The sequence below is a fragment of the Stenotrophomonas sp. YJH_SMC_12-1 genome (assembly GCF_059370935.1).
On the sequence record NZ_JCAFUD010000008.1, the window covers coordinates 56559 to 162446 of the forward strand.

The 105888-nt window shown below is 65.7% G+C and carries 129 protein-coding genes, 11 tRNA genes and 1 riboswitch (1 of these 141 cut by a window edge); of the genes, 47 read left to right on the forward strand and 93 right to left on the reverse strand.

The genetic code is table 11. The features are described from left to right. Positions 1–51 precede the first annotated feature (51 nt). The 3 genes from parE (at position 52) to AC5P8Y_RS15365 (ending at position 4293) form a co-directional block, all read left to right on the forward strand. The gene (gene parE, locus AC5P8Y_RS15355; RefSeq protein ID WP_005408996.1) at positions 52–1941 is read left to right on the forward strand and encodes a DNA topoisomerase IV subunit B; all 1890 of its coding nucleotides are present in this window, start codon (positions 52–54) and stop codon (positions 1939–1941) included. Between the two features lie 166 nt (positions 1942–2107). Next, positions 2108–2686: a GNAT family N-acetyltransferase gene (locus tag AC5P8Y_RS15360; RefSeq protein WP_033834182.1), complete on the forward strand. Its 579-nt coding sequence runs from the start codon at positions 2108–2110 to the stop codon at positions 2684–2686. A gap of 110 nt (positions 2687–2796) precedes the next feature. Then, complete coding sequence (locus AC5P8Y_RS15365; RefSeq protein WP_049432409.1) at positions 2797–4293, forward strand: S10 family peptidase; 1497 nt, start codon at positions 2797–2799, stop codon at positions 4291–4293. Between the two features lie 365 nt (positions 4294–4658). Here the strand turns inward: AC5P8Y_RS15365 and AC5P8Y_RS15370 are convergent, their stop codons facing one another. Together AC5P8Y_RS15370 and AC5P8Y_RS15375 are read right to left on the reverse strand one after the other, a co-directional pair. Further along, on the reverse strand, positions 4659–5780 hold the full coding sequence (locus tag AC5P8Y_RS15370) for an inorganic phosphate transporter (protein WP_019658889.1): 1122 nt from the start codon (positions 5778–5780) through the stop codon (positions 4659–4661). Positions 5781–5793: 13 nt separating this feature from the next. Further along, complete coding sequence (locus tag AC5P8Y_RS15375) at positions 5794–6420, reverse strand: DUF47 domain-containing protein (protein WP_004152833.1); 627 nt, start codon at positions 6418–6420, stop codon at positions 5794–5796. A 292-nt stretch (positions 6421–6712) separates the two neighbouring features. On the opposite strand from AC5P8Y_RS15375, the gene AC5P8Y_RS15380 reads away from it, so the two are divergent. Together AC5P8Y_RS15380 and AC5P8Y_RS15385 are read left to right on the forward strand one after the other, a co-directional pair. Next, positions 6713–8017 carry a hemolysin family protein gene (locus AC5P8Y_RS15380; RefSeq protein ID WP_033834122.1) on the forward strand — a complete coding sequence of 435 codons (1305 nt, stop codon included), beginning with the start codon at positions 6713–6715 and terminating at the stop codon, positions 8015–8017. Next, positions 8001–8660 (forward strand): exopolysaccharide biosynthesis protein, encoded by a 660-nt coding sequence (locus AC5P8Y_RS15385; protein WP_353949629.1) that lies wholly within the window; start codon positions 8001–8003, stop codon positions 8658–8660. The genes AC5P8Y_RS15380 and AC5P8Y_RS15385 overlap by 17 nt, the downstream gene beginning before the upstream one ends. A gap of 92 nt (positions 8661–8752) precedes the next feature. Here the strand turns inward: AC5P8Y_RS15385 and AC5P8Y_RS15390 are convergent, their stop codons facing one another. The 4 genes from AC5P8Y_RS15390 to AC5P8Y_RS15405 form a co-directional block, all read right to left on the reverse strand. Then, positions 8753–9250: a pyridoxamine 5'-phosphate oxidase family protein gene (locus AC5P8Y_RS15390; protein WP_033834120.1), complete on the reverse strand. Its 498-nt coding sequence runs from the start codon at positions 9248–9250 to the stop codon at positions 8753–8755. Positions 9251–9318: 68 nt separating this feature from the next. Next, positions 9319–10314, reverse strand: a complete 996-nt coding sequence (locus tag AC5P8Y_RS15395; protein ID WP_495202051.1) for an LLM class flavin-dependent oxidoreductase — start codon at positions 10312–10314, stop codon at positions 9319–9321. A gap of 223 nt (positions 10315–10537) precedes the next feature. After that, positions 10538–11305, reverse strand: coding sequence for a sulfurtransferase (locus tag AC5P8Y_RS15400; protein WP_005408988.1), 768 nt, complete (start codon positions 11303–11305; stop codon positions 10538–10540). Positions 11306–11600: 295 nt separating this feature from the next. Then, on the reverse strand, positions 11601–11966 hold the full coding sequence (locus AC5P8Y_RS15405; protein WP_005408987.1) for a DUF6164 family protein: 366 nt from the start codon (positions 11964–11966) through the stop codon (positions 11601–11603). Positions 11967–12036: 70 nt separating this feature from the next. On the opposite strand from AC5P8Y_RS15405, the gene AC5P8Y_RS15410 reads away from it, so the two are divergent. Next, a complete protein-coding gene (locus tag AC5P8Y_RS15410; protein WP_005408986.1) occupies positions 12037–12471 on the forward strand; it encodes an FKBP-type peptidyl-prolyl cis-trans isomerase in 435 nt (144 codons plus the stop codon). Beyond that, entirely contained in the window at positions 12458–13705 is a 1248-nt protein-coding gene (locus tag AC5P8Y_RS15415; RefSeq protein ID WP_049432416.1) for a TIGR03862 family flavoprotein, read from the forward strand. The genes AC5P8Y_RS15410 and AC5P8Y_RS15415 overlap by 14 nt, the downstream gene beginning before the upstream one ends. 53 nt (positions 13706–13758) lie before the next feature. Here the strand turns inward: AC5P8Y_RS15415 and AC5P8Y_RS15420 are convergent, their stop codons facing one another. From AC5P8Y_RS15420 to AC5P8Y_RS15435, 4 genes are all read right to left on the reverse strand, one after another. Further along, positions 13759–14220 carry a GNAT family N-acetyltransferase gene (locus AC5P8Y_RS15420; protein ID WP_024956617.1) on the reverse strand — a complete coding sequence of 154 codons (462 nt, stop codon included), beginning with the start codon at positions 14218–14220 and terminating at the stop codon, positions 13759–13761. 99 nt (positions 14221–14319) lie between these two features. Then, positions 14320–15942, reverse strand: coding sequence for an FMN-binding glutamate synthase family protein (locus AC5P8Y_RS15425; protein WP_005412910.1), 1623 nt, complete (start codon positions 15940–15942; stop codon positions 14320–14322). Between the two features lie 55 nt (positions 15943–15997). Next, positions 15998–17284: a nucleotide sugar dehydrogenase gene (locus AC5P8Y_RS15430; RefSeq protein ID WP_005408982.1), complete on the reverse strand. Its 1287-nt coding sequence runs from the start codon at positions 17282–17284 to the stop codon at positions 15998–16000. 142 nt (positions 17285–17426) lie between these two features. Next, positions 17427–17861, reverse strand: a complete 435-nt coding sequence (locus tag AC5P8Y_RS15435; protein WP_005408981.1) for a BLUF domain-containing protein — start codon at positions 17859–17861, stop codon at positions 17427–17429. Between the two features lie 128 nt (positions 17862–17989). Here AC5P8Y_RS15435 and AC5P8Y_RS15440 point away from each other — a divergent pair. Continuing rightward, positions 17990–18076 (forward strand) — tRNA-Leu (locus AC5P8Y_RS15440). Positions 18077–18201: 125 nt separating this feature from the next. Here AC5P8Y_RS15440 and AC5P8Y_RS15445 read toward each other — a convergent pair. Continuing rightward, on the reverse strand, positions 18202–18705 hold the full coding sequence (locus AC5P8Y_RS15445) for a hypothetical protein (protein ID WP_495202052.1): 504 nt from the start codon (positions 18703–18705) through the stop codon (positions 18202–18204). A gap of 110 nt (positions 18706–18815) precedes the next feature. Between AC5P8Y_RS15445 and AC5P8Y_RS15450 the strand changes: the two genes are divergently transcribed. Together AC5P8Y_RS15450 and AC5P8Y_RS15455 are read left to right on the forward strand one after the other, a co-directional pair. Next, positions 18816–19481, forward strand: a complete 666-nt coding sequence (locus tag AC5P8Y_RS15450) for an SOS response-associated peptidase (RefSeq protein WP_495202053.1) — start codon at positions 18816–18818, stop codon at positions 19479–19481. 57 nt (positions 19482–19538) lie between these two features. Further along, positions 19539–19844: a hypothetical protein gene (locus AC5P8Y_RS15455; RefSeq protein WP_157803272.1), complete on the forward strand. Its 306-nt coding sequence runs from the start codon at positions 19539–19541 to the stop codon at positions 19842–19844. Between the two features lie 984 nt (positions 19845–20828). Here AC5P8Y_RS15455 and AC5P8Y_RS15460 read toward each other — a convergent pair. The 38 genes from AC5P8Y_RS15460 to AC5P8Y_RS15645 all read right to left on the reverse strand — a co-directional run bounded on the left by AC5P8Y_RS15460 (position 20829) and on the right by AC5P8Y_RS15645 (position 45901). After that, positions 20829–24296 carry a TipJ family phage tail tip protein gene (locus AC5P8Y_RS15460; protein ID WP_495202054.1) on the reverse strand — a complete coding sequence of 1156 codons (3468 nt, stop codon included), beginning with the start codon at positions 24294–24296 and terminating at the stop codon, positions 20829–20831. Further along, positions 24293–24883 (reverse strand): tail assembly protein, encoded by a 591-nt coding sequence (locus AC5P8Y_RS15465; protein WP_242898929.1) that lies wholly within the window; start codon positions 24881–24883, stop codon positions 24293–24295. Before AC5P8Y_RS15465 ends, AC5P8Y_RS15460 begins: the two co-directional genes overlap by 4 nt. Beyond that, on the reverse strand, positions 24876–25616 hold the full coding sequence (locus AC5P8Y_RS15470; RefSeq protein ID WP_242898930.1) for a C40 family peptidase: 741 nt from the start codon (positions 25614–25616) through the stop codon (positions 24876–24878). The genes AC5P8Y_RS15465 and AC5P8Y_RS15470 overlap by 8 nt, the downstream gene beginning before the upstream one ends. A gap of 74 nt (positions 25617–25690) precedes the next feature. Further along, positions 25691–25927 (reverse strand): hypothetical protein, encoded by a 237-nt coding sequence (locus tag AC5P8Y_RS15475; RefSeq protein ID WP_242898931.1) that lies wholly within the window; start codon positions 25925–25927, stop codon positions 25691–25693. Positions 25928–25930: 3 nt separating this feature from the next. Then, positions 25931–26626: a phage minor tail protein L gene (locus AC5P8Y_RS15480; protein ID WP_495202055.1), complete on the reverse strand. Its 696-nt coding sequence runs from the start codon at positions 26624–26626 to the stop codon at positions 25931–25933. Next, on the reverse strand, positions 26623–27588 hold the full coding sequence (locus AC5P8Y_RS15485; protein ID WP_495202056.1) for a hypothetical protein: 966 nt from the start codon (positions 27586–27588) through the stop codon (positions 26623–26625). The genes AC5P8Y_RS15480 and AC5P8Y_RS15485 overlap by 4 nt, the downstream gene beginning before the upstream one ends. 9 nt (positions 27589–27597) lie before the next feature. Continuing rightward, positions 27598–27933 (reverse strand): phage tail protein, encoded by a 336-nt coding sequence (locus AC5P8Y_RS15490; protein ID WP_088470491.1) that lies wholly within the window; start codon positions 27931–27933, stop codon positions 27598–27600. Beyond that, entirely contained in the window at positions 27926–30100 is a 2175-nt protein-coding gene (locus AC5P8Y_RS15495) for a hypothetical protein (protein WP_495202057.1), read from the reverse strand. Before AC5P8Y_RS15495 ends, AC5P8Y_RS15490 begins: the two co-directional genes overlap by 8 nt. Positions 30101–30104: 4 nt before the next feature. Continuing rightward, positions 30105–30404, reverse strand: a complete 300-nt coding sequence (locus tag AC5P8Y_RS15500) for a phage tail assembly protein T (RefSeq protein WP_427916198.1) — start codon at positions 30402–30404, stop codon at positions 30105–30107. Continuing rightward, on the reverse strand, positions 30365–30721 hold the full coding sequence (locus AC5P8Y_RS15505) for a phage tail assembly chaperone family protein, TAC (protein ID WP_049441595.1): 357 nt from the start codon (positions 30719–30721) through the stop codon (positions 30365–30367). Before AC5P8Y_RS15505 ends, AC5P8Y_RS15500 begins: the two co-directional genes overlap by 40 nt. Before the next feature lie 83 nt (positions 30722–30804). Continuing rightward, positions 30805–31308 (reverse strand): phage tail tube protein, encoded by a 504-nt coding sequence (locus AC5P8Y_RS15510; protein WP_495202058.1) that lies wholly within the window; start codon positions 31306–31308, stop codon positions 30805–30807. Between the two features lie 62 nt (positions 31309–31370). After that, positions 31371–31724, reverse strand: coding sequence for a tail completion protein gp17 (gp17, locus tag AC5P8Y_RS15515; RefSeq protein WP_495202059.1), 354 nt, complete (start codon positions 31722–31724; stop codon positions 31371–31373). Continuing rightward, a complete protein-coding gene (locus AC5P8Y_RS15520) occupies positions 31724–32212 on the reverse strand; it encodes a hypothetical protein (protein WP_495202060.1) in 489 nt (162 codons plus the stop codon). Before AC5P8Y_RS15520 ends, gp17 begins: the two co-directional genes overlap by 1 nt. Next, a complete protein-coding gene (locus AC5P8Y_RS15525) occupies positions 32209–32889 on the reverse strand; it encodes a glycosyltransferase family A protein (protein ID WP_495202061.1) in 681 nt (226 codons plus the stop codon). The genes AC5P8Y_RS15520 and AC5P8Y_RS15525 overlap by 4 nt, the downstream gene beginning before the upstream one ends. Beyond that, on the reverse strand, positions 32883–33440 hold the full coding sequence (locus AC5P8Y_RS15530; protein ID WP_495202062.1) for a methyltransferase domain-containing protein: 558 nt from the start codon (positions 33438–33440) through the stop codon (positions 32883–32885). The genes AC5P8Y_RS15525 and AC5P8Y_RS15530 overlap by 7 nt, the downstream gene beginning before the upstream one ends. Then, entirely contained in the window at positions 33421–33924 is a 504-nt protein-coding gene (locus AC5P8Y_RS15535; RefSeq protein ID WP_495202063.1) for a hypothetical protein, read from the reverse strand. Before AC5P8Y_RS15535 ends, AC5P8Y_RS15530 begins: the two co-directional genes overlap by 20 nt. Beyond that, the gene (locus tag AC5P8Y_RS15540; protein ID WP_495202064.1) at positions 33921–34262 is read right to left on the reverse strand and encodes a phage head closure protein; all 342 of its coding nucleotides are present in this window, start codon (positions 34260–34262) and stop codon (positions 33921–33923) included. Before AC5P8Y_RS15540 ends, AC5P8Y_RS15535 begins: the two co-directional genes overlap by 4 nt. After that, a complete protein-coding gene (locus AC5P8Y_RS15545; RefSeq protein WP_088497105.1) occupies positions 34262–34657 on the reverse strand; it encodes a head-tail connector protein in 396 nt (131 codons plus the stop codon). The genes AC5P8Y_RS15540 and AC5P8Y_RS15545 overlap by 1 nt, the downstream gene beginning before the upstream one ends. After that, positions 34650–35516, reverse strand: coding sequence for a hypothetical protein (locus AC5P8Y_RS15550; protein WP_495202065.1), 867 nt, complete (start codon positions 35514–35516; stop codon positions 34650–34652). The genes AC5P8Y_RS15545 and AC5P8Y_RS15550 overlap by 8 nt, the downstream gene beginning before the upstream one ends. Then, a complete protein-coding gene (locus AC5P8Y_RS15555) occupies positions 35509–36948 on the reverse strand; it encodes a phage portal protein (protein ID WP_495202066.1) in 1440 nt (479 codons plus the stop codon). Before AC5P8Y_RS15555 ends, AC5P8Y_RS15550 begins: the two co-directional genes overlap by 8 nt. After that, positions 36945–37172, reverse strand: coding sequence for a hypothetical protein (locus AC5P8Y_RS15560; protein WP_495202067.1), 228 nt, complete (start codon positions 37170–37172; stop codon positions 36945–36947). Before AC5P8Y_RS15560 ends, AC5P8Y_RS15555 begins: the two co-directional genes overlap by 4 nt. 57 nt (positions 37173–37229) lie before the next feature. After that, positions 37230–38645, reverse strand: a complete 1416-nt coding sequence (locus AC5P8Y_RS15565; protein ID WP_197644483.1) for a phage major capsid protein — start codon at positions 38643–38645, stop codon at positions 37230–37232. A 111-nt stretch (positions 38646–38756) separates the two neighbouring features. Beyond that, positions 38757–39329 (reverse strand): HK97 family phage prohead protease, encoded by a 573-nt coding sequence (locus tag AC5P8Y_RS15570; protein ID WP_495202068.1) that lies wholly within the window; start codon positions 39327–39329, stop codon positions 38757–38759. Further along, positions 39326–41014, reverse strand: coding sequence for a terminase TerL endonuclease subunit (locus AC5P8Y_RS15575; protein ID WP_495202069.1), 1689 nt, complete (start codon positions 41012–41014; stop codon positions 39326–39328). The genes AC5P8Y_RS15570 and AC5P8Y_RS15575 overlap by 4 nt, the downstream gene beginning before the upstream one ends. Continuing rightward, a complete protein-coding gene (locus tag AC5P8Y_RS15580) occupies positions 41011–41433 on the reverse strand; it encodes a hypothetical protein (RefSeq protein WP_065177534.1) in 423 nt (140 codons plus the stop codon). Before AC5P8Y_RS15580 ends, AC5P8Y_RS15575 begins: the two co-directional genes overlap by 4 nt. A 186-nt stretch (positions 41434–41619) precedes the next feature. After that, complete coding sequence (locus AC5P8Y_RS15585) at positions 41620–41811, reverse strand: HNH endonuclease (protein ID WP_216358876.1); 192 nt, start codon at positions 41809–41811, stop codon at positions 41620–41622. A 131-nt stretch (positions 41812–41942) separates the two neighbouring features. Then, positions 41943–42143, reverse strand: a complete 201-nt coding sequence (locus AC5P8Y_RS15590; RefSeq protein ID WP_242898946.1) for a hypothetical protein — start codon at positions 42141–42143, stop codon at positions 41943–41945. Continuing rightward, positions 42140–42442, reverse strand: a complete 303-nt coding sequence (gene lysC / locus AC5P8Y_RS15595; protein WP_242898947.1) for an Rz1-like lysis system protein LysC — start codon at positions 42440–42442, stop codon at positions 42140–42142. Before lysC ends, AC5P8Y_RS15590 begins: the two co-directional genes overlap by 4 nt. Next, complete coding sequence (locus AC5P8Y_RS15600) at positions 42418–42852, reverse strand: hypothetical protein (RefSeq protein ID WP_242898948.1); 435 nt, start codon at positions 42850–42852, stop codon at positions 42418–42420. Before AC5P8Y_RS15600 ends, lysC begins: the two co-directional genes overlap by 25 nt. Then, entirely contained in the window at positions 42839–43105 is a 267-nt protein-coding gene (locus AC5P8Y_RS15605; RefSeq protein WP_242898949.1) for a DUF7940 domain-containing protein, read from the reverse strand. The genes AC5P8Y_RS15600 and AC5P8Y_RS15605 overlap by 14 nt, the downstream gene beginning before the upstream one ends. A gap of 5 nt (positions 43106–43110) precedes the next feature. Continuing rightward, the gene (locus AC5P8Y_RS15610) at positions 43111–43422 is read right to left on the reverse strand and encodes a hypothetical protein (RefSeq protein WP_187576201.1); all 312 of its coding nucleotides are present in this window, start codon (positions 43420–43422) and stop codon (positions 43111–43113) included. A gap of 2 nt (positions 43423–43424) precedes the next feature. Further along, positions 43425–43925 (reverse strand): hypothetical protein, encoded by a 501-nt coding sequence (locus tag AC5P8Y_RS15615; protein WP_242898950.1) that lies wholly within the window; start codon positions 43923–43925, stop codon positions 43425–43427. Between the two features lie 84 nt (positions 43926–44009). After that, positions 44010–44087 (reverse strand) — tRNA-Met (locus AC5P8Y_RS15620). 78 nt (positions 44088–44165) lie between these two features. Next, positions 44166–44549: a GIY-YIG nuclease family protein gene (locus AC5P8Y_RS15625; protein WP_242898951.1), complete on the reverse strand. Its 384-nt coding sequence runs from the start codon at positions 44547–44549 to the stop codon at positions 44166–44168. After that, on the reverse strand, positions 44546–44941 hold the full coding sequence (locus tag AC5P8Y_RS15630) for a hypothetical protein (protein WP_065197438.1): 396 nt from the start codon (positions 44939–44941) through the stop codon (positions 44546–44548). The genes AC5P8Y_RS15625 and AC5P8Y_RS15630 overlap by 4 nt, the downstream gene beginning before the upstream one ends. A gap of 8 nt (positions 44942–44949) precedes the next feature. Then, complete coding sequence (locus AC5P8Y_RS15635) at positions 44950–45162, reverse strand: hypothetical protein (RefSeq protein WP_495202070.1); 213 nt, start codon at positions 45160–45162, stop codon at positions 44950–44952. Continuing rightward, positions 45159–45620, reverse strand: a complete 462-nt coding sequence (locus AC5P8Y_RS15640; protein ID WP_495202071.1) for a RusA family crossover junction endodeoxyribonuclease — start codon at positions 45618–45620, stop codon at positions 45159–45161. Before AC5P8Y_RS15640 ends, AC5P8Y_RS15635 begins: the two co-directional genes overlap by 4 nt. Continuing rightward, positions 45617–45901, reverse strand: coding sequence for a hypothetical protein (locus AC5P8Y_RS15645; protein WP_495202093.1), 285 nt, complete (start codon positions 45899–45901; stop codon positions 45617–45619). The genes AC5P8Y_RS15640 and AC5P8Y_RS15645 overlap by 4 nt, the downstream gene beginning before the upstream one ends. Before the next feature lie 74 nt (positions 45902–45975). Between AC5P8Y_RS15645 and AC5P8Y_RS15650 the strand changes: the two genes are divergently transcribed. Beyond that, the gene (locus AC5P8Y_RS15650; RefSeq protein WP_495202072.1) at positions 45976–46563 is read left to right on the forward strand and encodes a hypothetical protein; all 588 of its coding nucleotides are present in this window, start codon (positions 45976–45978) and stop codon (positions 46561–46563) included. A gap of 5 nt (positions 46564–46568) precedes the next feature. Here AC5P8Y_RS15650 and AC5P8Y_RS15655 read toward each other — a convergent pair whose 3' ends face one another. The 4 genes from AC5P8Y_RS15655 to AC5P8Y_RS15670 all read right to left on the reverse strand — a co-directional run bounded on the left by AC5P8Y_RS15655 (position 46569) and on the right by AC5P8Y_RS15670 (position 50062). After that, positions 46569–47108, reverse strand: a complete 540-nt coding sequence (locus tag AC5P8Y_RS15655) for a hypothetical protein (protein ID WP_414609350.1) — start codon at positions 47106–47108, stop codon at positions 46569–46571. Continuing rightward, positions 47105–48589, reverse strand: a complete 1485-nt coding sequence (gene dnaB, locus AC5P8Y_RS15660) for a replicative DNA helicase (RefSeq protein WP_495202073.1) — start codon at positions 48587–48589, stop codon at positions 47105–47107. The genes AC5P8Y_RS15655 and dnaB overlap by 4 nt, the downstream gene beginning before the upstream one ends. Further along, complete coding sequence (locus AC5P8Y_RS15665; RefSeq protein WP_495202074.1) at positions 48586–49521, reverse strand: hypothetical protein; 936 nt, start codon at positions 49519–49521, stop codon at positions 48586–48588. Before AC5P8Y_RS15665 ends, dnaB begins: the two co-directional genes overlap by 4 nt. Positions 49522–49612: 91 nt before the next feature. Beyond that, positions 49613–50062: a phage regulatory CII family protein gene (locus tag AC5P8Y_RS15670; protein WP_495202075.1), complete on the reverse strand. Its 450-nt coding sequence runs from the start codon at positions 50060–50062 to the stop codon at positions 49613–49615. Between the two features lie 318 nt (positions 50063–50380). Here AC5P8Y_RS15670 and AC5P8Y_RS15675 point away from each other — a divergent pair, with 318 nt between their 5' ends. After that, positions 50381–50602: a hypothetical protein gene (locus AC5P8Y_RS15675; RefSeq protein ID WP_088470459.1), complete on the forward strand. Its 222-nt coding sequence runs from the start codon at positions 50381–50383 to the stop codon at positions 50600–50602. 17 nt (positions 50603–50619) lie between these two features. Here AC5P8Y_RS15675 and AC5P8Y_RS15680 read toward each other — a convergent pair whose 3' ends face one another. Continuing rightward, on the reverse strand, positions 50620–50823 hold the full coding sequence (locus AC5P8Y_RS15680) for a helix-turn-helix domain-containing protein (protein WP_088470458.1): 204 nt from the start codon (positions 50821–50823) through the stop codon (positions 50620–50622). Between the two features lie 92 nt (positions 50824–50915). Here AC5P8Y_RS15680 and AC5P8Y_RS15685 point away from each other — a divergent pair, with 92 nt between their 5' ends. The 19 genes from AC5P8Y_RS15685 (at position 50916) to AC5P8Y_RS15775 (ending at position 61324) form a co-directional block, all read left to right on the forward strand. Beyond that, the gene (locus tag AC5P8Y_RS15685; RefSeq protein WP_242898959.1) at positions 50916–51590 is read left to right on the forward strand and encodes an XRE family transcriptional regulator; all 675 of its coding nucleotides are present in this window, start codon (positions 50916–50918) and stop codon (positions 51588–51590) included. Positions 51591–51787: 197 nt separating this feature from the next. Further along, the gene (locus tag AC5P8Y_RS15690) at positions 51788–52540 is read left to right on the forward strand and encodes an outer membrane protein assembly factor BamD (RefSeq protein WP_088470457.1); all 753 of its coding nucleotides are present in this window, start codon (positions 51788–51790) and stop codon (positions 52538–52540) included. 153 nt (positions 52541–52693) lie between these two features. Next, positions 52694–53017 carry a hypothetical protein gene (locus AC5P8Y_RS15695; RefSeq protein ID WP_495202076.1) on the forward strand — a complete coding sequence of 108 codons (324 nt, stop codon included), beginning with the start codon at positions 52694–52696 and terminating at the stop codon, positions 53015–53017. A 109-nt stretch (positions 53018–53126) separates the two neighbouring features. Then, the gene (locus tag AC5P8Y_RS15700; protein WP_088470455.1) at positions 53127–53453 is read left to right on the forward strand and encodes a hypothetical protein; all 327 of its coding nucleotides are present in this window, start codon (positions 53127–53129) and stop codon (positions 53451–53453) included. Further along, complete coding sequence (locus tag AC5P8Y_RS15705) at positions 53443–53733, forward strand: hypothetical protein (protein ID WP_495202077.1); 291 nt, start codon at positions 53443–53445, stop codon at positions 53731–53733. Before AC5P8Y_RS15700 ends, AC5P8Y_RS15705 begins: the two co-directional genes overlap by 11 nt. Positions 53734–53893: 160 nt before the next feature. Continuing rightward, on the forward strand, positions 53894–54412 hold the full coding sequence (locus AC5P8Y_RS15710) for a hypothetical protein (protein WP_495202078.1): 519 nt from the start codon (positions 53894–53896) through the stop codon (positions 54410–54412). Between the two features lie 83 nt (positions 54413–54495). Then, positions 54496–55434, forward strand: coding sequence for a hypothetical protein (locus tag AC5P8Y_RS15715; protein WP_495202079.1), 939 nt, complete (start codon positions 54496–54498; stop codon positions 55432–55434). An 8-nt stretch (positions 55435–55442) separates the two neighbouring features. Beyond that, on the forward strand, positions 55443–56345 hold the full coding sequence (bet, locus tag AC5P8Y_RS15720) for a phage recombination protein Bet (RefSeq protein ID WP_197602566.1): 903 nt from the start codon (positions 55443–55445) through the stop codon (positions 56343–56345). Beyond that, positions 56342–57124 (forward strand): lambda exonuclease family protein, encoded by a 783-nt coding sequence (locus tag AC5P8Y_RS15725; protein WP_495202080.1) that lies wholly within the window; start codon positions 56342–56344, stop codon positions 57122–57124. The genes bet and AC5P8Y_RS15725 overlap by 4 nt, the downstream gene beginning before the upstream one ends. Further along, the gene (locus tag AC5P8Y_RS15730) at positions 57124–57339 is read left to right on the forward strand and encodes a hypothetical protein (RefSeq protein ID WP_495202081.1); all 216 of its coding nucleotides are present in this window, start codon (positions 57124–57126) and stop codon (positions 57337–57339) included. The genes AC5P8Y_RS15725 and AC5P8Y_RS15730 overlap by 1 nt, the downstream gene beginning before the upstream one ends. After that, positions 57336–57566: a hypothetical protein gene (locus tag AC5P8Y_RS15735; protein ID WP_495202082.1), complete on the forward strand. Its 231-nt coding sequence runs from the start codon at positions 57336–57338 to the stop codon at positions 57564–57566. Before AC5P8Y_RS15730 ends, AC5P8Y_RS15735 begins: the two co-directional genes overlap by 4 nt. Beyond that, positions 57563–57781: a hypothetical protein gene (locus AC5P8Y_RS15740; RefSeq protein WP_171968311.1), complete on the forward strand. Its 219-nt coding sequence runs from the start codon at positions 57563–57565 to the stop codon at positions 57779–57781. The genes AC5P8Y_RS15735 and AC5P8Y_RS15740 overlap by 4 nt, the downstream gene beginning before the upstream one ends. Next, positions 57778–58245: a hypothetical protein gene (locus AC5P8Y_RS15745; protein WP_495202083.1), complete on the forward strand. Its 468-nt coding sequence runs from the start codon at positions 57778–57780 to the stop codon at positions 58243–58245. The genes AC5P8Y_RS15740 and AC5P8Y_RS15745 overlap by 4 nt, the downstream gene beginning before the upstream one ends. Beyond that, positions 58245–58973 (forward strand): hypothetical protein, encoded by a 729-nt coding sequence (locus tag AC5P8Y_RS15750; RefSeq protein ID WP_495202084.1) that lies wholly within the window; start codon positions 58245–58247, stop codon positions 58971–58973. The genes AC5P8Y_RS15745 and AC5P8Y_RS15750 overlap by 1 nt, the downstream gene beginning before the upstream one ends. Continuing rightward, complete coding sequence (locus AC5P8Y_RS15755; protein ID WP_495202085.1) at positions 58970–59170, forward strand: hypothetical protein; 201 nt, start codon at positions 58970–58972, stop codon at positions 59168–59170. The genes AC5P8Y_RS15750 and AC5P8Y_RS15755 overlap by 4 nt, the downstream gene beginning before the upstream one ends. Before the next feature lie 32 nt (positions 59171–59202). Continuing rightward, on the forward strand, positions 59203–59793 hold the full coding sequence (locus AC5P8Y_RS15760) for a hypothetical protein (protein ID WP_495202086.1): 591 nt from the start codon (positions 59203–59205) through the stop codon (positions 59791–59793). 74 nt (positions 59794–59867) lie between these two features. Beyond that, entirely contained in the window at positions 59868–60116 is a 249-nt protein-coding gene (locus AC5P8Y_RS15765; protein WP_495202087.1) for a DUF4224 domain-containing protein, read from the forward strand. A 2-nt stretch (positions 60117–60118) separates the two neighbouring features. Next, positions 60119–61147: a tyrosine-type recombinase/integrase gene (locus tag AC5P8Y_RS15770; protein ID WP_495202094.1), complete on the forward strand. Its 1029-nt coding sequence runs from the start codon at positions 60119–60121 to the stop codon at positions 61145–61147. Between the two features lie 61 nt (positions 61148–61208). After that, positions 61209–61324, forward strand: a tRNA-Leu gene (locus AC5P8Y_RS15775). Between the two features lie 23 nt (positions 61325–61347). On the opposite strand, the gene hemN is transcribed toward AC5P8Y_RS15775, so the two are convergent. Both hemN and AC5P8Y_RS15785 read right to left on the reverse strand, forming a co-directional pair. Then, positions 61348–62757, reverse strand: coding sequence for an oxygen-independent coproporphyrinogen III oxidase (gene hemN / locus AC5P8Y_RS15780; protein WP_043034401.1), 1410 nt, complete (start codon positions 62755–62757; stop codon positions 61348–61350). A gap of 44 nt (positions 62758–62801) precedes the next feature. Further along, positions 62802–63239 (reverse strand): group III truncated hemoglobin, encoded by a 438-nt coding sequence (locus AC5P8Y_RS15785; RefSeq protein WP_033834669.1) that lies wholly within the window; start codon positions 63237–63239, stop codon positions 62802–62804. A gap of 178 nt (positions 63240–63417) precedes the next feature. On the opposite strand from AC5P8Y_RS15785, the gene AC5P8Y_RS15790 reads away from it, so the two are divergent. Further along, complete coding sequence (locus tag AC5P8Y_RS15790; RefSeq protein WP_033834668.1) at positions 63418–63705, forward strand: hypothetical protein; 288 nt, start codon at positions 63418–63420, stop codon at positions 63703–63705. Then, a complete protein-coding gene (locus AC5P8Y_RS15795) occupies positions 63702–64745 on the forward strand; it encodes a 4Fe-4S dicluster domain-containing protein (protein ID WP_033834667.1) in 1044 nt (347 codons plus the stop codon). The genes AC5P8Y_RS15790 and AC5P8Y_RS15795 overlap by 4 nt, the downstream gene beginning before the upstream one ends. Position 64746: 1 nt before the next feature. On the opposite strand, the gene AC5P8Y_RS15800 is transcribed toward AC5P8Y_RS15795, so the two are convergent. Both AC5P8Y_RS15800 and AC5P8Y_RS15805 read right to left on the reverse strand, forming a co-directional pair. Further along, positions 64747–64983: a hypothetical protein gene (locus AC5P8Y_RS15800; protein WP_005408923.1), complete on the reverse strand. Its 237-nt coding sequence runs from the start codon at positions 64981–64983 to the stop codon at positions 64747–64749. Between the two features lie 352 nt (positions 64984–65335). Then, positions 65336–65545 carry a helix-turn-helix domain-containing protein gene (locus AC5P8Y_RS15805; RefSeq protein ID WP_005408922.1) on the reverse strand — a complete coding sequence of 70 codons (210 nt, stop codon included), beginning with the start codon at positions 65543–65545 and terminating at the stop codon, positions 65336–65338. Positions 65546–65656: 111 nt separating this feature from the next. Between AC5P8Y_RS15805 and AC5P8Y_RS15810 the strand changes: the two genes are divergently transcribed. Further along, on the forward strand, positions 65657–66058 hold the full coding sequence (locus AC5P8Y_RS15810) for a transcriptional regulator (RefSeq protein WP_005408921.1): 402 nt from the start codon (positions 65657–65659) through the stop codon (positions 66056–66058). Between the two features lie 22 nt (positions 66059–66080). Then, positions 66081–66144: riboswitch (Fluoride riboswitch) on the forward strand. Between the two features lie 82 nt (positions 66145–66226). Next, complete coding sequence (gene crcB / locus AC5P8Y_RS15815) at positions 66227–66619, forward strand: fluoride efflux transporter CrcB (protein WP_049452795.1); 393 nt, start codon at positions 66227–66229, stop codon at positions 66617–66619. 3 nt (positions 66620–66622) lie between these two features. On the opposite strand, the gene AC5P8Y_RS15820 is transcribed toward crcB, so the two are convergent. Then, positions 66623–67456 carry an AraC family transcriptional regulator gene (locus AC5P8Y_RS15820; RefSeq protein WP_024956612.1) on the reverse strand — a complete coding sequence of 278 codons (834 nt, stop codon included), beginning with the start codon at positions 67454–67456 and terminating at the stop codon, positions 66623–66625. 134 nt (positions 67457–67590) lie between these two features. Here AC5P8Y_RS15820 and AC5P8Y_RS15825 point away from each other — a divergent pair, with 134 nt between their 5' ends. Further along, positions 67591–68085: a DUF6265 family protein gene (locus AC5P8Y_RS15825; RefSeq protein ID WP_111108376.1), complete on the forward strand. Its 495-nt coding sequence runs from the start codon at positions 67591–67593 to the stop codon at positions 68083–68085. 58 nt (positions 68086–68143) lie between these two features. Here the strand turns inward: AC5P8Y_RS15825 and AC5P8Y_RS15830 are convergent, their stop codons facing one another. Beyond that, entirely contained in the window at positions 68144–68554 is a 411-nt protein-coding gene (locus AC5P8Y_RS15830) for an SRPBCC family protein (RefSeq protein WP_049452801.1), read from the reverse strand. Positions 68555–68574: 20 nt separating this feature from the next. Then, entirely contained in the window at positions 68575–69594 is a 1020-nt protein-coding gene (locus tag AC5P8Y_RS15835; RefSeq protein WP_049452802.1) for an aldo/keto reductase, read from the reverse strand. 103 nt (positions 69595–69697) lie between these two features. On the opposite strand from AC5P8Y_RS15835, the gene AC5P8Y_RS15840 reads away from it, so the two are divergent. Continuing rightward, complete coding sequence (locus tag AC5P8Y_RS15840; protein WP_049452804.1) at positions 69698–70615, forward strand: LysR family transcriptional regulator; 918 nt, start codon at positions 69698–69700, stop codon at positions 70613–70615. A 10-nt stretch (positions 70616–70625) separates the two neighbouring features. On the opposite strand, the gene AC5P8Y_RS15845 is transcribed toward AC5P8Y_RS15840, so the two are convergent. Beyond that, positions 70626–71144, reverse strand: coding sequence for a P-loop nucleotide/nucleoside kinase family protein (locus AC5P8Y_RS15845; RefSeq protein WP_111108375.1), 519 nt, complete (start codon positions 71142–71144; stop codon positions 70626–70628). 261 nt (positions 71145–71405) lie between these two features. Between AC5P8Y_RS15845 and AC5P8Y_RS15850 the strand changes: the two genes are divergently transcribed. After that, positions 71406–72482, forward strand: coding sequence for an alpha/beta hydrolase family protein (locus AC5P8Y_RS15850; RefSeq protein ID WP_111108374.1), 1077 nt, complete (start codon positions 71406–71408; stop codon positions 72480–72482). Between the two features lie 259 nt (positions 72483–72741). Here the strand turns inward: AC5P8Y_RS15850 and AC5P8Y_RS15855 are convergent, their stop codons facing one another. The 5 genes from AC5P8Y_RS15855 to AC5P8Y_RS15875 form a co-directional block, all read right to left on the reverse strand. Next, complete coding sequence (locus AC5P8Y_RS15855) at positions 72742–73011, reverse strand: hypothetical protein (protein WP_005408911.1); 270 nt, start codon at positions 73009–73011, stop codon at positions 72742–72744. A 217-nt stretch (positions 73012–73228) separates the two neighbouring features. Further along, on the reverse strand, positions 73229–74143 hold the full coding sequence (locus tag AC5P8Y_RS15860) for an ADP-ribosylglycohydrolase family protein (protein WP_111108373.1): 915 nt from the start codon (positions 74141–74143) through the stop codon (positions 73229–73231). Positions 74144–74260: 117 nt separating this feature from the next. Continuing rightward, positions 74261–74334: transfer RNA gene (locus tag AC5P8Y_RS15865), tRNA-Cys, on the reverse strand. Between the two features lie 66 nt (positions 74335–74400). Beyond that, positions 74401–74476 (reverse strand) — tRNA-Gly (locus AC5P8Y_RS15870). Positions 74477–74618: 142 nt separating this feature from the next. Continuing rightward, positions 74619–74694 (reverse strand) — tRNA-Gly (locus tag AC5P8Y_RS15875). A gap of 133 nt (positions 74695–74827) precedes the next feature. Here AC5P8Y_RS15875 and AC5P8Y_RS15880 point away from each other — a divergent pair. The 3 genes from AC5P8Y_RS15880 (at position 74828) to AC5P8Y_RS15890 (ending at position 77579) form a co-directional block, all read left to right on the forward strand. Further along, the gene (locus AC5P8Y_RS15880) at positions 74828–75301 is read left to right on the forward strand and encodes a hypothetical protein (RefSeq protein ID WP_005415993.1); all 474 of its coding nucleotides are present in this window, start codon (positions 74828–74830) and stop codon (positions 75299–75301) included. A gap of 115 nt (positions 75302–75416) precedes the next feature. After that, positions 75417–77135, forward strand: a complete 1719-nt coding sequence (locus AC5P8Y_RS15885; RefSeq protein ID WP_164133427.1) for a hypothetical protein — start codon at positions 75417–75419, stop codon at positions 77133–77135. Positions 77136–77327: 192 nt separating this feature from the next. After that, entirely contained in the window at positions 77328–77579 is a 252-nt protein-coding gene (locus tag AC5P8Y_RS15890; protein WP_229301604.1) for a hypothetical protein, read from the forward strand. 6 nt (positions 77580–77585) lie between these two features. On the opposite strand, the gene AC5P8Y_RS15895 is transcribed toward AC5P8Y_RS15890, so the two are convergent. The 19 genes from AC5P8Y_RS15895 to AC5P8Y_RS15985 all read right to left on the reverse strand — a co-directional run bounded on the left by AC5P8Y_RS15895 (position 77586) and on the right by AC5P8Y_RS15985 (position 97517). Beyond that, entirely contained in the window at positions 77586–78506 is a 921-nt protein-coding gene (locus AC5P8Y_RS15895; RefSeq protein WP_049431501.1) for an HlyD family secretion protein, read from the reverse strand. Continuing rightward, positions 78503–79231 (reverse strand): ABC transporter ATP-binding protein, encoded by a 729-nt coding sequence (locus tag AC5P8Y_RS15900; RefSeq protein WP_049431498.1) that lies wholly within the window; start codon positions 79229–79231, stop codon positions 78503–78505. Before AC5P8Y_RS15900 ends, AC5P8Y_RS15895 begins: the two co-directional genes overlap by 4 nt. 10 nt (positions 79232–79241) lie before the next feature. Beyond that, positions 79242–80381, reverse strand: a complete 1140-nt coding sequence (locus AC5P8Y_RS15905; protein ID WP_049431495.1) for an ABC transporter permease — start codon at positions 80379–80381, stop codon at positions 79242–79244. Next, complete coding sequence (locus AC5P8Y_RS15910) at positions 80378–81841, reverse strand: TolC family protein (protein ID WP_049402553.1); 1464 nt, start codon at positions 81839–81841, stop codon at positions 80378–80380. The genes AC5P8Y_RS15905 and AC5P8Y_RS15910 overlap by 4 nt, the downstream gene beginning before the upstream one ends. A 368-nt stretch (positions 81842–82209) precedes the next feature. Continuing rightward, positions 82210–82285: transfer RNA gene (locus tag AC5P8Y_RS15915), tRNA-Gly, on the reverse strand. 115 nt (positions 82286–82400) lie between these two features. Beyond that, positions 82401–83507, reverse strand: coding sequence for an NAD(P)/FAD-dependent oxidoreductase (locus AC5P8Y_RS15920; RefSeq protein WP_049432174.1), 1107 nt, complete (start codon positions 83505–83507; stop codon positions 82401–82403). Between the two features lie 138 nt (positions 83508–83645). Beyond that, positions 83646–83721, reverse strand: a tRNA-Gly gene (locus AC5P8Y_RS15925). A 236-nt stretch (positions 83722–83957) separates the two neighbouring features. After that, positions 83958–84584: a CDP-diacylglycerol--glycerol-3-phosphate 3-phosphatidyltransferase gene (gene pgsA, locus AC5P8Y_RS15930; RefSeq protein ID WP_005412825.1), complete on the reverse strand. Its 627-nt coding sequence runs from the start codon at positions 84582–84584 to the stop codon at positions 83958–83960. 18 nt (positions 84585–84602) lie between these two features. Beyond that, a complete protein-coding gene (uvrC, locus tag AC5P8Y_RS15935; RefSeq protein ID WP_033833872.1) occupies positions 84603–86447 on the reverse strand; it encodes an excinuclease ABC subunit UvrC in 1845 nt (614 codons plus the stop codon). After that, a complete protein-coding gene (locus tag AC5P8Y_RS15940) occupies positions 86444–87856 on the reverse strand; it encodes a hypothetical protein (protein ID WP_111108370.1) in 1413 nt (470 codons plus the stop codon). Before AC5P8Y_RS15940 ends, uvrC begins: the two co-directional genes overlap by 4 nt. Next, on the reverse strand, positions 87853–88341 hold the full coding sequence (locus AC5P8Y_RS15945; protein ID WP_005408877.1) for a low molecular weight protein-tyrosine-phosphatase: 489 nt from the start codon (positions 88339–88341) through the stop codon (positions 87853–87855). The genes AC5P8Y_RS15940 and AC5P8Y_RS15945 overlap by 4 nt, the downstream gene beginning before the upstream one ends. Next, complete coding sequence (gene kdsB / locus AC5P8Y_RS15950) at positions 88338–89111, reverse strand: 3-deoxy-manno-octulosonate cytidylyltransferase (RefSeq protein ID WP_033833870.1); 774 nt, start codon at positions 89109–89111, stop codon at positions 88338–88340. Before kdsB ends, AC5P8Y_RS15945 begins: the two co-directional genes overlap by 4 nt. A gap of 74 nt (positions 89112–89185) precedes the next feature. Beyond that, positions 89186–90205: a tetraacyldisaccharide 4'-kinase gene (lpxK, locus tag AC5P8Y_RS15955; RefSeq protein ID WP_005412821.1), complete on the reverse strand. Its 1020-nt coding sequence runs from the start codon at positions 90203–90205 to the stop codon at positions 89186–89188. Then, positions 90205–91953 carry a lipid A export permease/ATP-binding protein MsbA gene (gene msbA, locus AC5P8Y_RS15960; protein ID WP_033833869.1) on the reverse strand — a complete coding sequence of 583 codons (1749 nt, stop codon included), beginning with the start codon at positions 91951–91953 and terminating at the stop codon, positions 90205–90207. The genes lpxK and msbA overlap by 1 nt, the downstream gene beginning before the upstream one ends. Further along, entirely contained in the window at positions 91950–92372 is a 423-nt protein-coding gene (locus tag AC5P8Y_RS15965) for an ExbD/TolR family protein (RefSeq protein WP_111108369.1), read from the reverse strand. Before AC5P8Y_RS15965 ends, msbA begins: the two co-directional genes overlap by 4 nt. A 3-nt stretch (positions 92373–92375) precedes the next feature. Then, positions 92376–93038, reverse strand: coding sequence for a MotA/TolQ/ExbB proton channel family protein (locus tag AC5P8Y_RS15970; RefSeq protein ID WP_111108368.1), 663 nt, complete (start codon positions 93036–93038; stop codon positions 92376–92378). Between the two features lie 3 nt (positions 93039–93041). Beyond that, on the reverse strand, positions 93042–95441 hold the full coding sequence (locus AC5P8Y_RS15975; RefSeq protein ID WP_111108367.1) for a DNA internalization-related competence protein ComEC/Rec2: 2400 nt from the start codon (positions 95439–95441) through the stop codon (positions 93042–93044). Positions 95442–95500: 59 nt separating this feature from the next. Continuing rightward, on the reverse strand, positions 95501–96844 hold the full coding sequence (locus AC5P8Y_RS15980; protein ID WP_033833868.1) for a sensor histidine kinase: 1344 nt from the start codon (positions 96842–96844) through the stop codon (positions 95501–95503). A gap of 1 nt (position 96845) precedes the next feature. After that, positions 96846–97517 carry a response regulator transcription factor gene (locus AC5P8Y_RS15985; RefSeq protein ID WP_033833867.1) on the reverse strand — a complete coding sequence of 224 codons (672 nt, stop codon included), beginning with the start codon at positions 97515–97517 and terminating at the stop codon, positions 96846–96848. Positions 97518–97662: 145 nt separating this feature from the next. On the opposite strand from AC5P8Y_RS15985, the gene AC5P8Y_RS15990 reads away from it, so the two are divergent. Then, positions 97663–98430: a MipA/OmpV family protein gene (locus AC5P8Y_RS15990; protein WP_111108366.1), complete on the forward strand. Its 768-nt coding sequence runs from the start codon at positions 97663–97665 to the stop codon at positions 98428–98430. A 30-nt stretch (positions 98431–98460) separates the two neighbouring features. Beyond that, positions 98461–98745: a hypothetical protein gene (locus tag AC5P8Y_RS15995; protein ID WP_005408868.1), complete on the forward strand. Its 285-nt coding sequence runs from the start codon at positions 98461–98463 to the stop codon at positions 98743–98745. A gap of 42 nt (positions 98746–98787) precedes the next feature. Here the strand turns inward: AC5P8Y_RS15995 and AC5P8Y_RS16000 are convergent, their stop codons facing one another. Beyond that, the gene (locus tag AC5P8Y_RS16000; protein ID WP_164281623.1) at positions 98788–98928 is read right to left on the reverse strand and encodes a hypothetical protein; all 141 of its coding nucleotides are present in this window, start codon (positions 98926–98928) and stop codon (positions 98788–98790) included. A gap of 162 nt (positions 98929–99090) precedes the next feature. On the opposite strand from AC5P8Y_RS16000, the gene AC5P8Y_RS16005 reads away from it, so the two are divergent. The 3 genes from AC5P8Y_RS16005 to AC5P8Y_RS16015 all read left to right on the forward strand — a co-directional run bounded on the left by AC5P8Y_RS16005 (position 99091) and on the right by AC5P8Y_RS16015 (position 100551). Then, positions 99091–99660: a TlpA family protein disulfide reductase gene (locus AC5P8Y_RS16005; protein WP_005408866.1), complete on the forward strand. Its 570-nt coding sequence runs from the start codon at positions 99091–99093 to the stop codon at positions 99658–99660. Positions 99661–99772: 112 nt separating this feature from the next. After that, entirely contained in the window at positions 99773–99961 is a 189-nt protein-coding gene (locus AC5P8Y_RS16010; protein WP_005408865.1) for a hypothetical protein, read from the forward strand. A gap of 257 nt (positions 99962–100218) precedes the next feature. Continuing rightward, positions 100219–100551, forward strand: a complete 333-nt coding sequence (locus tag AC5P8Y_RS16015; RefSeq protein WP_049431340.1) for a hypothetical protein — start codon at positions 100219–100221, stop codon at positions 100549–100551. A 94-nt stretch (positions 100552–100645) separates the two neighbouring features. Here AC5P8Y_RS16015 and AC5P8Y_RS16020 read toward each other — a convergent pair. The 3 genes from AC5P8Y_RS16020 to uvrB form a co-directional block, all read right to left on the reverse strand. Beyond that, a tRNA-Val gene (locus AC5P8Y_RS16020) sits at positions 100646–100720 on the reverse strand. 98 nt (positions 100721–100818) lie between these two features. Further along, positions 100819–100893, reverse strand: a tRNA-Val gene (locus AC5P8Y_RS16025). A gap of 107 nt (positions 100894–101000) precedes the next feature. Continuing rightward, on the reverse strand, positions 101001–103025 hold the full coding sequence (uvrB, locus tag AC5P8Y_RS16030) for an excinuclease ABC subunit UvrB (RefSeq protein WP_033833863.1): 2025 nt from the start codon (positions 103023–103025) through the stop codon (positions 101001–101003). A gap of 129 nt (positions 103026–103154) precedes the next feature. On the opposite strand from uvrB, the gene AC5P8Y_RS16035 reads away from it, so the two are divergent. Further along, on the forward strand, positions 103155–103691 hold the full coding sequence (locus AC5P8Y_RS16035) for a GspH/FimT family pseudopilin (protein ID WP_005408862.1): 537 nt from the start codon (positions 103155–103157) through the stop codon (positions 103689–103691). Between the two features lie 48 nt (positions 103692–103739). Here AC5P8Y_RS16035 and AC5P8Y_RS16040 read toward each other — a convergent pair. From AC5P8Y_RS16040 to AC5P8Y_RS16050, 3 genes are all read right to left on the reverse strand, one after another. After that, positions 103740–103816 (reverse strand) — tRNA-Asn (locus AC5P8Y_RS16040). A 47-nt stretch (positions 103817–103863) separates the two neighbouring features. Then, a complete protein-coding gene (locus tag AC5P8Y_RS16045; RefSeq protein WP_111108365.1) occupies positions 103864–104289 on the reverse strand; it encodes a type IV pilin protein in 426 nt (141 codons plus the stop codon). Positions 104290–104302: 13 nt separating this feature from the next. Then, positions 104303–105888 carry the 3' portion of a pilus assembly protein gene (locus tag AC5P8Y_RS16050; protein ID WP_495202088.1) on the reverse strand. It continues 2218 nt past the right edge of the window, so only the last 1586 of its 3804 coding nucleotides appear in the window; the start codon falls outside the window, past its right edge — the gene reads right to left on this strand; its stop codon occupies positions 104303–104305.

The following is a 105888-nucleotide window of genomic DNA, read 5'->3' on the forward strand; positions in this document are numbered from 1 at the left end:
ATCCCGTGCCAGACCCCACACTTGCCCGTCGCTCCAAGCTTTCGAAGACAGATGAACGCCCGCTATAACGCCGCCGATATTGAAGTCCTGTCCGGCCTTGACCCGGTCAAGCGCCGTCCCGGCATGTATACCGACACCGCGCGCCCGAACCACCTGGCGCAGGAAGTGATCGACAACTCGGTGGACGAGGCCCTCGCCGGCCACGCCCGCTCGATCGAGATCACCCTGTACAAGGACGGCAGCGTGGAGGTCAGCGATGACGGCCGCGGCATGCCGGTGGACATCCACCCGGAAGAGAAGATCCCGGGTGTCGAGCTGATCCTCACCCGCCTGCATGCGGGCGGCAAGTTCAGCAACAACAACTACACCTTCTCTGGCGGTCTGCACGGCGTCGGCGTCAGCGTGGTCAATGCGCTGTCGACCCTGGTGGAAGTGCACATCAAGCGCGAAGGTGCCGAGCACCGCATCACCTTCCGCAACGGCGACCGCGCCACGCCGCTGGAAGTGGTCGGCAGCGTCGGCAAGAAGAACACCGGCACCCGCGTGCGCTTCTGGCCTGACCCGAAATACTTCGACACGCCCAAGTTCGCGGTGCGCGCGCTGAAGCACCTGCTGCGCGCCAAGGCCGTGCTGTGCCCGGGCCTGACGGTCAAGCTGACCGATGAGGCCACCGGTGAAGTCGACACCTGGTACTACGAAGACGGCCTGCGCGATTACCTGAAGCTGGAACTGGGCGAACGCGAATCGCTGCCGGCCGACCTGTTCGTCGGCAACCTGAAGAAGGACACCGAGGTGGTGGACTGGGCCGTGGCCTGGCTGCCGGAAGGCGAGCTGGTGCAGGAAAGCTACGTCAACCTGATTCCCACCGCCCAGCACGGCACCCACGTCAACGGCCTGCGTACCGGCCTGACCGAGGCGCTGCGCGAGTTCTGCGACTTCCGCAACCTGCTGCCGCGCGGCGTCAAGCTGGCCCCGGAAGACGTGTGGGACCGCGTGTCGTTCGTGCTGTCGCTGAAGATGACCGACCCGCAGTTCAGTGGCCAGACCAAGGAACGCCTGTCCTCGCGCCAGGCCGCCGGCTTCGTTGAAGGCGCCGCCCACGATGCCTTCAGCCTGCTGTTGAACCAGAACGTCGAGCTGGGCGAGAAAATCGCGCAGATCGCCATCGAGCGCGCCAGCGCACGCCTGAAGACCGAGAAGCTGGTCGTCCGCAAGAAGGTCACCCAGGGCCCGGCCCTGCCCGGCAAGCTGGCCGACTGCATCAGCCAGGACCTGTCGCGTACCGAGCTGTTCCTGGTGGAAGGCGACTCGGCAGGGGGCAGTGCCAAGCAGGCCCGCGACAAGGACTTCCAGGCCATCATGCCGTTGCGCGGCAAGATCCTGAACACCTGGGAAGTCTCGTCCAACAGCGTGCTGGCCTCGGAGGAAGTACACAACCTGGCCATCGCCATCGGCTGCGACCCCGGCAAGGACGACATCAGCGGCCTGCGTTACGGCAAGGTCATCATCCTGGCCGATGCGGACTCCGACGGCCTGCACATCGCAACCCTGCTGACCGCGCTGTTCCTGAAGCACTTCCCGGCGCTGGTCGATGCCGGCCACGTGTTCGTGGCGATGCCGCCGCTGTTCCGCATCGACGTGGGCAAGCAGGTGTTCTACGCCCTGGACGAGGAAGAAAAGCGCTCGATGCTGGACAAGATCGAACGCGAGAAGATCAAGGGCGCGATCAACGTCACCCGCTTCAAGGGCCTGGGCGAGATGAATCCGCCGCAGCTGCGCGAATCGACCATCCACCCGGATACGCGCCGCCTGGTGCAGCTGACCGTGGACGATCGCGAGCAGACGAGCTCGCTGATGGACATGCTGCTGGCCAAGAAGCGCGCCTCCGACCGCAAGGGCTGGCTGGAGTCCAAGGGCGATCTGGCCTCGCTGGAGGTCTGATCCCGGCACGGGGTCGGATCCCTTTGCCTGGCAAAGGGCTCTGACCCGGCTGCCCGGTAGTGCCGGCCAGCGGCCGGCACTACCGGCTCATGCGCCCTTGGCATTACGCCGCCATCGGCAAACCCGGCGGAGCCATAATGCGCGTCCACCCGTGTGGACCATCGTATTGGCCAGCCACTCGTTGCTGTTCCCCGCCCTGCCGCTGCACAGCGCGCGGTTGGTGCTGAGCCCGATCCGCCGTGACGACGCGCCCGCGCTGTTCGCGCTGCAATCCAATCCGGACGTGATGCGCTGGTGGAACCACCCGGCCTGGACGCGACCGGCCGAAGCCCGCGAACAGATCGACGACGACCTTGCCGCGCACGCGATCGGCACCCAGTTGAAGCTGGCCCTGCGCGAATCACCCAACGGCCCACTGCTGGGCGTCTGCGTCGCATTCGCCATTGATCGTGCGGCCATGCGGGCCGAGATCGGCTATCTGCTGGCGCCCGACCGCCAGGGCCAGGGCTACATGCATGAGGCTCTGCAGCAGATGCTGGGCTATCTGTTCCACACCCTGCACCTGCACCGCATCGAAGCCGAGATCGATCCACGCAACGTACCCTCGGCACATGTGCTTGACCGCCTCGGCTTCCACCGCGAGGGGGTGCTGCGCCAGCGCTGGCGCATCCAGGGCGAGCTTTCGGACTCGGCCGTCTATGGCCTGCTGGCCAACGACGAAGCGGCAGCCGCCCTGCCCGTTTGATCCAATCTGGCCGCAAGCCGCTGCAGAACGTGGCCATGCCTTTGGACACATACGGCATGGCACTCCACCGGCCTAGCATCGGAACCCCCTTCCGCTGCCGATCCGGTGCCATGAAGTCCCTGCTGCACACTGCCGCGCTCTGCGTCGGCCTGCTCATCGCCCCCACCAGCGTGCTGGCCGCGCCCGCCGCTGACACCAAGCCCGATTCGAAAGACGACAGGACCGACGCGCCTGCGCTGCCTGCCGATGCGTCGGCGCGCCAGAGCATGCGCCTGGCCGGCCGCACCCTGGACTACACCGCCACCGTCGGCACCCTGCCGGTGCGCGATGAGAAGGGCAAGGTCATCGCCGATGTGGTGTTCACTGCGTACACGATGCCGGGCAAGGACCGGCCGGTGACGTTCGCGCTCAATGGCGGGCCCGGTGCCTCGTCGGTGTACCTCAACATGGGCGCGATCGGGCCCAAGGTGGTCACCTTCGGTTCGGAAGGCGACAGCGCCTCGGCGCCCGCCACCCTGCATGACAACCCGGGCACCTGGCTGGATTTCACCGACCTGGTATTCATCGACCCGGTCGGCACCGGTTTCAGCCGCGCGCGCATCGGCGATGACGAGGCGAAGAAGCAGCTGTACAACCCCGGCGCCGACATCGAGTACCTGTCGCGCTCGATCTACGACTGGCTGCTGCGCAACCAGCGCATGGCGTCACGCAAGTACCTGACCGGCGAGAGCTACGGCGGCTATCGCGGCCCGCGCATCACCCATTTCCTGCAGACCCGGCTGGGCGTGGCGATGAACGGCCTGGTGCTGGTCTCGCCGTACCTGAGCCCGACGCTAGAAGACAACGCCGACGTCTCGCCGATGGCATGGATGCAGACGCTGCCGTCGATCGCCGCGGCGCACCTGGAGCGCCAGGGCAGGCTCACCGACGCAGCAATGCGCGAGGTGGTGGAGTACACCCGTGGCGATTACGCCACCGCGTTGATGAAGGGCCGCAGCGATCCGCAGGCGACCGAGGCGATGCTGCGCCGGGTGACCGAGCTGACCGGGCTTGACCCGCAGTTCGTGCGCCGTGCCGGTGGCCGCCTGGAAACCCAGGCCTACCTGCGCGAAGTGTTCCGCGACAAGGGCACGCTGGGCAGCCGCTACGACTCCAATGTGACCGCGTTCGATCCATTCCCGAATGACCCGGAGCAGCGCGCCAATGATCCGCTGCTGGACAGCATCATTGCGCCGACCACCACGGCGATGGTCGACTTCGTGACGCGCGTGGTCGGCTGGAAGGTGGATGCACGCTACCAGGCGCTGAACTACGACGTGAATCGGTTGTGGGACCGCAACGGCGAGCTGCGCCAGGGTGCGGTGACCCAGCTGCGCCAGGCGGTGGCGATCGATCCGCATCTGCAGGTGCTGATCGCGCATGGCTGGAACGACCTGTCGTGCCCGTTCATGGGCTCGATCCTGACGGTGGACCAGATGCCGGCGATGGGCAGCAACCCGGACCGGGTGCAGGTGCGGAGCTATCCGGGCGGGCACATGTTCTACAGCCGGGCGGACAGCCAGGCGGCGTTCCGGAAGGATGTGCAGGCGCTGTTCCAGCGTAATTGAGGGGTTCGGCCGGGCCTGCGGCCCGGCACCCGCCGGATCAACGGCAACGGCAACGTCGAAAGCCGGATTTCCGTGGGCTGGCGAGGTGGGGTGGATATGCAGGACACGCCGTAAACCCGTCCATGGGGGCTCGATGGCGCCATCCATGGCGCCAACGGTCCTGCATATCCACCCCACCCCGCCGCTGACAGGTTCCCGCTGCTGTTGGTGGGTGCCGACCGTTGGTCGGCACGGGACCGGATCCCTGTTTCTGCTCTGGTAGGTGTCGACCTTGGTCGACACGATGTGTGCGGAAGAATTCTCTGCCCATGAAAAAGCCCGCCGGATACCGGCGGGCTTTTTCGTTTGCAACCCTGGCGTGGCGATCAGGTCCAGCCGAACAGCTCGAACAGCTTCAGGATCAGGTACGCACAGCCGCCGGCCGCCGGGATGGTCAGGATCCAGGCCCAGACGATGCGCTCGATCACGCCGAACTTCAGCGAACGCGGGTTCTTGGCGAAGCCGACACCCATGATCGCGGTGGAGATGCTGTGCGTGGTCGAGACCGGCATGCCGAAGTGGGCCGCCAGGGTCAGGATGGTGGCCGAGCTGGTCTCCGCGGCGAAGCCGTGGATCGGGTGCAGCTTGACCATCTTGTGGCCCAGGGTCTTGATGATTTTCCAGCCACCCGAAGCGGTACCGGCCGCCATCACCACCGCGCAGGTCAGCACGATCCACATGGCGATGCCGTCACCGGCGTGCGCGTCCGGGTGCATGAAGGCCAGCCAGGACGGCAGATCGTTCAGTGCGCCGGTGGCTTCGGCACCAATCAGGGTCATCGCGATGATGCCCATGGTCTTCTGCGCGTCGTTGTGGCCGTGGGCGAAGCCCATGTAGGCCGCCGAGGCGATCTGCGCCTTGCCGAAGAAGGCATTGACGATGCGCGGGCGGGCCAGGCGGCCGATGGCGCCACCGACCTTGGCCAGGCCGGCGATCAGCGCCCACAGCAGCACCATCACCACGATGCCGAGCAGGAAGCCGGCGATCGGCGAGGTGATCATCGGCACGAACACCTTCCACAGCAGGCCCTTGTTCTGCGCCCAGCTGCCCAGGCGCTCGGACCAGATCAGCGCGTCCCAGTTGTTGTGGGCGGCCGCCAGGCCGGCGCCGCAGAGGCCACCGATCAGCGCATGCGAGGACGAGGACGGCAGGCCCTTCCACCAGGTGATCAGGTTCCAGATGATGCCGCCCAGCAGCGCGCACAGGATCACCTGCGGGGTGACCTCGACCACGTTGGTGTTGAGCAGGCCCGAAGCGATGGTCAGCGCCACCGCGGTGCCGGTCAGCGCACCGATGAGATTCATGAAGGCGGCCAGCATCACCGCCCAGCCAGGCGAGAGCACCTTGGTCGCGACCACGGTGGCAATGGAATTGGCGGTGTCGTGGAAGCCGTTGATGAACTCGAAGACGAGTGCGGCCAGGATCACCACCAGGACAAGGGTCAACATGCGGCGGCGTCCGTCAGCTGTTCTTCAACACGATCTGGTACGCAACCACGCCGGCCTCGCGGCAACGGTCGATGGCCTTTTCCAGGATCTCGAAGAATTCCTTCAGCAGGAACATCTGCAGGTTGTCCAGGCGGCCGGAATAGATGTCGCGGTACAGCTCGAGCATCAGGCGGTCGGCCTCGTTTTCCAGCGAGCGCAGCTTCTCGTTCAGCGCGGTCATCCGGTCCAGGTTCATGTGGCGCAGGTCGGCCACCATCTCCACCACCACGCCGGCGGCCTGTTCCAGCATCGCCGCGCGCGGCGCGAAGTCGATGTGCTCCAGGTGGGTCGTGGCCAGCGAATAGCGATCGGCGAACTTCTCGATCTGCTTGGGGATCTTGTACAGGGCCGAGCCCAACGCTTCGATGTCTTCGCGCTCGATCGGGGTCATGAAGCTGTCCACCAGCGCCTGGCTGATCTTGTCGGAGGCCGCGCGCTCGCGCAGGCGGGCCAGCTTGAAGGCGTCCAGCGCGGGCTGGCGGTCGGCCTCGCGCAGCATGGAATGCAGCGCCTTGGCGGCGTCGGAGGCCGCGACGGCGGCCTCATCGAGCAGGGTGTAGAACTGTTTGCCGGAACCGAAAATGGTCTGCAGAGAGAACATTGAGAAACCTGTCAGCCGTCGCGGGAAGGACGGCACCAGACGGAATTATGACGGCTAGATGACCATCACGGGTATCCCCGCCCCCTTTCCGGGGCTCGGAACCCTGAACCTGAACAGGCGGTTGCCACCCTGCCATGCCCCTTTGCTAAGATGCCAGCGCGCCTTCGGGCGCATCCTATGGACGACGACCCTTATCCCCCAGCGCCGCGCCGGACCCCGTTCCTGAGCGCCTGCCGCCATCGCAAGCACCCGCCCTCCCTGCCACCAACCGGGGACGACGCCCGTGTTTGAAATGATCCTGATTGTCTTCGCGCTTGTTCTGCTGAACGGCTTCTTCGCCATGTCCGAGATGTCGGTCATGACCTCGCGCAAGAGCCGCCTGAAGCAGATGGCCGCCACCTCCAAGCGCGCGGCCAAGGCGCTGGAGCTGTCCGAGAAGCCGGAGAGCTTCCTGTCCACCGTGCAGATCGGCATCACCGTGATCGGCGTGCTGACCGGCTACCTCGGCGGTGAAGCGCTGGGCGAAGCCTTCGCCGGCTGGATCCAGGGCCTGATGCCGGGCTTCGCCTATGCCGGCAACATCGGTACCGCGCTGGCGGTCAGTCTGATCACCTTCATTACGCTGATCTTCGGCGAACTGGTGCCCAAGCGCCTGGCGCTGACCCGTTCGGAGGCCATTGCCGGCCTGGTCGCGATGCCGATGAGCTGGCTGGCCAAGCTCGCCCTGCCCTTCGTCTGGCTGCTGTCCAGGACCACCCAGCTGGTGCTGCGCCTGTTCGGCCTGGGCAAGGATGAAGTCGCCTCGGTGACCGAAGAAGAGATCCGCATGCTGGTCGCCGAAAGCCACGAGGCCGGCGTGATCGATACCCACGAGCGCGACATGATGAACCGCGTCATGCGCCTGGGCGACCGCACCGCCGACAGCCTGATGACCCCACGCAACCGCATCGCGTGGCTGGATACCCAGGCCGGGCTGGAGCGCAACCTGGAAATCATGGCCGAACACGAGTTCTCCCGGTACCCGGTGTACCGCGACAACGACATGGACGTGGTCGGCGTGCTCGAACTGAAATCGCTGGCCACGCGCATGGCGCGCGGTGACAACGCGCTGTTCCAGACCCTGCGCGAACCCCTGTACGTCTCCGAATCGACCCACGCGATGAAGCTGCTGGAAATCTTCCGCGAGGAACAGCAGTCGATGGCACTGGTGGTGGACGAGTACGGCGAGATCCAGGGCCTGGTGACCATCAGCGACCTGATGGGCGCAGTGGTTGGCCGCCTGCAGGCGGTGGAGAACGCCGACGAGGACGCGCTGGTGGTGACCCGCGAAGACGGCTCGCTGCTGGTGGACGGATCGCTGCCGATCGAAGACGTGCGCGAACTGATCGGCAGCAACGACCTGCCCGACGCCGAGGACGGCGACTACTACACGCTGGCCGGCATGTGCATCCATTACTTCGGCCGCATTCCGCACGCGGGCGAGTACTTCGACTGGGCGGGCTGGCGCTTCGAAGTGGTCGACCTCGACGGTGCGCGCGTGGACAAGCTGCTGCTGCGCACGTTGTCCGACGAGCAGGCCGATGAGCTCACCGCCTGAGGCCGGCCAGGGTCCGGGCGCCGAGCGCCCGACCTACCGCAACGAGGGCATCCGCACCCTGCTGGAGATGTTTGCCTCCGGTGATCCGGCCGAGCACATGCCGCTTGGCCGGATCCTGTGCAACCTGCAGCAGAGCGCGTTCGGCGTGTTCCTGTTCGTGGCGATCCTGCCGTCGTTCATTCCGATTCCGGGCATGGGCGGTGCGGTCAGCGGGCCGCTGGTGATCCTGATCGGCCTGCAGATGCTGTGCTGCCTGCGCCGTCCCTGGCTGCCCGGCTTCATTGCCCGGCGCGGGCCGAAGCGCGGCACCATGCACCGTTTCCTGGACCGCATCGACCGCCCGCTGCGGCGGTTGGACAAGATGCTGAAACCGCGCCTGCCGCAGCTGCTGACACCGCTGCCCGCCCACGCCTTCAGTGGCCTGCTGCTGGTGCTGCTGGGCCTGCTGCTGTCGCTGCCGATTCCCTTCACCAACTTCCTGTTCGGCTTCCAGTTGCTGCTGTTCGCGCTGGCGCTGCTGGAGCGCGATGGCGCGCTGATGCTGTTCAACTGGATCGCGGCGCTGGCGGCAATCGCCTTCTTCGGTTTCAGCTCGGGGCAGCTGGTGGGCTATACGGTGGAACTGTTCCAGCGCTGGTTCTGAGCCGGAATCCGGTAGAGCCGGCCGCTGGCCGGCTGCCACGTTTCCAGGTTTGCCGGCCAGCGGCCGGCACTACCCATACCGGACATCGGTCATCACCGAAGGTCGATGAACCCGTTGTCGGCCAACGCCGCCGGTTCGTCCTGCACCGCCGACAGCACGAACGTCAACGCCTTGCCCAGCAGCGTGCCCGGACCGTCCCAGTACTCGGCACTGTCGGCGCGCACATGGATCAGGCGAAGGTTGGGGTCATCTTTGCCACCGGGGAAGAACAGCTTCATCGCCGGTGACCACAGCGCCTCGATCTTCGCGCGATCGTCGACCACGCGTGCCCGCCCCGCCACCGACACATAGGTGTTCTTCGAGGGCGAGGCATACGCCACGTTGACCCGCGGGTCGAGCGCGATCTCGGCCACCTTGGGGCTGTCGCCGGTGATCACGAACCACAGGTCACCGTCGAAGGCGACCTGCTGGGTGGCCAACGGCCGGCTGTAGAGGCGGCCGTCGACGCCGGTGGTGGTGAACATCGCCACCTCCACGTCCTTGATCAGTTCGGCCAGCTGGGCGATGTGTTCGGCACGGGTGTCGGCCATGTGGGGGCTCCTTCGATATGAGCCCCCATCAGACGCGGTTCGGCCGCAATGGGCCGTGACGCAATTGTTCAGCCCGCGTGGCGGGCGTGCCAGGCCTGCATGGTGAGTTCGAACGAGCGCAGGCGCGCGCGGTGGTCGTACAGGTTGGCGGTGAGCATCAGCTCGTCGGGCTTGTGCCGTTCGACGAACGCGGCAATGCCCTCCGCCACCTGCTGCGGATCGCCCAGCACGGTGCAGGCCAGCGCCCGCTCCACGCCCAGTTTTTCGTGCGGCTCCCAGAAGGACTCGATGTCGTCGATCGGTGCCGGAATCTTGCCCGGTCGGCCGCGACGCAGGTTCACGAAACTCTGCTGCTGGCTGGTGAACAGGCGCCGCGATTCGGTTTCGCTGTCGCTGGCAACGACGTTCAGGGCCAGCATCGCGTGCGGCTGCTTCAGCGTGGCCGAGGGGCGGAACTCGCGGCGGTACAAAGCAACGGCTTCATCCATCGCGTCGGGTGCGAAGTGCGAGGCGAACGCATACGGCAGGCCCATCGAGGCGGCCATGCGCGCACCGAACAGGCTCGAACCGAGGATCCAGGTCGGCACCCGCAGGCCGCCACCCGGAACCGCCTGCACCGCCTGCCCGGGTTGTACCGGCTCGAAGTAATGCAGCAGCTCGCGCACGTCCTGCGGGAACTGGTCGGCGCTGTCGAAGTAGCGGCGCAGCGCACGCGCGGTCGGCTGGTCGGTACCGGGTGCACGGCCCAGGCCGAGGTCGATGCGGTCCGGATACAGCGAAGCCAGCGTGCCGAACTGCTCGGCCACCTGCAGCGGGGCATGGTTGGGCAGCATGATGCCGCCGGCACCGACGCGGATGCGCTTTGTGCCACCGGCGACGTGGCCGATCAGCACGGCGGTGGCCGCACTGGCGATGCCCGGCATGTTGTGGTGTTCGGCCAACCAGTAGCGGCGGTAGCCCAGCGCATCGGCGTGCTGGGCCAGTTCCAGCATGTTGGCGAAAGCGGCGGTGGTGTCACTGCCCTCGCAGACCGGGGCCAGGTCAAGGATCGACAACGGGATCATCAGGCGTTTTTCCGTCACAGGATCCCCCATGCATGGGGTCGGCCAGGCGCCGCGGCCAGTGACGGTGGCGGGATGCTGATTCCCGTGTGGCGGGTTCAGGGCTGACCGGGCCGATCCGGGGTGCCCTGATGCGCGCCAAGCGCGATTGGTAGTGCCGGCCGCTGGCCGGCATACAGGTAGATGGCTTCGCAGCCGGCCAGCGGCCGGCTCTACCGCGGAAGCGTCAGAACGCGCTGGGGCGCGGCTCCGGCAGCGGCTGGTCGACCATCGGCTTCAGCTCGGCATCCAGCGCCACGCGCTCATCGAACACGAAGCAGCGGCCTTCGTAGCCTTCGCCGCCCACCTCCTCGAAGTAGCCGAGGATGCCACCGTCCAGCTGCAGCACGTTGTCCATGCCGTCGTTGACCATCCACAGCGCCGCCTTCTCGCAGCGGATGCCGCCGGTGCAGAAACTGACCACGGTGCTGTCTTTCAGCGCCTCGCGGTGCGGCGCCAGCGCCTCGGGCAGGTCGGTGAACTTGTGAATCGGCAGCACCAGCGCATCCTTGAAGGTGCCGTACTCCACTTCCTGCAGGTTGCGGGTATCGAGCATCACCACCGGCTTGCCGGCGTCGTCATGCCCCTGCCGCAACCAGCGTTGCACCGTGGCCGGATCGACCGCCGGCGCGCGCGGATAGTCCAGCGGCTGACCGTCGTCACGGCGGAAGCTGATGATCTCGTCCTTCACCTTGGCCTTCAGCCGCGCGAACGGCTGATGTTCACTGAAGCTGGTCTTGACCCGCATATCGGCAAACCGCACGTCAGAACGCAGCGCCGCGTAGAAACCCTCGACCGCCTCCGGCGCACCCGCCAGGAACAGGTTCAGCCCCTCGCCCGCCACCAGGATCGTGCCCCGCAACTGCGCCGCCTCGGCACGCGCCAGCAACTGGTCGCACAGGGCCTGGGGAGCGTCGATGACGGCGAAATGATAGGCAGCGGTATTGGCGATCATCCTGGCATTTTAGCGCCTCCCGCCCCTCCGGGCAGATTCAGGGGTCAGAGCCCTCTGCGCAGCAGAGGGACCCGACCCCAAGCCCGGCAAACAACCGGAATCTGTCATGGGTGGGGCGGTGTGGGCAGGCGGGGGCGCAGAGCGCCATGGATGGCGCTCTACGAGGCACGCAGGAGCAGCTTTTGCCGTCCCCCGCCTGTCCACACCGCCCCGCCCTCCCACTGAAGCCCGGCTTTTGACGTTGCTGTTGCCGTTGCGTCTGCGGGTGCCGGGTGCAACCCGGCCAGAAGCCCCATTACCCCCGCAACAGCACGAACGGCAGCAGCACCAGCGCCGCCGCACCGGCCATCCCCAGCAGCACCAGCACCACGTAGACCGGCCGCCGCCGGAACAGGCTGCCGAAGGTCTCCGCCGTGCCATCACGCAATGCCTGCTCACGCTCGGCACGGATGCGCGGCCCGCGTTCGGCCTGGTATTCCGCCATCAGCGCCTTCGCTCGTGGATGATCAGCGTCCTCGCGCAGCCACAGGCCACCATTGGAGATGCCCCAGGGGCTGGGTTCGGTGCGATACCAGGCGATGCCGTGCTGGTCGAGCAGCGTGCAGACATCGGCATATTCGTCGTCGCCGACATTGCGCAGATTGAGCAGGAGTTTTGCCATGCCCCCATGATACCCGGCGCCGATGCGCTACCCTTGCCGCCCTCGCCCTGCGCCCTTCCGGAGACGCCCGATGCGCCGCCTGCTGCTTCCCCTGCTGCTGTCCCTCGCCGCCGCTGGCTGCACAACCGAACCGTCCGGCCCACCGCCCGGCGGCACCCTGACCACCTTCGAGCGCATCGATACCGTGCCCGGCACCGGCACCGAAGCCGTTGCCGGCAGCAAGGTCACCGTGCACTACACCGGCTGGATCTACGACAACCGCACCGAAACCAAGCACGGCAAGACCTTCGACAGCTCCTTCAAGCACGGCGAACCGTTCACCTTCGCACTCGGCGCCGGCCAGGTCATCCGCGGCTGGGATGAGGGCGTGGCCGGCATGAAGGTCGGCGGCAAGCGCACCCTGATGATCCCGCCGGATTACGGCTACGGCGACCGCCGGGTTGGCCCGATTCCGGCCGGCTCGTCGCTGGTGTTCGATGTCGAGCTGCTCGATGTCAAACCGTAATGCCGCACCGCTTCCGCGGGTCGCCGTCATCGGCGGCGGCCCGGCCGGCCTGTTCGCCGCCGAGCGCCTGCGCGCCGCCGGTCTGGAGGTGGACCTGTACGAGGCCAAAGGTTCGCCCGGCCGCAAGTTCCTGATCGCCGGCAAGGGCGGGCTCAACCTTACCCATTCCGATCCGCGTCCGCTGTTCGACAGCCGCTACCGCGAGCAGTCCACGACCGTGGGCCGCTGGCTGGATGGCTTCGATGCGCAGGCATTGCGCGACTGGGCCGGCGGTTTTGGCGTGGAGACCTATGTGGGCAGCTCCGGCCGCGTGTTCCCGGTCGACCGCAAGGCCGCGCCGCTGCTGCGTGGCTGGGTGCGCCGGCTGAAGGAACAGGGCGTGCGCCTGCATGCCAACCACCGTTGGATCGGCTGGAGCAACGACGGCGCGCTGCGCTTCGCCACCGAAGCCGGCGAGATCGATGTCCACGCCGATGCCACCGTGTTGGCGATGGGCGGCGGCAGCTGGCCGCAGCTGGGCAGCGACGGCGCCTGGGTTGCCCCGCTGCAGGCCCGTGGCGTGGACATCACGCCACTGCAGTCAGCCAACTGCGGCTTCGACGTGGACTGGACCCCGTTCTTCGCCCAGCGCAATGCCGGTGCACCGCTGAAGCCGGTGGTCGCGCACTGGATCGACCTGGCCGGACAGCCACAGTCGCTGCAGGGCGAATGCGTGGCCAGCGAGTACGGCATCGAAGGCAGCCTGATCTATGCGTTGGCGGCGGACCTGCGCGAGACCATCAACCGCGATGGCCACGCGATGCTGTGGCTGGATCTGGTGCCGGGCCGCGACGAGGCGCGCCTGCTGGCCGATCTGTCACGCCCGCGCAAGGGCCGCAGCTTCGGCGAGCACCTGCGTCGCCAGGCGGGCCTTGATGCGGTGAAGGCCGCACTGGTGTTCGAGATTCTGGGTAAGGAAGCCGGCAACGACCTGCCTGCCGTGGCGGCTACGCTCAAGCGCCTGCCGCTGCGCCTGCTGCGTCCCCGGCCGATGGCCGAGGTGATCAGCACCGCCGGCGGCGTGCGCCTGGATGCGCTGGATGATGGCCTGATGCTGCGGGCCGTGCCCGGCGTGTTCTGCGCCGGCGAGATGCTGGACTGGGAGGCGCCGACAGGTGGCTACCTGTTGACCGCGTGCTACGCCAGTGGCCTGCGCGCCGCCGAGGGCGTGATCGGGTGGCTGGCCGGGCGGTGACGCCTGCATTGTAGAGTCGAGCCATCCTCGACTGCCTTACAGTCCCCGGGCGCTCACCATGGCCTGCGCATGCTCACCGAAGCCAGCGCCACGCCGCTGGGATGCGGATAGACCTCTTCGCGCACGCTGATGAATCCCTGCCGTTGGTAGAACGGCACCGCGTTGAGCGAGGCCGACAGCACCACCTCACGCTCACGATCGGCCATTGCCAGCAGGCGCTGCATCAGCGCCTGGCCGATTCCCTGGCCGCCACGATCAGGATCAACGAACAACGCGTCGACTTCATTGGCATCGGCATCGAACACACCGAAGCCAAGAAGGCCGCCCTGCCCATCCTCGGCCACCACGCAGCCGCCCTGCCCCAGCAACCGCGCGTACTGCGACGGCGGCGGCGAGGCCGACCAGGGCGCAATCACTTCGGGCGGATAATGGCTGCTGCAGGTCTCGCGCACGCAACGCGTGCGCAACGCCCACAGCGTGGCCACGTCATCCGTGGTGCCGATCCGGAACCGCATGGCATCTCCTTGCAGCGTCGAGCCATGCTCGACGGTTCTTCGTTCCAACATCGCGATGAGAGAAGCAGCCGAGCATGGGCTCGGTTCTACAGCAACACGTTATCGCGACTTGCTGGCCCGCAGCGCCTGGATCTTCGGCGGCGGCTGGAAGGAATCGCTGCGCGCATCGGCCCAGAACGCATGGAACACGGCGTGGTCCGGCACCTTGTGCAGCAGCTCGCCCGGTTCCAGGTAGCGGTACAGCGAGGCCAGCGAACGGATCTCAACAGGCGAAACCCGACGCAGGATATGCTCCGGACCCAGTTCCGCCGGGTCGTTCAGGCCCGCGGCACACAGCAGTTCCTTCAAGGCATGCAGCGTGTGCTCGTGGTAGCTGTACACACGGGTGGCCTTGTCCGGTGCATCCAGATGCTTCCAGCGCGCCGGGTCCTGGGTCGCGATGCCGGTGGGGCACTTGTCGGTATGGCAGCTCAACGACTGGATGCAGCCCAGCGCGAACATGAAGCCGCGGCCGGCATTGCACCAGTCGGCACCCAGCGCGATGGTGCGCGCGATGTCGAACGCACTGGTGATCTTGCCGGCTGCACCGATGCGGATGCGCTCGCGCAGATCGAGGCCGACCAGGGTGTTGTGCACCAGCAGCAGCGCTTCGTGCATCGGCACGCCGACATGATCGACGAACTCGGCCGGCGCCGCGCCGGTGCCCCCTTCGGCACCGTCCACCACGATGAAATCCGGCAGCAACCCGGTTTCCTGCATCGCCTTGGCAATGCCGAACCACTCCCACGGGTGGCCGATCGCCAGCTTGAAACCGACCGGCTTGCCACCGGACAGCTCGCGCAGGCGGGCGACGAACTGCAGCAGCTCGACCGGTGTCGAGAACGCCGAGTGACGCGACGGCGACACGCAGTCCACGCCCATCGGCACGCCACGGGTCACCGAGATCTCGGCAGTCACCTTCGGCGCTGGCAGCACGCCGCCATGACCCGGCTTGGCACCCTGCGACAGCTTGATCTCGATCATCCTGACCTGGTCATGGGTGGCATTGGCAACGAAGCGTTCCTCGCTGAAACCACCCTTCTCGTCGCGGCAACCGAAGTAGCCCGAGCCGATCTCCCAGACCAGATCGCCGCCCATCTCACGGTGATAGGGCGAGATCGAGCCTTCGCCGGTGTCGTGGTAGAAACCACCACGCCGCGCGCCTTCGTTCAGTGCGCGGATGGCATTGGCCGACAGTGAACCGAAGCTCATCGCCGAGATGTTGAACACGCTGGCCGAATAGGGCTTGGCACAGTTCGGACCGATCAGCACGCGGAAGTCATGCTTGGCGATGGCGGTTGGCGCCAGCGAATGGTTGATCCACTCGTAGTCCACCGCATAGGTGCTGCGCAGGGTACCGAACGGCACCGTGTCCATCTCGTTCTTGGCGCGCTGGTAGATCAGTGCACGTTGCTGGCGCGAGAACGGCACATCCTCCAGGTCACTCTGCACGAAGTACTGGCGGATCTCCGGGCCGATCGATTCCAGCCCGTAGCGGAAGTGCGCCATCACCGGATAGTTGCGGCGCAGCGTGCTGCGTTTCTGCAGCAGGTCCCAGGTCCCCAATGCCACCATCGCGGCAGTCAGGCCGACGCCCCAGTACCAGGCCGGCCAGATCGTGGCCAGCCACAGGCATATCGGGAACATCAGGATGGCGAGCAGGTAGACGATGTACCGGTGCATGGCTTTCCTCGGTTGCAACTGTTCCCGAGTCTACCGCGCCGCTCGCTGCCAAGGCTTACAAACGATCGTCAACCACGTTGCGCGGCCAGGCCGATTTGACGTCGTAGACCAGGCCGCCTGGCGCCAGCAGCGCCCGGATTGCGTCTTCATCCATTGCCTTGAAACGGGCGTGGGCCACCGCCAGCACCACCGCGTCATAGCGCCCTGCCCCGGGTTCGGCCAGCCAATCCAGGCCCTCGCCGGTCAATGCCGCCGGGCCGACCCACGGGTCGCTCACCTCCACCTGCGCACCCGCATCGCGCAGGCGCTGGGCCAGTTCCAGCGCGCGGCTGTTGCGCAGGTCGGGGCAATCCTCCTTGAAGGTCACGCCCAGCACCAGGATGCGTGCCTCCGCCGGTGCACGGCCACGCTCGGCCAGCATCGCCAGCACGCGCGCCGCCACGTGCTCGCCGACGCGGTTGTTGACCTGCCGCGCGGTGTGGATCAGGTCCGGGTGGTAGCCCACGCTTTCGGACTTGTGCAGCAGATAGTACGGATCGACGCCGATGCAGTGACCGCCAACCAGGCCTGGTCGGAACGGCAGGAAATTCCACTTGCTGCCAGCGGCGTCCAGTACGTCCTGGGTATCGATGCCGAGCCGGTCGAAGATCAGCGCCAGCTCGTTGACCAGCGCGATGTTGACGTCGCGCTGGATGTTCTCGACCACCTTGGCTGCTTCGGCCACGCGCATCGACGGCGCCGGGAACGTACCGGCATCGATGATGCGCTGGTAGAGACCATCAATCACCGCAGCGACTTCCGGGGTCGAACCAGACGTGATCTTGCGGATGTCGGCCAGGCGCCGCTGGCGGTCACCGGGACTGACCCGCTCCGGGCTGTAGCCGCAATAGAAGTCTTCGTTGAAGCCCAGGCCCGAACCCTGTTCCAGCAGCGGCACGCACACTTCCTCGGTGGTGCCGGGGTACACCGTGGACTCGTAGATCACCAGATCGCCGGCGCGAAGATGACTGGCAATCAGCCGTGTCGCCGAACGCAGGGGCTCCAGGTCGGGCTGCTCGTATGCATCGATCGGGGTCGGCACGGTGACGATATAGACGTTGCAGGCATCGAGCAGCGAAGGATCGCTGCCGTACTGCAGATGCGTGGCTTCGGCCAGCTCGTCGGCCTCCATCTCCAGCGTGTGATCGCGGCCACCGCGCAGCTCTGCGATGCGGCCGGCATCGATGTCAAAGCCCAGTGTCGGCCAGTGCCGGCCAAACGCCACCGCCAATGGCAGGCCGACGTAACCCAGGCCGATCACGGCGAAACGCGGCGTCACCGCCGCCGCAACGGGCACGCTCATCGGCATGTCCCGTGCACCGGGCGAAACCGGATGCGTGCCGCCATGGCTTGGGCCAACCCACTCATTCGCTGTACCACTCCGGAAAACCCGCACCAGAAAGGCTACAGCCTACCGGCCCCGGTACCCCGCCGCCAAGGCGGGCTCAGGAACCCAGCGCGACCGCGGCGGGTTCCAGCTCGCCGTCGGCACCGGTCCAGGCCTGCAGCAGGCGCTCGAAACCACCACTGCCCAGCAGGAAACCCGGCCACGCCGCGTCAACGATCTGGGTCAGCAGGTCCGCATCGATCCGCCGCGTCCCCATCGACCAGCGCGGGAACGCACGCTGCACCACCGGCGCGCGGCACAACAGCCTCATCTGCGCGTGGCTGCGTGCATTGAAGATGCGCTGGAACACCGAATCGATGCCATCTTCGGGGCCTTCCAGATACTGCAGGAAGCGGCTGCCGTCGAACATCAGGACACCGGTGACACCGGCTACACGATTGAATGCCGTGGCGTCGGCCAGCAGGCGATCAAGATCGGTTGTCCGCAGATCGGCGCGGGCCTCACTGGCATAGGCAATCGCGTGCAGCGACATCGGGTGGCTCCCCCCCTGGGAACGGTGGCTGGGACTATGACATGAACAGGGATAACAGTTAAGCACGTTGCTCCCGCGCAATCCGGCTGCAGCGACACGGGTAGGCTACAATCGGCGCCGCGCTGCAGGCCCGGATGGCGAAACTGGTAGACGCATCGGACTTAAAATCCGCCGGGGGCAACCCCATGCCGGTTCGATTCCGGCTCCGGGCACCAAGGCTTTTGCGACGATCATCGATCGCGTTTTCGCTCCGCAATTTTCTCGACGCTCCGCAATCTTCTCCAACGAATGATGCCAAGCGAGCAGAAGATGATGTCTGCGACGCAATGTCGCGGATGCCTCAAACGCCGCGCCGTAGCTGCCGCAGCCCTGCACTCAGCCACGCCTTGCTGCGGACGTCCCTCGCTCGGGGCTTCGTTTCTGCAGGCGGCTTGCGCGGTTCCAGCGCCGCCTTGATCCGCTCGATCTCCTTCGCTCCGGCCTCAGCCAGGCGCCGAGCCTGTTGCTGCTGCTCGCGCGTCGGCGGCAGACCGGGCAGTGGCGGGGGCAACTGGATCGGCGTGCTATCGGTCAGCCGGGCGACGGCCTCACGCAGAGGCAGCTCGGGATACAGCCGCGCTGCGCACCAGCGCTCGGCGTAGCGCTTCGCCTGTCGGACGTTGGCGGCGCGCGCTTCCTTGGTGTGCCACATCTTCTGGCCCTCCATCCACAGCCGGACGCCAGGACCGCCATCGAGCGTGACGTTCGCCGTTTCCCGGCCGTTGTACCAGAGCGCCCAGCGCTCACCGGTCTGGACCCAGCCAGATGGGATCGGGGCGGTGCGGAAGCCGTTGGAAGAGCGCATGGCCGGAAGGATACGGCCGGCGGTCGCAAAGGCTGCGACAAGGGATCGTTCACCGGCTGAACCGTTCGGGATCACGCCCCGGCCACGGCCGGCCGGACTACCCTTCGGCCATGTGCGGCCGATTCGTCCAGCTCCCCGTTGTCGACTTCGGCCAGCCGGGGCTGGCTGACCTTGCCCCCGGCCTGGCCGAGATCCAGCCCAGCTACAACCTGGCGCCGACGCAGCGCGCCTCGGTGATTCTGGACCGAGGCGAAGGTCGGCAGGTCACCCGCTTGGCGTGGGGCCTCCTGCCGTTCTGGGCCAAAGCCAAGGGCCTGCAGGGATCAACCATCAATGCGCGCATCGAGACCGTGGCCACCAAGCCCGCCTTCCGGTCGGCGTTCAAGAAGCGCCGCTGTGTGATCCCGATGGCCGGCTACTACGAGTGGTCGGTGAACCCCGAGGACGGCAAGAAGGATCCGTGGTTCATCCACGCCACCGGGCCACTGCTGGCCGCCGGCCTGTGGGAGGACACCAGCCCGCTGCTGCCCGACGGCAACCTGGGCACCTTCACTATCATCACCGGCGACAGCAGCGGCGTCTCGGCAGACATCCACGACCGCATGCCGGTGTGGCTGCAGGTCGGCCAGATCGATGAGTGGATGGCAGCCAGCCCTGACGACGCCATGGCAATGCTGCTGGCCAGCGAGCCGCCGGCGATGGAGGCCTATCGCGTCAGCCGTGCAGTGAACACGCCGAGAAACAACCGGGAGGATCTGCTGTCGCAGGTGGCTTAGGGGAATTTGGCCCGCATGGCTTAGACTTCGCGAGCCGCGCAACCACGGAATGGAGCCATGAGCGAAGTACTCAACGTAACCTTCGATCTACTTTTCACACAAGACACTATTGATCGCTTGCAGGGCATCTCAGTGTCGCTGCCTGGTCTGTTGCCAGTGGACGGCCTCACGCCTAGCGCAGGCGATCTCGTCGATCTCGATGTGGGCGGTGAACAGCTGCCCTTTCAAGTTCGCGCCCGCCGCTTCCGATGGAAGAGTGGCAACCACATGGTGATCCAATTGACCATGAAATTGCCTGAAGAGGTTTCCATTCCGGGTTCAGTGCTTGAAAATCGCAGAACAGCGCCTGCTCACGCAAACTAGTAGGTGGCTGTTCCGAACAGACGACGCACGCCAGGAAATGGATTTGACCCGGGAAGAAGTGGCTGCATCGTCAGTACGTCCACGGCCGCGATCGTGAGCTGGTTGCGGGCAGCGTTCAATCTTCCAACTATCCCTGGAACCTGCTCGTCAGTCTCGCCTAGCGTTGCTCCAATCATTGGGTTTGCCCATATCCATGGGTTGGTCTGCCCCTTCGTGAGCGAAAACGTCCTAGGCCATCCTTGGCTGTCTAGGTCATCGAACGTTTGCGTAATCCTCAGCTGTCGGTAAGCAGACGCAAAAACCAAGTTGCCGCCCGCGTCAAAAATGTCTAGTCCGTAGGGCGACCCGCCCGACCCGATCGCAACGCGAGTTGAGAGCACAGCCCAATCGAATGGGCACTGCCCCCACAACTGGACTCCACCGTTTGGTCGGCCTGGGTTGCTTCCAAACGGCGGATAGGGTGAGTTGACAAAGCATCCTCCGACATACTGATCAGCAGACTCCGGCCTGATGATCACCATAGGGCATTCAGTTGCGACACTCGTCGTGGCGTCCATCGCTATATCGACGAAGTAGCTATTGCTTGCCACAGCCTTGGTGTTGCAGTAGCCGCCAAAAGCAAACCGTGGGTTTCGATAGTCACTGTCGATCTGCAGAATCTGATCGTCATTGAATACCTGTAGTCCTGCATTCATATGCGGAACACCGAGTAATAGTTTGTGTTGCGGATTCCGCCGAAAGCGTCGTTACACAGAACGTTGAAACCGCCATTGACGATAGTCACGGGGTTCCCAGCGCCTGGGCCCGAGGATGCCACGGCCAGCCAGGTTCCGTCGTTGACCATGCCTGGAACACTGATGAAAGCGATGACTGGCCATGACCCAGCCGGAGCCACATACGAGCCTGAAACCACATGACGGGTAAGGCGATCCGTAACATCAAGCACCAAAGCTCCATTCTGGTCCCACACCTGAAGGCCCTGAGTCATGACCAGATTCCAAGGCGCACGCGCAAGGTTCCATTGCCGTCGTAGACCTGAATCACGCGATCATTAATCGTCAGGTAGCCACCGCTGTTCGCACCGGTCATCGTGAGCGTTCCGTTCTTGTCCAACTTCCACCTGGGCTGACCGCCGACTCCGGTTGCGTTGGACTGAATGACGTCCCCGATCATCGCGTTCTGGATCCAGCCGGTGCCGATCATCGCCTGGCTGATGAACGTCTGCCCACCCTGGATCACGAAGGGTGACGTGACATTCCCGTTCACCAAGTTGATCACCGCGAAACGACCAACGTCGAAGAGAACCTGGCTCTGGTAGCTACCGTCCGGCTGCTGCTCGACACCCAGCCCCATACCGGCGCCGTAGATTCGCCCATCAGCAGTGACCTGCGCCCGCAGCGTGTAGGTGGCACTAATCCGCCCGTCCACATCAACGATGGCCTGGGAGGTCGCCTGCACCATCGCCTGCGTGTCGCCAACCTTGGCCTCCACCGTGTCCTGGCGCTGCGACAGCGCATAGTCGCCTTGGGCGATGACGGTCTGGATGGTGATGGTGCCGGCGAACACACTCTCATCGCCAGCGCCCCAGTCACTGTCGCCTGCAGCCTGGACGTCCAGCTGCGCGAAAAGGCCATCCGTCTTCTGCCCGACCGCCTGCAGGCCGGTCTCCGGATCGTTGACCTGCAGCTCGAGCGTGTTGACCCGCCCAACGACAGCACCCGCCTGAGCGACCGCGTCGCCCACATCTTTCCATTTCGTGCCCGGTGGCTCCTCATTGCCTGCCGTGCTGTCGTTCCACAGCCAGATCTTGCCGTTGTACACGACGGTATCGCCAGGCTGATAGGTGGCGCCGGCCTCCCAGATCAGTGGCACGATCTGGTCGATGCTCTCGATCTTGGTCAGCAAATCCTGACCAAGCGCGCTCTCCGTTATCCGTCCCGAGAAGTAGGCGTCATAGTCCGACTGGTTTGTGCTGGCCTCTCCCATCACTCCAGCGCCCGTCGGATACCACGGTCCGATGTTGCCACTGCGGTCAACCAGCCTTGCCCAGAAGTAGAACCGCGCACCGGCGGCCAAGCCGTCCAGTTCGAGACGGTTCTGCGGGTAGGCATAGTCGCCGAGCTTCGTGGCCGTCTCGCGATCCGGGCCGGTGCTGCGCCAGATCTCAGTGCGCTGGGTGTCGGTCGCCCCAGGCGGGAACGCCCACGCCAGTCGGATCCCGAACACGATGGACGTGGCAGTCAGAGAGGTCACCGCCGGCGGCGGCTCGGTCTTGCCGGCAATCGTCGTGAGCGGGCTCATAGCCGGGAGCGAGACGGCATTGAGCGCGTTCACCGCCCTCACGCGCGCAAGATACTGGCCGGCATAGATCCCGGGCACCTCGATGCTGGTGGTGGCCACCCGCCCCTGGCGCACCCAGTTGAGGTCGTCGCGGCGCCACTCGACGTCGTAAGCAATGGCCTTGTCGGCTGGCTCCCATTGGATGGTCAGCGTCGGAGTGGCGATGCCCTGCTCGATCACCACGTGCGAAGACAGGGCCACATTGGTCGGCGGCGGCTGCACACTGGGCGGGATGATGCTGATCGGCGGCAGCTCCAGCCGGGTGCCATCGTCGATCGCGGCGTACTTCCCTGGGACGTGCTTCAGCGCCGTCACGTTGAAGGTCAGCCCCTCGCCCTCCTCGATGCCGATCACACGGAACAGTTGCAGCACCAGATCGCTGGACTCTGTGGCCCATACCGACTGCGTAACAGGCACGGCGCTCCATGGGGCCGACACCGTGACTACGCCAGTCGATGCGTTGACGCTATTGATCGTCCGCGCCTCCGTCCTACCGCTGGGGAGCGTGGCCAGCAGCGTGTCGCCGATCTCCATGGCTTCCGGAACGAGGTCCAGCGTCAGGCTGTTGGCACTGGCGGCGCGGACGCGACCAGAGTTGCGACGGCCTGCCCGGTTCGGATCGGACACCTGGATCACGTCACCAGGCATGCAGTTCAAAGAATCGAGGCCGACGGCGAACCGGATCGTCTCCGTTTCAAGGTTCTCGGTGAAGAGAATGTGGTTGCCGATGCGCTGCGCCTGGCCGCGAGAATGGCAGCCTATGGCAGTAACCTCGGTCTGGTTCACACCGTAGCGTGCGATGCCATCCAGGTGCTGCACCGGCTCGACCTTTTGCCGGCCGAAGTCGTCGGGGTCGGTCCAGGACACCAGTGCTACGGTATGCCGCGCCTTCCTGCCGCTGCCCTCGTAGCGAAACTGACCATCGACCACGTTTGCCGGGCTGTAGGTGGCGCCTGGATCCTTGGGCATGTCCGCCGAGGCCATGACCTGCCCCGCCGCATAGAAGCTGATGCCGCGGAACATGCTGGCCATGTCCTGCACCACTTTGTACGCGTCCGCTCGCGTCTGGAGATACAAGCTGCAGGTGAACCGGGGCTCCTGGCCGCCCTGCCCGTCGCTGACGAGTTGATCGCAGTACTGGGCGATCTGGTACAGCCGCCACTTATCAACCCAGTCCAGGGGGATGCGATTGCCGAGACCGAAGCGGTCGTTCGTGACGATGTCGAAGAACGCCCATGCGGGGTTGTTCGTCCATGCCGACTTGAAGGTCCCGTCCCACACGCCGCTGTACGTCCGCCCGATGGGGTCGTAATTGCTGGGCACTCGGACGATGCGGCCCCATATCCGATAAGAGCGTGACGGCACGCTCTGGAAGGCGCTTGCGTCGACCTGCACTGCGGCCAGAGCGCAGTTCGGGTAGCGCAGCTTCACATCGATGATCTCGGTCATCGACAGCACGTTCACCGTGTCCGAGATCAGAGAGTTGTTCTGGTTCGGGGTCAGTCGGCGAATGCGGATCTGCCACTGCGAGCCGGTCGGCAGGTCAATGCGGCGGCTGCGCTCGTACTGAGTGGTCGTCTTGCCCGTGATCGCATCGTTGAGCACAGTCGTGTAAGCGCCGCCATCGACGGAAAGGTCCACCGCGTAGCTGATGGAATACCCGTTGCGGTTGCCATTCTCCTCATCGACCTTCTGCAGCGCAGGCACAGCCAGCCGGATGCGAACTGCTGACAGGTCGGAGCCGCTCACCGTGCGCACGATCGGCTGGTCGCTGCGCAGCTCGACATTCACCCCGATCTCGTTCTCAACCGAAGGGAAGCCGGGGATGTACTCCTGGTCCTGCGTTCCGGATCGGGTATCGACGGTGACGCCAGCGAAGTTAAGCCCACCATCCGGGTTCTGGATCGGAACCTGATTGAGGTAGATCGACTGATTGCCGGCGACCAGGCCACGTATTTCGCCCTCGCTGACCAGGTCGATGATCCTGGCCACGGCCATCGAGTGCAGGCTGTCCGGGGTCTCCACAGGCGTGCGGCCGTTGCTGCCGCTCTTGCCACCGGCGCCGGCCAGCTGCACCGCCTGCGCGATAGAAGTTGGGACAGGAAGGTTCAAAGCTGGTCCTCCGCCATGATGCCGCCACTGATGACTGCGGAACCCGTCAGCATGCCCTTCGTGTCATGGCCGCCATACGCCACCGGCACCGGATTGCCTTGCGCCTGGGTGTTGACGGTCCCGTTCATGCTGTAGTTCGGACGGTTCTCGGGACTATCCTGCGATCCCAAGCCCTTCGGCTGCGGCCCAAGCATCTGCACCACGCCGCCGATGACCATGGCAATACCTGGCTGCAGCAGGTACGGCGCCGTAACCGGGAACACGTACGAAATGACGATCAGCACCACGCCGATGATGGTCTGGAGCACTCCTCCGCGCTTACTTCCGAGTAGAACCGGTGCAATGCGGATGTCCTCGTTCCCGGGCGGGTCCTGCAGCTGATCCTTCGTCAGGTTCTGCTTGCCGACGAAGACTGCGAAGGCCATGCCGTTCTCCTTCGCACGGGCCAGGTACTGCTGGAAGCCCGGCAGGACCGCGCACAGGGCGCGCACAGCCTCGGCAGGACTGTTCACGGCCAACCGGAAAGAGCGGCCGAAGCGGCTGCCCAGCTGGCCGTAGAGGCGGACGGTGCGCAGTCGCTCAGACACGGGCTGCCTCCTTGTGGCGGACGATGTAACGGGTACGCTCGGCCCACATGCCGCCGTAGGTGATGACCTCCGAAAGGCGGCCGTGCATGTGATGGAGCAGCTGGCCGTCGCCGAGGTACACACCGGCGTGGTTCGGGACGGGCGAACGGATCTGCATCAGCACCATGTCGCCGCGCTGCGGCTCGCCGTCGATCAGGTCGAAGCCCTCGGCGCGGAGCCGGTCAAGGCTGTACAGGTCCTGGCCCTTCTCCCACCAGTCGTCGTCGCGCTCGTACTGGCTGAGGCTGATGCCCAGCTCTCGGTCGTAGAAGTCGCGCACCAGGCTGTAGCAGTCCAACTGGCCGTGGGCGAACTGCCGGCCCACCAGCGGCGCCTCGTAGCCGCACGGCTCGATGGTCTGCAGGTCGCCGCACTCGGGATCGGCACCGATGACCTGGCCCACGCTGACGATGTGCCACGGCAGGCCGCTGGCCTCGCACATGACGCGGTCAGCATCCGAAGCCGAGGCAGGGGCGTTCGGGTGGCTATGCACAACGGCCAGCACCTCGCCCACATCCTCAGCATCGGCATAGTCCTCTGCCGGAAGTCGGAAGTGCTCGCTGGGCGTGGTGGCCACGTTGCGGCAGGGGACATAGGCCTCGCCATCGTCGCCGGCCACGATCAGGCCGCAGCACTCGCGCGGGTACTCGGCCACGGCGTGCGCCTGGATGGCCTGCAGGGTCGTCTGTTGCATGGGTGTCGCCCATAGAAAAGGCCCGCACTGGGCGGGCCTGGGTAATGAACTCGGGTTTGAATCGCGGGGATTCGTCAGCTCAACCTGACCACGTCAACCCTGACATCAGGCGCGGCATCAACCACAACTTCGCCGGAAGGTGCGTCGGCGCTGAAGGTGTAGTTGCTTTCATGCTCATGGCCGACTTTTCCGTGCAGATTGCGGACCAAGTGCAGCCGACCGCAACTCATCCGTACGTAGACATTCGCTTGGGCAGCGATGAAATCACCGTGACCCTGCCGATACAACCGCTTAACCATGAAAATCGACATCAATCAGGTCCTCAGTAGACCGGCGGCCGGGAACCCGCCGTAGGGCAGCGGCTTGTCGGCACCGAAGCGCAGCTTGCAGCTGTTTACCCTGCCGCCGCACTGGTCACGCGCGGGGTCGGTGGTGGGCACGTCGTTGGCATCGGCCACGGCCGGGCCGTTGTAGCCGCAGTAGGGGCCGCGGTAGCCACCCCGGATCAGCCAGCCACAGACCCCGGCGATGACCTGGCGGCCGGGCAGCTGCTCGCCGTTGAGGTCGATCGCTGTGGTCAGCTCGAACTCGACCGTTTCCTTCGTCTCGGAGACCTTGCGCTCAATGAACCAGATATCGTCCTGGAAGTGCTCGCCCGGGTCGGCGGTCGGATTTCCGTCGGGGAAGTTCACCGCGTCGAGGTACTTGGCCAGCGTCTGCCGGCGGATCACCCGTGCGCCCACCAAGTCGTCGAACAGCAGGCACAGGGCCGTGATCCGGCCGTCGATGTTGCTGACCTTCAGGCGAGGATTCGGCGGCTGATCGCTGGTGCGGGAGAAACCGGTGGCCTCGATCGGCCACGGTCCGTACTCCTGGCCCTGCCACCAAATCACCCCCGACTGCAGGTGCGCGTGGAAGAACAGCTGGTCGGCTCCGAAGCTACTGGCGTCCAGTTCGAACAGGGTGATGCGGCCACCTGGTTCGAGCTGCTGGGCATCGGCGGTGATCATGACGCGCCGGCCTGCAAATCAGCCATCGCTTGCTTAAGGCCCGCAACCGCCACCTCCAGCTCGCGGATGCGCTTGTCCTTCGTCTGGTGGCCACGTACACACAACGCCACTATAGCCATCAAGTTGATGTTCATTGGCACATGGCGAGTTACCTCGCGCCACGCTGTTTCAATGGCATCCATCTCGACGGAATTGGTGCCGTCGCCGCTCTCGTTGGGGACCTGCACCGTGACCTTCACCGGCCGCTCGTAGGGCTCTTTCTCTGCCACGTCATAGTCACCATCTGTCGCAATAGGAACGACGCTGTGGACATTCTCCGCAAGTAGGCTCAGGTAGCTCTTCTCGCTCTCCAAGAACTCCGGCCGGTACTTGTGGGTGATCACGACGAGACGATTGAGGTCCGTGTCAGCATCACCACTGTAGCCCTCTATGAAGTCCTTCACATCGGCCGAAGAAGTTGGATTGAAGGACACCGCACTGCAGGATCCGTCTGGCGCCAACAAGAGCTGACCAGAGCTGTTGGTCGCTCCATTCGGCCTCAGAAATACAGCGCTACCACTGGCACCTGTCGCCAGCACGACGTTCGACGTTGTGCTGGCAAATGTGAGATTTGCAGATATTCCACCACTTACCGACACCGGCCCATTGAGATTGATGGCAGAGCCACGAATGGACAAAGGGGAGTAACTACTGTTCGCGTTGTTTACGGCGTCCAGAGTCACGCCTGATGCACCCTCGGTTCTGAAGAACAGTTGGTCACCAGAGGTGTTTGGGGTAACGCGAAGGGTGCCCCCATAGATCACCATGTCCCCATTAAGAGTGCCACCGGACTTGGGAAGCGATGGACTGTCCGGACCGAACAATTGACCGAAATTATCGTTGGTCTTTTCGAAGGCGGTCTTTGCCGGGTCGCCCTTGTAGGTTCCATGGTCAGTGGTCGTGTCGATAATCTGGCGGGCCATGGTTACTCCTTACGGCTGGAACGTCTGTTCGAAGGTGGCATTCAGCGTGAACACGTCATTGCCATGGGGAATGAGGCTGTACGTCTTGCACAGGTACAGGCCCTGCACGCCGAGGGGCGGCGTCCACAGGAACGAAACCGCCCCCTGTCGAGCGCGCAGGAAAGCCAGCGCTGGACCAACCTTCGTTCCCTTACCCACTATGGAAATCGGCCACTGCTGGGTCTCGTTGTTCAGGCCATCGGCAGCCGTCTGTCGGTAGCCGTCCCCGAACCTGGCCTCACGGGTGAGGAAGTCGCCAGTGCCTGTGATCTCGGTGCGCACGCACCAGGTGAAGACCTCAGCCATTGCTCACCCTCATCTGATGGAAGAGGCCGCCGGGCCGCGACTGTTGGGTGGCCCACTCATTCATCTTGGAAGTAAAGAACTGATTGAGCCGGCGAGCGTCCTCGCTGCCATCGCCCTGTTGGGTGGTGCTGGTGCCATCGGACAAGATGTTCATCGTGGTGTTGAAGTTGTTGGTGATCCCGCCACCGCCTCCAATGGCGGATGCGGGCATGCCTGCGGTAATCGGACGAACCGAACCGGCGTCACCGGGGATCAGGTAGGTCTTCCCGCCCTGGTCGAACAGTTCAGGCCGACCGCCCTCGCCCACCCGATACATGCTGCCGGCGGCAACCGGCCCGCCACCGGCGCGGCCGCCAGCCATCCCACCGATTGCGCTGCCGACCGCGTTGATCCAGCTCGAACCGGTCCCGCTGTAGCTGCTGGCCCAGCTGCCGATCATCTGGAAGATCTGCGAAGCGGCCGCCTGAGCCGCCATCTTCTGAAGCGTCTTCGCGAAGCTCTGAACCATCCCGCCCAAGCCTTCGGAGAAGGGATCGAACAGGAAGTCGGCGAAGGCATCCTGCATGTTTCGGGCGGCCTGGTCGGCGTAGGTGCTCCACTGCCCGAAGGTCTGCTCCACCGACGAGCTGGTGTCGTCGTCGATACCGAACATTCCGTCGAAGGCGTCGGCGAACTTCTGGGCGCTCTCGCCCATGATCGATTCGGCCTCGTCGATGTTGCCGAGCATGTCCAGCAGCGAGGCGCTGGAGCGGAGCGCGGACTGCGCGGCCGCGTCGATGCCCTTCAGGCCGCCCGACTGGATCTCGTAGTTGACCCGGCTCAGCTCCGAGCTATCGCCGAACAGGGCGATCTGCCGCTCCAGCTGCTCATTGGTGGACCGATAGGAGTCCTGCAGCTTCTTGGCCTGCTTGTCCTGCTGCGTTGCAGCCGCCGACTTCTTCTTCTCGCCCTCCGCCCAGGTGGCCTGGAGCTTTGCTTCCCACTCCGCTGCCCGACGCAGTTGCTCGGTCTGGTCCTTGGTGGCTTGGATCTCTTCCGCCGTGGCTTGGGTGCGTCGACCCCGAGGGCCGCTCCTTGCCCCCTCTGGGATGCCGGCTCCGCCACCCTGCATGGCAGCCCAGCCCTTGTCGGCATAGGCGGTGCCGGCCATGTAGTCCTTGGCGAAGGCGTCCCATCCGCCTCCCTGCGATCCGAACAGGCCGCTGTACTGGCCGGTGGCCAGCTTGATGACTGCGTTGCCCTGCTTCTCCACCGCCACCAGACCGCCGCGCAGGCGATCCAGCCAGTCCTCGACCACCCCGAAGATCTCAGCCGCCTTGCCGATCTCGCGGAACGCCGAGGCGATCCCGTGAGCGACATCCCGGACGCCGCCGCCCTCCTTGGCAACGTCCACCAGCTGCGTGGTCAAGTCAGTCAGCGTGGGCAACAGCTCGCTGGCCAGCTGCGTGAACCAGCCCTGCGTTGCAGCGCGCAGGTCGTCCAGGCGGTCGTTGAACTCGGCCGCAGCCCCTGCGGTGTCCGAGTCGATGACGATGCCAAGCGAACGCGCCCGTTCCTCCATGGTCCGCATGCCATCGGCGCCTAGACTGAGGAACTCCAGGAATTCCGCGCCCGACTTGCCGAAAAGCTGCATCGCCAGCGCGGTCTTCGTGGTCTCGTTGCTGATGCCAGCGAACCGATTCTGCACCTCGGGCAGAAGGTCCTCGAAGCTCCGAAGGTTCCCGGCCTGGTCCTTGACCGAGATCCCAAGCGCCTTGAACGTCTTGTCCGCGTCGCTGCCAGCCTTCGAGGCATCCGCGATGTTCTTGCTGAACTTGGGAATGATGCCGACCAGACCTTCCAGGTCCGATCCAGTCATCTTGGCGGCGTAGCCCCACCCCGACAGCGTCTCCGTCGAGATACTGAACCTGGCGGACAGTTCGTCGATGCGATCGGCAGCGTTGATCGCATTGCTCAGGCCGGTGATCGCTGCGTCCACACTCGCGAATGCAGCGATGGCACCGCCGATCACGCTGCCGATGGCAGTGAATCCGGCCACGATTCCCTTGCTTACACCGGCCGCGGTCCGCTCCATCGACTTCATGGACTTCTCGGCCCGCTGGGTGTCCGTCACGAACGACCCGGTTTTCATCAACAGGTCGATGACGATTGAGCCGGCAGTTGCCATGCGATCAGCCTCTCGGGGGTTTCAGGCCGAACGCCGCGAGGGTTCGCAGGTCGGCGTCGGGGAACTCATGGGCAACCGGAGTCGGCTGCAGGAAGTCGAGATTCTTCTGGATCGACCCGCCGAAACTGGCGCCGATAAGGGCTGCTGGGCGGTGGTAGCGATGCAGATCGTCGAAGGGGTACAGCTGGTAGAACGCCAGCCATCGCTGGAATTCAGGCTCGGGCAGATCGTCGATCTCCCCCAGCGTTTTGCCGAGCGCGAGGCCTAGGATGCAGCTGAAGTACTCGCGTCCACGCTCGGCGATGACTTTTTTGCGTCTTCACCGATGCCGGCCACAGCCATCACGTGGGGGAACAGGTCAGTAAGACCGTTTGCCGTCAGGTTCTGCGACTCGGCCTCGCTCAGCACCAGCTTCCCGTCGGCGTCGCACAGGCTGGCCGCCACTAGGCGCTGCATTGCAAAGCAGGTTTCGTCTTCGTTGCCGGAAGCTTCCGCCGCGCGCCAGCGGCGCATCTGGCCGGCGCTGACCTGGCGGAAGTGCACGGTCTCGGTGGTTCCGTCGCTGAATTTCACCTCGCGCGCGACGGGGGCGTTGCTCGTCAGGATCTTGCTCTTGTCCATCAGCCGTTCTCAGTAGGTGGGGGCCGGATACGCGACGGCTGGGCGCGCAGAGCCGGACACCCCGAAGGTCTATGCGTGAGCCGTCAGGCCGAGTACGGCCCGTTCCAGTGGGGGACGACGCTGCCGCTGCGCTGGATCGTCAGCGTGCCGCGCACGATCTCGTTGGTGGCGATGTCGATGTTCAGATCAGCGACGTAGCCGCGGAAGCCGATCGAGGTCCGGAGGGGCGACGCAGGCGCGACCAGGTCGTCGTTGGAGTCGAGCGAAGGAACCGCCACTCCGTCGCTCAGGCCGATCAACCAGTCCACGACCTCCCGCGACTCCTTCAGTTCGAACAGGATCTGGTGCGACTGACTGCGGGGGATGAAGTTGAACGGGACGCTGACCTGCCCCGGATTGCCCAGCCCGCCCTCGAACTCCTTGTCACCGACGGTGCTCAGGCAGGTGGATTCGATCTGGTCGGCAGCGCCGCCCAGGCCGTTGATGCCAGTCGGGCACTCGAACTTCAGGACCGAGGCGACGCTGGAACTCAGCTTGTCCACGGTGAAGAGCTCGGACCCCTGGGTTTTGATGACGCCCTCGGTCATTGCAAAGTCCTCTGGTCAAAGAAAAACCGCCTCGCGGCGGCCGTTGGGGTGATGCCAGCGGCTCAGCGCTGGTCGATGAAGTCGGCCTCAATGCCGACCCGGTAAAGCTTCGTGTCAGGGTCGCGGCTGTTGATCACTACCCGGTTGCAGATCAGGCCGGCGTCCAGTGCCCCGCGAACAGCCAGCGCCAGTTGCTCTGCGCCGGCATCGGTAGCGTGGTAGCAGTCCAGCTGCACCGTGGTGAAGTCGCCACCAGGCGCACTGCTCAGATTGTCGAAAGGCTGCCCGCTGATGATCTGCCAAGTGATGTAAGGGCGGGTCTCGGTCTGGGATACCTCGCCATGCCGGCCAATGCGTGTATCAACGATCGCGGCAACTGCCGGCGTCCGGACGGTACGGTAGACCTTGGGGAACATCAGCGGCCTCCCCGGTTCTGTTGAGCCAGCTTCGCCACCAGGCGATCAATCCTCACGGTCAGGTCGCCGACCACCAGGTTGATCGTTTCCTCTCCGCGCTCGTTCACCGTTCGACGGATGAATGAGCGGGCAGGCTGGTGCACCGATCCGTACTCCTTCAGCTGTGCCGACTTCAGAGTGCTGACCTGCTCACCCTTGCGGCCCGGATACATCCTCCGCTTGATCCGGACTAGGTAGCGCTCGCCGTTGCCGTCGCTGGGCGCCTTACCGCGCGTGGCGATGATGTTCTGCGCCAGCAGGCCGGTGGAGTCGTCGCCAGGTTCGAGCACCGCCTGCAGGTTCTGGCGCTCCTTGTCCCGCAGGAACCGCGCGCCTTTGGCCAGCGCCAACTTCACCGGGCCGCCCTTCTTGCTCACGACCTCGGCCGGAAGGCTGCTGAGGGTACGGATGATCCCAGGGATTCCGGTGATGTTGAACTCGACTTTCACAGGTACACCTCTGCGTCCTCACCGACCCAATTCCGAAGCAAGGCACCACAGGGATCAGCTTCACCATTGAAATCCGGGTCATGCCCCATCCCTATGCCACCGCGACCCGGCAGACCCTTGATGCCCACGACACGGTGGCCACCGAACAGCCGGCGGCCACGCGGCCGGCGCCACAGCTCCAGGTCGATGAACTTCGGCCGTGATCGGCAGGCGTCGGCGAAATCGCGGAGCGCAGCACCGCGCATCGCGGTGCTGCACAGGCTGGCGTGACCGGTGTTGGCCAACTGCCGGCCGCGCCGCTGCTCCACGTTGTAGTAACGAGCGCGGTGCTCGCCCACCAGCTCGGCATGCTCCAACTCTGCGGCGATCGTGGTCAGCCAGTCAGGCGCATACCAGTCATCGTCCTCGATGATCACCAGCCGCTCTTCCGGACCAACCGCAGCCAGCCCCTTCAGCAGGTTTCGAGCCTGCGTGTTCTGCCCGGGCGCCCAGTGTGGCGAAGGGCGCACCAGGACCAACTGCCAACCATCGCGCCGGAAGGTTACCGGCTGCGGATCCGCGCCGTCGTCCACGATGATCCAGCGGACGGGGCCGGAGTAGTCCTGCCTGGCCATCCAGCGCTCGCACAGCGCCCAGGCAGCCGGCCGGGCGCCGGTGGCCGTGAGCAGCGTCAGCATCGCGCCACCGCGAAGGTGTGCATCGGCAGCCGCCGGCGGGCCACACCGCGCTCACCGTGGTCGTTCAGTTCGATTGGCACCTCGCCGGCGTACTCGGTCACGATGTCGCTAAAGCCGGCATCGGCCAGCAGCAGCCGCAGGCCGCTCTGGCTGTAGCGGTAGTAGTCGTCTGGGTAACCGTGCTCCGGGAACGCGAACAGCGTGGTGATCACCAGCAGGCCACCGGGCTGCAGCACTCGGCGAAGCTCCGGCAGTGCCAGCCAAGGCCGGGCCACGTGCTCCAGCACCTCGGAGCACACGATGCCGCTGAAGCGCCTGGACCATTCCGCCGGCAGGTCGTGGATGTCGGCCACCTGGTCGACGCCCTCGCCCGCCTGCATGTCGATGCCGGTCCACTGCCCATTGGCCAGGTCACGGTTGGTGCACCACCAAGCTGCCGGGTCATGGATGCGGCTGCCGACCTCCAGCACGTCATCTCCCAGGGCGCCGGCATGGCGCTCGATGTACGCGCGGATGCGCCCGCGCACCGAGTTAAGCGGCAGTCTGTTCATCGAAATCGAAGCACCTGAGCGCTGAGCCGGCCGTGCAGTTCACGACGCGGACGTGGGGGTTCTGGCTCGCCCATAGGGCGAACTGTTGCTTGTGAATCTCACGACGGTGCGGCGCCGTGTTGGTCAGGCCGTTGGAGTACGGCCCGAAAAAGTGGCTGCCGTGCATATCAAAGCCGTGCAGGCGAACTAGCGTCGCGCCCAGGTGGGCGGCAACCGCCAGCGCCAGCACGCCGCTGTTCCAGTTGGTCAGTGCCGCGGGCAGCTGGATAACGCCGCCGATCCTGTGGCTGCTGTAACGCGCTCCAGCGAACTGCCGCGCCTCCGGGTACTTGTCCCACCACTGCCGATCGCTGGCCGCCAGGAACTCCGCCCACGGCGCCAGCTCGAAGGCATTGCTGACCACGCCAACGCGGCGCCCGCGCAGGCGCTCGGCCAAGCTTGCCGATGCGCTCGGGCCTGGTCCAAGAAGGTCGATCTCGATCATTGGCCGTCGTTGACCCCGGCCGAGACGGGAATGGTGATGTACTCCAGCCCCGAAGCCTTGTCCGGCAGCAGGCCGGCAATGTTGAAGATCTCGCCGCGATGGATCAGGCGCATCGACGCCAGCAGACCGTCGCGGTAGCGCATCGTGATGCGTGCCGTGACCGCCGATTGTGTCTGCCCGGACTGGATGAACTCTCGGGCGGACAGCGGCTCGACAGACGCCCATACGGTGGCCACGTCGACCCACGCCGTCTGCTCGATACCATCGCTGTCCCTGCTCGTCACCTGCTGCTGGATCAGCACCCGGTGCCGCATGGTTCCGCTGGCAACGTTGCTCATCAGGCCACCGTCGTGCGCCGCAGCGGCGCCAGCTGTGCGGTGGCGGCCTTCGACAGAACGTAGCCGTGGCCAGCGTCGGCCGGCACCACGTTGTCACCCTCGCCTTCGCGGAAGCGGTACTGCGAGGCCAGCTCCAGCAGCGTCGCGGCGATCACCGAAGGGTGCAGGATCGGCTCGCCACTGCTGTCCTCGGCCGGCACAGGCCGGCCTGCGCTGTCACGGACCAGTTCCCCATCAGAGTCGCGCTGCAGCACGTACAGGCGCCACTCCTGCTTCAGCCACGCTGCCACAGACTCGGACACGGCCGGAATCCAGATGGCCAGCCAGCGGTCATCAGCGTCACTGTCGATGCGCATCTGCTCGCGGGCGTCCGCCGGGGTGACGAACTCACGCATGGCTGCCACCCAGCTGCACGGGCTCGGCCGGAACGCGCACGCTCTTGCCGTCCTTGCCGTCGCGCCCCTTGCGTGCGCCCAGCGCCCAGTCCTGATCGTTCTCCAGGCAGGGCTTCGACGCATTGCTCCGCTTGGCGATCCACAGCGCGCCGTCGTGGGTGATCGATTCGCCCGCTTTCACGCCCAGGCCTTCGCGCCAGAAGCCGCGGTGCACCATGTAGGGCAGCACGAACTCCTTTCGGCGGTCGCCGGCACCCAGCGTGATGACGAAGCCACGCTCGGCGTCGTAGCCGCCGGTGGCTGTCTCGAAGCTGAGGCCGTCTTGGCCATCCTCACCAACGACCTTGCCCAGCCTGATCGCCTCGCCCTTCGTGGTGGTGATCACCAGCTCGCCGGCGCGATCGATTATGGCGCCGGCCAGGCCGACACCGTCGGCGCCGGCCTGCGGCGGGTTCTCGGTCAGGTGCTTGGCCACCGCCGCAGCCAGCTGCTGCTCGGTGACCGGATCCGCGTCCCTACCGTCCTTCGGCACCGGAAGCGCGTCGACAGCGGCCTTCACCGTTGCCTCAATCACCGCGGGATCTGCGTCGCGGCCGTTCTGCACCGGGTTGGCTTCGAAGTGCTTCGAGACGGCATCGGCCGTGGCCACGTCGACCAGCGTCAGCAGACGCGGCGACTCCAGCAGCTTCGCCACGACCAGGTCGGCCAACGCATCGACGTCCACGGGCTCGGCGTCCAGGCCGGGGTCGCCCTTCTCCGGAGCCCGCTCGCGCAGCTCCTCCAGCTCCCGCTTCACCGGCGCAATCGCCTCACGGATCAGGCCGCCGATCTCCTTGCCGAAGTCGATGGGGTCAGTCATTGCGGAATACCTCAGCTCGCGCGGCGTGGAGGGCCTTCATCATGAAATTCTCCTGCTGCAGCGCGCGCAGTTCGTCGCTGTCGTCAGGCGGCGTGTCGTCGGCCTCGGCGGACGGCGCCACCGGTGCGGCCTCGGGCTCAGCCGTGATCTTGTTCTGCCGGACCTGGTCGAGCGGGAAGTCCTGCTGCTGCATGTAGACGGTGTCGCCACCCTCCAGCGGCGCCAGGTTGAAGGCCAGCCGCGCTTCGTTCGGTGTCTTGACGTTCCCGCTGACCAGCTTCGTCTCCACCTCGGCCTGCTTACCGACGTCCATGCGGAGGAGTGGCCCTAGATCCAGCTCGATACCCATCGGGCGGGTGGTGCCCAGACCTTCGTCCAAAAGCTCTTCGATGCCCTCGATGTGCGCCTGCAGCGCATCCGAGTAGTACAGCTGATTGATGTCGTCGACCTTCATGCCCGCAGGGATAGAGCCGATGCCGATCTTGAAGGGTGGGATGCCGAACGGCTGGCACACCTGCTCGTCGGAGTAGCGCATCTGCTCGACCAGCTGCGAATCGGCTGCCTTGAACGCGAACGGCGTGAACTTCATGTCCGCGCCAACCACGGCCACCTTGCCCGCGTTCGAACCCTGGAAGCTGGTGTTCCAGTAATCCTTCACAGCCTGCGCGTCCTCGTCGGACATGCCTGCCGGTGCGGTCAGGATGCCGCCTGGATTGGCGCCGTTGGAGAAGAAGGTGGTCGAGTCCTTCAGGATCTTCAGGTTCTTCACCGCTGGCCAGTGCGCCGCACACAGCGGCGGCACACCGATCAGCTGGTGGTGGAAGCAGTTCATCCGGTCGTGGATGATCTCGCTGGCCGGCACGATCAGCTGGCTGCCCGGGTAAGCCTCCGGAAGCAGGTTCGTACCCGTGCTGTAATTGAGCTGGTAGAAGACCTCTCCGCTGTGGGAAACCATCGGCTGCACGCTGCAGGGATCGAGCACCCAGAGCCGGTTGACTACCTGGCGATTGTCGCGTCCCTTCAGGATGTACGTGTTGCCCTGGATCAGCTTGGACAGCATCCAGGCTGCACGGAACTGCTGCGCTGTCTGGTAGTTGTTGGGCTTGCGCAGGACCGGCCAATAGGCGGTGTTGCTCTTCTCGATCCGCCAGATCCCGTTCTCGTCCTCCGTCTTCAGCACGAACGGCAGCTTGCCGATGTCCGAGGCGATGCGGTTGAGACAGGCATACAACGTCGGATAGGTCAGGACCGTCGTCGCTCGCTCTTCCATGTTGCGCTGCCACGCACCCGTGAATGGCTCTTGCACGGTCAGGGTATGCCAGCTGTCCCGCCCCGGCGCGGCAACTACCGGCGACAACGATTTGAGGTAGTCGACGCCATGCCGGCGCACGCCAGCGGCTATGGCCAACTCCCGGGGCGAGAAACCGGTCATACGGATGCGTCCTTGTTCGGCTGGCCAGCCTTGGCTGCCGCCTTCTTGGCCTTCTTCTTCGCCTTTCCAGGCGCAGGCGCCTTGGCGCTCGAATTCGGCGCGACGGCCGATTGCGCAACCATGTCACGCCGCAGGTAGCCACCGCGCTGCTCCAGCGCCGCAGCAACACGATGATGCACGCTGATCATTCGGCCGCCGCGTCCGACGATATCGACCTTGCTCATGGGAACCTCGCAGTTCGGGGGGAGGTGGCGGGGCCCGAAGGCCCCGCCACGTGTCGGTTACGAGCTGGACGGAACCGAGCCGCTGCCCCAGTTCACGCGGGCCCAGGCGACAGCCTGCGCGCGGCGACGCTGCCAGTTGATGAAGCGCTCGACCAAGAAGGCCACGCTGTTGGTCTGCCACAGCGAGACAACCTGCTGCGCGGTCGGCGTGGTGCTGTTCATGGTCGGGGCGTCATCCATCACCAGCGATGCCTGGTCCGACATCGAAACCTGCAGGCCACCTTCGTCGCCCAGGAAGATCTCGTCGCCCTTGATCAGCGCGATGACCGCACCGTCTTCATCGTCCGGCACATACGCCGAGACGAACGCAGGCAGGCCCAGGAAGGTGCCACCGGTGAAGTTGATGCCCGGGAACTCCGAAGCACCCAGCGGGTTGACCATCAGCGACAGCGCGATCGCGGTGCGCTCCGACATCGCCCAGAACGAGCCCGCCAGCGACAGGTTCGAGCCAGCGATGGCATTCATGAGCGCCGCAGCGCCAGCGCGGATCGAGTCCGGATCGCTGCCGGCCGGCACCGTGGTCGCCGGTACACCATTCAGGATCGAAGCCGGTGCCTCGTCGGCGACGGCCGCTGCATCCGGATCGATGAACTGCGTGTCGATGGTCTGATTGACCGCCCGGCCCAGCTCGTCGCGCAGCAGCGCATCGGCCGCCGGCGTGGCGCGCATCATGGTTTCCTTGGTCGCGGCAGCGATCGCGGCCACCTTCAGCGGGGTCAGCTTCGCACGGGTGTACGACCACTTGGTCAGAGGCTTTGCAGCGCCTTCCTTGACCCACTTGGCCGTGCCAGCCGACCCCTGCACCAGCACCGGGGTATCGAACGGCAGGTTGCGCAGGCGTTGGGAGACCTGGCCCAGCAGCGAACGCGGACGCAGCCACTCGACGAAGTCGGCGAAGGCCACGCCGCCATCGGTGATCAGGTTTCCGGCCCAGGTCGCGTTGCCGGTACTGGCAGCCTGCACCGCGGCCTTCTCCTGGATGATGCCGTGCAGGCGCTCATCGTTCGGGTAGATGGCGCGCGCCACGTCCAGCGGATTCTGGTGGTGGACATGCGACACGGCCAGGCAGCGGGCCATACGCGCGAAGCCGATGCCTGCGTCGGTCTTGTCGACCGTCTTCAGCTGTGCCGGTTCCAGGGCACGGCCTTCGGCGCCGACGGTAGCCGAGCCCTGCGCCTTGACGATGGTCGCAACGGTGGTGGCCGACTTGGCCTGGATCGCCTGCAGGTGCTCGTAGCGCTCGATGTCGCCATCCAGCGAGGTGATCTGGCTTTTCAGCGAGTCGAACTCCTCCTGTTCGCCGGTGTTCAGTGAGCGCTGCTCGTCAGCCGGCTTCTTCATGACGGCGGAGAGCTGCTTTTCCAGCTCAGCACGGGTAGCGCGGAGCTTTTCCAGCTGTTCTGCGATGTTCATTTTCGGGATCTCTTTTGTGGGCGCAGCCGTTCGGCCCGGGTTCCACGCCGGGCGGTGCCTGCAGATGATGGGAAGCGGGTTCCACCCCGCAGGGCCGTCAGGCCCGGTGCTTCAGTGCAGCAACTTCACCGCGCCGTCGGCCGGTCGTTCGACCCTTGCCGCCTGGCGCTGGATGAGGGGAACGCCGTAGTTCGCAGAGCGGCGGCCGCCGGTCGTGTCCATGGCCTTGATCGTCTGGATGGTCGCCGCGGCGTTGGCTGGGATGGTGACCAGGGAAAGCTCGTAGATCTCGGTCTCGGTAAACCGGATACCGCCGCCTTCCATGTAGCTGTACTCCAGCGCGCGGAAGCCGATCGACACGCCGCGCACCAGCTTCTCCTTCACCGACTGCCAGGCCAGATCACAGAGGTCCTTCAAGGCGCCAGCAGTGGCGATCTTCGCCACGCTCGCCGTGAACGGGATGCCCTTCGCCGTCGGCTTGCCGAACTTCACGATGCCCACCGGGCTGTCGTGGCGGTGCTGCCACAGCAGCGGAAGCTCGGCCGCGAACTTTGCGCCCAGTGGCTCGACGACATCGCCGTAGCGATCCGGCTCCGGCGTGGTCGCCCAGCCGGTGATGATCTGCTGGTCGTCGTCGTAGTCCTTCACCTCCAGCAAGCTGTAGGCGCGGTTTTCATTCTTCATCGGCTTCCACCCACGGTCATGAGGACGAGTTTCTTGTTCTTCGGCTCGGGGTTCCGAGACATCAGCTCCACGGCATTCATCGCCGCCATCAGCGGGTCGATCTTCCCTACCCCGCTGGCTGCCTTGGTCACATACAGGGCGTTCTTCGACGCCTCGACCTTGGCATTGCCCACGCACCAATCCATCAGCCGCGAGCCGTCATGCGTAAGCAGGCCATCGGCCAGCCAACGCTCGAATACCTTGCAGGTGCCGGTCAGCTGCCAGCCCTGCCGGATGCCCACGATCAGATCGGCATCGATCTTCTCGGCGGCCAGCGCGTCCAGCACCGTGCCCAGGCCGGAAGGGTCGACACCGATCCCGGCCAGCAGCCGGGCCTTGGCCACCCGCTTCACCATCGCCGCCATCTCGCGCAGGTCCGTCGCGCCTTCTTCTTCCTCGACGCCGACCATCAGGTGCCCGTCAGCCTTGAAATCCTCGTAGCGGGCCTCTTCGCTCTTCCGGCGCTTCAGCGCCTTGGGATGGGCGAATGCCCGGCTCAGCAGCAGCTTCCGCTTGGTGTGCTTGTCCCTGCCGCAGAACGACAGGCCGAGCAGGTCATCCAGTCCGCCGCCATCGATGCCGACCGTGATCGCATCGCAACGGCTGATCATCCCGTCCAGGGTGATCCGCTTGTCCGCCTGCACCTCCCAGAACTCGGCGCCGGCCCAGCTCCCTTGGTGCAGTGCCACACCGATCTGCACGTTGAGGTGCTGAGAGGCCCAGCTGCGCAGCTCGGCCTCGCTGGTCCCCACCGCGTCGTCGAACTCCTCCACCATCCGCTCCAGCGTGATGGCCCGGCCGATGTTCGGGTTCAGCAGCGGCCACAGCTGCGGGTCCTTCCACCGCTGATCCTTTGACTCCTGCAACTCCTGCGGGAACTCGAACAGCACCGGCAGCATCTTGCCGACCCGCTTGCCGTCACGGATGTCGCGGGCCTTCTGCAGCTCATCGGCGAACACCCCTACAGGCTGTTCATCGCTCTGCGTGGTGATGAACCACAGGAACGCTTCCGGGTACGGCACCATGCCGCCGCGGATCTGCCGCAGCGCCTGCGGCGCCTTCGACTTCTTCGCGCAGACGTGCAGCTCATCGATCAGCGCCCCGCCCGACACCTTGATTCCGGTCAGCACACCGGGGTCAAACGTCATGATCTCCAGTGAGGCCTTCGTCTCGCGGTGGATGATCGTCTTCAGGTGGTGGCGGATGTGGAACTTGGCATCCAACACCGGGTCCAGCTCGATCGCGCCGGCGGCGGCGTCGAACGCCAGCTGCGCCGTGTCCTGCACCGGTGCCGTCATCAGGAACGTCGCGCGCGGGCGCTTGTTGAGCAGCACCGCAGTGACCATGCCCAGCGCGCCGAACGTGGTCTTCGCGTTCTTCTTTGGCACCAGGGCGAACAGGTCGCGAATCTCGCGCTGTCCGGTCGCCGGGTCCACCGCACCGAACATGCAGCGGACCACTTCCTGGAACCACTCACCACCTGCTTCCGCCACCGTCGGCGTGCCCGGCACATCGGCCAGCCGCAGACGTCCGAAGATCGCTGCGGCACGCTCGGCCTGATCGGTCCACAGCGGCAGGTTGCCGACCGGGACCTGCCCAGCCTGTAGACGCTCCCACCAGTCCCGGCAGGAGAGATCCCAGCTCACTTACCCGCTGCCCGATGGATGGGTGTGACGTTCTCGCCCAGCAGCCCTTCCCACCCGGTACCGACCTCGGCACCCACCGCCTTCGCGTTTGCCTGGGCCTTCTTCCCTTCCGGCTTCGGAGCTTCCGGCGCCTGTTGCTCAGGTGCTGCCGGCGCCACTTCGAACTCCGGCGAGTGCTGCAGGTACAGCCTGGCCGCCGACGTATTGCCCTTCTTGGTTGCCGACCGGAAGGCCACCGCGAGCACCTCCATTCGCTTCAGGGACGCGCCCGAGGAAAGCTCGGTGGCGTAGTGCTTGCGCAGGGTTGGGATGGTGATGCCCAGCGCGTTGGCGATCTCTTCGTGCCGCATGCCGCCACCGGCAGCGACGGCAACCTTCAGCTGCGTGGCCTTGGTCGGCTTGTGTGCGGGTCGTGCCATGTCGGATCAGCCGTTATTTGCTCTGGAAAGTGCTCCGGTGAAATCTCCGGGGCGAGAAAAAAACCTCTGAATGAGTGGGCGGCGGGTGTCCGTGGCAAAGGGCATGAAGTTTTCTCCCTCCCCCCCGGGCCTATTCCCACCGATGTGAAACAGCCGTCGCGTCGCGTTTGGTTCCACGCGATCCGTTCAACGGCGTGCCGCACCTCGCCTTGCCTCTGCCTGGGTCTTCACCCCATGGCATTCGGTGCAGATCGCCTGCAGGTTCGTCTCGTCATCGCTGCCGCCCTCGGCCACGTTGACGATGTGATCCACCTCAGTGGCTTCGGTGACGCGTCCCTGCTGCTTGCAGGGCTGACATAGGTACTGGTCTCGCTGCATGACTGCGTCGCGCTTCCTACGCCATGGCCTGCCGCCCCTACCCTTGCCGTAGCTGGGTGCCACCGGTGCGGTCGGCCTCAGCCTGCTGGGCGCGCTGGCGATGCGCGGAGCAAGGGTGGTGACCCTCGCCATCAGGCGAGGCTCTGCGACTGGTCGCGCTCGCCGGGCACCAGCTCACCGTCCAGGCTGCGGGCTGGCTCTTCCTGCCCTTCCTCTCCCTCAGCTGCCAGTGCCGCCAAGAGGGCATCGACCTTCTCTTCGAGCCGGGCGGTGGCCTGGCGCTGCTCTTCCTGCTGCAGCTCGATGCGGCGAAGGCGGTCGGAAAGGCTCACGGCTTCACCTGCTTCTGGTCGCCGGCCGGGGCCAGCTTCTCGATGGCGTCCAGCTGGCTGTTGCACTGCTCCAGGCTCAGGACGTTGGCGTTGTAGGCCGACACCACGCTCTCGATGGTCCGCTGACTGGCCCGCTTCACGGGGCAACGGGAGGTCAGCGCCGCCGGCACAGCAACCGTGCGCTCCACCGGGACATACACCACCTTGGGCAGGTCAGGCTTCTCGGCCTTGCTGCAGCTGCCGAACCCGCACAGCGGCAGGGCCGCTGCTAGGATCACAGCAACGGAATGGCGTCGCATAGGTTCTGCTCCAACTGCTGCCGGCATCCCGGCTGGGTCTTGGCCGCCTGCAGGGCCTGCTCGGCCTGGGTAGCGCGGCGCTGGCTCTGAGCTGCTGCCGCTTCAGCCCGGCGCGCAGCTTCGTTCGCTGCCGCCTTCTGACGGGCCGACTCGTCGATCGCCGCTTGGGTCTGCCGGTTCACCTCCTGCAGCAGCTGGCCGCAGGCGTTGGCCGCGCGCAGGTTCTCGTCGGAGTTGGCCTTGGCCTGATCGCGCTGCTTCTCGGCTGCGGCGATCAGGGCCTGGTCCTTCTTGCCGCGGTAATCCGACCCCAGCCGGGCCCCTATCAGCAGGACAGCTCCCACTGCGGCAACCCACAGCCCCACGCGGATCATGCCCACGTAGGGCCGCAGGGGGTCAGGGATCAGCATCGCCGCTGCTCAACTTGGGCTGCACGAAGATGCGGGACACCGCAGCAAGGAACGACGTGACGCCAGCCGATGCCAGGGCGCTGTAGGCCACGGTCTGCTTGAACCCGTCGTGCACCACCGGCAACCAGTCCGCCGGCAGCACCATGTATGCGCCGATGATCCCAAGCGCAGTGGCACTGATGATACCGGCCAGCAGCGACAGGCGCACCGACCAGAACCGCCAGAAGTGGCGCCGGTCGCTGGTGAGTTTCACGTTCTTCACTTCAGCCCCCTTAGCTGCTTCAGCTCGCGGATGTCGGACTTGTTCTGCTCGACCTGCACGGCCTGCTTGGCCAGTTCGAGCTTCAGCGCCGGGACGTCTGCCAGCTGGGTGTTCATGATCTGCAGCTGTTGCTGCAGGCCGGTGATCTGTTGGTTCGTTACCTGCTGCTGGGTCAGAACCGATTGCATGGAACCCACCAGCCAGTAGCCGATGCTGACGATGGCGCAGGCGATGACCAGGGCAATCCAACGCTCCACCGGGCCGAGGGAGATCTTGGTTCGGCCGTCCTGGCTCGGCTGGGCTTCCATCGTCACGCCCTCACCGCCTCAACCGCGGCGCGGTAGTTCCTCGGCCAACGGTCGATGTGCGGCTTGCCGGGACGCCAGGCGTCCAGGTACTGCCCCCAAGCCACCGAGACGTTGCCGATCGGCGGCAGGCGCTTGGGCAGCGTGAACAGCAGCAGGCGGGCGAACCCAGCGGCCAGGATGTCGTCCTGCTCCAGCTGGGCATACACGGCGGCCGGCGTAGCAGTGACCCCGCGCGCGCCGCACAGCAGCGCGGCCGCTGCCCGTGTCGACGGGTGGTTCAGCACCCCGCGCACTCCGCCGCCCTGTTCGAACTGCCACAGGCCACGAGCCGGACCCTTCACCTGTCGGCGATGGGCCAGGCCAGATTCCTGCCCGGAGATGGCCAGCAGCATCACTCGCGCCTCGGGCGAGTCGTAGCGGGCGGCTCCCAGCAGTGCCAAGGCCGGGACGACCACGTGTTGCAGGCACTGCGCCGCCGTCATCGGCAGCGGTTGCTGTGACATGGGTGGATCTCCGGCGATAGGGTGCCCGTCACCGCAGCCCGGCAGGCTCGGCGAATGGGTCCGGTGAGGGTGGACGGGCGTAGGTGGTTGCGGGGCCCGGATTCGAACCGGGGACTTCCGGGTTATGAGCCCGGCGGCTTAGACCACTGGCCCACGCCCGCAGGAGACGATGCCCCGAAATGCAGAAGCCCCGGCGTTGGCCAGGGCTTCAGGGGGGACTTCTCGAATGGTGCCAAGTTTCTAGGCCACATTGTCTAGACGCAATACCTTGCACAACGACCGGATCGCATCGAGGCTCATGTGCTTCCACCGGGTTTCGCTCACGCCGAAATGCTTCACGACCAAGGCCGTTGCATCCTTCATCGCTTGCTTGTGGATGGGGTCAGACAGGTTCATGCGGAACCACTCACCCTGCGTGTGATAGGCGCGGAGCTGGTCATGGAACATGGCCTCAGCTGACCGAGCACCACGGGGTAGGTCCAGGTAGGCAACATCGGTGATCGGCATCGGGCAGCCGGTTTGCACGGCGCTGACCCGCGCAGCCAGATCGGTGGTCACCCCGATCTTGCAGAAGCTCTCACCACAGCAAGCGTCGGCGATCATCATGTATACGCGCATCTTCATGCTGCGTTCTCCTTCGAAAGTTGACCCATCACGAATGCCTTTGCAATGGCGAGATAGTCGTAGTAGGTCGGCCGCTTAATGTCGATACCCGCGCGCCGCAGGTTCTGCAGCTTCAGTTCCAGTGGCGCCGACTTCAGGAAGTACTCGCATCGCAGCGTCCGACCTGGTCGGATGTAGCCATACGCCTCCATGGCAAGCACTGCGGATTGGACTTCGTCCCCAGGCGTGTTGATGAGAATGCCGCGGTAGCCACCGGTACCCGGCACAAACCCTTGATGCTCAATCAGGGACTGAAGCAGGTTCCGGCTGGAGTAGCCGATGTGCTCGTACCGGCCACCGCCGTACTCTTCCGCCCACTGGATCAGGCGCGCTTCGAGCTGCTTCTTATCCATGGGTCACCTCAGGATTCATCGCGCATCCCCTTCAACACGTTCTCATCGAAGCGAAACACCGGCAGCAGGCCGTCGGTGTCGCAGTTCCCCCTCCTGTCCGGCCGGCGCCGGCAGTGCGCCGGGCTGCTGCCGCGCTCGCGCATGGTGCAGACCGAGCAGACGCCATGCCGGCGGAGGTAGGCGTTGTAGCGTTTCCGCGTGCGGGCCTCGGCTGTGGTCACGCTGCGGCCTCCCCAAACAGGGACGGCGCTGCAGCCAGGTACTCGATGGCCACCTCCAGGCGCGCGCCCTTCTCGTCCGGCTCCATGCGTTCCAGCAGGGTCCGCCGGATCTGTTTGTCGTCCACCCAAGCGATGCCGTTCAGGGCGTCGGACAGCACCTTTTCGCAGTTGCCGAGGTCGATGCACTGCACCGTGTCATCCCAAGTGTGCGGATCCTTCCGTGCACGCTTCGCCCAGTCCTGCGGCCGGTGCGGGAACAGCTTGATGTACAGGCCCACGCGGCCGGTCGAAGGAGCGCGGATGCCAGCCGCCTTGGCCAAGTGTCCTACCGCCGCCTTGTAGGCCTTCGCGTCCTCGGTGACGTAGGTGATCGCCAGCGGCTTCGGCTTCTTCGGGATCACGCGCGTGGCCCAGTAGCGATTGCTCGAGATCGGATACGGGAGGGTGAGGTGGATCATCGTGCGGCCTCCTGCAGCTGCAGCCGGGAAAGGGTGACGTTCAGGGCGGCCAGCTCGTCCATCTTCATGACGAGCCACATGCGGCGCTGCCCGTGGATGCCGTTGAAACTGCCTTGGTGGCAGTCCTTGCACAGAGCCACGGTCGTGAAGTGCTGGCCCTGGTTGATGTGGTGGGCGTCGCTCGGCCCTGGCCGGCTGCAGACGCTGCAGGGAAGCAGCTTCACAGCGTCCACGTGCCGCCTCTCAGCCGAGGTGAACGGCTTGGAATTCTTCGACCGCATCAGCAGCACTCCCGCGTGAATTCGGGAGTGGGTATGCTTCCGGCACGGATACCGGGGCAATCAACATGGAATTGATGAAGAGATTCAACTGGACGAGGATCTGCCTCAACGCAGCGCTTGTAGCCACTGGCTGCACCTTTGCCTTCGTGCTTCTCGCTTTCACCGGACAGATTCAGTTCGGCAAGGACGCACCCGCTTGGGTGCAAGCGGTTGGCAGCATCGCCGCCATTGTTGCGGCAGTCGTAATCGCCTCTAACGAACGATCTGCCGCCAAGAGGGAGGCGGACAAGCGGGAAATGGCTGAAGCCAACATGCGCTACACCAGAGCCCATAGGGCCGTTAGGCGGTTCCAGAAGGGCATTTCCGCCCAGCTCGATCATGCGAAGGTCCAACGCGACGGAAGCGTCATCGTGCCGATGCCGGCTGCACCAATTTCCAGAGAAATGAGGGAAATCGAGCGGGAATGCCACCTCATGCCTGATGCTGGTGGAGAAATACTCACCACCATCAACTTCTTTGAAGAAGCTCAGGACCTGCTGAAGGACCGACTCCTGATGCCGGGACACGCCGATCGCTTCATCGAACTTCTGGAGTACGCAGAGCAGCGCAGGATTAGGGCGGTTAACCTCATCGAGGCGTTCCTTCTCAAGGCAACGGCTTAGCTCCATCACGCCACCCTCCGGTTCTGCCCGGCCATGTTCCAGAACTCGGCGCGCACGTCGTCGAGCATCACGTGGGTGTAGCGCTGGCCGATATGCTCGGTGATCCCATCGAACAGGACCTGGAATCGGTCCTGTTCCATTTCGTCGAACGACAGGCTCTCCGCCTGCTTGACCATCAGGCGGCCGACTCCTGGAACGTCGATCTCCATTTCCTCGCAGCAAGTGCCGGACTCGCGCTGTAGGCGCTTCACCGCGTCGTGGCTGCCGAGCTGCTCCCAGCCCTCCACGTTGTCGACCATGAGCTGGCCAATCTTGTGCACCAGGCGGTGCTGCCAACCCTCGCGCGGCTGCTTCAGTTCAGCGCGGACCTCGCGGCCCACCTTGAACTTGCGCTCACGCATCAGGCGCTGGTCGACCTCATGCGCCGGCACAAGCGCCCCAACAAGCTCACCGGTGCCCGGATCGATCAGCTTAGTCACGACCATGTAGATCGGACGGCGCGCGCGCTTGGCACGGATCTTCTTCGCTGCTGCGGTCATGGTCATGCACGATCTCCTGCGGCGCGGTCCTTGCCGCTCCTGTGATGGCCTGCCGGCGCGTCGAACCCACCGTCATCGTCGCCAGCGGTAGCCCGCGCCAAGGTCTTCAGGGTGTAGTTCGGCTTCTCGCCGTGGTAGTTCTCGAAACGGCTGCATTCGAGGTGGTGGCGCAGGTAGGCGGTACCGGTCTCGCCCTGGCGATTCTTGGCCAGGATGAATTCCGAGATGCCGGGAGCGCCGCAGGCATCCTTCGTGTAGTAGTCGTCGCGGTAGATGAAGGCGATCACGTCGGCGTCCTGCTCAATGCCGCCCGACTCGCGCAGGTCAGCCATCACCGGACGCTTGTCGGTACGCGTTTCCAGCGACCGATTGAGCTGCGACAGCGCGATCACCGGGCAGCCCAGCGTCTTGGCCAGCTTCTTCAACGTGCGAGAGATGTAGGAGACTTCCTCGGTCCGGTTACCGGCCTTGGCCGGCCCGGACAGCAGTTGCAGGTAGTCGACCGCGACCACGCCCAACCCGCCCTTCACCTTGGCGTGCATGCGGGACGCGCGCGCCACCAGCGAATCCACCGGCAACGAGCCGCAATCATCGATCGCCAGCGGCAGGCCATGAAGGAAATTGCGGGCGATGCTCAGCTTGTGCCAATCGTCGTCGGTCAGCTCGCCCTTCACCCGCATGCGCGACAGCGGCACGCCCGAGTGCATGCTCATCAGCCGCGCGAGCAGCTGCCTGCGCGCCATCTCCAGGCTGAACACCGCAGCGTGCTTGCCCTGCGCCGCCACGCTGTAGACCCACTCCAGCATGTTCGCCGTCTTACCCATCGACGGCCGAGCCGCGAGGATCATCAGGTCGGTGGCTTCCAGACCGGGCAGCTTCCTGGCCACGTTCTGCCACGGCGGAACCAGCCCCAGGTCGGCAGTGCCCTCGAACCGGGCCTCCATTTCCTCCCACATTCCCTGCAGATCGCTGCGCACCATCACCAGGCCACCGTTGCCGCCCGACTGCACGCTCAGATTGGCGAACTTCGCTGTGGCGCTGGCCACCAGTGCATCGGCGTCCTCGTCGGCAGTCCCGTAGGCGTCGTTGGTGATCTCGGTCGCACGCTCGATCACGCCCCGCAGCAGTGCCTTGTTGCGGACGACCTCGGCATAGCCGCGGATATTGGCCGCTGACGGCGTGGTGCTGGCCAGCTCGACCAAGTACGCGCCGTCGCCAACCAGCTCCAGCTGCCGCTGGTTCTCGAACCAGTTGATCAGCAGCACCGTGTCGAATGGCTGTTCGCGGTCGGCCAGATCGCAGATGGCATGCCAGATCAGCTGGTGATCCCTGCGATAGAAGTCCCGTTCGGTCAGCAAGTCGCGGACCTCGCGCAGGGCTTCCGGCGCCAGCATCAAGCCGCCCAGGACGGACTGCTCAGCGTCGATCGAATGCGGGGGCACCGGCAGATGGCCGTAGTCGTCGCGGTAGGCAGGCTGAGCACTCATGCGGCCTGCTCCTGATCCTGCTCCCGGGCACGCTCGGCATCGCGCTCACGGGCCAGCTGCACGCCGGCGGTCGTCAGCTCACAGGGCCCGGTCGCCGGGAACCACCAGAGCTTGAACCAGTTGCGGCGAACGGCGTCGCGGAAATGGGCCCGCCAGTCCTTCTGCATCCGGCCGCTGTCGCGGTGCCGGGAGGCGAACTCGCGCCAAGCCAGGTGCAGGAAGTCCCTCGGTATCCCGGTGTCCGTGGCGAACGTGAAGATCGGATCGGTCCGCGGGATGGCCGACTCGCCCGCCTCCTGGCACAGGTCGAGGAACGCGGCGAAGGTGATCTTCTCCCGCTTCCGTCGTCCGGGCTTTGCCCCCTCGGCGTCAGCCGGGGGGGTATGGGGGGGCTTTTCTTCTTTTGGATACGGAGACGGATACGGAGACGGAGCATTGCTAGAAGCTGCTGGGCGCATTGCTGCATCACTGCTACCAGCATTGCTAGTAGCATCAATTTTCTTGCTACTAGCATCCGAATCGGAGCTTGCAGCACGAATCCGCGCATACTCGGGCACTTGTCGATCAGCCTCAGCTTCGCCGTGATGACGCTTCACCGCGTTCCATTTCGCCTTCAGTGAACGCAGGTCCGACCCTGCCGACCACGGTTGGTGATCAGCCCAGTCGTGCAACTGGTAGGCCCCTTCCACACCATCCAGGAAGCCAACGGACGCCAGTTCACGGACGAACGCATCGTTCTCGCCGGTCCAATCAGCGGCCAGCTCAATGTCCTCGGCTGACATGCCGGACAGGTCGCCATCGGGCCGGTTTGCGCGGGCCCACAGGATCAGGCACACCAGGGACCAGCCCGCCGAGGCGTCCAGACGGCGGATCAGCTTTTTCGTCTTGGGGTGGCCAGGAAGGCCGACGCTCAGGCGCGCATCGGTGCTCATCACGCACCCCGCAGGAGTTGCAGGCAACCGGCGATGTGCCAGCGCTGCCGGACCAGCCACATAGCGTGGGCGAGAGGATTGGCTGCGCGGTTCATGCCCCTACTCCACGCTGGCCGGTCACGGCCCGCAGGCGTGCCAGCAGATTGATCATGGCCTCCACCTGCGCAGTGCCGGCGCCGCTGATGACCTTCATCTCGTTCTCGCTGATCAGGCCGTCAGACAGAGCCTCCTGCAGCGCCTGGGCGAACGCGCCCTGCTTGGCAGCGTTCTCCAGCATCGCGCCCATAACCGACGCCATGCCGTCCGCCTGCATCTTCTGGAGGGTGTAGCCGTGCTCAGCGGCCATCGCATGCAGGATGCGGTCGTCACCGGTCACGCCCATGATCTCGCTGGCCTCGGCCAAGGTCAGGTGATGCGTGTTGTTGTTCGGGTTGACCTTGTTGCGCAGCACCGCAGCGGACATGCCGATGCGGACGGCCAGCGCTTCACTACCACCGGGGTAGTCCTTCACGGTCTTGTGTGCGGCGTCTGTGATGTTCATGGGCGGTCTCGGTGAACGTGGTTTGCGTTACGACGCCGGCGCAAGATGCGCGGCATGGAGAAGCGAGCGAAAAAGGAAGCAAGGCTGCTGTGGGCACCGAATGTCGTCAGGCTGGTGCACATGGCGGGGAGGTCGTACGCGATCAGGAGGGTCAAAGGCCGGGATGTGGTGCGATGCCTGCGCCAGCCCCGCCGAGCGCCAGGGATGGCGCTGGGGGCGGTGCTCCCCTTCCGTGCCAAGAGGGCCGTCCGTTGACGCCTCCCCTGCTCTCGGTACGGTCGAGGTGCAACACCCACCCAACCGATCAAGGAACTACCCATGTACGAGATCAAGAAGCTGGAACTGCGCCTGCGGCATACCGAGGCGAGGACCGAAGCCCTAGAGGAAATGCTGGTGATCGTGAGCAAGGGACTCATCCCCGGATCCCCCGCAGCCGCCGCGGTCCAGGCGCAACTGCGAGACGCAGCTGCATACGCAGGCCCGTCCGTAGCGAAGAAGGAACTGGCCTCCCTCGCCCGAGCCGTGGGCAACCTGCAGTAGCTACTCCGACGGCCATCTCAGGCTGCGGCTCCGGCGGGTTTAGCGCCGGTTGCATAGAGGTGATGGAGCTGGACGGCAGCCATGCCGCCCGGCTCTTTAGTCCTGCCCTGTTTGATGTCGCTCACGGTCTGAGGCGATTTGCCGATGGCACGGCCAATTTCGGTCAGGGACCAGCCGCGCTGTTCGAGCGCTTTAATTCGGTCTGCCCAGGTGATTTCCATGTGCGCGTTCCTGTTGGGTCGCCCAAGACTATGGGATGCCATAGCTTCATGTCAACGGCATCCCATAATGGGTTTCCGTAATGCTCGCAGTCATGAACACGATTGGTGAACGAATTAAGGAAGCTCGCCGGATACGTGGCCTGTCTCGGCCTCAATTGGCTGAGGCAGCCAAGATCAAGTACCCGACGCTTGCTGGCATTGAGAACAACGACCAGGCGGGTACAACCCAGCTACCTCAGATTGCAGAGGCTCTCAGGGTCTCCGCCAAGTGGCTTCAGACCGGAAAGGGGGCGATGGAGGTCGCCGAAGCTGGACCTGATGACTCTGACTACACTGACGTCACCGGTTACTCCCAGGCGGTGGGACTGGGTGCGGCAGGTGCCGAAGCTGAAGAGTATGCGGAGACCCACAGCCTCAAGTTCAAGAAGACCAGCCTAAGGCGCAGGGGCATCTATGGACGCAATCTGGCTGTCTACTACGGCAAGGGCGACTCGATGGAACCGACCATCGAGGACGGAGACGCGATCTTGTTTGACACCTCAGATACAAGGGTGGTGGACGGAGCGCTCTACCTTGTCCAGGTTCACGGCGCCGCCAACCCTGAGTACTACGTCAAGCGCGCTATGGTGCTGGAAGCAGGCGTTTACTTTGCGAGCGACAACCCTCGAGGCGACCATAACTGGCAAAAGCCTAGGCCGATGGATTCAAAGAGGGAGCCAATCACCGTAGTTGGTCGTGTTCATTGGATAGGTGGTTGGGCTGACTGAACCCTTGTTCATTACTTAAGGAAGACTTTATGGCACTGGTCGTTTGCCGAGAGTGCGGTGGAAAGGTTAGCGATGCCGCACCCGCTTGCCCTCATTGCGGGTTCCCGCAGACTTCACTTGATTCCCCATCGATCCCCAGCTACCAATCGCCAGCAGAAGTGAAGGGCAAATCAGTCCGCAGCGGCTGCTTAGCAGCTGTGCTTGTAGTCGTTGGCCTTGTGATTGTGCTGCTGGTGCTATCTAACCTGCCAAGAGGCCACGGAGGTAAGGCAAGCACCGACGGAGATTCAACGAGCCGCGCGCTGAAGAGCGAGCAGGAGAACCTGCTCCGAGACGTGAAAGACCCATCGATACCTCTCGCCACTAGGGCGGTCCGTGCTGAATACTTGATCGAAAAGTACCCTGCCACTACGGAGGCAGCGGAGGCTAAGCAGCTCATTGAGCAGATAAGGGCTCAGCAGGAAACGGCTAACCAAGAAGCAGCCAAGCTTGCCGCTGAAAGCATAGGAAAGCAGTGGTCGTATTCGACCTTCAAGGACGATATGACGAGCAAGACTGGATACTCTGCATCGGTTACCAGCACGAACAGCTTTGAGTTTGAGTTCCCCTACCAAGGGAAGCAGCATGCACGGTTGACGTTGAGGAAACATCCTCGCTGGGGCAACGACATCCTGTTCTCGATAGAGAAGGGCCAGATCCTTTGTCACTCCTATAGCGATTGCTCCGTTCGCGTGAGATTCGACGAAGGCCCTGCCATGACGCTGACCGGAACTGATCCTTCCGACAACAGCACAGAGACCGTCTTCATCCCAGGCTTCCAAAGGTTCTCATCGCAGTTGGCTAAGGCAAAGACGGTAAGGATCGAGGTGAACGTCTTCCACCAAGGCGCACTTACGGCGACCTTCGACGTGTCGGGATTCGACCCGAAGAGGCTCAGTTCCGCCCAATAGCGCTGAAGCAACAGATCCGACAGCACTGAACCCCGCCACGGCGGGGTTTTCTGTTCTCGTCAAATAAAGTTATGGGATCCCATTGACAATGAACTATGGAATGCCATAGTTTAGCCCCGTCGGCCCACCCGGGCCATCCAGACGGGGTCACCCATGGCAGTCCGCACCGCAAACGATCTGGCCCGCGCTGCCCAGCGCAGCCATGACGGCCGCGCACCGGCCGAACCCAACGACGAGGCCTTTCAGTTCGCCTGCGACCACGTGGCGGCGGAGCTGGAGCGCGAGGGCGACGTTGCCCCGCTGGTCGAGACGCTGAGCCAAGCCGGGCACGTGATGACCCACCTCCTGACGCAGGAGGTTCCGGCCCACCTGTTGCCCCACTTCCGCGAGCTGGCCGACCTGGTCCGCGCCATGTCTCGCCGCGTGGACGCCTCGATGAAGGATTTCGAGGCCGGGCACCTGGAGGACGCCGCATGACCGCCGCCGAACGCGAGCATCGGCACCACGTGGTGGGCACTGTCGTCGCCAATGCCCTGGCGTTCTGCCTGGGCGTGCTGGCCGCCGTGCTGGCGCAGGCGGTGCTGTCGTGAGCCGGGTCGACGTGCTGGGAATTCTGGACGCAGAGATCCGCGGGCTGCCTCAGCTGACCGAGATGCTGAGATTCGCAGGATCACGTTACGGCTGGGGCTTTGACGAAAAGGAAGCCGTGAACAGGCTTAAAGCGGCACGCGCGGGAGTCGCCGAAGTCTTCGCCGCAGCCCACGCCTCCCTCGCAGCCCGCGACCTGGCCGACCAGATCGCAGCCGACGACCGCCTGCGCGCCGCTCTGGCCGCGTGCGAACCCACCGATTCCAACCACCAGCAGGAAGCCATCGACGGCATCTGCGCAGAAGGAGAGTTCCATGAAGTCTGATCGTGAAATCAAGCATGCCAGCAACCTTGCGAATGCCTTGGCTGGTCACGCTTGCGCCATTTCGTTCGCTCAGGGCGACGCTCCTTGCCTCAAAACCACGCTGCTGGAAGCAAGCCACCACATCGACACGAACTGCGTGCAGGTCACCCCGAAGAAGGACGGCCTGTTGATTCGTACGCTTCGCGGCGAGGCCCGCTACATGAATTGGCGCGAGCGCATCGCCTACTGGCTGCTGCGCGGCAAGACGGAGATTCATCCTCGCGACAACAGGTACGCCTGATGCGCCTCCTGACCTTCTTCGGCTGCCGCAGCTGGCGCGACGTCGCCGCCTGCCTCGCCTGCTACGCCATCACCGCCGCGCTCGCAGCCGCCATGTGCTGGCCGCTGGCCTGGTCCTGACTTCCCGCCGGCGCGGCCGGCTCCTACGAGAGGCACCACCGATGTTCCAACTCGATCAACACGATGCGGTGTTCTCGCATCTGAACCTGCGGAAGGAAAAGCACGGCGACGAAGACGCGGCCGCTGCTGACCTGAAGTTCTCGCTGAACGCTCCGAACACGATCCTCAACACCATCGACCCGGCCATCCTGCCGGCGTTCTGGAAGAAGGCCGACAAGGGCCAGCAGCAGAACCTGCCGATGGAAGGCAGCACCGACCTGGTGGCGCTGAATCTGCCCCTGCTGGGCGAGCAGGACATCACCGGCAAGCTCGAAGGGTACGAGCTGAACATCGGCTCCCTGATGGACCACATCGAGCCGGTGTTCTTCGCCGACGCCAAGGTGAAAAAGATCACCTGGAAGCCTCTCGAAGGCGGCAGCGTGGCCATGGGATTCACCGTCTCGGTGCTGCTGGACGAGGACGAAGACGCAGAGCTGATCTCTGCATGGCGCCGCGGTGAGGTGCGTCTGACCCTCACGCCGCCGAGCGCTGCCGCGCAGCAGGAAGACCTGGCCGCGTAACGCATTCCCCCGCCCTCACGGGCCCCGCGCCGGCCGGGATTCCACGACGCCGGCACCTATTCCCACCCGACAAAGGAACTGCCATGTCCGAAGCCCTGATTCCGCTCGAATCAGTCAATGCCGTCGAGGTCTTCACCGGCGGCGGACTGGACGACCTCCTGGCCCGCATTCGCGCCGAGGCCGTCACCCTGGTACCGAACGTCAAGACGGTAGCCGGCCGCAAGGAGATCGCCTCGATCGCCTACAAGGTGTCGCGCTCCAAGACTGCCATCGATGACGCTGGCAAGGCGCTGGTGGCCGACCTGAAGAAGCAGACCGGCGACATTGACTCGGCCCGCAAGAAGGCACGCGACACCCTGGACGCGCTGCGCGACGAGGTCCGTAAGCCGCTGACCGATTGGGAGGCGGAACAGGAGCGCATCGAACGCGAACGTGTGGAGGCAGAGGAACGCGCCCGCGCGGCTGCGGAAGAGGCACGCCTGGCCGAGCTTGCCCGGAAGGAAGAAGAGATCCGCGCCCGCGAGGAAGCTGTGCGTGCTGCTGAAGAAGCCGAGCGCCAGCGCGTTGCCGCCGAACAGGCCGAGCGTGAGCGCGTCGAGCGCGAAGCCCGCCTGCAGGCTGAGGCCGCAGAGAACGCGAAGCGTGAGGCAGCCGCTGCAGTAGAACGCGCCGAACGCGAGGCCCGCGAAGCCACCGAGCGCGCGGCCCGTGAGGCAGCCGAAGCCGAGCAGCGCGCCAAGGACGCCGCAGAGCGTGCCGAACGCGAGAAGGCCGAATCCGTCGCGGCCGCCGAGCGCCGCGCCCAGGAAGAAGCTGAGCGCGCCGAGCGTGAGAGGCAGGCCCAGGCCGATGCCCAGCGCAAGGCGGACGAAGCACGCGCCGCCGACGTCGAACACCGCCGTTCGATCAACCGCGCCGCCATGGCCGCGCTGATCGCCCAGGGCATCAGCGAAGACGATGCCGCCACCGTTATCACCGCCATCGTGCAGGGCAAGGTCCCGGCCGTGGCCATCCGCTACTGAGGCACCCCATGAACCAGATGACCACCCGCGCCGCTGGCGGCGACCTGATTACCGAAGAACAGGCCGGAGCAATCCGCACCGCGCTGAAGACGAGCCTGTACCCCGGCGCCAGCGATGCGTCGGTGGACCTGGTTCTGGCCTACTGCAAGGCCGCTGGCTTGGACCCGATGAAGAAGCCGGTACACATCGTGCCAATGTGGGACAACAAGGCCCGCACGATGCGTGACGTGGTTATGCCCGGCATCGGCCTGTACCGCACTGACGCGGCCCGCACCGGCGAGTTCGCTGGCATGTCCAAGCCGGTGTTCGGGCCGATGGTGACCGAGAACGTCGGCGGCCGCGAGGTGACCTTCCCCGAATGGTGCGAGGTCACCGTCTACCGCCAGCTGCGCAGCGGCCATATCGCCGAGTACACCGCAACCGAATACTGGATCGAGAACTACGCGATCAAGGGCGGCAAGGACCAGGACCAGTCGCCGAACGCGATGTGGACCAAGCGCGCGCGCGGCCAGCTGGCAAAGTGCACCGAGGCTCAGGCGCTGCGTAAGGCGTTCCCGGAAGCAGTCGGCTCGCAGCCCACCGCCGAGGAAATGGAAGGCAAGGCCATCATCGACGGCGAGCTGGTGCGCGACGAGCGCCGCTCCTCCACCGCTGGCGCGATCACCCGCCAGCAGCAGACCGAGCCGCAGGACACCCCGGAGCGGCAGGCGCTCTATGCCAGCCTGCAGGAGTTCGCCGAATGCGGCATGGAGGAATACCAAGGCGCGTGGGGCCGTCTGTCCAAGGAGCAGCGCCAGCTGATCGGCAGCGCCGGCCACGAAACGCTGAAGGGAATCGCCGAACGCGCCAGCGCCACTGTGATCGAAGAAGGCGGCCAGCAGTCGGCAGCCGATGAAGAGGTGCCGCTGTGATCGTCATCGGGTGCGACCAGGGCAGCGAGGCGTGGCATCGCGCCCGCGCCGGCATCATCACGGCCAGCATGTTCGCCACCGCGCGCTCGCGCGTGGGCGAGTTGACCGACCAACAGCGCACCTACGTGGATGCGGTGCTGTCCGGCCTGGCCGAGAAGACGGCCATGGAGCGCGCCGGCTACAAGGCCGTTCCGCGCTCGGCAATCATCGAGAAGGCCATCGCCGGCGAGCCCATCGGCGACTTCAGCGAGGCGTCGAAGAACTACGCCTTCCGGCTGGCCATCGAGCGCATCAGCGGTGAGCCGCTGGACGAAGGCTTCGAGACGTTCGCCATGCGCCGGGGCCATGAGCTGGAACCGCAGGCACGCGCCGAGCATGAGGTGCAGTCCGGCCTGCTGGTGAAGCGCGCAGGGTTCGTGTTGAGCGACTGCGGCGACTACGGTTGCTCGGCCGACGGCTTCATCGGAGAAGACGGCGGCAGCGAATACAAGTGCTTCATCAACCCCGAGAAGCTGCGGGCGTTCCACATCGACAACGATGCGAGCGAGGTGTTCGAACAAGCCCAGGGCTGCATGTGGCTGACCGGCCGGCAGTGGTGGCACATCGGCCTGTTCTGCCCGGCGCTGGCCGCCGTGGGCAAGCAGCTGTGGTGGCGCCGCTTCGACCGCGACGAGACGTTCATCGCCAAGCTGCGCGCCGACCTGGAACCGTTCCGGCAGATGGTGGTCGGGTTTGAGCAGTCCCTGCGCGCTGGTGATCACCAGCAGGTGGCCGCCTGATGGACGTCGCCCTGTACCCCTGCCACGCCAAGAGCCTGCGCCGTGCCGGGCAGGCCCGCGCTCAGCTGTTCGCCCATGTGATCGAGGGCAAGCGCTACACCACCGCGCAGGTGGCCGAGATCTTGGACATATCCCACAGCGCCGCATACGAGCGGATCAAGCGCGGCCCCTACCCGCTCACCTGGGCCAACCTGATGAAGGCTCGCCTGCCATGAAGACCTGCACGAAGTGCGCGGCCCGGCTGCCGGATCGGTTCTTCCCCCTGATCAACGGCAAGGCCACCGCCGCGTGCGCGCCCTGCCGGAACACCGAGCGCCGCCTGCACGACCCGCTGCGCCCCCTGCGCCGCGATCCGCTGCAGGTCGAACTGAACCACCTCACCCAAAGCTGGCAGCGCCGCACCCGTTGGCCGCTGCTGGCAAATCAGGAGACCCATTCGTGACCAGCATCCACGTACAGCCGACCTTCGACCTTGCCACGCAGGCCGAGAAGGACCGCCAGCGGGCCGAGATCGACGCGGACATTGCGCGCTTCGAAGCAGCAGGCGGCAAGGTCCAGAAGCTCGGCAACAGCCCCATCGACCGATCCACCATCAGCCGCCGCCAGGTGGTCGAGGGTGGCCACAACAGCCGCACGAAGAAGGGAGCATCCGCATGACCACCGACAACAAGACCCTGGCGGACGTGCAGCCCGGTGGGAGGGTGAGGCTGGGGGATCAACGCTCCGACTTGGTGCCGGGCATCGTGCGCTGTGCGAAGTGCGCTTTCCAACTTCACCGCACGAACCTGTATCTGCAAAGCGGGACTGTCGGTGCTGGTGACAGCAAGACGGAGCCGTGCCCGAATGGCTGCGGCCCGCTCTGGCCCGTGACGTGGGAAACGTGGGCGCGCGAAGGCTGGGCCGAGGCCGAACGACTGCACCTGGAGAATGTCGCCCTCTCCGCCCAGCCCTCCCCGGCTGCAGCAGTGCCTGCTGGCTGGAAGCTCGTGCCTATTGAGCCGACCTGGAGCATGCGCAACGACGGCCGGGAGTTCCTCATCGACGGCATTGAGAAGGAGCCGGAGCGACTGGCCTATTTCCTGTGGAAGACCATGATCAACGCCGCACCGGAGGTGCCGTGATGGGACCGAGTACTGAATCGCTGGCTCTTGCCGACTTCCTGATTTCGAAACTCGGGTTGCAGGTTGATCGGATCAGCCTTGCCTACGCGATCATGGATCACGTTGAGGTTGAGTACTCCGAAGAGCTTTCGTACGAGGATCGCATCGCTGAGCTGGAAGCCGCCCTCGCCGCCCGCCAGCCGGTGGGGGAGCCTGCCTACAACTCGGCTGGAATTTCGCTGACGGCGTGCCAGCTGCACGAAGCGTTGCTGATGGCGGGTGACCCCGAACTGGATGTCCCGTTCGAAGATCGAAGCCTTGTCCGGATTTTCTGGACGGAAACGGGCCACAGCGGCCCCGGCCTCTACTGCGAATGCGTCGGCGCTGAGGAAGAGGGCTGCATCCTGCTGGATGGGACCGCCCCTGCTATCGGCCAGTCCGCGCAGGCCGTGGACCTGCCCTACTCGCTCGATGCCGACCAGGCAGGCATCCGCGCCCGCGTGTGCGACGTGATCACCGGCACGCTGATGGTTGGAGCGCAGGGCCACACGCCACCGCCGGTTGGGCACTGGGCAGAGCCGTTCTGGCAGGCAGCACGAGCCGATGCGAAAGCGCAGGCCGTGGACCTGGAGCAGTTCCGGCCGCTGGCCAGCTACGTCATCGAACAGGCTGCAGGTACACGCGGAGACATGCACATGCTCGCTTGTCAGCTGCTGGCCCTGATCGACAGCCAGGCGGTGGGCAAATGAGCGCCGACAGCGAGAAGGATCCGCCCCGCTACGTTGTGCTGAAGGCATCCGGCAGTCGGTACGCCTACGTCAACGACACCCACGAACGCCGCACGGTGACGCGCTGGGACATTTTCCGCAAGAACGGATGGTCAAAAGCTGATCTGCAATGCAAGCGGCTCAACGAAGAGCATGAGCGAGGGCAGCCCCATGCCTGACCAGCTGCTCACCGCTGCAATGGAGGACCGCCATGCGATGGCGTGACCTTTTCAGAATCCTGCTATGGCCGAGCCTCACCGGCCCCAACTACGAGCCGGTTGTAGGAACAACCGATGGACCGCTACCTCGATATTCTCAGTTCACCCGCATCGACATGGGCAAGTCGTGGATTGTCAAGAAGGATTACTGCGACTACCTAGTGACCAGGTTCTGGTACGAAGTTGAGACAGCCAAGGACTACTACTCGTGGTACGAGGATCACGAACATCCAATATTCCCCGGCCATGAGAATGACGCGAGACTTTTCAAGTCTAAGTTGTTTGAGCTGCTACTCAAGCAAAGAACCTTTCTGGACGACATGTACAACTTTGGACGTGTTCGCGTGATTGGCTACGACAATGATGGCTTCGAGTACTTGGCACTCAGCAAATATCCAAATGGATGCTGGGTCGCCAGCGAAGAGAGCCCCTTCTACTCGCAGTTCCATGGCAAGAACGGAGCCTTCAAGAACACTATCAAAGAGCATAAAGACAAAGGAAGGCATCTGTGGCGAGCACCTTCCTTCGCAAGCGGCATCTTCTGTACACACCAGACGGGCTGGCGCCCAGGCTATCTCTACTGAAGTAGCGGAATGATCGAGAACACCGCCACCGAGCAGCTGCGCGCTGCGCTGGCCACGAACTGGAGGAGGACAACATGGCCACGAAGAAGCAGGCCAACCCGAGCGCAGGCGCGCTGTGCCTGTCCCGGGAGTCGATGCGAGAGCTGTGCGGCACGCCGTATAGGGACCGCCAGCAGGAATTTCTGGTGCTGAACGGGATTCCCCACTACAAGGGGCTGGATGGTTGGCCACGTGTGCTGTGGGCCACCCTGGACGGTGGCGCGGATGCGGCAACTGAAAAGGCCGTCGCCGTCGCCGAGTGGCGGTCGAACAAGGTGGCATGACGATGGGTAGGAAGCCGAAGAAGCCAGGAGCGATCCCCCGGCTGCGCCCGCGCAAGCAGAAGTCGGGCGTGGTGTTCTACTACTACGACAAGGGCGGCAAGCCGCGTGTCGAGATCCCGCTGGGCAGCAACTATGCGCTGGCTGTGAAGAAGTGGGCCGAGCTGGAAGGTACGCGCGAGGCGCAGGCCGTGGCCGTCATCACCTTCCGGCAGGTGAGCGATGCCTACCGAAAGGAGGTCATCATCCACAAGGCGCCGCGCACGCAGCTGGACAACGGGCACGAACTGGGCAAGCTGCTGGAGTACTTCGACGACCCGCCGGCACCGCTCGACTCGATCAAGCCCATCACGGTTCGCCAGTACCTTACCTGGCGCACCGCCAGCGGCAAGGGCATGGTGCGCGCCAACCGCGAAAAGGCGCTGCTCTCGCACATCTGGAACTTCGCCCGCGACAAGGGCTACACCGTCCTGCCCAACCCCTGCGCCGGCATCAAGGGGTTCAAGGAGACCGGCCGGGACGTCTACATCGAGGACGACCAGTACCAGGCAATCCGTGCCGCTGCCGACGTGGTGGTGCAGGACGCCATGGACCTGGCCTACCTGATCGGCCAGCGGCCGGCAGACGTGCTGTCGCTGACCGAGATGGACGTGCGAGACGGGGTGATCAACATCCGCCAGGGGAAGACCAAGGCCAAGCTGCGCATCGCCGTCGAGGGCGAGCTGGCGGTGCTGCTGGAGCGCCTACGCGCGCGCAAGGCTGGCCATGCCGTGCGCAACACCCTGCTGATCGTCAGCGAGCGCGGCGATGCCGTGAGCGTGGACGGCATGTCCAGGCGCTGGGCGAAGGCCTGCGCGGCCGCCGGCATCGAGGGTGTGCAGTTCCGTGATCTGCGCGCGAAGGCGGCCACCGACAAGGCCGAATCGTCAGGCGACATTCGCAAGGCGCAGCAGCAGTTGGGCCACACCACGGTGTCGATGACCGAGCATTACACCCGCAAGCGCCGCGGTCACAAGTCCACGCCGACGCGCTGAAATTCCGCTCCGCAACGGAATAGAGACGCTTGTGCGCCAAGGCTTTCAAGCCGTCACGATTGCACGCATTGCGGAGCGGAAATCACCCTGAAACCCTTGTGGCACAAGGAATTCTGTGCGGACTTAAAATCCGCCGGGGGCAACCCCATGCCGGTTCGATTCCGGCTCCGGGCACCACACGCATGCAGCACATCCCGCTTTCAGATCGCCCGCGAGTAACGTGGCTGCTCATGTGCGGCACGCAGATACGGGTCGAAGCACATTGCCAGCAACCGCAGCAACGGTCGCCCGGGTTCGCTCGCACGCACCACGCCATCGCGGTATTCGGCCAGGCCATCTTCCTGCAGCCGCTGTACCGAACGCAGGTCCTCGGCGAAGTACTGCTGGAAATCCACGCCGTGGCGCTGCCCCAGCACCGCACCATCCACCTCGCCCTGGCACATCAGCTGCTGGATCAGCTCCGCGCGCAGCTGGTCGTCGGCACTCAGCGCGACACCGCGCCAGACCGGCAACTGCCCCTGGTCCACCGCGTCCTCCCAGGACGCCAGGTCACGTGGATTCTGGCTGTAGGTGGCGCCGATATGGCTGATCGCACTTACGCCCAGGCCGAGCAGATCGGTATCGGCGTGGGTGGTGTAACCCATGAAGTTGCGATGCAGCTGGCCGGCACGCTGCGCGCGTGACAGATCCTCTTCCGGCAATGCGAAATGATCCATGCCGATGTACTGGTAGCCGGCCGCGGAGAGCTTCTCCACCGCCAGGCCCAGCAGCGCCAGCTTGTCTTCCGGCGACGGCAACCGGCTTTCGTCGATCTGCTTCTGCGCCCGGAACAGATGCGGCAGGTGCGCGTAGCCATACACCGCCAGGCGGTCCGGGCGCAGCGCCAGCACCCGTTCGAGGGTGCGGCCGAATCCTTCCAGGCTCTGCCCGGGCAGGCCGTAGATCAGATCGACGTTGACCGAACGCATGCCGCTGTCGCGGCAGGCGCGCAGGATGTCCAGTGTCTGCTGCACGCCCTGTATGCGGTTGATCGATTCCTGCACCTGCGGGTCGAAATCCTGCACGCCCAGGCTGGCCCGGTTGAAGCCCAGGCGCGCCAGCATGGCGACGTCACGGGTATCGATGAAGCGTGGATCGAGTTCGATCGAGAAATCGCGCTGCGGTGAATCGCTGAAATCGAAGCGCCGGCGCAACCCTTCCACCAGTGTGGTCATCGCCTCGGCATCGAGGAAGTTCGGCGTACCACCGCCCAGATGCAGCTGGATGACCTCGCGACCGTCCTCGAACTGTGGTGCCAGCAGGTCGGCCTCGGCCAGCACGCGCGACACATAGCTGTGGCCACGGCCGCGATCGCGGGTGATCACCCGGTTGCAGCCGCAGTAGAAGCACGGGCTGGAACAGAACGGCACATGCACGTACAACGACAGCGCGCGGGCCAGCTGGTTGCTGTCGGCGATCGCCTGGCGCAGCGCCGGCGCGTCGAACCCATCATGGAAATGCGGCGCGGTCGGGTACGAGGTGTAGCGCGGGCCCGGCCGGTCGTGCCGGCGCAGAAGGTCGGGGTCGAAGGTCCAGGCCAGGCCACCAGCGGCGGGAGAGAACGTGTCCATGGCGCCAGCATCGCGCTGGGCGGCCTGCGCCGCCTTGACCCAGATCAATCCTTGGCGGGCATCCCCAGCACCGGCAGGCCGACCTGCGGCCATCGCAGCATCTGGTAGCGCTTCCAGAAGGTGTCACCGATGCGCGCAGCCACGTCGTTGGCAAGCTCCTGCATCGGCGGGTTGTTGCATTCGGCGGTGGTGATCCGGAACAGCACCAGCCAGCGGTCGAACAGATCCTTGTCCAGCTCGATGGCCATGTGCTTGGACATCGGCGAACCCTTGAAGCGCCGGGTGCCGCGCAGCATCGCCGACCAGAAGTCGACCAGCTGGGCCAGATGCTCCGGCCAGTCGTGGACGTGGGCCTCGAACACCGGCCCCAATCGCTCCTCCCCGCGCACGCGGGCGTAGAAGTCGTGGACCAGGCGGGTCACTTCCTGCTCGGTGCACAGCTCGGGCGAGGCGACAGGAAGGACAGGCGGCGTTGCGTTCATCGGGGTACCCAAAGCGTGCCGGCAGTGTGCCGCAGCCGGCCGGCACCACCGTTGATCCAGATCAATGTCGGCGCAGTCCGCTGCACCTAGGCTGGCACGCTTGCAGGAAGCATGCCCTGCGGATGCCGCGCCAACCCAGGCGAGTATACGCGCCGCCCACTTTTCGATCCGGGACAGCATGAACAGACCCTCTCCCAACCGTCGCCAGCAGTTGATCCAGCAATGGGGCGCGATCCTCTGGCCCAGCTTCATCGCTGCCGGCCTGGCCAGCGTGGTGTTCTTCGCCTTCGTCGACCCGCTGCGGTTGCAGGCCATCAGTTTCCCGGGCACGCAGATCAGCCGTGAAATGGGCTACACGGTTGGCTTCTTCATGTTCTGGACGGTGACTGCGCTGTCCAGCGCGATCACCTGGTACCTGCAGCGACCGATGCCCAGCGGCGACGACGACGAGCTGCCGCTGGGATGAGTACGACCTGCACACCGAGACCACGGCACTGGCGCGGCACGCTCAGCGCCGCCTTGCTGGTGCTGTTCTACGCATTGCCATGGCTGCGCTGGGACGGCCGCCAGGCCTTGCTGCTGGATATCAACGCCCGCCGCTTCGATCTGTTCGGCTGGACGCTGTGGCCGGGAGACGTCGGGGTGCTGGTCGGCCTGCTGGCGGTGCTCGCGGTGGGGCTGGCACTGCTCACCCACCTCGCCGGGCGCATCTGGTGCGGCCACGCCTGCCCGCAGACACTGTGGCGCCGTGCCTTCGACTGGATCGCCGACGGCGTGGCCCGCGCGCTTCCGGCACGCGTTGCGCGCGCGGCCACACAGCTGGCCTGGGGGCTGCTCTCGCTGTGGACCGGCATCACCTTCGTGGGCCTGTTCAGCCCCATCGCCGAGCTGGTGATCGCAGCGCCGCGCGCCGGCTGGAGCGGCTGGGAAACGTTCTGGGTGCTGTTCTATGCCGCCGCCACCTGGGCAAACGCCGGCTTCCTGCGCGAGCAGGTCTGCCGTTCGCTGTGCCCGTTCGCACGCATGCAGCCGCTGCTGACCGATCCACATACGCCGCGCATGCTGTACGACGCCCGCCGCGGCGAGCCACGCGGACCTCGCCCGCCCGGCCTGGGCGGCGTGCTGGGCCGTGGCCGCGGCCTGCTCGACCCGACCACTGCACAGGACTACGTGTTCCGCGCCGCGCATCCGCTGCTGGCCGGACCAATGCCGACCTTCAGCGCCGACCGTCTTGGCGACTGCACCGATTGCGCGGCCTGCATCAGCGCCTGCCCGATGCAGCTGGACATCCGCCAGGGGCCGCAGGCCGACTGCCTGGCCTGCGGCGCCTGTCTGGAAGCCTGCGCACAGCAACAGCACCGGGCCGGGTTCGGTCCGGGGCTGGTGCGCTACTGCAGTCCGCAGGCGATGGCCGGGCAACCGAAGCGCTGGTGGCGACCCCGGACCCTGGCCCTGCTGTCTTTGCTGCTTGCGCTGCTTGCCTGCGGCGCCTGGCGCCTGCTCTGAATCAACGCGGCCCGTCGGCGTGCGGTGGTACCAGCTGCGCGCGTCGGACAATGCCCAGCTGCTCGATGATCAGCGCCATTTCGTTGGTGAACTCGGTACGCTCGGTCCCCTGCGGGACGAGCCGGTCCAGCACCTGCTGGTAGGTATCCCAGAACGCCGGACCGCATCCGTGTTTGTGATAGCTGGCTTCCAGTTCGCGGCGTACCCGTTCAGCCAAGCCATGCATGCCGTATTCCATACGACCTCCGTTGGACTTGTTCTGCATCGTTGACGGTCTACCGACTCACTTGCGTGCTACTGAAAGACTCCCAGGCTTCACGCCCGGTTGATCCAAATTAGTCACAGATTTCACGACAGGTCAATTACATGCAGCGACTTTCGCGATTGAAATTATTAATCGTTCACGAAACCACATACGGGACCCCGCCCCTCCCGGATGGGGTGAAGCCGACAACGCGCCCCAGGCACCTGTCCGGCAGCCGGTAGGCCTCGACAATAGGTACTGCCAATACGATCAGTTTTTCCTATTTTGCTAAGTGTACTTAACAGAATGCGCTTAGCACGCTAAATGCGACAAAAGGCGGCGTAATTCAGGCGGATTCGACTTCGGCGGCGCCAGTTGCGGGGAACAGGTTCGGGTAGCGCTGATGCAGGATGTACTGCCGCAGAGCGGGGATCGGGAAGTCTTTCGGCCATTGCGATACCGCGGAACGGCTGATGCCGAAGAAGCGCGCCAGCTCCGCATCGGTCTGGAACCCCAGCCGCGTGCGCACCTGCCGCTTGTTCCAGAATTCGGTCATGGTCTGCCCTTTTGTTAACCAGACTTATTCTTGCGGCAAGGATTCTTCGCATTCCACGCGTTAAGCTGGCTTGCATAGATGAATACTCTCGGCCAACGACTCGCCGCCGCCATGAAGAAAGCCGGGCACCCCCGCCCGGCCGATCTGGCCCGCGCCGCCAAATCCACCACGGCAACCATCAGCAACTGGCTCAACGACCATGTCAGTGCGTCCCATGTGAAAGCCGAGCAGCTGTTCCGCATCGCCGATGCGGCCAAGCTGGACGCACGCGAGCTGCTGTATGGAGTGAACGGGCGCGGCGTCGGGGAGCCGGGTAACGCCTACATTCCCAGCCAGGCCCACCTTGACGTCTGGCAGGACGCCTACGAGCTGGTCAGTCACCTGGTGGCCGAGAATGGCCTGGAAATCGACCACCGCCGCCACGCGGCGCTGGACCTGCTCGCGTTCGAACTGCTGATGGATGGCTTCAGCCGCAGCAAGGTGGCCCGCGTGCTGACCACCTCAATGACGTGAATGCACCGCCGCTGGTAGCATGGACCGCGATGGGGATGGGGCTCCCCCGATAACCGCCTGAGAAGGCTGATGGCTCCTGCCAGGACGAACCCGGTGTTCGTCGACGGCAGGTCGTGCCTGCCCTCGGCGTTCGCCATTGACCCTGCGAACCCGCATTCGAGGCACGCCATGCAAGCATTGAACAACTATTTCCTGGTCTTCGTCGGCGGCGGCATCGGTGCCTGCCTGCGCCACGCCTGCAACCTGATCGGCGCCCGAGTGGCCGTCGGCAGCCCCTGGCCGTGGTCGACCTTCCTGATCAACGTCAGCGGCGCCCTGCTGATGGGCGTGGTGGTCGAGGTCTTCGCGATGCGCAATGGTGCCTCGCCGCAGCTTCGCCTGTTGCTCGCCACCGGCATCCTTGGTGGCTACACCACGTTCTCTACCTATGCGCTGGAGATCGGCCTGCTGCTGCAGCGCGGGCAGCACGGACTGGCCGCGCTGTATGCCGGTGGCTCGGTGGCGCTGGGCCTGGCCGGCCTGTTCGGTGGCATGAAGCTGGCCCGGCTGGTGCTCGGCTGAGGCTCAGGCCGTGCCAGCACGCGCCTGTCCGCGCCATTCGCGTGGTGACTGCCCCGTGTGCGCCTTGAACGCGCGCGAGAGTGCCGCCTCGCTGCCATAGCCCACCTCGTCGGCAATCCGCTTCAGCGGCCGGCCCTGGCGCAGCGCCTGCTGTGCCAGCCCGACCCGCCAGCCTTGCAGGTACTGGCCCGGGGTGGTCCCCATCGCTTCGCGGAAGCTGGCGGCAAACACGCTGCGTGACATGCCGGCCACCTCGGCCAGATCCTCCAGCGTCCACCCCTGCGCCGGGGCTTCGTGCATCGCCACCAGCGCCAGCCGCAATCGCGGGTGGCCAAGCCCAGCGAACAGACCGCCGCGCATTTCGCCACCTTCCATCAGCTGGCGCAGCACCTGGATCATCACCACCTCGAACAGGCGGTTGACCATCGCCGCGCGCCCGCAACGCTGCTCGAACGCTTCTTCGAACAACAACTCCAGCGCTGCGTTGCCGCCATACAGCCCAGCCAGCGGCAGGCAGATGAAATCCGGCAACGCGGCGCTGATCGGATTGAGCCGGCCGCCTTCGAAATGCAGGTTCGCGCAGGCCATGTCGGCGCCCTGCTGTGGGTCGGTACTGAAGCGGTGCGGCATCGGCCGCGGATACAGCAGCAGGCTGGGCACATCCACCTGTACGGTCTGCTGGGCATGACTGACCTGCAGCGGCCCACGTCGCACCAAGTGCAGCTGCCCGGCTTCATCCTCACCCTCCAGCGTGTTGATGCCGCACAGCGCACCGGCATGGAACACCGAGGCGGTGACCGCGAAGCGTTCAAGCAGAATGGCGAGACGGTCGACCATGACGGGACTCCGGGTCAAGCGAGATAAGCTCAATGTGACAGATCGTATCGGAATCAGCACTGGAAAGGACGGCACTGGCCGCGTGATCTGGCGGGCGCTATACAGGCCGCACATTCCCGCGCATGGAGGCACCGATGTCACTCCGCATCGCCCTGGCCCTGTTGCCGCTGCTGCTCGCGGCCCCGCACGCGCTATCCGCCTCACCCTCGAAGATCGAACACCTGGCCTGGCTGGCCGGTTGCTGGCAGCTTGATGGGCAGCCACCCGGTGCCGGCGAGCAATGGACCAGCCTGGCTGGAAACACCCTGTTCGGCAGCAGCCGCAGCCTGCGTGAAGGGCGAACCGTCGGCTTCGAGTTCATGCAACTGCGCCAGCACGATGATGGGCGCCTGGTGCTGACTACCCTGCCCTCTGGCCAGAACGCCACGGACTTCGTTGCCACCCGGGTCGATGCCAACGAGGCGGTCTTCGAGAATCCTGCCAACGACTTCCCACAACGTATCCGCTACCGGCGCCTCGACGACCAGCGCGCACATGCGCGCATCGAGATCGCGCAGGACAATCCGAAGCAGGCAATGGACTTTCCCATGCATCGCGTCGCCTGCGGTGCACCGACGCCCGCACCCTGACACGCAGACGCCCCGGACCGGCCGGGGCGCCTGCATGCGGTCAACGCCACACGGGCATTCACCCGGCCAGCGTGGTTTCCAGGGCCTTCAGGCCATCGCGATAGATGCCCTCGAACAGCGCGGACGCTTCTTCGTTGCTGACGCCTACCGGAGTGAACTCACCGGACCAGTCGATCCGCGAACCGTCGCCCTGCTCGACCACACGCAGGGTGGATCGATAGCCGCTGATCGGGAACGGGGCCTGCAGGATCGAGTAGGTGTAGCTGCGATCGGCCTGGTCGAAGGCTTCCAGGCGCTCGACGATGGCATCGCCATCGGGATTGGCCAGATGGCGCACGCGACCGCCTTCGCTGAGCGTGCTCTGGGGAATGTACGGAAGCCAGTCGGGCAATGAATCGAAGCCGCCGATGAGGTTCCAGACCTGGTCGGCCGGGGTCGGCACGGTGATGGATACAGAAGCAGTTGCCATGGGAATGTCTCCTTCGGGACTCAGATGTTGTCGATCGGCAGCGGGGCGTTGGCCGCGACCAGGCCCTGGGCGCGCAGCGCCTGCCAGAACCCGGCCGGGATGATTTCCTTCAGTGCGGCGTAGTCTTCGGCGATGCGCTCGGGACGGCTGGCGCCCGGAATCACCGCAGCCACTGCCGGGTTGGCCAGCGAGAACTGCAACGCGGCCGCCTTGATGCTGATGCCGTACTCGGCCGCGATGGCCTTGATGCGCTCGACCTTGGCCAGGATCTCCGGCGACGCCTTCTGGTACTCGAAGTGGCTGCCACCGGCCAGCACGCCGGAGCTGTACGGACCGCCGACCACGACGCCGGTGTTGCGCTCGGCCGCCTTGGGCATCACCCGCTGCAGCGCACGCTCGTGGTCGAGCAGCGAGTAGCGGCCGGCCAGCAGGAAGCCATCCGGACGGGCTTCGTCCAGGTCCAGGGTCAGCTCGATCGGCTCGACACGGTTGACACCCAGGCCCCAGGCCTTGATCACGCCTTCCTCGCGCAGGCGGGTCAGCACCTTGAAGGCGCCGCGGCGTGCGGTCTCGAAGTACGACAGCCACTCATCGCCGTAGAAGTCCTGTGCGATGTCGTGCACCCAGACGATATCCAGGCGATCGGTCTTCAGGCGCTTGAGGCTGTCGTCGATCGAACGCAGGGTGGCATCGGCCGAGTAATCGTTGACCAGCTTGTTGGGGCGGCCGGCGACGAACAGGCCGCCCTTCTCGCCAAGGTCGCGGGCGCTGGTGTCTTCCACTTCGTCCAGGATCAGGCGGCCGACCTTGGTGCTGAACACGAAGTCATCGCGGTTGCGCTTGGCCAGCGCGTCGCCAAGGCGGATCTCGGCCAGGCCGGCGCCATAGAACGGGGCGGAATCGAAGTAGCGGGTGCCCTGTTCCCAGGCCGCGTCCACCGTGGCCTGGGCCTCGGCTTCCGGGATGTCACGGAACATGTTGCCCAGCGGCGCGGTACCGAAGCCGAGGGTCTTGCCAGCCAGCAGCGTGTTGATGCTCATGGGTTCCCCCTTGGGGAGGTTGTTGAAGTTGAGGCACAGGCTAGGCTTGCCCGATAAGACTTTCCAAGACATAATTTAATTATCTTGAGTCCCGCAGGGTCTTATGCTCGATCTCCGCCAACTGCGCTACTTCGTGGCCGTCGCCGAAGATGAACACGTCGGCCGCGCTGCCGAGCGCCTTCACATCTCCCAATCCCCGCTCAGCCGGCAGATCGCCCAGCTGGAGGAACGGCTGGAACTGCAGCTGTTCGAACGCTCGCAGCAGCGCATCCGGCTGACCGCCGATGGCCGTACCTTCCTGGCCGAGGCGCGGGCCCTGCTGACCCATGCCAACCGGCTGGAATCGCTGGCGCGCCGGCTCGGCCGCGGCGACGAAGGCGGCCTGTGCATCGGCTATCTGGAGTACGCGATGCACTCCGGCGTATTGCCCACCGCCCTGCGCGAACTGCGCGGCGATCGCCCGGCGGTGCATATCGCGCTCTACAACCAGCAGTCGGACGTGCAGCTGGAAGGCCTGCGGCAACGCAGCCTGGACATCGCCCTGGTCTGCGAACCACCGGCGTTCGACGATCCGGACCTGGAGGCCACGCAGGTGCTGAACGACCCGATGCTGCTGGCCGTGCCGGCAGCGCACGCACTGGCCAGCGCAGAACTCATCACGCCCGCGGATCTGGCCAGCCAGCAGTGGATCGGCGTGATGCACAGGGAAAACGCACTGCGCCACGACACCTTCATCGCCGCGTGTGCGAAAGCCGGGTTCACCCCAATCATCGCTATGGAAGCGACCGAGCCACTGGCCGCGCTTGGCCTGGTTGCCGCCGGCCTGGGCCTGGCCACCGTCCAGCAGAGCCTGGATCACCAGGCGCCGGACGGCGTGGTGCTGCGCGAGCTGCCGTGGTTCAGCTACCGCACACCGCTGTGGGCGGCCTGGCACCGCATCAACCTGCGCCCCCTGGTCGAGACCTTCCGCAGGACGCTCGTGCGCACCGCCACCGAAGGCAAGCCGGCATTCGGCGACTGAGCCGACCGCGCTATGCCGGGCCTGCCTCGGTGTAGCGCATCACCATGAAACCCTCTTCTGCGGCCGGTGCAACGAAGTGGCGGGTGATCTGCTCGAATTCCTCATCGCTGGCCTGGAAGGGATGCTCGCCACATGCATTGCGTGCACGCAGCCGCGCCTTGCAGACCTCGTCGGCGATATCGAGGAAGTGCAGTTGATGCGCGGCGCCCACTGGCGAGAACACCTCACGTGCCCACCCGCGGGTTGCGGGCGTGTTGAAGGGGAAATCGAGCACCACCGAGACGCCGGCCTGCAGCAGCGCACGCAGATGATCGGTCAGCACGCTGCGCAGCGTGGTTGCGCGCTGCAGATAATCGGCGACGGAGTGGATTTCGCCCGGGTGCAGCGTAGCCAACCAGGCATCTTCGCTGATCAATACGTGGCGAGGCTTGGCCGCCAGCTGTTGCGACAACGTCGATTTTCCTGCGCCGATCTTGCCGCACAGCAGGTGCAGGGTTGCGCCGCCATCGGCGGATGAAGGGTGTTGCATCTGCGATCTCCTCGGTGGATTCCAGTTCCCGGGAGAGCGCTGCATGCAATCCGCCTTCCCGGGCGGGTTGCAGGGCCGTGACGACCGCGCGCTACCCCGCCTTCCCTTGGGGAATGCGGATAATCGACGCGGTGACGTGCGGAGCCATGCCACCAGCGTAGAGCGCCGCCTGTACGGCCCGCAATCCCCTGCGGCAGTGCAGCGCGCGCAACATTCCGCTGGCATCTATGCTCGGCGCCATTCCCGCATGGAATGACCACGATGCGCCCCTTGCTTCGATGTGCCCTCGCCCTTGGCCTGCTGCATGCTTCGACGGCATCGCTGGCAGCACCAACCACGGCACCACGCACGCTCAGCGGCGAGCTGCAGGGCGCCCCCTGGCGGCTGGATATACCGGCAGACTGGAACGGCGACCTGGTGATGCTGGCCCATGGCTATGAGCCCGTGGGCGTGCCACGCACCACGCCGATGGCCGCCGGTGACAGCACCGCAGCACTGCTGGGCGCGGGCTACGCCGTCGCGCAGAGCGCGTATTCCAGCCAAGGCTGGGCGGTGGCCGAGGCGATCACCGACATGGAACACCTGCGACAGCATGCCCTGGGTGAACTCAAGCGCGTGCGACACACCTGGATGCTGGGCTTCTCGATGGGTGGTGCCGTAACCATTGGCAGCCTCGAGCGTTTCCCGCAGCACTATGCCGGTGGTGTGTCGCTGTGCGGCGCCAATCTCAGTGGCGAACAGATCGCGGCCAACCTGCTGACCACACTGGTCGCGTTCGATTATTTCTTCCCCAAGGCTGAGGGGTTGCCGGCCACCGGGTTGGCGTCACGCGAAGCAGCCATGCTGGCCCAGAGCGAGCTTTACCAGGGCATCGCCACCACGCTGCAACGCGACCCGGCGCATGCCGCGTTGCTGGCGCAGCGGCTGCAGGTTTCCCCCGATGAAGTGGCCGGCACGATCAGCCTGCACGCCCTGGTGCTGCACGAGCTGGCCACACGCAGCGGTGGCATGCCGGTCGGCAACAGGGGCACGGTCTACAGCGGCTTCGGCGATGACGCCGCATTCAACGCCGGGGTGCGGCGCATCGATGCTGTACCTGCCGCGCAGGCCAGGGTGCGCGCGACGCTGGCGCTGACCGGCGCACTGCAGCGCCCGCTGGCGATCCAGTTCAACCACAACGACCCGACCATCGTGCCGCACATGCAGACGGTGTATCCGCAGTTGGCCGCACACGCCGGTGCGCGGCCAGCGCCACGGGTACTGCCATCGGTGGGCGAAGGACATTGTGGCTTCTCTGAAGCACAGGTTGTCGATGCCTTGAAGACAGTGCAACGCTGAGTCCATCGCGTAGCGAAACGTGTCCGCCAGGCTGGCAACGCTTACGGTGCAGGGACCCGCGCAGCATGTGTCGCCTCCCCTCGATCCGACCGCGCACCTGTTCGGCATGCCCGAAGGCGAGTGGCTGGGCTTCGACATGTCGGTGCCGTTTGCCCACCCCGGTGTCGGCCGACCAGCACAGTGCCGTTCGATGCGCGCGGTCAGATCGGCGCGCTCGGCCAGGTCTTGGTCGTGCGCCCGCAGCCGCAGCAGGCGGGGATCAGCCGCCCAGCGTGCCCATCGTGAAGGTGTAGCCCGAGCTCATCAGGAATTCGCGCATGCGCATTTCCGCGCGCCGCGGTGAGGCCAGGTTGGCCGGCGCATACAGGGCGTACACCAGGCCCGATCCCTCGATATGCTCGCGGCGGACCTCGCAGCGGGCGGTTTCCGAGGCTATCACCCATCCGTCCTTCAGCCGCTCCGGCCCGATGGATTGCCCGTTCTTCAACCGAAAGGTCAGCCAACGCACATCTGCCATGATTTTGCTCATTTCCGATTCGCTCCGTGCCCGAAGCGACCCGTGATGTCCTTGCTCGCCATTGCAGCTCCCTGAGACGTGGAACTCGACCATAACGCCTTGCCATGTCGCGGCCGGCTGAGACTGGCGGCCGCGGCATGTGAGCTGCCGCACGGGTTCCCTCGCGGCGTCGGAAATGGCGACGGCATGGAGCGTCCTGCCGGCGCAGTTCACAGGCAGGGAACCCGACTCACGCAGCGCGGTCGCTGCCCTGGTTCAAGGCGTGCAGCGCATCGGCCAGCGCCTGGATTTCGGCACGCAGGGCCAGCCGCTGCAACCACCGCCCGGGGATTCCGCGCGCACCATGGAATGCGCCCGCCAGCTGCCCCGCAATGGCGGCCGTGGTGTCGGCGTCCTCGCCAAGATTGGCCGCCTCGAGTACGACGGCTTCAAAGGTGTCGTGGCGATCAAAGCACCAGAGTGCAGCTTCCAGACTGTCGACAACATAGCCATTGCCACGGATCTGCTCACGCGCGGCACCGCGGTAGCCGCCCGCCGCGATCTGCCGCAGCCGCGCGCTCTCGACAGGGACATTGCTGAGATCCAGCACCGCGTCACGGGTGCCACCTGCCAACGCCCGCTCCAGCGCGACCGCCAGCAAGCGGCACGCCTCCAGGCACTCCTGCGCAGCGTGCGTCGTTCGCGAACTCAGCTCGGCCATTGCCTGCAGGTCGGGAGTCCCGGCGTAGCGCAATGCCACCGGCGCCAAACGCATGATCGAGCCATTGCCAGCGCTGCGTGGGTCGTCACTACCCGCCAGCGGTTGGCCGTCCTGCAGGAACCGGTCGATGGCAGCCCGCGTTGCCATACCGATATCGAAGCACTCGCCGGTCGCACTCCAGTACCCATGCCGGTACCAGTTGGCGTAGCGGTTCATCTGATCGTGCACATCGAAGGTGTCACAACGCACCAGGCTCTCGGCCAGGCACATCGCCATGGAGGTATCGTCGGTCCATTGCCCCGGCTGCAGCTGGAACGGCCCACCACCCACCATGTCGGTGATCGGGGTGAAGCTGCCACGAGGCTTGAACTCCAGCGTGGTACCGACGGCATCGCCGCACGCGAGGCCGAGCAAGGCGCCGCGGAAGTGATCAATCTGGTTCATCACACGAGTGTAGCGCCACCGCATCTGCCATGACTGACTGCCGAGCGGTGATCGCGCGAGCGGGGAATCGATCGCAGCCAAACAAAAAAGCCCTGACCGGAGTCAGGGCTTTTCAATTGGAGGCCTCAAGCGGAATCGAACCGCTGTAAACGGATTTGCAATCCGGTGCATAGCCACTCTGCCATGAGGCCAACGTACTGCGCGCCAGGAACGTAGCCCTGACAAGACAAAACCCCAAGATGGGGCCTGTCGGAACATGGAGCGGGAAACGAGACTCGAACTCGCGACCTCAACCTTGGCAAGGTTGCGCTCTACCAACTGAGCTATTCCCGCGTAAGCCGACATGCTACCGGAAATCCGGAAAACACACCAGCGATTTCACTTTTCTGACTGCGCGCAAAGCCTTGTGGCCCAACGTGCCCCGCCTTGCCGTGGCGGGAGAAAAACAAGGCCCCTGCCGGGGCCCTGTAGAATCTGGAGCGGGAAACGAGACTCGAACTCGCGACCTCAACCTTGGCAAGGTTGCGCTCTACCAACTGAGCTATTCCCGCAGATTCCGTTCGACCTGCGTCGAAGGAGCGCTATTGTGTCCAAATTCCTTCACGCCGTCAACAGTCTTCACATCATGCGGTCACGGGCGTCCGCACTGGGTTACGCTGCCCCGCCCAAGCACGGACACCCCCGATGCCGAGACGCTACGTCCGCCTGTTCTGGTTGCTGGTCGCGCTGACCTGGTTGGCGCTGATCGCCGCACTTGTCAATGCTGGCTTCACTCCGGACTACTGGCTGCTGCATCGCCTGGAAGGCGCCCAGCTGCCCTATCCGACCAGCACCGTCATCGTGTTCGCATTGCTGGGCACGGTTGAACTGGTGGTGGCGGCGCTGATCGTGCGCCCGTGGAAACTCAAACGCCTGTGGCTGCGCCTGCTGATCGCCTTCGCCCTGCTGCTGGTGTGGTCGATACCGTGGATGCTGTCGGCGATGCACCAGCCGCCGGTACAAGGCATGCACCTGCTGTGGTTGCTGCTGCTGGACGTGGGATTGCTGCTGGCGCTGTGCGGGGTGTCGGCGGTGAGTGCATGGCGGGCGTTCATAAGCTCACCGCATGGCTGCCGCAGGGAGAAGACGCGCAGAGATGGCCTACGCATTTCAGAATAGTTGCATGGACCCGCAGCGGACCGGCGAAGGACAGTACCTGACCCGAGGCCCACAGCGCCGGCAATACTTTCACTGCCGCTGCTCTGCATATGCCTCTGCCAAACCGGGATAAATCATGCAGCAGTCGAGCCAGCGGGCATCACAGCTCCCCGACGACGCGGATCCGCTTGACGCAGCGTTGCCAGCAATGGCTGGAGACCGCCCGATTACGCCCTTGGAACTTGCCACGCGACTTTCCGCAGCCTGCCCCTTTCAGGTCGTCCGATACGCCGACATCAAGGATGAGGTACCGCAGGACTCAACATACGCACCAGAGCACTACGTCTGGGGTGATCCCGATGAGTTGGTTCTCTTGGTTGATGGCGACCTCAAGCTCGACACGCTGGACCTGGACGACCCGCTGGCCCCGTGGCGGGAAGAAGATCTTGGTGCGTACATCCGTTTCATCTTGGTTCGCGGCAATGCAGAGATAGCACGCCATGTTCACAGCCTTGAAACCGACGGCGCATGCGGATTGCTTGTCTCGGGCGACCTGACGACAACCAATGCCATCGTCGGCGGACAGGAAATCCGCGTAGGCGGCAACCTACTGGTCCGCGAGCTGTTCTGGGGCGACTACAACCACGGGGAACTGCACGTGGTCGGGAACACCCAGGCAGCGCTTCTCATTCAGACCGACTACTCCATGCAATTCGATGGCTCGGTTCACTGCATTCGCAGGATGGACGACGAAACCATCATTGACGACGGAATTGAGCAGATCATCGAACCCGATTGTCTGTTACGCGAATCCGAGGGTCCGGACAGCTTCTGGTCATTGGACGCGGGAGCCATGCTGCAAAGGCTCACTGCCGGGAAGAGCGTCATCCGTGCGGAGGGTCTGTCAGCGCGAGACCCGATGCTATGCACAATGAACCTGTTTAGCGACGCCACTGTCAGTGCAGAAAGCCTGCTACGCATTTGTGGAGAAGACATGCTTCCCATGGATACCCGGACCTATGAATTCCACCGCAGCGGCATCTCACTTCTAGCAAGTGCTGGCACCGCCAACGCCGACGCCGACGCCGACGCCGACGCCCGCGTATACACCGTGCAGATGGAAGATCCTTCGAAGAACATCGCTGCACGCCTCGTAATGTGGCGCACCGATGCAACCGCCAGCACCACGGCCTCTTACATAGGAGGTGCTGGATCTGGCTGGAGCCTACTGAAGTACATCTGCAGCGATGCTGGACAGGATCAGCGCGAATGGGACGAGGTTGAGTCACATGACATCCAGCCACCCTTCATCGCACTCATCCTCGGCGGGTGGCGATTTCTTGAGGAAGGCGCATCGAACCGAAAAAGGACTGCGGAGACAATTTCAGCGGCCGAGATACGCGGTCTACTGGCGCTTCCGATCTGTCAGCCATACGACGACTATGGCGATGGTGACCGTTGCGGATTGTGGGTGGGTCACTGTCATGCGGCGTTTCGCCAAGAGAAACGCGGGCCCGGCAGCGAGGGGCCCATGCTCCGACTTTCACGGGAACTTCAACAGACCGACGGTAGCAGCGTCACCGAAAGCTACTACTACTACGTTGAGACCTGCATGGATGGACGGGAGCGCGTTCACATTCGTTACAAGGCAGACCTGCGCACTGAAGACTCGCCGGTTCAGATAGATCCTGTCGGAGGGGAGGCGCTGGCCGACGCACTACAACTTTTCAAGCGTGGCGCAAGGGAAATGCACGGCACAAATTCAGGCCTACTGAAAGGAAGAACACCCTACTTCGCAAAAGATCATGCGCTCGCGGTGAACTTCTGGAAGCAGCAGGGATACCTGCCCGAGTAGATGCCAGAGTTCTTTCAGAAACCGACGGCAGTCCAGGCCTTCTAGCTATCCGCATCCGTTATATGGCTGCTGCTGGCCTTCGCACTCATCCATGCCGGCTTCAAGCCAGACTACTGGCAACTGTGTCACATCGAGCCCGGGACACTGCCTTACCCCACAGATTCAGTCTTCACCTTCGCGCTGATCATTCTGGTGGAGATTGTTGTCCTGGGCCTGATCGTGCAGCCATGGCGGTTTCACCGCCTGTGGCTGCGGATGTTTGTCTGTGCCTTTCCCTGGCTGGGCTGGACAGTACTTTGGGGCGTGACCGCCAGGCACCAATCACCCGTGCGCGATGTGCATTTGAACTGGGTGCTCGCCGTTGCCGCCTTTCTTCTTGTGGCACTACTGGTCGTGGTCGCGGCCTCCGCCTGCCCGCGCCTACGCCGCTGGCTCAACGGCTGACCGGACCTACTTCCGGAACTCTACCCGCACATGCTGGCCGAAGCGCGCCTTGGCCTCGCCATCGAACTCCAGCACACACTCCACCACCTTGGCCACGCCACGCCCTGCATCTTCAGGCAGGCGTGCCTGCGCGAACACAGGGCTGATGCGTACCACGCGTGCGGTCGGCAGCGTGCCGGTGTTCTCGGCACCATCACTGTCCGGTACCACCGCCGCTTTCATGCCTACCTGCACCGCATCGGCGTAGGCGGCGCTGAGTTCGGCGCGCACCTGCAGCGGGCGCGCCGGCAACAACGAGATCGCCGGCTTGCCGGCCTGCACGAAGGCGCCGACGCCCGGCACCTGGCCGACCACGGTGCCGGCTTCCGGCGCGCTCAACGACATCTGCTGCAGTCTCAGCTTCGCGTGCTCCAGCTTGTGCTGCGCCATGTCGACCTGCGCACCGGCCACGTCGACATCGGCACGCACACCGGCCAACTGCTGTTTGGCCGCATCGGCCTGCTGGTTCGAGGACACACCTTCGCTGGCGCCCGTGGACAGGCGGGTGGCGTTGCGTTCCAGTTCGCGCAGCTGCGCCTGGCTGCCCTTCAGGCGGTCATTGGCCAAGGCCAGATCGGCGGTGGCCATTGCCACTTCCTGCTGCAACAGGGCGCCATCCAGCGACAGCAGCAACTGCCCCTTCTTCACCGTGGCGCCTTCCTTCACCGGCGCTGCAGTGATCGAGCCATCCACCGGCGGCGCCAGTGCGATCAGGCCACCTTCGACGTCAATGATGCCCCGCGCCACGGCGACCTTGCCGGCGGCGGCAGTACCCTCCTTGCCTGAGGGGGCCGATGCAGCGGTGGGCGCTTCCCTGGAACAGGCGCCGAGCAGCAGTGCCGCGGACAGGGCCAGGCTGAGGGGAAGCAGATGCGACGTCTTGGTCATGGGGCGGACTCTACGGTTTCGTTCTGGCGGCGGTCATCACGGACCATGCCGTCTTCCATGGCGATCACCCGATCGGCATGCCGGATCAGGCGCGGATCGTGGCTCACGCACAGCACGGTGGCGCCATGCGCACGTGCGTAGCGATGCAGGATGTCGATCACGCGCTGGCCGTTCTCGGCATCCAGCGCGCTGGTGGGTTCGTCTGCGAAGATCAGGGTCGGCGACTTGGCAAACGCGCGGGCAACCGCCACGCGCTGTTTCTCGCCACCGGACAGCTGAGCCGGGCGCATGTGGCTTCGATGGCCGAGGCCGACTTCTTCCAGCGCCTTGCGGGCCAGCGGCTCGCTTTCGCGATTGCGCATGCCGCGGTAGCCCAGCGGCAGCTGCACCTGCTCCAGCGCAGTCAGTGCCGGGAACAGATTGAAGCCCTGGAACACGAAACCGACATGGTGCAGGCGGAAGCGCTCCACCTCGCTTCGGGTCATGTGCCCCACGTCCTGGCCAAGTGCGTGCACGCGGCCACCATCGGGCGCGGACAGGCCGGACAGCAGCGACAACAGCGTGCTCTTGCCGCAACCCGACGGGCCCGATACCAGGGTCAGCTCGCCAGGATAGATGTCCAGCGACAGGCCACGTAGCACCGGCACCTGCACGTCGCCGGACAGGAAGCCCTTTTCAAGTGCATCGGCCCGCAGGGTCGGGGCGACGGCGCGTGTGGAAGTCATCGGCCGGTCCTCAACGCAGCAGCAACGATGGATCGGAGCGGACGACACTGCGCACCGCCATGATGCTGGAGAGCATGGCCATCACCGCAACCAGCGCCACGCAGCCGAGGATCACCATCGGTGTCAGCTGCACCGGCACGCGCTGGGTCTGCGCGATCAACAGCACCACGGTGCTGAAGGCCGCCGCCAGCAACATGCCCACGCCACCGATCAGCAACGCCTGCTCGAACACCACCCGTGCCAGCGCATAGCGGCCTGCACCGAGTGCATTGAGCGTGGCGTACTCGCGAACCGAGCCAGTCACCACCGACGCGAACGACTGGTTGGTGATCACCGCGCCGACGAAGCAGACGATGACGGCCATGAACAACACCGCGATGCCGGCGCCAGTATCGAACAGCCAATACTGCTGCGAGCGGCTGGCGAACTCCGGCGCGGTCCAGAACTCGACCGGCGTGGCCCGGCCCATCGACGCGGACAAGCGGTCACGCACACGATCGGCCAGGTCCGGCGAGCGCAGGCCCGCCACGAAGTAGGTACTGCCCTCGTGTGGGTCGGTACCGGCGATGGCGCGCGCGGTATCCAGCGAAGCCAGTACGTTGACACCACCAAGGCCACGCAGGCCCGGCTGCGCGGCAACCACGCGCACGGCCTTGCCATTGATCCAGGCGCGGTTGTTCTGCAGGTCCACGCCCAGCGTATCCAGGTCGGCGCTGTCGACGATCACCGCACCCGGTTCGCGCAGCTGTGCACGCAGGTCGGCAGGCAGGATGCGCGCGAACATCATTGCATCGTCGCGGGTGGAGATGCCGGACAGATACACCGACACGTTGCCGGTACCCTGCGCGCTGGAGCGCCATTCGCCATCCACCCACTCGTAAGGTTCGACGCGGGTGACATCCGGATCCATGCGCAGGTGGCTTTCCACATCGGCGCTGATCGCGTGGCCGTAGTTGACGCTCTGGGTGCCGGGGAAACCGGCCCAGATATCGGCCGAAGATGCCTTCACATAGATCGCGGCGGTACCGAAGATGCCCAGCACCAGCGCCGCCTGCACGATCAGCAGCACGCCGGCGAAGCACATCGCCAGCACCACCGGCAGGAACCGGCGCCACTCATAGGCCAGGGTCTTGCGGGCCAGCGCGATCATTGCGGTTCGCCCTCAGCCTCGACCGGCAGCGGTGCGCCACCAAGGGCGCGGTACAGCGACGCAAAAGCCAGCACGCGCGCGCCCTGCGCACCGATCAGATCCGCCTGCGAAGCGAGCGCGGCACGTTGCGTGTCCAGCCCATCGAACTCGCTGGACAGGCCCAGCTGCACCTGCCGCACCTGGCGCTTGACCTGCTGGTTGGCGGCATCATTGGCCGCACGGAGCGATTGGATGCTGCTGTCCTGGCGCGCCAGGCTGCCCAGCGCGCCTTCCACTTCGCTCACGCCTTCCAGCACGGCCTTGCGATACCCGAGCAGCGCGGCGTCCAGTTGCTTCTCATCGGCATGGAAACGCGCACGGCGTTGGCCCCAGTCCCACAGCGGAATATCGACGTATGGACCGATCGACGGACTGGAGTCGGAATTGGAGCGCGCGTTCTGGGTGAGGTTGTAGGCATACAGAATGGAGCCGCCGAGGCTGATCCGCGGGTACATCGCGGCGCGCGCCGAGCCCTTGCTGGCGGCGGCCTGCATCACCTCCGATTCGGCCAGCAGGATCTGCGGACGATGGCGCAACAGGTCCGCTGGGACCTGCTGCAACGAGAACGTGCCCAGCGTCGGCGGCGTTCGGTACGCACGCCAGGCCGGATCCGGGCCATCGCGGCCCAGCAGCAATGCCAGGGCGCGGGCCGCGTTGTCGGCGTTTTCCCGGGCCTGTGCCGTGGCGGCGCGGGTGGCGGCCTGGCGTGCACGCAGGCGATCCAGTTCGCCCGGCTCATCCAGGCGAAGTCGCTGGCGGACCCGCGCCAGTTGTTCGCCGCGGTCGTCCACGGCCTGCTGGCGCATCAGCAGATCCTGCTGGGCCTGCGCCACGGTCAGGTCCAGATAGCTGCGCACCACGTCGGCAATCACCGCTACCTGCGCGGCATTGCGTAGCGCCTCGGCATTGCCGGCCGAGGCCTGCGCGCTCAGCTGCGCACTCTCGGCGGCGCCGAACAGGCCCAGGTCCCAGATCGCTTCAATGCCGGCATGGAAGTAGGTATCGACAGCGGCGGCGTCCTGCACCTGCTTGGCGCTGGCGGAGATTTCCGGCAGGAAACGCGAGTCGGACGTGCCAGCGACGATCCGAACGGCTTGCAGGCGCAAGGTGGCCTGCTGCAGGTCGAGATTGCCGGCGACCGCCTGATCGACCAGGCCATCCAGCGCCGGGTCGGCCAGCACCTTCCACCACTGCCTGGCGTCCACCGCCACGCCCTGGCCCTGCGGTACCTGGGTCCAGGCGCTGGGTGTGCGATCAGGCAGGTCCGGGACGGGCACCGACATGCAGCCGGCCAGGGCCAGGGTTGCCAAAAACGCACCGGGGCGCAGCACTGCCTGCAGGGAGAGTCCGCGCCCTGTCCTGGGCACTGCCACTGAAGTGATACGCCTGACCACCAGCCCGCCAACGTGTAGAAGGAGCATGAAGGCTACCGTGCGATTGTGGAGCGAACATGGAGAAATGGTCCGAAAACGGTCACAGCACGCGTGCGGTTCAGGCAACGATGGCGTTGGCTTTCGCCAGCCTTTCACTGCATGCGACGCACGGAACGCTGGTGCGACATCCGGGCCATTGCGTCCTGTTGCCAACTTCCCCGAGCCCCGCGCCTGCGGTCATCCCCACGACCGATACGCCCCGCCATTCCGAATGCGACACTAACGCTGGAATCGTCCCGCCAGGCCGTCGATATCACGCCCGCCATGACGATGCCATGGCGCGACTGTAGCGCCCCGTGCCGCCAACGTCATGACAAACGAAAAACGCCCCCTTTCGGGAGCGTTCTTCTTGAATCTGGAGCGGGAAACGAGACTCGAACTCGCGACCTCAACCTTGGCAAGGTTGCGCTCTACCAACTGAGCTATTCCCGCAGATTTCGTTCGACCTGCGTCGAAGGAGCGCTATTGTGTCGATATTGCTGCACGGCGTCAACAGGAATTTTCGCCTGCATTGCGGGGAGGCGTTCAGGCCCCCAGGACCGATACCTCAGGTTCGCAGGCCACGGCGGTGGAAGTAGACCTGCTCGGCGATGCGCCGCGTGGCCGCCGTGTGCAGCAGTGCATTGAGCGGCCAGTCCGCCTGCAGATGGTCCATCGCCCAGCGCAGCAGGCGCTTGCCATGGAATGCCGGCGCCACCCGCCGCGCCACCCGTTCCGCTTCCGGCCCTTGCCCACGCAGATGGCGGGCAATCGCCTCGCCGACCGCCCAGCCGTGCCGCCACGAGGAGTGGATGCCCCCGGCGGACAGCGGCGAGACGATGCCCGCCGCGTCGCCGGTCAGGATCAGCCGCTGGCCGGTGATCGGCCCATCCGGCCGGCCGCAGGGGACCAAGCCGGCGCGGGTGGCCGAGGAACGCGCCGAAGGCGGAATGTCGACCACATCGCGCACGTGGTCGAGGAAGCCATCGATATCCGGCGGCCGCACCTGTTGCGGGTCATGACGCAGCGCCAATCCCACCTGCAGCCCGGTCGGATTCTGTGCGACCCAGCCGATGTAGCCCGGTGCGTAGTGCTTGCTGACGAAGCAATGCAGCGCGTCGCCCTGCGGCAAATGCAGGCCGGCGAACTCACGCTCGACGCCGTAGAGGTTGTCACGCACCTGGCCAAGTCCGGTGCGATGTGCCACGCGTGAGCGTGCGCCATCAGCACCAACCAGATAGGCGCATCGCCCTGCCCCATCCACCTGCCAGCCGTCACCACTGCGATGGGCATCGGTGAAAGACCGTTGCAGGCGCAGGTCGACACTATTCGCGCGCAGCTCGCTGGCCAGCCAGCGCATCAGGTTCGGCGTATCGGTGGTGAGGAAGTAATAGCCCGGCGCGGCCAGCAACACGTTGCGCAGGTTCGGCGCATACAGGCGCACGTTGGCGACGCGCTGCACCAGATGCTCGGGCATGCGCCCCAACCAGGTCTGCTCCATCGCTTCTTTCACCACGATGCCGGTGGTGTGCAGGCGCTCGCCGGGGTCGGCCTTGCGTTCCAGCACGCAGACGCGCAGACCGTACTGGGCGGCAGCCAATGCGCAGGCGGCACCGGCGAAACTGGCGCCGACGATGACCACGTCGTGGTCGTAGGCGGGGGAAGTGTGAGGCATTGCGGCATCGCCGTGGAGCGTCGGAGATGCAGCTTCGAACTGCCGCGTGGTGAGGCGAAGGAGTGGCGGTGAAGTGAGGATGAAGCGTGGAACACGCAAACGAAAAACGCCCCCTTGCGGGAGCGTTTTTCTTGAATCTGGAGCGGGAAACGAGACTCGAACTCGCGACCTCAACCTTGGCAAGGTTGCGCTCTACCAACTGAGCTATTCCCGCTTGGGAGGCGAAATTTTACCTATTCCAAGGATGGCGTCAAGCGCTTTTTTCAGGGTCTGCCGAGGCACCTGGCACCGCGTATCCACGCATGGCGTGGATCTACTGCAGCGTCTCCGCAAACTGATGGATCCGCCCCCTCCTTGGATGCGGCATTTCCAGTAGATCCACGCCATGCGTGGATGGCAGCAACCGTGGGGTCAGAGCCCTTTCCTGCGGAAAGGGATCCGACCCCGGGCTCAGTTGCCCAGCTTCTTCTGCCGCGCACGCTCGCGCGCAGCGCGCTCGTCATCGCGCAGGCTCGGCCAGGCGGCGTGCAGGTACTGCAGGCCCGACCACAGGGTCAGCACCGCGGCAATGGCCAGGGTCCAGTCGCCGATATGGAACACCGGCCAGCCCATCCAGATGTCTTCCACCGGCACGTTCGGGGCCACCGAGTACAGCAGGCACAGCAACGCGACCATCTGCGCGGTGGTCTTGATCTTGCCGATCATCGCCACGCGCACCTTCGCACGCTGGCCCAGCTCGGCCATCCATTCGCGCAGCGCCGATACCGCGATCTCACGGCCGACGATGACCGCCGCCCAGAACGCCATCCACGGCGTCGGATGGCCCTGCACGATCAGGAACAGTGCCACTGCCACCATCAGCTTGTCCGCGACCGGGTCGAGGAAGGCACCGAAGGCCGACTCCAGCTGGTAACGGCGTGCGATCCAGCCATCGAGCCAGTCGGTGATCGCGGCCAGGCCGAAGATCGCCGCCGAAGCGAAGTTGGTCCAGGTGTAGGGCAGGTAGAACACCAGCACCAGCACCGGGATCATCACGATCCGCAACAACGTCAGCCAGGTGGGCAGGGTCAACTTCATGCTTGCGTGCTTCTCTCTCTACTCGGCCGCATCAGGCGTGGCCAACCCGTGCAGGTTAGCGTAGATACGTGCCGCGAGGGCGTCATTGATGCCTTCCACCTTGGCGATTTCCGCTTCGCCAGCGGCTTTCAGGCCCACCAGGCCGCCGAAATGCTTGAGCAGGCTGGCGCGGCGGCGCGGCCCGATGCCGGGGATATCCTCCAGCTTGCTGGTCATCCGCGCCTTCTGGCGGCGCCCCCTGTGGCCGGTGATGGCAAAGCGATGCGCCTCGTCGCGCACCTGCTGGATGAACTGCAGCGCCGGGTTGGCCGCGCCCGGGCGCAGCTCGCGGCCATCGGGCATCACCAGCGCTTCGTGGCCGGCGCGGCGCTCCACGCCTTTGGCCACGCCCACCAGCAGCACGCCTTCCACGCCCAGGTCGGCCAGCGCGGCCTGCGCCTGCGCCAGCTGACCGGCACCACCGTCGATCAGCAGTACGTCCGGCAGCACGCCCTGCTCTTCCACCGCACGGCGGAAGCGCCGATCGATGGCCTGGCGCATCGCAGCGTAGTCGTCGCCCGGCTCGATGCCGCTGATGTTGAAGCGGCGGTACTGCGCGCGTACCGGACCGGCGGCGTCGAACACCACGCACGAGGCCACGGTAGCCTCGCCAAGCGTATGGCTGATATCGAAGCACTCGACCCGCTTGACCGGCTCGGCCAGGCCCAGCATCTCGCGCAGTGCATCGCTGCGCGCGTGCTGCGCATTGCGGCTGTTGAGTTCGGTGGTCAGGGTCAGCTGCGCGTTGCGGCTGGCCAGTTCCACGTAGCCGGCGCGCTCGCCGCGCACGTTCCACTTCAGCTGCACCTTGCGCTCGGCCGAGGCCGACAACGCGGCGACCAGCAGGTCGGCATCGGGGATCTCGCGGTCCAGCAGGATCTCGCGCGGTGGCTCGAATTCGATGTAGTACTGCGAGACAAACGCGGCCAGCACTTCCTCCGGGCTTTCTTCACCATTGGTGCGCGGAAAGAACGGGCGGGTGCCGAGGTTGCGGCCATCACGGAAGGCCAGCAGCAGTACGCAGGCCTGCGAGCCCTGCATGGCCACCGCCAGCACGTCCAGGTCGGCAGCACGGCCATCCACGTACTGGCGGGTCTGCATGCTGCGCAGCGAGGAAATCAGGTCACGCAGGCGCGCGGCCTGCTCGAATTCCAGTGCCTCGCTGGCGGCCTGCATCTGCTCGCCCAGCTCGCGGGTCAGTTCGTCGCTCTTGCCTTCCAGGAACAATGCAGCGCGACGCACCGATTCGGCGTACTCGGCAGGCGCCACCAGCTCCACGCAGGGCGCGCTGCAACGCCCGATCTGGTACTGCAGGCACGGTCGCGAACGGTTGCGGAACACGCTGTCCTCGCAGCTGCGCAGCTTGAACAGCTTGTGCATCAGGTTCAGCGTTTCGCGCACCGCAGTGACGCCGGGATACGGCCCGAAGTAGCGGCCGGGAATGGCGCGCGGGCCGCGGTGCAGGGCGATGCGCGGCCAGTCCTCGCGGGTCAGCAGCACATGCGGATAGGTCTTGTCGTCGCGCAGCGAGACGTTGTAACGCGGCGACAGCGACTTGATCAGCTGGTTTTCCAGCAGCAGCGCCTCGGCTTCCGAGCGCGTCACCGTCACGTCCATGCGCACGATCTGCGAGATCATCGACATGATCCGCGCATTCTTCGGACTGCCGTTGAAATAGCTGCCGACTCGGTTGCGCAGCGCACGCGCCTTGCCGACATACAGCAGGGTGTCGTCGGCCGCGTACATGCGGTACACACCGGGGGCGGTACTGAGCTGGGCCGCGAAGGCCTTGCCGTCGAAGGCCGGGGCGGGAACGTCGGTCATTCGCTGATCGGCACTTCGCTGAGCACGCCGCTTTCGGGGTCGAATCGCAGTATGGCGTGGGCGTCGGTCTCGGCGATCCACACCGCACCGGCACCCACGGCCAACCCGGCCGGGCCGTGCAGGCGGCGCGGCAGCGGCTGGGTGGTCAGTTCGCCACCGCCCAGGCGCAGCGTGCGCAGGCGGCCATTGCCGGTATCGGCAATCCATAGCAGCGGCGCATCCGGACTCAGCGCGATCGCCTGTGGGAACTGCAGGCTGGCCTGCGCGCGCGGGCCATCTTCGTCACCGAAACGCCAGGGGCCCTGCCCGACCAGCGTCTGCACCAGATCCCCGCGCAGCTGCAGTGCACGGATCGAGGAGCCCAGCGCATCGGCCACGTACAGCACCTGCTGCACCACGGCCAGCGCGGTCGGTTGGGCAAAGGCAGCCAGATGGCCGCTGCCGTCACGCTCGTCGATGGCACCGCTGCCGGCGCGCCACTGCAGGCTGCGCTGACCCAGGTGGTAGCTCCAGATGCGGTTGTCGCCGGCCATGGCGATGTGCAGCTGGTTATCGGCGATGGCGAGGCCGACCGGGTGGTCCAGCGAGACCTGCCGCGCCTGTGCTACCGGGCCCTCCACCGGCGCACCGGGGCGGCCATTGCCGCACAGCGTGTCGACGATGCCGGTCAGCAGGTTGATGCGGCGCACGGCATGGTTGCCGGTGTCGGCCACGTACAGCGCGTCGCGCTCAAGCACCAGCGCCTGCGGGCGATGGAACGCCGCTTCGGCGAGGTTGCCGTCCATGAAATCGGCCGTCCCCAACCCGAACTGGCGCAGGATGCGGCCGCCGTGGCTGCATTCGAGGATGCGGTGATGGCCACTGTCGGCGACGTACAGGCGTTCGGTGCTGACCGCCAGGCCCAGCGGAAAACGCAGGGCCTGCAGCGGCTCCGGATGCAGCTCGGTACCGCCGCGCGGCGGTGCCGACGGCGCACCGTGGCACAGCGCATTCAACGCACGCTCAAGCTCTCCCGGAGCCCCCAGCCCGACCAGCCGCTGCTGCTCGCGACCCTGCGCGTCCAGCAGCACCACGGTCGGCCACGATGTGATGCCGAAGCGACGCCAGCCATCCCAGTCGGCATCGAGCAGGACCGGCATTGACAGCCCTTGGCGGCGCAGCAGTTTGAGTGCGGCGCCGGCGTCACGCTCGAAATCGAAGCGGGGTACCTGCAGGACCAGCGGCTGCAGCATGCCAGGGTGACGCGACAGCCATTGACTGAATTCGGCCAGGCGCTGCGCGCTCCAGGCAGAAGCGGCGTTGACGAACAACAGGGCCACCGGCCGACCGCGCAGTTCGGTCAGGGTACAGGGAGCGGCATTGAGCCAGGTGGCGAACTCGGGCAGGTCCGGGACGGGCTGGACGTTCATGGCCCGATTATGCCGGAGTCGGCGTCATGCAACAGTCGTGCCACTGCACGTTTTGCAGCATTGTCGACCAGCGTCCAGACCTGTTCAAAGTGATCGCTGCCGCCGGTGTAAGGATCCGGGATGGCCGCCTGCCCCTCCCCGCCCGACCAGGGCAGGTACAGCGCCAGCCGCTCACGCTGGGCGGGTGCCACCAAGCGTCCCGCGTCCCGCAGGTTCGCCTCGTCGGCGCACAGGATCCAGTCGAAGCGGTCGAAATCAGCGGCGTGCAGCTGGCGCGCACGCAGGCCGCCGATGTCCACGCCGTGCCCGGCCGCGCAGGCGATCGCACGCCGGTCCGGCGGCTCGCCCACATGCCAGTCACCGGTGCCGGCCGAATCCACCTGCACGCGCCCCGCCAGTGGCGAAGCGTCCAGGCGTGCGCGGAGCGCGCCTTCGGCCATCGGCGAACGGCAGATGTTGCCGAGGCAGACGACCAGCAGCTTCATCGGGCAGCCAGCGTCTGCAGCAGTGCTTCGGCGCGCTCCAGGTCCTCGGGCGTGTCGATGCCCGCCGGGAACGGTTCAGGCGAGATCGCCACGCTGATCGGGTAGCCGGCCTCGAGCACGCGCAGCTGCTCCAGCGATTCGACCTGCTCCAGCCGGCCCGGGGGCATCGCCGCGAACTGCTGCAGGAAACCGGCGCGGTAGCCGTAGATGCCGATGTGGCGCAGCCAGGCATGCCCTTCCGGCAGCACGTCGCGGCTGCGCGCGAAGCCATCGCGGTGCCAGGCAATCGGCGCGCGGCTGAAGTACATCGCCTCGTTGCGCACGTTGCGCACCAGCTTGACCACGTTCGGATCGAACAGGGTTTCTGCATCCTCCACGGCGGTCGCCAGCGTCGACATCGGCGCATTGCCTTCAACCAGCGCCTGGGCCACCGCACGGATTCCCGCAGCCGGCGCGAACGGTTCATCACCCTGCAGGTTGACCACCACGGTGTCGTCGGCCCAGCCGGCGATTCGCGCGCACTCGGCCAGGCGGTCGGTACCGGAGGCATGCGAGGTGGCGGTCATGGCCACCTTCACCTCGGCCAGCCCGGACAGCGCGTCGGCAATGCGTTGATCGTCGGTAGCGACCCAGACCTCGCCAGCGCCGGCCTGCAGCGCGCGGCGCGCCACGTGCAGCACCAGCGGCTCACCGCCCAGCAGGCGCAGCGGCTTGCCCGGCAGCCGCGAGGCGGCATAGCGGGCCGGAATGGCGACGACGAATTCGGTCATGGGGCAATACTCGGCAGGCTCGTTACAACGGGGATGCGGCCGGCGGCACGTGAATGCAAGCGCCGCCGCGCCGCTCAGTTCGGTCGCAGCTTGTCCAGGCGGTCGGTCAGCGCCACCCAGAACGCGGCAGGCAGCTCGGCACGCAACGGCACCGCGTAATGCCAATCGTTGCCGAACGCGCGGCATTTCACCGCATCCTTCTCGGTCATCAGCACCGGCAGCTGGCTGCCGAACGACAGGTCCTGCGGCTGGTAGGCCTGGTGGTCGGCAAAGGCGTGCGGCACCACGCCGATGCCACGCGCGCGCAGCATGTCGAAGAAGCGCTGCGGATGGGCGATGCCGGCCACCGCATGAACACGCTGACCCTTGAAGTACGACAACGGGCGCGCGCGGCCACCGGCCAGCGGCTGTGCACTGTCGATGTGCAGGGCCATCGGCCACTGGCCGAAACCGCAGGCCTGTGCCGCGCTTTCCTCATCGGCCTGGCCCAGGTTGACCACGCGGAAATCGCATTCGCCGGCACGGCTGACCGGCTCGCGCAGCGGTCCGGCGGGAATCATCCGGCCGTTGCCGTAGCGCCGCTGGGCATCGACCACTTCGATCTCGATGTCGCGCGCCAGCCGGTAGTGCTGCAGGCCGTCATCGCAGACGATCACATCGCAGCCGGCCTGGACCAGTGCCCTGCCTGCGGCCACGCGGTCAGCGTCCACGCGCACCGGTACGCCGGTCTTCCAGGCGATCAGCACCGGTTCGTCACCGCCCTTGGCGGTCGGCGTGTCGGCCTGCACCCACAGCGGCTTGTCAGCGTCTTCACGGCCATAGCCACGGCTGGCGACGCCCGGCTTCCAGCCGGCCGCACGCAAGCGCTCGACCAGGGCGATGGTCAGCGGCGTCTTGCCGGTGCCGCCGGCGGTGATGTTGCCAACCACGATGACCGGCACCGGCAGCGCGTAGCGCTTGCGCCATCCACGCCGGTAGGCACGGCGGCGCAGCGCGGTGACGCCGGCATACAGCGGCGCCAGCAGGCGCATCGCCCACGGAACCGGGCTGCCGTCGTACCAGTACGGCGGGGTCTGGGTACCCTTGCCAGCCATCAGTCCTGCCTTTCGCGGAACTGCATGCTGTGCAGATGCTGGTACAGGCCACCCATGGCAAGCAGCTCCTTGTGGGTACCCCGTTCAACGATGCGGCCGTGGTCCATCACCAGCACCTGATCGGCATGCTCGATGGTCGACAGGCGGTGCGCGATGACCAGCGTGGTGCGTTCGGGCATCAGGCGCTGCAGCGCATCCTGCACCAGTCGCTCGGATTCGTTGTCCAGCGCGGCAGTGGCTTCGTCGAGGATCAGGATCGGGGCGTCACGCAGGATCGCGCGGGCGATCGCCAGTCGCTGGCGCTGGCCACCGGACAGCAGCGCGCCGTTCTCGCCGACAGGGGTCTGCAGCTGCTGCGGCATGCGCGCGATGAACTCCCACGCATTGGCTGCTTCGGCCGCCGCACGGATCTGCTCCTCGCTCGCTTCCATGCCATAGGCGATGTTGGCCGCGATGGTGTCATCGAACAGCATGACCTTCTGTCCGACCATCGCCACCTGCCGACGCAGGTCGGCCAACGGATAGTCATCCAGCGCGACGCCATCGAGGGTGATCACACCACCGCTGGGCTCGTAGAAGCGCGGCACCAGCCGGATCAGGCTGGTCTTGCCACTGCCGGAACGACCCACGATGGCGGTGACCGTGCCGGGCTTGGCAACGAAACTGATGTCGTCCAGGGCAATGCCGCTGTCCTCGCGGTAGCGCAGCATGACGTGGTCGAAGGCCAGTTCGCCGCGTACGCGCTGCACGTTGTTGCGGCCCTCGTCACGCTCGACCTGCATGTCGAGGATGCCGAACAGGCGTTCGGCGGCGGACACACCGCGGGAGATCGAGGACTGCACGCTGGTCAGGCGGCGCAGCGACGGGATGATCGCTGTCATGGAGATCATCAGGCCCATGAACTGGCCGGCATTGAGGCGGCCTGCCAGTGCTTCACGGGTCGATACCCAGACGATCACCGCCAGCGCCAGCGCGGCCAGGAACTGGACCACGCTGGATGCACCGGCACGGGTGATTTCCACCTTCATGTTCAGCGCCAGCATGCGGTTGGCCAGGCGCGAATAGCGCGACATTTCGTGTTGCTGGGTGCCGTGCACCTTCACTTCCTGCTGGGCCGCCAGCGACTGTTCGGCGGTCTGCGCCATCGTGCCCATGCCGTCCTGGATGCCGCGGCTGATACGGCGGTAGCGCTTGCCAACATAGGACACGATCACGCCGATCATCGGCACCACCACCAGCATCGCCACGGTCACCTTGACACTCATCTGCAGCATCACCGCCAGCATGGCGATGATGGTCAGGGTGTCGGCAACCACGGTCTTGAGCGCATCGGCACTGGCCTGGGTGACCTGCTCGGTATCGAAGTTGAGGCGGCTGACCATCACCGGCGTCGATTCGGTATCAAAATGCGAGGACGGCAGATGTAGGTACTTGGCCAGCACCTGCTCACGCAGGTCGCGCACCACGCTGCGGCCGGTCTTGGCCAGCGCGTAGTCGCTCACCCAGGTGGCAGCGCTGCGCATCAGGAACAGGCCGAGGATGGTCAGCGGCAGGATCACCGCCATTTTCGGTTCGGGATTAACGAAGCCACGGTTGACGAGCGGCTCCATCAGCTTGGTGAAGTGGTAGCCGGCCACCGACTCCACCGCCATGGCGATGACGGCGGCGACCATCATGCCCCAGTAGGCACGGGTGTATCCCAGCAGACGTTTGTAGATCGGCCACACCGGCGCGTGTTTGGAACTCATGGACGCACCTCGGGTGCTGTTGCAATGGCAATACGGCGGAAGCCGAGCTGACCCAGCGCGTCCTGCGCGGTCACCACGGCCTGGTAGGGAGTGCGTGCGTCTGCACGCAGCAGCACGGTCTGCTCGCGATCGCTGCCGGCCACGGCGGCGATGGTCTGCTTGACCGACTCCACGTCGCTGCGCAGCACTTCCTGGTCGTTGATGAAGTAACGGCCTTCGGCGTTGATCAGCACGCTGAGCGAGCGCGGCGGCTCGTTGGTCTGCTGCTGGCTGGCGGTCGGCAACTGCACCTGCAGCGTCGAACGCGCGTCGAAGGTGGTGGTGACCACAAAGAAGATGATCAGCACCAGGATGACGTCGATCAGCGGTACCAGGTCGATATGCGGCTCATCCTGGGGTCGGTCGTTGCCGATACGCATCGATCAGGCCTTCGCCGTGGCGGCGCCGGACTGGCGCGCGGCCGGGGCCGGGTTCATCACCCCGGGGCGGCCGTCGAGCGTATCCAGCAGGGCGCTGGCTTCCTGCTCCATCTCCACCACGTAGCCGTGGATGCGGCCCTTGAAGTAGCGATGGAACATCAGCGCCGGAATCGCCACGATCATGCCGGTGGCGGTGCACACCAGCGCCTTGCCGATGCCACCGGCCAGCTGGTTCACGTCGCCCACGCCGTGGTCGAGGATGCCCAGGAACATCTGGATCATGCCGATCACCGTGCCGAGCAGGCCCAGCAGCGGGCCCGCCGAGGCAATGGTGCCCAGTGCGTTCAGGAATCGCTCCATGCGGTGCACCAGGTGGCGGCCGGTGTCTTCGATGCGCTCGCGGATCTGGTCGCGCGGGCGGTTGCGGGCTTCCAGTGCGGCAGCCAGCAGCGCGCCCAGCGGCGAATTCGCCCGCAGGGTCTGCAGGTGGGCCGGGTCGAGCTTGCCGCGGGCGGCCCAGTTGCGCACTTCCTGGCCGAGGCCGGGCGGCAGCACTTCAGTCCGCCGAAGGGACCAGCAACGCTCCAGGATGATCGCCAAAGCCAGTACGCCCAACAGCAGCAGCGGCACCATCGGCCAGCCACCGGCCTTGACCAGTTCCCACACGTTTCAACCCTCCGGCCCAACGGCCGCTTGTTCGATCGGCGATAGGATAGCAGCCGACCGCGCCCGCCCAGCGGCATCCCACCACCGGGATGCATGGATGCGCTGTTCACGCAGCTGCAGGCCTTGTGCGCCAAGCCATACGCGGATCGCCCCGGAGTCGGCCGTGGCCAGCACCTCCGCGCCTTGCGCCTGCCAGCGCTGGACCACATCCTGGCGCGGGTGGCCGAAGCGGTTCCGGTGCCCGGCCGAGACCACCGCCAACCGCGGCGCCACCGCCGCAACCCACGGCGCACTGGAGCTGCCGCCGCTGCCATGGTGCGGCACCAGTACCACGTCCGCCCTCAGCGCGTGCGGGTACGCCTGCAGCAGCGCCCCCTCGGCCGGTCGACCGATGTCACCCGGCAGCAGGACCACGCCGTGACGGCTGGCGATGCGCAGCACGCAGCTGTCCTCGTTCTCGGCTTGCCGGCTGCCCGGCGCCGGGTGCAGGACCTGGAAATCAACCCCGTCCCACTCCCAGCGCATCCCCTGCTGGCAGGGCGTGGCGCCGCCGATGGTGCTGCCCGGTGGCGCCAGCAGCTGCAGCCCGGGCAACTGCCGTCGCAGGCTGGGCAGGCTGCCGGTGTGATCCAGGTGGTCATGGCTGAGCATCACCTGCCGGGGCGGCCCCTGGCCGAGCGCGCGCAGGGCCGGGACCAGGATGCGTTCGTTGCCCTCGCCGCCAGTCGGCGGCCCTACGTCGTACCAGAGCGCGTGCCGCGCCGTGCGCACCAGCACCGCCGTGCCCTGGCCGACATCGTGCACCAGCAGCTCCAGCTCCCCCGCGGCCGGTGCATGCCGGGCCGGCCACAGCAGCGGCAGGCACAGCAGCAGGCCCGCCAGGCCACCGCCGGCGCCGCGCGGCAGCAGCCACCAGAACACGCCCAGCAAGGCCACGGGTAGCGCCCAGCGCGGCGCCTCGGCCAGCCACCACATCGCCTGCGGATGCAGCGCCAACGGCTGCAGGGCCCCCCAGCTGAGCTCGAACAGCCAGGCCGCGGCACGCCAGGCCCAACGCCCCGCGCCGTCATGCAGCACGTGCAGGCCGGTACCGAGCAGCGACAGCGGAACAACCAGCATTGTCCACCACGGGATGATCGGCAGGTTGACCAGCGGCCCCAGCCGCGCGGTCCCGCCGAACAAGGCGATGCACAGCGGCAGCAGCCCAAGGCTGGCAACACCCTGCGCGGCAAGGAACCCGCGCAGCCCGCCACCGATTCCCTCCGGCCCCGTCCTCGGCAGGCACCAGAGCAGCCACAGCACGCCACCGAAGCTCAGCCAGAATCCAGCCGAGAGCACCGACAGCGGCGCAGGCAACAGCATCACCATCGCGGCCAACGCCAGCCCCTGCCCTGCGCCCACCGGGCGACGCCCGGCCCTGGCCAGTGCGACCAGCCCGATCATCAGCGCCGCGCGCACCGTCGGCAGCGCACCACCCGCCGCCACGGCATAGGTGGCTGCGGCCAGCGCCGCTCCCCATGCGGCGGCCTGCGGCCGTGGCCAGTACCGTCCCAGCAGCGGGCACAGCCACCACCACAAGCGGCACAGCAGTACACCGAAGCCAGCCACCACGCCCACGTGGAAACCGGAGATGGCGACCAGATGGGTCAGGCCCAGCGCGCGCAGGTGTTCCCAGTCGGCATCGGACAGGCCGCGGGTATCGCCCAGTGCCAGCGCCTGCACGAACCGCGCGGCAGGATGTGCCACCTGCACGGCGATCGCCGCACTGCTGCGTTCCCGCCAGGCCTGCAGGCCCTGCGCCGGCAGCCACTCCCGCGCACGGGCCGGATCACGCACCGAGGCATTGCCGGAGATGCCCCGCAGCACGGCGTGGCGCTCGCCATCGAAGCCGCCGGGATTGATCCGCGAGCGTGGCGCGCGCACGCGCAACGACAACTGCCAATGCGATCCTGCGCGAACCGCATGGCGCCCGCCCTCCGCCTCGTGCGCTGGCGATCCGCGCCACGGATCGTTCCAGGTCACCTGCAGGCGCTTGCCACGCAGCGATGGCAGCGCGCCGGCATCTTCGACATGCAGCACGAAACGCGTGTAGCCGGGCCCCTGCTGGGGAAGGTCGGCAACCCGGCCCCGCACCTGCACATCCTGCGCTGGCGCGCCGGGTGGCAGCTGGCCATGCAGGACCCAGTGCCCGTGCACCGTTGCCCAGGCCAGGCCGAGCAGGGCCGCGGCCCAGGCACGGCCGCGCCAGGGCAACAGCCAGCCGCCGGCGCCGGCGATCGCCATCGGCACACTCAGCCACAGCGGCAGCAACATCGGCATCTGCACGCAGGCCAGCGCCCCCAGCACCAGGCCTGCAGCGCAGCCAAAGCCAAACAGGGCCGGGGCGGATCGATCGGGAACCATTTCCCCAGCCTGCCGCTGGAGGTCGCAGGCTGCCTATCGGGCCTTTCCCCGTGCGCCTGTCAGCGCCGTACGGTACCGCGGTGGAAATTGACTCTGAAGCTGGCGCCGCCGCCAGCCGCTTCGCCAACGCTGACCGAGCCACCGTGGTGCTGCACGATTTCCTTCACCAGGTGCAGGCCCAGGCCACTGCCGCTGCCGGCTGCACGCAGGCGGTGGAAGGGCTCGAAGATCGCTTCGCGGTCGCCGACCGGAATGCCGGCGCCCTGGTCGCTGACCTCCAGCAGGCCGCGTGCATCGAGGCGCACGCAGATCGTGCCGCGCCCGCCGCCATGGACGATGGCGTTGTGCACCAGGTTGGCGATCACCCGCCCCAGCGCCAGGCTGTCGCCATGGATCCACACGGGCGACTCCGGCGCATCCACCTCGAAGCCATAACCGGCGCCGACCACCAGCGGCGCCAGATCGGCGGCCGCCTCGCGCACCAGCAACGCCAGGTCCAGCCGCTGCAGCGCGCCGACATTGCGATCGAGACGCTGCAGGTCGAGCAGGTGCTCAGCCACGTTGCCGAGGCGGGCGACGTCGGTCAGCAACTGCGATTTCAGTTCACCCTGCGGCAGCTGCGACAGGCGCGCCTGCACCACCGCGATCGGTACGCGCAGCTCATGCGCGGCATCGGCGAGGAACTTGTCGCGCGCTGCATAGCCCTGCTGCACCTTGTCGATCGCATCGTTGAACGCTTCCACCAGTGGTGCGACTTCGGTGGACACCAGCTGCGCATCCAGGCGCGCACCCGGCTGGCCGATGTCCAGTTCCTTGGCCTGCTGCGCGGAGCGGCGCACGCCGCGCATCGCGCGATGGATCACCGTCGGCATCACCAGCAGCGTGACCACGATCAACGGCAGGAAGAACCACAGGCCGATCAGGCGCAGCACCATCAGCGCGCCATCCAGCAACCCGCCCTTTGGAGCGCCACCGACCATCACCGTGATGCGGCGCCCCTCTTCGTTGCGGATCATCACCCGCGCCACATCCAGGTACGGCGGCACCAGCGAACCAAGTTCGGTCGCGCCCAGCGTCGGCAACCGCGCCAGCAGCGGCGCGTGGATCGCCGGAATCGTGCCGCGCTCCAACCAGACACCCTTGTCGTCGACTGCCGCGAACCAGAGGTTGCCGCCTGCACTGGCATCGAGCTTTTCCCAGCGCGCCTGGTCCAGCACCAGTCGGCCACCCTCGCTGTGCACTGCCTTGGCCACTGCCTCGGCCATGAACATGTCCATGCCCCAGGTGTCCTTGTCACCCCAGGTCAGGATCAACGCGACCACCGCGAACAGCACGGTGAAGGCCTGTGCAAGGAACAGGCGCCAGGCCAGGCCCAGGGTGATGGAACGGATCGGACGTGCCATCTCAGGCCTCCGCCAGCAGGTAGCCGACACCGCGGATCACATGGATCTCCACGCCGGCCCCCGCCTGTTGCAGCGCCTTGCGCAGCTTGGAGATATGCGCGTCCAGTGCATTGGACTGGATCTCGTCATCGAAGCCGTACACTGCCGCCTCCAAGGCACTGCGGGTGACGGTGCGTCCCTGCCGCATCGCCAGCGCCTGCAGCACCAGCACCTGCCGGCGCGGCAGCGCCAGCAGCTGGCCATCGACCTGCGCCTGCAGCGATTCGAAATCGAATTCCAGCCGGCCCAGTCGCAGGCTGGGTGTCACCATCGCAGACGGCCGCCGCGACACCGCACGGATGCGCGCCATCAGCTCCTCGATCGCCACCGGCTTGACCAGATAGTCATCGGCGCCGACATCCAGGCCCTCGACCTTGTCCGACAGCGTGCCCTTGGCAGTCAGCATGATCACCGCCAGGTTCGGGCGCAGGGCCCGCGCAACGGCAACGAAGCCAGCGCCGTCGCCATCAGGCAACTGGCGGTCGAGCAGCATCAGCTGGTGCACGGGTTCGCGCAGCGCGATGGCCGCTTCGGCCAGGCAACCAACCACATCGGCGACCACGCCCTGCCGCTCCAGTCCCGATTGCAGGGCTCGGGACAGATCAGGATCGTCTTCGACCAGGAGGATGCGCATCGGGGGCTCGGCTACCGGAAACGGTGCCGATCATAGTGCCTGGCGCCCACTTTTTCCGCTTCGGCCTGCCGGATGCGCCGACGCAATGTTCTGACAATGTTGCCCCGCCATCATGCGCAGCCATCCCCCGCAAAGTCGCTGATCGATGCCGTCACTGTCCCCGACCCTGCTGCGCCCGCTGCTGTTCTCCGCTGCATTCGGCCTGCCGGTGTTCGCGCAGGCCGCCGACCGCAACCCGGGCGTGCAGGCCGGCATCAGCGCTGGCGCAACCTCGGGCGCGTATGCGCACTACGACGTCAAACCACTGGTGGTTCCGTCCATTGCCTGGCAGGGCCAGCGCTTCTTCGCCAGCCCCGGCTCGCTGGGGATGTACCTGTACAAGGGCCAGGGCCTGCGCCTTTCGACGGCGCTCACGCCCTACACGCTGCGCTTCAAGACCGATGACGTGAATGATCCGCAGCTGCGCCGCCTGCACAGCCGGCAGATGTCGGCCATGGCCGGCATCAACGGCGAATACAGCGCCGACTGGGGCATCATCGAAGCTGGGGTGATGCGTGAGATCACCGGCCACGGCGGCGGTTTCGAATCGCGCCTGCACTACAGCTATCCGATCCAGGCCGGCCGCTTCACGTGGGTCCCCAAGGTGGGCGTGGTGCGCTCCAGCGCACGCTTGCTGGATTACTACTACGGCATCAGCGATGAGGAAGCGCTGCGCTCCGGACTGGCCGCCTACCGGCCGGGCAGCACGACATCGCCAAGCCTGCAGATCGCCGTCAGCACGCCGCTGGGCACGAAGTGGCGCGCGACCGGCGTCGTCGCCAACCAGTGGTTTGGCGATGCGGTGAAGGACAGCCCGATGGCACGACGCGGCACACAGTCGTCGGCCTTCATTTCCCTGATGCGCTCGTTCTGAACGAGCACCCGCTACGGACAAGGACTCCCCATGGCCTCCGTCTCCCCCACTTCCGAAGCACACGCGATCCTGCGAGCCCCCGATCTGGACAGCGCCGAACGCGTCTACCTTGGCCTGATGCCCGACCTTGAGCACGTAAGCGCGCTTGCACGTCGCGCGCTCGGCCAGTCGCGCGTTGCCGACGCGGCCCGGGGATACGCGCTTTCGATGACCCTGGTCGGGCTGCGCCTGCAGGAACTGGAGATGGGCGAGGCCAGCGCGAAAGAGCACCGGCAGGCCACCCTGCGCAGCCTGCGCCAGGCCTTCAGCGCCTGAGCACCGGCCAGCCGCAACGCTGCCGCAGTGCCGCGCAGCCGCTCAGCGGAACGTGGTCCAGGCCAGCACAGCGGACAACAGGGCGACCCAGATCACTGCCTTGAACGTACCTTCCAGCATGTTGCCGCCGAACAGCACTTCAAAGAACGGATTGGGCCTGGAAACCGGCACATGATCGCTCATCGTTGAAAGATCCTGGGGATGGGTGGAGGGCATGCACGCAAGCCTGCGCGGGCACAACTCTAGTACATGTGCTCCGTCGGAGGATGCGCCGGGAACATCCGCTTAACAACCTGCGCGCCAGTTCGGGTATGTTCGACCCAACGCTGTGTTCAAGGATGATCGATGCTCAAGCGCGTCCTGTTCCCCGTTGTCGCCCTGCTGCTGTCCGTGCTGGTCATCGCGCTCGGATGGCAGAACCGCCAGCTGCGGCAGATCAATGAGCAGATGGCCACGCAGCTGCAGGACATGCGTCTTGCAGCACATGGCCTCGAACTGGGCAGTCGCCCGGATGCGCTGGCGCTGCGCACCACGCAGCAGACCTTCGTCGATATCGGCGGTGCGCGCGAGGTTCCGCAGATCCTCTATTTCTTCTCCACCGCATGCCGCTACTGCCTGGCCTCGGTACCGCAGCTGCAACAGATCGCCGCGGCCCGCGGCAACAGCGAACTGGTCGGTGTCGGCATGCCGCCATACGACCAGCTGGCGGACTACGCCGGCAAACATGCACTGCGCTTCCCGATCGCCATCGACAACGAAGCCGCCGCGTCCACGCGCTATCGCGCCACCGTCACGCCGATGCTGATGGTGCTGGCTGCCGATGGCCGCGTTGCCTACAAGCATGTCGGCCAGCTCGACGCCCAGGTCGTGCAGGCTGCCGTCGCCTCGCTCGCACCGAAGCCGGCGCTGCCCTGATCCCGCGTGCCGCGCATCGCGTCGCGGCCCCCTGTTACCGCATTCGCGCCACAACCGGCACTCCCGTGCCTTCGGCAACTGCAACTCCACAACGCCAACCAAGGAGATACACATGATCGGAAAGAAAGTGCTTTCGTCCGTCGCCGGTATCGTCGTTGTCGCGGCCATGGCCTTCGGCGCCAGCCAGGCCTTCGCCGTCTCGCCCAAGACCGGATATGCACCGGGCTGCGAACCACACCCGCAGTGCCCGTTCGGCAACGCGGGCAAGCACGGCCAGCTGCTGTGCTGCGATCCGTTGTAACCGGATCCGTGCATGGGGTCGGCATCGCTGACCTGCCACACCCGCCGCGGAGCTGAGCCAGCGCCGCGGCCATGACCGGGCCACCCCGCAGTGGCCCACCACGCCGGGCCGCCTTGAAGCGCGGCCCGGCACTTCCTGGCCCGGATTCATCCTTCCCGCAGCGACTTGGCGGGCGCTTTTCCGGCTTTCGTCGCATACCGGTTTCACAGCGCAGGGGGCAGTGCCACGCTGGACTCCCTTCTCCGGAGCACCGTGCCATGCCGATGCTTGCCCTGCTGCTGTTGTGCGCTGGCCTGTTCGGCCGCGATGCCGACGCCGGGGATGCCTCCCTGCGCAGCCAGATCCTGCAGGCCGACGCCGGTCAGGCAGAAACATCGTCGGTGCCGGGTCGGAAAGCAGCCCCGGCCACCCTGCAGCTGTACCGGCTACGCCAGGATCGCGTATTGCGCGTGGGCAATCAGCCGCCACAGGCCGACGCCCCGCAGCGGCAAGCCGGCTCGGCGCGCTTCGCGCAGGTCTGGGAACGCGTGGACGGGCACTGGCGGCTGCAGCGCATGATCAGCATCGACGAATGGGTTGCCCAGCGCTGACGCTCGGCACCGGCAACCGTCGTAAACGAGAAAGCCGGCCCAGGGCCGGCTTTCATCGTGATCCACCGCTGCACCGGCAATGCCGGGAGCCAGGTGGTGGGCGGTACAGGGTTCGAACCTGTGACCCCTACCATGTCAAGGTAGTGCTCTACCGCTGAGCTAACCGCCCATCTTGTTCCTGCCGCCCGAAAGCTGGCCTTGCTACGTAAAAACCCGGCGCCAGGGCCGGGCTCTTCAGTTCACGACAGCCTCCTTCCGGAGACTTCGTGGTGGGCGGTACAGGGTTCGAACCTGTGACCCCTACCATGTCAAGGTAGTGCTCTACCGCTGAGCTAACCGCCCGTTTTTGCTTCTGAACGTCCGCGATTGCGTCGGTGCAGGCCGCGTATATTACGGATGCCGGCCGTGAAGCGCAACACTTTTGTGAAGAAGATGCTGCACCGCCGCGTTCAGCCCAGACTCGCTTCCTTCAGCTGCCGGATCTGGTCACGCACCCGTGCGGCATCCTCGAATTCCAGGTCCTTGGCGTGCTGGTACATCTGCTGTTCGAGCGCCTTGAGACGCGCCGCCAGCTGGGCCGGACCGAGCGAACGGTAATCGGCTCCGTCCTCGGCAACACCCGCCCTGCCCTTGCCCTTGCCCTTCTTGGCTTCCTTCTCCGCCGCATCCGAACGCGCACCTTCGAGGACGTCGACGATCGGGCGCGCCACCGAGCGCGGCACGATGCCGTGTTCTTCGTTGTACTCGACCTGCTTGGCGCGGCGGCGGTCGGTCTCGTCGATCGCTGCCTGCATCGAGCGGGTCACCTTGTCCGCATACAGGATCGCCTTGCCGCGCACATTGCGGGCGGCGCGGCCGATGGTCTGGATCAGCGAACCGGTGGAGCGCAGGAAGCCTTCCTTGTCGGCGTCGAGGATCGCCACCAGCGACACCTCGGGCATGTCCAGGCCTTCGCGCAGCAGGTTGATGCCGACCAGCACGTCGAACTTGCCCAGGCGCAGGTCGCGGATGATCTCCACGCGCTCGACCGTATCCACGTCCGAGTGCAGGTAGCGCACGCGGATACCGTGTTCGGTGAGGTACTCGGTGAGGTTCTCGGCCATGCGCTTGGTCAGCGTGGTGACCAGCACGCGGTCGCCCGCCTTGATGCGCGCGTTGGCCTCGCTCATCAGATCGTCGACCTGGGTACCGACCGGCCGGATCTCCACCACCGGGTCGATCAGGCCGGTTGGGCGCACCACCAGTTCGGTGATCTCGTCACCGGCTTCACGCAGTTCATAGGGCCCGGGCGTGGCCGACACGTAGATGCTGCGCGGGCAGCGCTCCTCCCATTCCTCGAAGCGCAGCGGGCGGTTGTCCAGCGCCGACGGCAGGCGGAAACCGAACTCAACCAGGGTTTCCTTGCGCGAGCGGTCACCCTTGAACATGGCGCCGATCTGCGGAATGGTCACATGCGATTCGTCGATCACCAGCAGCGCATCCGGCGGCAGGTAGTCGAACAGAGTCGGTGGCGGCTCGCCGGCGTTCTTGCCGGTCAGGTGCCGCGAGTAGTTCTCGATACCGTTGCAGAACCCGACCTCGGCCATCATCTCGATGTCGAACTGCGTGCGCTGTGCCAGGCGCTGCGCCTCCACCAGCTTGTTTTCCGCGTACAGCTGCTCAAGCCGCTCCTTCAACTCCACCTTGATCGTTTCCACCGCGGCCAGCACGCGCTCGCGGGTGGTGGCGTAGTGGGTCTTGGGGTAGACGGTGAAACGCTGCATGTTGCGCATCGTCTCACCGGTGAGCGGGTCGAACAGGGTGATCTTCTCGACCTCGCCGTCGAACAGCTCGATGCGCAGCGCTTCGCTGTCCGACTCGGCCGGGAACACGTCGATCACTTCGCCACGCACGCGGAACGTGCCGCGCTGAAGCTCGTACTCATTGCGCGTGTACTGCAGCTGGGTCAGGTGATTGATCAGGTCGCGCTGGTCGATGCGCTCGCCCTTGGACAGGATCAGGCGCAGCGACAGGTAGTCCTCCGGCGCACCCAGGCCATAGATCGCCGACACCGTGGCCACCACGATCGCATCCGGGCGCGACAGCAGGGTCTTGGTCGCGGCCAGCCGCATCTGCTCGATGTGCTCGTTGATCGAACTGTCCTTCTCGATGAAGGTGTCCGACGAAGGCACGTAGGCCTCCGGCTGGTAGTAGTCGTAGTAGCTGACGAAATACTCGACCGCGTTGTGCGGGAAGAACGCCTTGAACTCACCATACAGCTGCGCCGCCAGCGTCTTGTTCGGCGCCATGATCAGCGTCGGTTTCTGCACGTTCTGGATGACGTTGGCGATGGTGTAGGTCTTGCCCGAGCCGGTGACGCCCAGCAGGGTCTGCTTGGCGATGCCCGCCTCGAAGTTGCTGGTCAGCTTCGCGATGGCATCAGGCTGGTCGCCCGCCGGCGAATACGGCGAGACGAGTTCGAAACGGTCGCTCATGGTGTTGCCAGTTCCCGGGAAGGACAAGTATACGGGGCAAGGGGTGACGGCCGGCTGAGGGCTTTCCGGGCAGGCGGGCGCGGCAGTGCCTGATGGCGGCCGTCCCGCTGCGGCGCGAGGCTTGATGCCATGCATCGCACTCCCGCCCACTGTCGTTCAGCATCACGCGGCGTGCATCTGGTCGAGATGCTGGTGGTGATCGCCATCCTTTCCGTTCTGCTGGCCGTGGGCTGGCCGGCCCTGCGCCCGGTGCTGTTGCGGCAACGCGCCGACGCCCTGCAGCTGACCCTGCATGCCAGTCTTTCCAGCGCCAGAAGCGAGGCCCTGAAGCGCCGCGAACTGATCGGGCTGTGCGCCAGCGACGACGGTGAGCAGTGCTCCCGCGACTGGAGCGCAGGGTGGATCATCTATCGCAGCGGCAGGCACCGGGGGACACCAGCATCCGCCCAGGACATCCTGATCCACCATCAAGGCCGGACCGACATCGCCATCGTCGCCCAGGCCAGCGGTGGACGGCCGCTGCTGTTCTTCCAGCCTGACGGGCGCAGTCCCGGTGCCAATCTGACGCTGCGCATCTGCGCAGGAGACCGGCTGCATGGCAGGTTGGTCATCAACAACGGCGGCCGCATCCGCAGCGAGCGTGTCGACCGCACCCTTCCCTGCTGACGGGCCAAAACGACAAAAGCCGCGATTTCTCGCGGCTTTTGCAGTATCTGGCGCCCGAAGTTGGACTCGAACCAACGACCCCCTGATTAACAGTCAAGTGCTCTAACCGGCTGAGCTATTCGGGCGGGGAGGCGCATTGTACTGGGCGTTCAGAGGAAGATCAACACCTGATTTACCAGCAATCGGAAACCGTGCCGCTGGCCGTTTTGCGGTTGGCCTGGTCCACGCTCAGCGTCCCGCAGCTGTCCTTGGTCTGGTTGCCCTGGGGCGTCGCAGTCAGCGTGAACGAGGACGCCTTGCCATCGAACGTGATCGCGTACCGTGTGGTCCCGCCCTCGCGCGGCGACACCTTGCTGGGCAGCGCGAAGCCCGAGTAGTTGTTGTTCACCGAGTAGTAGCGCTCAGCACGCTGCGCGTATTCCACCAGGTCCGCCTTGGCCACGCCCCGGTGCGACTGGCGGATGTACTGCTGGTACGACGGAACGACAATCGCGGCCAGGATACCGAGCACGATCACCACGATCATCAGTTCGATGAGGGAGAAACCGTGCTGCTTGCCGGGACGACGCAGGGTACGGGAAAGAGTGTTCAGGCTCATGGGCATGTCTTCGTTACTGGATCTGGCGCCAGGATTGGCGACCGCAGGGATAAGGCACGTACATCGTCGGAGCACCCGCCACGTTGACCGCCATCCAGCAGGCACGTCCGCCTCGATCGGCACCCTTTGCCAGGCGCGGCATCACCGAGACATTGACGTCCTTCACCGGTGCGGTGCCGCCGGTGTCGAGACTGACGCCAGCCGTGCCCGCTCCGTAGGGCGTACCGGTAATGGACCCGACCCGCGCCTGCTCCAGCGATGCAACGCCCGAGATCGGATTGAGGCCAAACAGCCAGTTGCTTCCCTCGGTCGAACAGCCACGGCCACCCGCGGTGGGCATGTAGGTAGGCATGAACACCGTTCCCGACGCCACGGCAGGATTACCAACAAAGCGCTCACCTGCGCCGGGCAGTGCAATGCTCCATCCGCGCGCCGCGCCGGAGAAGGGTGTGGCCGTGACCGTGCGCAACTTGTTGGTGGTGGTCACTGTATAGGCCATCAGATTGGCGGGCACGATCGTGGCCTCCGGCTGGTCCTTGCTGGTGTCGTTGACACCGTACAGCGACTGCGCGGTGAGATCCTGGGGGTCATTGTCGAAGGAGAAGCTGCCGGTACCCAGCACCAGCATCACGCCACCACCGGGTCCGGTCACGGCGGTCATGCCACCGGTAATCGGCTGGCGATACACCTGGTTGTTGTTGTTGGTCTGGCGCGCCGTGGTGAACACCGGCGTGGTGACCGAGGTCGCCGTGCTTTCCAGGTCGAACTTCCACAGCGCGCCGCGCTGGTCGGCCGCATAGATCGTGTCCGCCAGGCCGTCACGGCCACGTACACGCCCCGTCCCACCGGCGCTGTCTGCGCGCCAACGGTCGACAGCCACGATGTTGCCCAGGCCATTGTCACCGGCAGGTGCGGTTGCTGCGGCCTCGGTAGCAGTGATCATCCGCACCGCGCCCGATCCCAGGTCGACCACGAACAGCACGGCCTTGCGGCTGAGGCTGTTGTAACCGTTGCCGAAGATCGCTTTCCACGCCACCCCGGTCCCTTCCTTCACCGGCACGATCACCGGCTTGCCAAGGACATGGCCGATGTTCGCCTTTACGGTGCTATCGAGCCCCGGCGCCACGTCACTGATTTCCCACAGGCGATTGCCGGTACCGAAGCTGGACGGCGTGGTCACATCCAGCGCGAACACCGAGCGCCCACCGGCGCCCGCCGTACCGACCAGCGCCGTGGCCCAGTTGCCACCGATCTGTGCGTCCGCCACCGCGATCGGTCCATCCACGTAGTAGCGATGACGGAAGCGCTGGTCGGACTTGTTGGCCGCCACGTAGGGATACAGCAGGTTGGCCATGTGGCCCAGCGCGGTTCCAGGGATGTAGGCGAAGGTCTCGCTGCCACCGGCACCGTCACTTACGCCACTGCCGTTCATGCCACCGTCGAAGGCATGCAGCATGCCGTCATTGGCACCGACATAGACCATGTAGCGGCCATTGTTGCGCTTGCGGGTCAGATACGTGGCATACGAGGTCGCCATCGCGGTGCTGATGCGCTGGTAGCCATAGTCGTCGCGGGGCGAACTGATCACCGGGCTGGAAT

Coding starts and splice junctions, on each gene's coding strand:
- parE (WP_005408996.1), top strand. CDS start 52: ATGAACGCCCGCTATAACGCCGCCGATATTGAAGTCCTGTCCGGCCTT.
- AC5P8Y_RS15365 (WP_049432409.1), top strand. CDS start 2,797: ATGAAGTCCCTGCTGCACACTGCCGCGCTCTGCGTCGGCCTGCTCATC.
- AC5P8Y_RS15370 (WP_019658889.1), bottom strand. CDS start 5,780: ATGTTGACCCTTGTCCTGGTGGTGATCCTGGCCGCACTCGTCTTCGAG.
- AC5P8Y_RS15375 (WP_004152833.1), bottom strand. CDS start 6,420: ATGTTCTCTCTGCAGACCATTTTCGGTTCCGGCAAACAGTTCTACACC.
- AC5P8Y_RS15380 (WP_033834122.1), top strand. CDS start 6,713: ATGATCCTGATTGTCTTCGCGCTTGTTCTGCTGAACGGCTTCTTCGCC.
- AC5P8Y_RS15385 (WP_353949629.1), top strand. CDS start 8,001: ATGAGCTCACCGCCTGAGGCCGGCCAGGGTCCGGGCGCCGAGCGCCCG.
- AC5P8Y_RS15390 (WP_033834120.1), bottom strand. CDS start 9,250: ATGGCCGACACCCGTGCCGAACACATCGCCCAGCTGGCCGAACTGATC.
- AC5P8Y_RS15395 (WP_495202051.1), bottom strand. CDS start 10,314: ATGATCCCGTTGTCGATCCTTGACCTGGCCCCGGTCTGCGAGGGCAGT.
- AC5P8Y_RS15400 (WP_005408988.1), bottom strand. CDS start 11,305: ATGATCGCCAATACCGCTGCCTATCATTTCGCCGTCATCGACGCTCCC.
- AC5P8Y_RS15405 (WP_005408987.1), bottom strand. CDS start 11,966: ATGGCAAAACTCCTGCTCAATCTGCGCAATGTCGGCGACGACGAATAT.
- AC5P8Y_RS15410 (WP_005408986.1), top strand. CDS start 12,037: ATGCGCCGCCTGCTGCTTCCCCTGCTGCTGTCCCTCGCCGCCGCTGGC.
- AC5P8Y_RS15415 (WP_049432416.1), top strand. CDS start 12,458: ATGTCAAACCGTAATGCCGCACCGCTTCCGCGGGTCGCCGTCATCGGC.
- AC5P8Y_RS15420 (WP_024956617.1), bottom strand. CDS start 14,220: ATGCGGTTCCGGATCGGCACCACGGATGACGTGGCCACGCTGTGGGCG.
- AC5P8Y_RS15425 (WP_005412910.1), bottom strand. CDS start 15,942: ATGCACCGGTACATCGTCTACCTGCTCGCCATCCTGATGTTCCCGATA.
- AC5P8Y_RS15430 (WP_005408982.1), bottom strand. CDS start 17,284: ATGAGCGTGCCCGTTGCGGCGGCGGTGACGCCGCGTTTCGCCGTGATC.
- AC5P8Y_RS15435 (WP_005408981.1), bottom strand. CDS start 17,861: ATGTCGCTGCACGCGATTGCCTATGCCAGTGAGGCCCGCGCCGATCTG.
- AC5P8Y_RS15445 (WP_495202052.1), bottom strand. CDS start 18,705: ATGCGCTCTTCCAACGGCTTCCGCACCGCCCCGATCCCATCTGGCTGG.
- AC5P8Y_RS15450 (WP_495202053.1), top strand. CDS start 18,816: ATGTGCGGCCGATTCGTCCAGCTCCCCGTTGTCGACTTCGGCCAGCCG.
- AC5P8Y_RS15455 (WP_157803272.1), top strand. CDS start 19,539: ATGAGCGAAGTACTCAACGTAACCTTCGATCTACTTTTCACACAAGAC.
- AC5P8Y_RS15470 (WP_242898930.1), bottom strand. CDS start 25,616: ATGCAACAGACGACCCTGCAGGCCATCCAGGCGCACGCCGTGGCCGAG.
- AC5P8Y_RS15475 (WP_242898931.1), bottom strand. CDS start 25,927: ATGTCGATTTTCATGGTTAAGCGGTTGTATCGGCAGGGTCACGGTGAT.
- AC5P8Y_RS15480 (WP_495202055.1), bottom strand. CDS start 26,626: ATGATCACCGCCGATGCCCAGCAGCTCGAACCAGGTGGCCGCATCACC.
- AC5P8Y_RS15485 (WP_495202056.1), bottom strand. CDS start 27,588: ATGGCCCGCCAGATTATCGACACGACCACTGACCATGGAACCTACAAG.
- AC5P8Y_RS15490 (WP_088470491.1), bottom strand. CDS start 27,933: ATGGCTGAGGTCTTCACCTGGTGCGTGCGCACCGAGATCACAGGCACT.
- AC5P8Y_RS15495 (WP_495202057.1), bottom strand. CDS start 30,100: ATGGCAACTGCCGGCTCAATCGTCATCGACCTGTTGATGAAAACCGGG.
- AC5P8Y_RS15505 (WP_049441595.1), bottom strand. CDS start 30,721: ATGGACAAGAGCAAGATCCTGACGAGCAACGCCCCCGTCGCGCGCGAG.
- AC5P8Y_RS15510 (WP_495202058.1), bottom strand. CDS start 31,308: ATGACCGAGGGCGTCATCAAAACCCAGGGGTCCGAGCTCTTCACCGTG.
- gp17 (WP_495202059.1), bottom strand. CDS start 31,724: ATGTTCCCCAAGGTCTACCGTACCGTCCGGACGCCGGCAGTTGCCGCG.
- AC5P8Y_RS15525 (WP_495202061.1), bottom strand. CDS start 32,889: ATGCTGACGCTGCTCACGGCCACCGGCGCCCGGCCGGCTGCCTGGGCG.
- AC5P8Y_RS15530 (WP_495202062.1), bottom strand. CDS start 33,440: ATGAACAGACTGCCGCTTAACTCGGTGCGCGGGCGCATCCGCGCGTAC.
- AC5P8Y_RS15535 (WP_495202063.1), bottom strand. CDS start 33,924: ATGATCGAGATCGACCTTCTTGGACCAGGCCCGAGCGCATCGGCAAGC.
- AC5P8Y_RS15540 (WP_495202064.1), bottom strand. CDS start 34,262: ATGAGCAACGTTGCCAGCGGAACCATGCGGCACCGGGTGCTGATCCAG.
- AC5P8Y_RS15545 (WP_088497105.1), bottom strand. CDS start 34,657: ATGCGTGAGTTCGTCACCCCGGCGGACGCCCGCGAGCAGATGCGCATC.
- AC5P8Y_RS15550 (WP_495202065.1), bottom strand. CDS start 35,516: ATGACTGACCCCATCGACTTCGGCAAGGAGATCGGCGGCCTGATCCGT.
- AC5P8Y_RS15555 (WP_495202066.1), bottom strand. CDS start 36,948: ATGACCGGTTTCTCGCCCCGGGAGTTGGCCATAGCCGCTGGCGTGCGC.
- AC5P8Y_RS15560 (WP_495202067.1), bottom strand. CDS start 37,172: ATGAGCAAGGTCGATATCGTCGGACGCGGCGGCCGAATGATCAGCGTG.
- AC5P8Y_RS15565 (WP_197644483.1), bottom strand. CDS start 38,645: ATGAACATCGCAGAACAGCTGGAAAAGCTCCGCGCTACCCGTGCTGAG.
- AC5P8Y_RS15570 (WP_495202068.1), bottom strand. CDS start 39,329: ATGAAGAATGAAAACCGCGCCTACAGCTTGCTGGAGGTGAAGGACTAC.
- AC5P8Y_RS15580 (WP_065177534.1), bottom strand. CDS start 41,433: ATGGCACGACCCGCACACAAGCCGACCAAGGCCACGCAGCTGAAGGTT.
- AC5P8Y_RS15585 (WP_216358876.1), bottom strand. CDS start 41,811: ATGCAGCGAGACCAGTACCTATGTCAGCCCTGCAAGCAGCAGGGACGC.
- lysC (WP_242898947.1), bottom strand. CDS start 42,442: ATGCGACGCCATTCCGTTGCTGTGATCCTAGCAGCGGCCCTGCCGCTG.
- AC5P8Y_RS15600 (WP_242898948.1), bottom strand. CDS start 42,852: ATGCTGATCCCTGACCCCCTGCGGCCCTACGTGGGCATGATCCGCGTG.
- AC5P8Y_RS15610 (WP_187576201.1), bottom strand. CDS start 43,422: ATGGAAGCCCAGCCGAGCCAGGACGGCCGAACCAAGATCTCCCTCGGC.
- AC5P8Y_RS15615 (WP_242898950.1), bottom strand. CDS start 43,925: ATGTCACAGCAACCGCTGCCGATGACGGCGGCGCAGTGCCTGCAACAC.
- AC5P8Y_RS15625 (WP_242898951.1), bottom strand. CDS start 44,549: ATGAAGATGCGCGTATACATGATGATCGCCGACGCTTGCTGTGGTGAG.
- AC5P8Y_RS15630 (WP_065197438.1), bottom strand. CDS start 44,941: ATGGATAAGAAGCAGCTCGAAGCGCGCCTGATCCAGTGGGCGGAAGAG.
- AC5P8Y_RS15640 (WP_495202071.1), bottom strand. CDS start 45,620: ATGATCCACCTCACCCTCCCGTATCCGATCTCGAGCAATCGCTACTGG.
- AC5P8Y_RS15645 (WP_495202093.1), bottom strand. CDS start 45,901: ATGCGGTCGAAGAATTCCAAGCCGTTCACCTCGGCTGAGAGGCGGCAC.
- AC5P8Y_RS15650 (WP_495202072.1), top strand. CDS start 45,976: ATGAAGAGATTCAACTGGACGAGGATCTGCCTCAACGCAGCGCTTGTA.
- AC5P8Y_RS15655 (WP_414609350.1), bottom strand. CDS start 47,108: ATGACCATGACCGCAGCAGCGAAGAAGATCCGTGCCAAGCGCGCGCGC.
- dnaB (WP_495202073.1), bottom strand. CDS start 48,589: ATGAGTGCTCAGCCTGCCTACCGCGACGACTACGGCCATCTGCCGGTG.
- AC5P8Y_RS15665 (WP_495202074.1), bottom strand. CDS start 49,521: ATGAGCACCGATGCGCGCCTGAGCGTCGGCCTTCCTGGCCACCCCAAG.
- AC5P8Y_RS15670 (WP_495202075.1), bottom strand. CDS start 50,062: ATGAACATCACAGACGCCGCACACAAGACCGTGAAGGACTACCCCGGT.
- AC5P8Y_RS15675 (WP_088470459.1), top strand. CDS start 50,381: ATGTACGAGATCAAGAAGCTGGAACTGCGCCTGCGGCATACCGAGGCG.
- AC5P8Y_RS15680 (WP_088470458.1), bottom strand. CDS start 50,823: ATGGAAATCACCTGGGCAGACCGAATTAAAGCGCTCGAACAGCGCGGC.
- AC5P8Y_RS15685 (WP_242898959.1), top strand. CDS start 50,916: ATGAACACGATTGGTGAACGAATTAAGGAAGCTCGCCGGATACGTGGC.
- AC5P8Y_RS15695 (WP_495202076.1), top strand. CDS start 52,694: ATGGCAGTCCGCACCGCAAACGATCTGGCCCGCGCTGCCCAGCGCAGC.
- AC5P8Y_RS15705 (WP_495202077.1), top strand. CDS start 53,443: ATGAAGTCTGATCGTGAAATCAAGCATGCCAGCAACCTTGCGAATGCC.
- AC5P8Y_RS15710 (WP_495202078.1), top strand. CDS start 53,894: ATGTTCCAACTCGATCAACACGATGCGGTGTTCTCGCATCTGAACCTG.
- AC5P8Y_RS15715 (WP_495202079.1), top strand. CDS start 54,496: ATGTCCGAAGCCCTGATTCCGCTCGAATCAGTCAATGCCGTCGAGGTC.
- bet (WP_197602566.1), top strand. CDS start 55,443: ATGAACCAGATGACCACCCGCGCCGCTGGCGGCGACCTGATTACCGAA.
- AC5P8Y_RS15730 (WP_495202081.1), top strand. CDS start 57,124: ATGGACGTCGCCCTGTACCCCTGCCACGCCAAGAGCCTGCGCCGTGCC.
- AC5P8Y_RS15735 (WP_495202082.1), top strand. CDS start 57,336: ATGAAGACCTGCACGAAGTGCGCGGCCCGGCTGCCGGATCGGTTCTTC.
- AC5P8Y_RS15745 (WP_495202083.1), top strand. CDS start 57,778: ATGACCACCGACAACAAGACCCTGGCGGACGTGCAGCCCGGTGGGAGG.
- AC5P8Y_RS15750 (WP_495202084.1), top strand. CDS start 58,245: ATGGGACCGAGTACTGAATCGCTGGCTCTTGCCGACTTCCTGATTTCG.
- AC5P8Y_RS15755 (WP_495202085.1), top strand. CDS start 58,970: ATGAGCGCCGACAGCGAGAAGGATCCGCCCCGCTACGTTGTGCTGAAG.
- AC5P8Y_RS15760 (WP_495202086.1), top strand. CDS start 59,203: ATGCGATGGCGTGACCTTTTCAGAATCCTGCTATGGCCGAGCCTCACC.
- AC5P8Y_RS15765 (WP_495202087.1), top strand. CDS start 59,868: ATGGCCACGAAGAAGCAGGCCAACCCGAGCGCAGGCGCGCTGTGCCTG.
- AC5P8Y_RS15770 (WP_495202094.1), top strand. CDS start 60,119: ATGGGTAGGAAGCCGAAGAAGCCAGGAGCGATCCCCCGGCTGCGCCCG.
- hemN (WP_043034401.1), bottom strand. CDS start 62,757: ATGGACACGTTCTCTCCCGCCGCTGGTGGCCTGGCCTGGACCTTCGAC.
- AC5P8Y_RS15785 (WP_033834669.1), bottom strand. CDS start 63,239: ATGAACGCAACGCCGCCTGTCCTTCCTGTCGCCTCGCCCGAGCTGTGC.
- AC5P8Y_RS15790 (WP_033834668.1), top strand. CDS start 63,418: ATGAACAGACCCTCTCCCAACCGTCGCCAGCAGTTGATCCAGCAATGG.
- AC5P8Y_RS15795 (WP_033834667.1), top strand. CDS start 63,702: ATGAGTACGACCTGCACACCGAGACCACGGCACTGGCGCGGCACGCTC.
- AC5P8Y_RS15800 (WP_005408923.1), bottom strand. CDS start 64,983: ATGGAATACGGCATGCATGGCTTGGCTGAACGGGTACGCCGCGAACTG.
- AC5P8Y_RS15805 (WP_005408922.1), bottom strand. CDS start 65,545: ATGACCGAATTCTGGAACAAGCGGCAGGTGCGCACGCGGCTGGGGTTC.
- AC5P8Y_RS15810 (WP_005408921.1), top strand. CDS start 65,657: ATGAAGAAAGCCGGGCACCCCCGCCCGGCCGATCTGGCCCGCGCCGCC.
- crcB (WP_049452795.1), top strand. CDS start 66,227: ATGCAAGCATTGAACAACTATTTCCTGGTCTTCGTCGGCGGCGGCATC.
- AC5P8Y_RS15820 (WP_024956612.1), bottom strand. CDS start 67,456: ATGGTCGACCGTCTCGCCATTCTGCTTGAACGCTTCGCGGTCACCGCC.
- AC5P8Y_RS15825 (WP_111108376.1), top strand. CDS start 67,591: ATGTCACTCCGCATCGCCCTGGCCCTGTTGCCGCTGCTGCTCGCGGCC.
- AC5P8Y_RS15830 (WP_049452801.1), bottom strand. CDS start 68,554: ATGGCAACTGCTTCTGTATCCATCACCGTGCCGACCCCGGCCGACCAG.
- AC5P8Y_RS15835 (WP_049452802.1), bottom strand. CDS start 69,594: ATGAGCATCAACACGCTGCTGGCTGGCAAGACCCTCGGCTTCGGTACC.
- AC5P8Y_RS15840 (WP_049452804.1), top strand. CDS start 69,698: ATGCTCGATCTCCGCCAACTGCGCTACTTCGTGGCCGTCGCCGAAGAT.
- AC5P8Y_RS15845 (WP_111108375.1), bottom strand. CDS start 71,144: ATGCAACACCCTTCATCCGCCGATGGCGGCGCAACCCTGCACCTGCTG.
- AC5P8Y_RS15850 (WP_111108374.1), top strand. CDS start 71,406: ATGCGCCCCTTGCTTCGATGTGCCCTCGCCCTTGGCCTGCTGCATGCT.
- AC5P8Y_RS15855 (WP_005408911.1), bottom strand. CDS start 73,011: ATGAGCAAAATCATGGCAGATGTGCGTTGGCTGACCTTTCGGTTGAAG.
- AC5P8Y_RS15860 (WP_111108373.1), bottom strand. CDS start 74,143: ATGAACCAGATTGATCACTTCCGCGGCGCCTTGCTCGGCCTCGCGTGC.
- AC5P8Y_RS15880 (WP_005415993.1), top strand. CDS start 74,828: ATGCCGAGACGCTACGTCCGCCTGTTCTGGTTGCTGGTCGCGCTGACC.
- AC5P8Y_RS15885 (WP_164133427.1), top strand. CDS start 75,417: ATGCAGCAGTCGAGCCAGCGGGCATCACAGCTCCCCGACGACGCGGAT.
- AC5P8Y_RS15895 (WP_049431501.1), bottom strand. CDS start 78,506: ATGACCAAGACGTCGCATCTGCTTCCCCTCAGCCTGGCCCTGTCCGCG.
- AC5P8Y_RS15900 (WP_049431498.1), bottom strand. CDS start 79,231: ATGACTTCCACACGCGCCGTCGCCCCGACCCTGCGGGCCGATGCACTT.
- AC5P8Y_RS15905 (WP_049431495.1), bottom strand. CDS start 80,381: ATGATCGCGCTGGCCCGCAAGACCCTGGCCTATGAGTGGCGCCGGTTC.
- AC5P8Y_RS15910 (WP_049402553.1), bottom strand. CDS start 81,841: ATGCTCCTTCTACACGTTGGCGGGCTGGTGGTCAGGCGTATCACTTCA.
- AC5P8Y_RS15920 (WP_049432174.1), bottom strand. CDS start 83,507: ATGCCTCACACTTCCCCCGCCTACGACCACGACGTGGTCATCGTCGGC.
- pgsA (WP_005412825.1), bottom strand. CDS start 84,584: ATGAAGTTGACCCTGCCCACCTGGCTGACGTTGTTGCGGATCGTGATG.
- uvrC (WP_033833872.1), bottom strand. CDS start 86,447: ATGACCGACGTTCCCGCCCCGGCCTTCGACGGCAAGGCCTTCGCGGCC.
- AC5P8Y_RS15940 (WP_111108370.1), bottom strand. CDS start 87,856: ATGAACGTCCAGCCCGTCCCGGACCTGCCCGAGTTCGCCACCTGGCTC.
- AC5P8Y_RS15945 (WP_005408877.1), bottom strand. CDS start 88,341: ATGAAGCTGCTGGTCGTCTGCCTCGGCAACATCTGCCGTTCGCCGATG.
- kdsB (WP_033833870.1), bottom strand. CDS start 89,111: ATGACCGAATTCGTCGTCGCCATTCCGGCCCGCTATGCCGCCTCGCGG.
- lpxK (WP_005412821.1), bottom strand. CDS start 90,205: ATGGCTGGCAAGGGTACCCAGACCCCGCCGTACTGGTACGACGGCAGC.
- msbA (WP_033833869.1), bottom strand. CDS start 91,953: ATGAGTTCCAAACACGCGCCGGTGTGGCCGATCTACAAACGTCTGCTG.
- AC5P8Y_RS15965 (WP_111108369.1), bottom strand. CDS start 92,372: ATGCGTATCGGCAACGACCGACCCCAGGATGAGCCGCATATCGACCTG.
- AC5P8Y_RS15975 (WP_111108367.1), bottom strand. CDS start 95,441: ATGGTTCCCGATCGATCCGCCCCGGCCCTGTTTGGCTTTGGCTGCGCT.
- AC5P8Y_RS15980 (WP_033833868.1), bottom strand. CDS start 96,844: ATGGCACGTCCGATCCGTTCCATCACCCTGGGCCTGGCCTGGCGCCTG.
- AC5P8Y_RS15985 (WP_033833867.1), bottom strand. CDS start 97,517: ATGCGCATCCTCCTGGTCGAAGACGATCCTGATCTGTCCCGAGCCCTG.
- AC5P8Y_RS15990 (WP_111108366.1), top strand. CDS start 97,663: ATGCCGTCACTGTCCCCGACCCTGCTGCGCCCGCTGCTGTTCTCCGCT.
- AC5P8Y_RS15995 (WP_005408868.1), top strand. CDS start 98,461: ATGGCCTCCGTCTCCCCCACTTCCGAAGCACACGCGATCCTGCGAGCC.
- AC5P8Y_RS16000 (WP_164281623.1), bottom strand. CDS start 98,928: ATGAGCGATCATGTGCCGGTTTCCAGGCCCAATCCGTTCTTTGAAGTG.
- AC5P8Y_RS16005 (WP_005408866.1), top strand. CDS start 99,091: ATGCTCAAGCGCGTCCTGTTCCCCGTTGTCGCCCTGCTGCTGTCCGTG.
- AC5P8Y_RS16010 (WP_005408865.1), top strand. CDS start 99,773: ATGATCGGAAAGAAAGTGCTTTCGTCCGTCGCCGGTATCGTCGTTGTC.
- AC5P8Y_RS16015 (WP_049431340.1), top strand. CDS start 100,219: ATGCCGATGCTTGCCCTGCTGCTGTTGTGCGCTGGCCTGTTCGGCCGC.
- uvrB (WP_033833863.1), bottom strand. CDS start 103,025: ATGAGCGACCGTTTCGAACTCGTCTCGCCGTATTCGCCGGCGGGCGAC.
- AC5P8Y_RS16035 (WP_005408862.1), top strand. CDS start 103,155: ATGCATCGCACTCCCGCCCACTGTCGTTCAGCATCACGCGGCGTGCAT.
- AC5P8Y_RS16045 (WP_111108365.1), bottom strand. CDS start 104,289: ATGAGCCTGAACACTCTTTCCCGTACCCTGCGTCGTCCCGGCAAGCAG.